Origin of the sequence: Sinisalibacter lacisalsi (genome assembly GCF_014640115.1) — a bacterium.
In the GTDB taxonomy this organism is placed as follows: domain Bacteria; phylum Pseudomonadota; class Alphaproteobacteria; order Rhodobacterales; family Rhodobacteraceae; genus Sinisalibacter; species Sinisalibacter lacisalsi.
The window spans coordinates 1,078,719-1,173,732 of record NZ_BMGI01000001.1; the positions used below are offsets into that span (position 1 = coordinate 1,078,719).

A 95,014-nucleotide genomic window follows, 5' to 3' on the forward strand; every position below is an offset into this window, starting at 1 on the left:
GCGGGCAAAATCGCCGTCGATATCGAAGATCGCACGCACATCCTGACTGGGAATGAGGGCGATACGGCTCTTTTCGAGCGTCCGTGCCGACATCAGGTAGGGCGCATCGCGGATCGTCGCCGCGAGAATGAAGGTCGACACCGGCCGCAACGTCGCCATCGAGGTTTCGTGCCCGTTCCAGCGCGCGAAAAGATCGACCTTGCCCGAAAGCACCACGTGCAGGAAATCGCTCGGATCACCCTCCGAGATCAATTCGATCTGCGGCGGAAAGTTCTGCACATAGGCGGCCCGCATCAGGGCCGAGAAGTTCTCTTCGGACATCTCCGAGAACAAGTGCAGTCCGCGCACTTCCTCGAAAAATGAATCAGGCATCGCGTCATCCGATCTTTTTGCGGGCCATCGGAGCCTTCGATGCTAATTGATTTTTGTCAGGCAGGCCATTGATCTATTTTCTTCTGGTGATTGATCAAGCCTTCCACCAGCCATGACAAGTTTTGCTAAGTCATTTATTTACAAAGATTTTTGATCCGTTTCTGATCTAGATCAAACGCGTTTTCACGGTTGCCGGTCACGTCTCTGCACAAGCCCGTTAGCGGGCAGGACAAACCGCAGAGGTATGGAGGGGCGGCTCATGCACATACTCGAAGGCGTATCTCGCACGGATCAGTACCGCGCCCTGGGGCTGAGCACATTCGCGTTCACCGTGTGTTTTGCCGTCTGGACCATCTTCTCGATCATCGGTGTGCAGATCAAACAGGATCTCGGCCTCTCCGATACCCAGTTCGGCCTGCTCGTGGCCACGCCGATCCTCACCGGGTCGATCAGCCGGATCTTTTTGGGGATCTGGACCGAGCAGGTCGGCGGCCGCGCGCTTTTCCCGATACAGATGCTCGTCACCTCGGTGGCGGTCTGGCTGCTCACCTGGGTGACGACCTACGAGATGTTCCTTGTCGCCGCGCTCGGGCTCGGGCTTGCGGGCGGGTCATTCATCATCGGCGTGGCCTATACCTCCCGCTGGTTCGAGAAGGAGCGCCAGGGCACCGCGCTGGGCATCTTCGGCATGGGCAACGTCGGCGCGGCGGTCACCAACTTCGGCGCGCCCTTCCTCGTGGTCGCGCTCGGCTGGGAGGGCACGGCGCGGGTCTATGCGGTGGTGCTGGCGATCACCGCCGTGCTTTTCTACGTCCTGTCGAAAACGGACCCGGCACACGCGGCGCGCAAACTCTCGGGTGCGGGCCCGGTCTCGACCGGTCAGCAACTGGAGCCGCTCAGGAAACTCCAGGTCTGGCGGTTCGCAACATATTACTTCTTCGTCTTCGGCGGTTTCGTCGCGCTCGCCTCGTTCCTGCCGCGGTATTACACCGGCGCCTACGGCCTCGAACTCACGACGGCCGGCGTCTTCGCCGGGCTCTATTCCATGCCCGGTTCGATCTTCCGCGCGCTTGGCGGCTGGATGTCGGACAAGTGGGGCGCGCGCTTCGTGATGTATCTCACCTTCATCGTCTCGCTCGTGGTGTTGTTCATCCTGAGCTACCCGCAAACCAGCTACACCGTGCAGGGAATCGAAACGCCGATCGAGTTCAATTTCGGGTTGACCGTGGGCATGTTCGTCGGCCTCACAGTGGTGCTCGGCTTCGTGATGAGCCTCGGCAAGGCGGCGGTCTACAAGCACATCCCGGTCTACTACCCCAACCACGTGGGTTCGGTCGGCGGCCTCGTGGGCATGATCGGCGGGCTCGGCGGTTTCGTTCTGCCGATCGTGTTCGGAATGCTGCTCGACGTCACCGGCGTCTGGACCGCACCTTTCATGCTGCTTTTCGTGGTCGTGCTGGTGATGACGATCTGGATGCATGTCGCGATCCGCCGGATGGAGCGGCGCAAGCACCCGCAGCTCGCCGGCGAACGCGACCTCTCCGACCTTCCCGACGAACCCTACGGAACCGCGCCCGCGCACCGGGCCGACTGACACGACACCCGGCGCGGTCCGCGCGGCCACGCCCCGAGAAAACGCAAAGAAGGACAGCCGCACAATGGTTTCCGAAACCACAAACAAGGGTCACCTGCTGACCGACTGGCGCCCCGAAGACGCCGAATTCTGGAAAACCTCCGGTCGGCGCGTCGCGCGGCGGAATCTCTGGATCTCGATCCCGGCCCTGCTGCTGGCCTTCTCGGTCTGGATGGTGTGGTCGGTGGTCGTCGCCAAGCTGCCTGCGATCGGTTTTGATTTCACCACTGACCAGCTGTTCTGGCTCGCCGCGCTTCCGGGCCTGTCGGGCGCGACGCTGCGCATCTTTTACAGCTTCATGGTGCCGATCTTCGGCGGGCGGCTCTGGACTACGCTGTCTACCGCCTCGTTGCTCCTGCCCGCGATCGGCATCGGCCTGGCGGTGCAGAACCCCGAGGCGCCCTATTCGCTGTTCGTGATCCTCGCGATCCTTTGCGGCTTCGGCGGCGGCAACTTCGCCTCGTCGATGGCCAACATCGCATATTTCTTCCCGCGCTCGCAAAAAGGCAACGCGCTCGCCCTCAACGCGGGGCTGGGCAACCTCGGCGTGTCGGTGATGCAGTTCCTCGTGCCGGTGGTGATCACCGTGGGCGTGTTCGGCGCGATCGGTGGCGAGCCTCAGGAGATGTCGGACGGCGGCCTGATGTGGCTTCAGAATGCCGGCTTCGTCTGGGTGCCCTTCCTCCTTGTCGCCACCGCCGCGGCATGGTTCGGGATGCACGATATCGCCGATGCCAAGGCCTCGTTGTCGGACCAGCTCCAGATCCTCAAGCGCAAGCAGAACTGGATCATGTCGGTGCTCTACACCGGCACCTTCGGCAGCTTCATCGGCTATTCGGCGGGTTTCCCGCTCCTGATGAGCACGCAGTTTCCCGAGCTCGACATGCTGCACCTTGCCTTTCTCGGACCGCTCGTGGGCGCTTTGAGCCGCGCGGGAACGGGCTGGGTCTCCGACAAGTTCGGGGGCGGTCGGGTGACCTTGTGGACCTTCGCCGCGATGATCCTGGCGGTCTGGGGTGTGCTCCAGTTCCTGCCGCTGGGCGGGGGCGAGGGCAATTTCTGGGGCTTCTTCGGTTGTTTCATGGCGCTTTTCTTCCTCACCGGCGTGGGCAATGCCTCCACCTTCCAGATGATCCCGGTGATCATGCGGCGCGAGATCGGCCGGCTCTACCCCGGCAAGGACGAAGCCGCGACGCGCAGGCAGTCGGATCGTGAATCGGCGGCGATCATCGCCTTCACCTCCGCGATCGCGGCCTACGGCGCCTTCTTCATCCCCAAGGCCTACGGCACCTCGATTGTCCTGACCGGCGGCCCGGCCGCGGCGCTGTGGGGCTTCCTGATCTTCTACGTCGTGTGCCTCGTGCTCACCTGGGCGGTCTACACCCGCCAGGGCGGCCTTCTTCACGATATCGAACACAACCGCGACGCGGCCTGATCCTGAACCGAAAGGACGGAAAACCATGAGCCATCTGCTCGACAGACTGAACTTCTTCCAGTCCAAGGAACTGGAGCAATTCTCCGACGGCCACGGGCAGGTGACCCGCGAGAGCCGGGCCTGGGAAGACACCTACAGAAACCGCTGGCGCCACGACAAGATCGTGCGCTCGACCCACGGGGTGAACTGCACCGGATCGTGCTCGTGGAAGATCTACGTCAAATCCGGCATCGTCACCTGGGAAACCCAGCAGACCGACTACCCGCGCACGCGGCCTGACCTGCCCAACCACGAGCCGCGGGGCTGCGCGCGAGGCGCCTCCTACAGCTGGTATCTCTACAGCGCCAACCGGGTGAAGAACCCGCTGGTGCGCGGCCGGCTGATGAAGGTCTGGCGCGAGCTGCGCCGGACCAAGAGCCCGATCGAGGCCTGGACCGAGATCCAGACCGATCCCGTCCTGCGCGCCTCCTACGCCGAAACCCGTGGCAAGGGCGGCTTCGTGCGCGCAAGCTGGGACGAGGCGGTCGAGATCGTGGCCGCGGCCAACCTCTACACCGCCAGGAAATGGGGGCCCGACCGGGTGTTCGGCTTCTCGCCGATCCCGGCGATGTCGATGGTCTCCTACGCCGCGGGCACGCGCTACCTCAGCCTGCTTGGCGGCACCTGCATGTCGTTCTACGACTGGTACTGCGATCTGCCGCCCGCCTCGCCGATGACATGGGGCGAGCAGACCGACGTGCCGGAATCCGCCGACTGGTACAACGCGGGCTACCTGCTGCTGTGGGGCTCGAACGTGCCGCAAACCCGCACGCCGGATGCGCATTTCTACACCGAGGCGCGCTACAAGGGCACCAAGTCGGCGGTGATCAGCCCCGATTATTCGGAAGCCGCCAAGTTCGGCGATGTCTGGCTCAATCCCAAGCAGGGCACCGACGCCGCGCTCGCCATGGCCTTCGGTCACGTTATCCTGCGCGAGTTCCACCTCGACCGGCAGGCGGAGTATTTCGAGGACTACACCCGCAAGTATTCCGACTTCCCGATGCTGGTGAAGCTCGAGGAAAAGGACGGCCGCTTCATCCCCGGCCGCTTCCTGCGCGCCGACGACCTCGATGGCCGCCTCGGCGAGGAGAACAACCCCGAATGGAAGACCGTGGCGCTCGACGAAGCCACCGGCAAGCTCGTCGCGCCCAACGGGTCGGTTGGCTATCGCTGGGGCGAGGGCGGCAAGTGGAACCTCGAGGAGAAGGCCCAGGGGGACGATGCCCGGCTTCGGCTGTCGCTGATCCTCGACAACGACCACGACGATGTGCTGGGCGTCGATTTCCCCTATTTCGGCGCCGAAGCCACCGAAGCCTTCTCGACCGGCGACGCCCGCCCCAACGTGCTGACCAAGCAGGTGCCGGTGAAGCGGATCAAGACCGCCGACGGCGAGGTGGCCGTGGCCACGGTGTTCGACCTGTTCTGCGCCAACTACGGCCTCGATCGTGGCCTTGGCGGCGAATGGGTTGCCAACGACTATGCCGAAGACGTGCCGGGCACACCCGGCTGGGCCGAGAAGATCACCGGCGTGCCCGCGGCCAGGATCACCCATGTCGCGCGTGAATTCGCCCTGAACGCCGAAAAGACGCGGGGCCGCTCGATGGTGATCCTCGGGGCCGGGCTCAACCACTGGTACCACATGGACATGACCTACCGCGGCATCATCAACATGCTGGTGATGTGCGGCGCGGTGGGCCAGTCCGGCGGCGGCTGGGCGCATTACGTCGGGCAGGAAAAGCTGCGCCCGCAAACCGGCTGGCTGCCGCTGGCCTTCGCGCTCGACTGGGGCCGCCCGCCGCGTCAGATGAACTCCACCTCGGCGTGGTATGCCCACACCGACCAGTGGCGCTACGAAACCCTCACCGCGGGCGAGATCCTGTCGCCGACCGCGCCGGAGGGCGACTGGGACGCCAGCATGATCGACTACAACATCCGTGCCGAGCGGATGGGCTGGCTGCCTTCGGCGCCGCAGCTCAAGCAAAACCCGCTCGAAGTGGCGAAGGCGGCCAAGCTCGCGGGCCAGGACGTGGCGGACTACGTCGCCGAAAAGCTCAAGGCGGGCGAGCTGGAGATGGCCTGCGAAGATCCCGACGCACCGGAGAACTGGCCGCGCAACCTCTTTGTCTGGCGCTCGAACCTGCTCGGCTCGTCGGGCAAGGGGCACGAGTATTTCCTGCGCCACCTGCTCGGCACCGACAACGGCGTGATGGGCAAGGATCTTGGCGAGGAAGGCGGTGCCAAGCCCAGGGAAGCGAAGTGGCACGACGAGGCGCCGCGCGGCAAGCTCGACCTGCTCGTCACCATCGACTTCCGGATGAGCACCACGGCGGTTTACTCCGATGTCGTTCTGCCCACCGCCAGCTGGTATGAGAAGAACGATCTCAACACCTCGGACATGCACCCGTTCATCCACCCGCTGCAGGCGGCGGTCGATCCGGCCTACGAGTCGAAGTCGGACTGGGAGATCTTCAAGGCCATCGCCAACAAGGTGCAGGAGATCGCCCCCGAGATCCTCGGCCGGGAGACCGACGTGGTCGCCTTGCCGATCCTGCACGATACCCCGGCCGAGATCGCCCAGGACCAGGTGAAGGACTGGAAGAAGGGCGAATGCGACCTGATCCCGGGCAAGACGGCACCCAATTACATCGCCGTCGAACGCGATTACACCGCCATCGGCGATCGCTTCATGGCGCTCGGCCCGCTGATGGAGAAGGTCGGCAACGGCGGCAAGGGCATCTCGTGGAACACCGAGGACGAGGTGAAGAACCTGCGCGACCTCAACGGTGTCTGGGAAGACGGCGCGGCCAAGGGCAGCGCCCGGATCGTGAGTGACATCGACGCCACCGAGGTGGTGCTGATGCTTGCGCCCGAGACCAACGGCGAGGTTGCGGTGAAATCGTGGCAGGCGCTGTCGAAGATAACCGGGCGCGAGCACGCCCACCTCGCCGAAGGGGCGCATCACACCAAGATCCGCTTTCGCGATATCGCCGCCCAGCCGCGCAAGATCATCTCCAGCCCGACGTGGTCGGGGATCGAGAGCGAGGAGGTGAGCTACAATGCCGGCTGGACCAACGTGCACGAACTGATCCCGTGGCGCACGCTCACCGGCCGCCAGCAGCTTTACCAGGATCACCTGTGGATGCGGGCTTTCGGCGAGGGCTTCATGTCCTACCGTCCGCCGGTCGATCTCAAGACGATCACCGCCGAGATCAACACCGACGCGCGCGACAACGCGCCTCACGTGGTGCTGAACTTCATCACGCCGCACCAGAAATGGGGCATCCACTCCACCTATACCGACAACCTGTTGATGCTCACCCTCAACCGGGGCGGCCCGGTGATCTGGATATCGGAGAACGACGCGAAGACCGCCGGCATCGTCGATAACGACTGGGTCGAGCTCTACAATGCCAACGGCGCGCTGACCGCGCGGGCGGTGGTGAGCCAGCGCATGAAGGACGGGACGACCTTCATGTATCACGCCCAGGAAAAGATCGTGAACACGCCCGGATCGGAAAAGACCGGCCTGCGCGGGGGCATCCACAACTCGGTGACCCGCACGGTTCTGAAACCCACCCACATGATCGGCGGCTACGCGCAGCAATCCTACGGCTTCAACTACTACGGCACCGTGGGGTCGAACCGCGACGAGTTCGTCGTCGTGAGGAAAATGAACAAGGTCGATTGGCTTGACCGCGAAGCGACCGCGAAGGAGGCCGCCCAATGAGAATTCGCGCACAGATCGGCATGGTGCTGAACCTCGACAAATGCATCGGGTGCCACACCTGCTCCGTCACCTGCAAGAACGTCTGGACCAGCCGGGAGGGCGTGGAATACGCTTGGTTCAACAACGTCGAAACCAAGCCCGGCACCGGCTACCCGACCGATTGGGAGAACCAGGATCGCTGGAACGGCGGCTGGGAGCGAACCAAATCGGGCAAGCTCCTGCCCAGGCAGGGCGGCAAGTGGCGGATCCTGGCGAACATCTTCGCCAACCCCGACCTGCCCGAGATCGACGATTATTACGAGCCGTTCGATTTCGACTACGACCACCTCAAGTCGGCCCCCGAGATGGAGGCCTTTCCCACCGCGCGCCCGCGTTCCAAGATCTCGGGCGAGCGGATGGAGAAGATCGAGAAGGGCCCGAACTGGGAGGAAATCCTCGGCGGTGAATTCTCGAAACGTGGACAGGATTACAATTTCGAAGGCATCCAGAAGGAGATCTACGGGGAATACGAGAACACCTTCATGATGTATCTCCCCCGGCTGTGCGAGCACTGCCTGAACCCCACCTGCGCGGCCTCCTGCCCCTCGGGCGCGATCTACAAGCGCGAGGAGGACGGGATCGTGCTGATCGACCAGGAGAAGTGCCGGGGCTGGCGGATGTGCGTCTCGGGCTGCCCCTACAAGAAGGTCTATTACAACTGGTCGACGGGCAAATCCGAGAAATGCACCCTGTGCTACCCGCGGATTGAATCGGGCAATCCCACCGTCTGCTCCGAAACCTGCGTCGGGCGCATCCGCTATATCGGCGTGATGCTCTACGACGCCGACAAGATCGAGGAAGCCGCGAACGCGCCGGAAACCACGGACCTCTACGATGCCCAGCTCGGCGTCTTCCTCGACCCCAACGACCCGGCGATCATCGAGACGGCGCGCGCCGACGGCATTCCCGAAGACTGGATCAAGGCCGCGCAGGAAAGCCCGATCTGGAAGATGGCGATGGAGTGGAAGGTGGCCTTCCCGCTGCACCCGGAATACCGGACCCTGCCGATGGTGTGGTATATCCCGCCGCTCAGCCCGATCCAGAACGCCGCCGAGGCGGGTGCGATCGGCACCGACGGCGACATGCCCGACGTGCGCTCCTTGCGCATTCCGCTGCGCTACCTCGCCAACATGCTCACGGCGGGCGACGAGGAGCCCGTGGCCAATGCGCTCGAACGGATGCTGGCGATGCGCACCTACATGCGCGCCAAGACGATCGAAGGCGTGCGCGACGAGGCGATCGCGGCCCGTGTCGGCCTTTCGGGCCGGATGATCGAGGATATGTACAAGATCATGGCGATCGCGGATTTCGAGGATCGTTTCGTGATCCCGACCACGCACCGCGAACAGGTGGAAGAGGCCTACGACCTGCGCGGTGGCTGCAGCTTCACCGATGGCAACAGCTGTTCCACCGGCATTTCCGACAGCTCGCTTTTCGGTGCCAACAAGAAACCCCTCAAGATGCCCTCGGAGGTGATGTGATGGACCGCACCCTCAAGGCCATTTCGCTGATCCTGAGCTATCCCACCCGGGAACTTCAGGCCGCCATGCCGGAGATCGGGGCCGTTCTCGGCGCCGAAACTCGGCTGACCGCCGCCGCCCGCCGCGCCCTGCGCCCGCTGGTGGAAGATCTCGGCCGCCGCGACATCTACGAGCTCGAGGAGCAATACGTGATGCTCTTCGACCGCTCGCGAACCCTTTCGCTCAACCTCTTCGAACACGTCCATGGCGAAAGCCGGGACCGGGGCGGGGCGATGGTCTCGCTGGTGGAAAGCTACCGGGCAGGGGGCTTCGAACCCGCAACCAGCGAACTGCCCGACCATTTGCCGGTGATCCTCGAGTTCCTGTCGACACGTCCCTTCGTGGAAGCACAGGAAACCTTGGCGAACGCGGCGCATATCATCGCGGCCCTGCAGGAACGTCTGCAGCGCCGTGACAGCGGATATGCCGCCGCGTTCGCCGCCCTGATCCAGCTTGCCGGGGTTCAGGCCGACGCAGAGGCCGTGGCCGAGTTGCTCGACCAGCCCGAAGTCGATCCCGAGGATCTCGAGGCGCTCGACGAGGTCTGGGAGGAAAGCGAAGTGCGCTTCGGGCCCGACCCCAATGCCGGCTGTCCCGCGGGCCGGGACCTGCTCGCGCGCATGGACGTGCCGGTTAACCCCGACCCCGGCCACGCGGCGGAATGACGGAGGACATCATGCATAACTTCTTCTTCGGTATCTTTCCCTACATCGCCCTTGGCGTTGCGATCATGGGAAGCATCGCGCGCTACGAGCGCGACCCGTTCACCTGGAAAACCTCGTCGTCGCAGCTTCTGCGCCGCAAGCAGCTGGTGGTCGGCTCGATCCTGTTTCACGTCGGCATGCTGGTGATCTTCCTCGGCCACGTAGTTGGCCTGCTCACCCCGATCTGGGTGTTTGACGCGATCGGCATCAGCCATGGCGCCAAGCAGATTCTCGCGGTTGTGGCCGGGGGTATCGCCGGGGTTCTGGCGTTGATCGGCGGCATCATGCTGTTCCACCGCCGCTGGACCGATCCGCGCATCCGCCGCACGTCGAGTTTCGCCGATATCGTGATCCTCGGCCTGCTGCTGGCGCAACTCGCGCTCGGGCTGGCCACGATCTACTATTCGCTCCAGCATCTCGACGGTTACGAGATGGTCAAGTTCATGGCCTGGGCGCAGGGGATCTTCACCTTCGACTCCGCGGCGGCGGCGTACATCGAGGACGCGGCGCTCGCATTCAAGGTTCACCTGGTGCTGGGGATGACGATCATCCTTCTCACGCCCTTCACCCGGCTTGTCCATGTCATCTCCGGCCTCTTCGTGCCGCTGCGCTTCCTGTTCCTGCGGCCGGGTTACCAGATCGTGCGGTCGCGCCGCAAAGAGCCGCTGCCGCACCATGATGGCCCGGTTCCCGCAGCCCGGAAGGTTGCCGAGAGCAAGGCGAGCCCCGCGGAGTGAATGAGATGAATGCGTCCCTTTTCCCCGATCTCATCGTCAACGGAGAAACCGTGCCCCACGCGGTGGTTGCCGCCGAGGTGCAGAACCATACGGCTCCGAAGGGCAAGCCCGGTATCGCCTGGCGCAAGGCGGCCAACGCGGTCGCGGTGCGCTTGCTGCTGCTGCAGGAAGCGCGCAGGCGGGGGATCGCCCCCGAGCCCGTGCAGGTTGCGCCGGGGCGGTTCGAAACCGAGGAGGAGGCCCTGATCCGGGGCCTTCTCGAAACCGCCGTCGAGGCCGAACCCCCGACCGAAGAGCAGGTCTATGCCGAGTGGGCGCGCGCCCCCGAGCGCTTCCGCGCCCCGCCGCTGTGGGAGGTTTCGCACATCCTCGTGGCCTGCGATCCGCGCGACGAGGCGGAGACCGAAGCCGCCCGGCTGCGCGTCGAAGACATCGCGAGGCAGGTGCAGAAGGATCCGGCGCGGTTTCCCCGGCTCGCGGCCGATTTCAGCGATTGCGGCTCGAAATCCTCGGGCGGGGCTTTGGGCCAGCTTGGCCCCAGCGATACGGTGCCCGAATTCGAGGCCGCGCTCCAGGGGCTGGAGGGCGGTGCGATCAAGGCCGAGCCGGTGCTCACCCGCCATGGCTGGCACATCATCCGCATGGACGCGGTCGGCGAGGGCGCGGTGCTGCCCTTCACGGCGGTGCGCGGCAAGATCGCTCTGGCCATGGAAAAGGCCGCGTGGGCGCGGGCGGCCCGGTCATTCGTGGGCCGGCTCGTCTCGGCCGCCGAGATCGCCGGCGCCGAGTTGAGCGCGGACTAGGCGGGGAGGATGCGGCGATGGGCGGGAGGCAATCCGGGGAGCGTCAAGCCGGTTGCCCTGCGCCGTCCGATTTTCCGTTGCCCGGCAATGCGCTCGACTTCTTCCACCAGGACCACCTTCGCAAACGTGAAGTCTGCGCCCGGATCTCCCGGCTCTCGGAGCTGGAAGCCCCTGATGCCGATGAGATTTGCGATATCATGAGCTTCCTGACCCACGAACTGCCGCCACATCTGGCCGACGAGGAGCAAGACCTGTTTCCGCTCCTCGCCCGCCGCTGCCGGCCGGAAGACGAGATCGAGCCGGTGATCGCCCGGCTTGCCGCAGATCATCGCCGCATCCGCGACCGGATACCCGGCATCCTCGCGGTGCTGAAGGCGGCCGATCCCGGCGGAAAGGCGTTTTCGGATGAACACCGGGCCAGGCTGCATCGCTTCTCCACCGACCTGCTGCAGCACCTCATTCTCGAATACGCGATCGTGCTGCCCTTCGCCCGGCTGAGGTTGAACCGGCGTGACATGGGCCTGCTCCAGAAGGGGATGCTCAGGCGTCGTGGCCTCGATCGTCTCCTGGAGGCTTGTGATGCAGGTTGACCTTCTCGCATGGAACCCGGCCATGGCGGAAAACCGGACGGCGGAGGTTCGGGGGTGTTTCGCCCGCCATGCGGCGCTGCCAACGCCCGCACCACGCGATCGGGCCGGGCGTTTTTTCATGTTCTGCAACAGCTGAGGAGCAACGCGATGCAGATAGCCAGCACAATGGCCGCCGGACGAGGTGATACAGATCAACTGCTGTTTTCGCTCGCCCGATCACTGATGGCGCAGGGACTGCGGGTCTGCGGCACCGTGCAGATCAATACGGATCGGCAGAAAACGGACCCTTGCGACATGGATGTGCGCGTCCTGCCTGAGGGCCCGACGATCCGCATCTCGCAAGACCTTGGCGCGGGGGCGGCTGGGTGCCGGCTGGACACAGGCGCGCTCGAGGCGGCGGTGGGGCATGTCGCGGCGGCGCTGGAGCGTGGCGCCGATGTGCTCATCGTCAACAAGTTCGGCAAGCACGAAGCCGAGGGGCGCGGCTTCCGCCCGGTGATCGCGGAGGCGCTCGCGCGCGACATCCCGGTGCTCGTCGGGGTGAACGGGCTCAACCAGGCGGCGTTCGAGGCGTTCACCGAGGGGTTTGGCGAGCAGCTGCCCGCCGACGCAACGATCCTCGAGGATTGGTTGATCGCGCGGTCGCGGGCGGCCGAAGCTGCAATGTGAAACGGTGCTGCGATCCGGCTGAACCTGGCCGCGGCAAGACAAGGCGAAGGAGGACAATCGAATGAGAACTCGTGCAGATGTTACCCAGTGGATCAAGTTGCCCGATGGGTCCGTTGAGGTCGACGAGGCCGGGTACCTGGTCGACCCATCGCAATGGTCGGCCGATTTCGCGCGTAAGGTGGCGCAGGATGAGGGGCTATCGCCGAACCCTCTGCATTGGCGGGTTCTGGCCTTCATGCGGAGTTATCTCGACCAGCACGGCATCGCGGCGGATGCGCGTTTCGCCATCCGCTTCCTCGCCGTCGAACTCGGGCTCGACAAGCACGACGCGAAACACAAGCTGTTCGAGCTCTTCCCCGAGGGTTATGTCAAGCAAGCCTGCAAGATGGCCGGGATGCGCCAGCCCCGCGCCTGGAGCACGGGATAGGCCGCGCACCAGCGGGCGTGAACCGGCGAAATCATGCGCTGCAGAGGCGAAGAACCCATGGCGCTTGATTTCGCGTGTGATCCACGACTAGACTCAACCTAAAGATAAACGCCAAGGAATTTCAACCACGTTCAAGGCACGGCCCGATGTCGGCGCAAATCAGTCTGTCAACGCTGTCCCCCGTCATCGTCATTGATGATGACGAGTTCTTCCGGGTGGCGATCAATGCCGTGCTTCGTGACCGGTTCGGGGTTGAAACGGTTGTCACTTGCGCGTCGGCGCAGGAGGCGATCGAGCAGCTTTCGAGCGAAACCCGCTTCGGCCTCGGCCTCGTCGACCTGAACATGTCCGGGATCGGCAATCGACACCTGCTGGACACGGTGAAGGCCGCACAACCCGAGATCCGCCTTGTGGTGCTGTCGGCCTCGCGGTCTCGCGAGGATATTCTCATGGCGCTCTCGGCGGGCGCACATGGCTTCATCAACAAGGGCCTTGGCATCGGTGAAACGGAGGCGGCAATCCAGAAGGTTGGCGACGGCGAGGTTTACCTCCCGCCCTTTACGCCGCAACTGGGCGCTGCCGAGGCCGTGGGGGAAGAAGGCTTCGCCGACCCCGGCGGCGCGGGTCCTCCCGCCGCGCTGGCCGCGCTGACGCCGCGCCAAATGCAAGTGCTGCGTCTTCTCGTCGAAGGGCAGCCGAACAAGGGGATCGCGCGAGCACTCGGCATCAACCCCAGCACCGTTAAGTTTCATCTGTCCTTCATCTTCCGCATCCTCGGGGTATCGAACCGGGTGGAGGCGGCGATGATCGGCGCCCAGCTTCTCAAGGAGGGCGAATGAGGCCGGCGGCGAAGCCCGACCGGAATCCTGAACGCCGGCACCCCCGGCGCCTAGCCTTCACTGCAGCCGCGAGAGCCGCTCCTCGAGATCATGGCGGCGAAAGGGTTTCGGCAGGAGCTCGACATGTTGCGGCATGTCCCTCTGGGCGAACTGCAGAGCAACGGGATCACCCGACGTGAGGAGCACGCGGATATCGGGGCGGATCGCGAAGGCCTCGCGCGCCAGTTGCGCGCCGGCCTCCCCCTTCTTCAAGCGCAGGTCGATGATCAGGATCCCGACGAGCCGGTCCTCTTCCAGCACGCGCAGGGCGGCCGCCGCATCCGCTGCGGTGACCGAGGAATACCCCAGCGAGCGCAGCGCGCGCGCGGCGAAGTCCCGCATCATCTGATCGTCATCCACGACGAGCACTTTCGCAACGTCATTCATCGGTGGCCTTCCATCCTGGAAGAAATGAAGAAACAGGGACAATTCACGAGTGGTGACGGCGGTACACTGACGGCGGCACAAGCCATGCGCAAGGGCCTGCCGCGCATGTTTCCGTTCCTGGCTCCCGCTTGGCGCGAAGTGGCGAGGTTGCCTTCCCGCTTGGATGGATTCACTCTGACGGCATAACGGGAAAACAGGCTTCCACGTCGATCCATGTTTCGGGCAGGATGGCCAGGGCGTTGGTGAAGCGGTGACGGATCGCGACCTTCGCAAAATCGTCAACGCCGTGACAGGTCGCGGCGGCTTCGGGTGTGACCGAACTGTCCGGAATCTCAATCGCCCAGGCGCCCGCCTGCGCCTGAACGAAGGTCACCGTCCCGCCCGTGTCCATGGTTTCGTCCACGAAGCAGGGGGCAAGGCGCAGACCGACGCAGCGCGCCCCGGTCGATGCCGCATCCTGCAAGGCAAGTTGGGTCCAGACGAATCGGCTGATCTCGAACGATCCGCCCAGCAAGAGCAGTAGCGGCAGCGCGATGGCGGCGAACTCGATCGCAACGGCGCCGCGCAGGTCGAGAAGAAAGGCCCGGATAGCGGTCATCGAAATCACGGCACCCTCAGCACGGTGCGGGTTTCGATCCGATCGCCGTCGATGAAGGCGTATCCCGGAAAGATCGTGATATGGCGGGTCGTCGCGGAAACCTGCACGAATTGCCCGGCGCTCTCGCCGGAGGCGCATGGCGTTGTGCACTCCATGGCCTGCCCCCATGTGACGTCGCCCCCCTGAAGGGTCGGACAATAACACATCTCCGCATCGCCCGGTCGGGATGCGGTGGTCACCGCGGAGCCGGTCCACGTCGCGCTGGCTGCGTTGTTGACGATCACCTCGGCGGTGTCGTCGGCCCCGCCCTGGAGCAGTTCGATCAGCTTCACCGCCAAGGCTTCCGCCGCCGCCTGGTCCGCCGGTGCGGGCTGCAGCAAGGCGTATTCCGCCGTCGCCGTGACCCGGGCATCCAGCGAGAGCTTCGCATAGGTGGCGCCGCCAATGTCGACGACCCCGGCGAGTATGAATATCAAGACGGGCGCCACGAGGGCGAATTCGACCGCGATGCTGCCGCTTTCGCACCGGCGCAGCTTGCGGATCATGCGGGCACCGGGCCGGCTCATCGCAATAACGCCACCTGCCCGGCGCCTCCGGATTGCGGCAGGTTGCATTCCGACGCGACGGATGTGCCGCCGGACATGTTGATCTCGGCGCCGATCATCTGCAGGCAGCCGGATGCCCCTGCATTGGCGCTGGCGCCACCGGTCAGGCTGATCGGTCCGTTGGGGAAATAGAGCGCACCCGACATCTGGCTGCCGCTGGCCCCGGCCGCGAACAAGGCGCCTGCGGTGCGCGACGGATCAAGCGGCCCGATGATTGCCAGGTCGGTGAAGGGGCCGGATTGCGGCGCGGTAAAACGCACGTTGCTGTAGCCGGCGGTGAGGCAGAATGCCTGATCGCGGCAATTCCAACCTTTTGGCTCGATGCCGGCGGCGGAGATCATGAAGGTGGTGTCTGCCGCCTCGATGCTGATCGTCTCACCGCCGCACATCGCGCTGCCGCCACCGTTGCCGCCGAGATGCATGTATCCGTTCACAACGTAGAGGCCGGCGCCGAAGCGCACGGCGCCCGAGGCGACGATCGATCCGTTGATCTCGTGCAGTTCGGCCGCAGGGATCACGAGGCAACTGCCGCCGCCACCGCCGTCGATCCAGCCCGCGGCTTCAAAGACGCCGCCATCGGCGTCGCCCATGAAGGTCCGGGACCCCCCGCCGATCGAGATCGCGTCGCCACGGGTCGAAGGACCGAAGCGGAAGCTGTTGCCGGTTTCCGTGCCGAGCGTCATGACCGAGCCGCCACTGTTCCTGACCCCGCCCGGCAGGACGAATTCGCTGGGGCCGTCGAAAGACAGCTCGCTGGTGTTGCAGATGCTGTAGTACGCGCCGCTGCAATTCCGGGTCGACCGGCCGATGCGATAGGTGCCGGCGCCGAACTCGGTGATCGACCCGCCGCCGGTGTTGACGCCCTCGGCCACGTTGTAAATGCCGCCCGCAAAGGTCATCCGCGCACCATTGTTCCGGATGCCGCCAGAGAGGTTGTATACCGTCGCCTGCGGCGCCCCCGGATTGAAGAGCAGCTTCAGGCCGCCACCGAGCGTGACGTTTCCGATGTTCACGGTGGACAGGCCGGGGCAGGAAAAGGTCCATGTGCTGTTCGAACTTGAGAGGGAGGCGGTGCAACCGACGGCCTCGGCCTGGGCGATGGTGGCGCTCTGGTTCCAGCCAAAGTCGATATCGGGGCCTGTCGCCACGACCACGTCGTCCGGCGGAGAAAGGGCTGCGGTCAGGGCCATCTGGTCGCTGGCGAGCGTGATCGCATCGGTGCCGGCCAAGGGGTCGGGCGTGGATCGGCGAACGATCCGGGCCTCACCACCATCGGGCGCCGTGATGGTCTCGCAATGCTTGGGAAGCGGGTTCGTTCCGGCGTCGTAACTGAGCGACTCGGTGATGATGCTGGTGCCGCAGGGCGCCTCCACCTCGGCGTTCGATGCCACGGCGCATTGGTCCGAGCGCAACTCGGCGCCGCCGGACATGGTTATCCCGCTGCCATCGGGATCGAGGGCCTGGATGCAGGCCGGTGCGCCTCCAAGCGCGCCCGCCACCGCCGAGGCCACCACGTCGACGGAGGTGTCGCCGCCCACGAGGCGCGGCAGCAACAGCGGCTTGGGCGCGGTGATCGTCGCGCGGACGGCGTCTCCGGATGCGGTGGTGAAGGAGTTGTCGAGTTCCACGAGGATCTCGGAGTCGCTGAAGCCGTTCAGCCGCGCAACGCCCCGGGCGGCATCGACCATCGGGCCCGTGTCGCCGGTGCGGGCATAGGCGACGGCACCGGCGTGCGAGGCGAGATCGGCGGTGCGCTGCGCTTCGGCGCGCACGACGAGGAGTTGGCCGTATTCCAGCGCCAGCCCGGCGAAGCCCAGCAGCACCGGGATCGCCAGCCCGGCGATGACCGCGACCGCACCTGTCTCGCGCCTGAAAAAAGCCGCAACGGATCTGCCCGGCCGCGCGCCCCGAGGGGGCAAGGCGGCGGCCGCCAGATCCGTTGCGAACGACGACAGCGTCGGCCAGCTTTCCTTGAAGTCCAGCTCCATGTTTTTTGGTCCCGCCCTGTTCGTGGGTCTCTTCCGAGAAACGGGAAACCTGCATCGAACGATGAAGCAGGACTGTATCGGAAGCCGCCGCCGCACAGTAGCTGGCTGGATGGCCCGGCCTTATGGCCAGTCTGGTGCCATTTCGAATCGCGCATCCTGGAAAACACGGACATTGCGCGCCCGGCTCGCAGGATCAAACCCGGAACGGTGACCTCCTCGCCAGGGCGTTTGGCGGCCTGCCGGAAGGGGGCGATCCGCCGTCGGGAGGCCTTTCAAAAGGAACCATTGGCCGGATCGCCATCAAATGACTAGGCTGAGGCACACCTATGAATACGTCCAGGGAGCCATCCCATGCGTCATCGCCGGCACCTGATCGCCGCGCCACTACTCACCCAGAACGGGCAATTGCAGGTTCGAACTCGTCTCGGTCGAGGTCGGATCTCAGCCTGGTCGCGGCATGGCGAAAAGCGGTCTTCGTGCCAGACCAAGTGTCAGCAAGAAGGTCGAAGTGAACACCATGACGCCTGAAAACCAATTGCCGCGCTTCTCGTTCCTGTTGTTCGCGCCCCTCGTTCTGGTCATCGTCGTTGCCGCGTATGTCGGCGAGCGCCAGTCGGCCACGGAACGGTCGGACCAGCTTTGGAGCCGTGCCGAGACAGCCGCGGCCACGCTCTCGCGATCGCTGGAACAGTCGGCGTCGACCGCGTCGATCCTTTCATTGGCGACTTTTGGCCGAGCGGGCTGCGCCGATGCCTTGGCGACGGCGCAAGAGGCCTATTCCTTCGTCGGTCTCGTGCGGTCGGACGGGCGGCTTGTCTGCGTCGCCCCGGCGGGCGCGGTGGAACCGGATGTGGCGGATCGTTCGTGGTTTGCCGAAGTGAGCGAGACCGGCCGGGCGGCCTATGGCGGATACCGGGTGAACCCGGCGACGGGCGATGAGGTCATGGTCGTCGCGCATCCTGCCGGACCGGCCCTGGCCGACGACGCCGCGTTCGTCGTCGTGGCGGTCCGCCTGAGCTGGTTGGCGGAAGGCCTGATGGCCGGGATGCGCGAAGGCTCGGCGGGGCTTGTGGTCACCGATCCCTCCGATACCGTGATCGCCACCAGCCTCGACGATGTGCCCCGCGGCGCGCGCCTCGACACGCCCGACGCCGGCGGTCCTGTCCGCGCCGACCTCGCGGGATCGAGCCGCGACGTGGTCGTGCGTGACCTGCCCCTCGGAACCGGGGCCTTCCATGTCGTCGCGGTGGCACCGGCGCGCGGATTGATGACCGGAAGCCCCTGGATGTTCGCCGCGCTGGCGCTGGTGGTGCTGCTGTTCGGTCTCGCCGCGTTTGCCATCATCTGGCGGCGTTTGCCGCGCGACGAGGGCGGCCCGGGCGGGACCGCAGAGGCGAGCTGGCTGCCGGCGGAGCCGCACAACCTTGGCCCGAAGCTCGACGAAATGGATACGCTCCTCAAGACGCGAACCGTGGCGCTGAATGAAGCCTGCGAACTTGCCGGGCTCGGCACCTGGACACTCCTTCCGGATATGGAATCGGTTCGCACGATGGCGAACATGCGGGCGATCCTCGGGTTTCCCGATGACGAGGAGGTCGCGAGGATCGACACGTTCCGCGAGCGGATCGTGCCGGAGGACCGGGCCGTCTTTGATGCGGCCTTCGCGCGCAGCCTCGAAGAGCGGCAGATGATTGAAGCCGAGTTCCGCGCCATCGGCGCGGGCGGCGAGGTGCGTTTCTTGCGTGCCCGAACCGGGCCGAGCGGGGCGCTGCCCGATGACACGCAGGGCGGGATCTCCGGCATCGTTCAGGACATCACCGATCTCAGGCGCAACGAGACGGCGCTGGCGCGGTCGCTGAAGCTCGTCCGGCTCGCCGGCGAGGCCGCGCGCGTCAGCGGCTGGCGCTACGAAATCGCGACACGCAAGCTGAGCGGCACGCGCGATACGGCCAGGCTTGTCGGCCCCGAGGGCAGTGACGGGCTCATGATCGAGGACGTGATCGCACGCTTCATCGACGAGGAAGAGCGTATGCGGGTGGAGCGCGGATTCTGGACCTGCGTCGGCGCGGGCAGCCGCTTCGACGAGATCGGCAGGTTCCGCCGGCTGGACGGCAAGGAAACCTGGCTGCGGGTGATCGGCGAGGCGGAACGCGACACGTCCGGCAATATCGTTGCGGTCTACGGCGCAACGCAGGATGTCGGGGAAATGATGCGCGCCCGGTTCGCGGCGGAAGAGGTCCGGGAGCTCCTGCAGACGATCCTGGATTCGCTGGACGACGGTTTCGTCATCCACGACCATGACGGCAAGATCCAGTACATGAACCGCAAGGCGCACAGCATTCTGGGTGTGGCGGAGCTGAACCTCGTCGATCAGAACATCTGGCAGGATCTCCCCCCGGAGGTCGGTCCGCATTTCGAGCGGTTGGTCGGCGCGGCGCTGGAAACCGGCGAAAGCCAGAACTTCGAGGGCGAGATCGGCGTGAACGGGCACTGGATCGCCGTGGCTGTGCACCCGACACCCGCCGGCGTCGCGATCTATCTCAACGACGTGACCGAGGATCGCGAAGCACGCGAGCGTTTGCGCCTGCTCGACGCGGCGGTTTCGCGGCTGAACGACGTGGTGCTGATCACGGAGGCCAGCGAACTGGACCCACCCGGCCCCCGGATCGTCTTTGTCAACGACGCCTTCGAGAAGGATACCGGTTTCTCCCGCGAGGAAGCCTTGGGCGCGACCCCGCGCATCCTGCAGGGGCCCGAGACGGAAAAGGAGCGTCTGCAAGCGATACGAGAGGCCCTCGAAAACCATGGGCATGTGCGCACGGAACTCACGAATTACCGCAAGGACGGAACGCGGTTCACGTCCGAGATCGACATCAATCCGCTGTTCAACGAGGCAGGCGAATGCACACATTTCGTCGCCGTCCAGAGGGATCGAACCAGTCGCCAGGAGACCGAAAAGCGCCTGCGGGCGCGCGAGGAACAGTTCCGCCTTGCGAGCCTGGCCAGCCGCGACATCATCTGGGACTGGGACATGCAGACCGGCATCATCTGGAACAGCGAAGACTCCGATGAGATCTTCGGGCCGCTCGTTGCACAATGGCACATCGAGAAGGTGCCGGAGCGGCACATCGAGCACGTGCTGGAACGGATCCATCCCGAAGATCGGCTGAAGATCACCGAAAGCCTCGATGCCGCGCTGTCGGGCGACGCGGAGTCGTGGCGCTGCGAGTATCGGATCAGGGCGAAAGACGGCACCTGGCGATACCTGACAGACAAGGCCTTCATCCTGCGCGATGACGAAGGCACCCCGCGGCGCATGGTCGGAGCGATGTCGGACGTAACCGACATCCGGGCGCTCGACGCCCAGCTGCACCAGTCGCAAAAGCTTGAAACCGTCGGCCAGCTCACTGGCGGCATTGCGCATGACTTCAACAACCTGCTCACGATCATCCTGGGCAACTGCGACATGCTGCTGGATGACGTCGACGACGAGTCCGCGCTTCGCCCGCTGATCCAGTCGATCGAGGATGCCGCCGAGCGGGGCGCCCGCTTCTCCAGCGATCTGCTGGCTTTCTCGCGGCGGCAACCGCTCGAACTGCGGCCGACCGACATCAACGACCTCATCAGGCGGTCGTCGAGCCTGTTCAGCCGGGCCGTCGATGCCAGCGTGGAGATCGAGTACGAGTTGACCGATTCGCCCACGGTGGCCCACGTCGACCCCGACAAGATGCAGGCGGCGCTGCTCAACCTTGTTCTCAACGCGATGGCCGCGATCAAGGAGGACGGGCGCATCATCGTCAGAACGCGGCGGGTGCTGGCCAAGGAAGGCGACTTGCCCAGCGATTGCGATCCCGGCGAATACATCGAAGTCGACGTTGCCGACGATGGCAGCGGAATGTCGCCGGAGGTTGTGGAGCACGCGTTCGAACCGTTCTTCACCACCAGGGAGCCGGGTGTCGGGACGGGAATGGGCCTCAGCTCCGTCTATGGCCTGGTGAAGCAGTCCGGCGGCCACGCCGGCATCGTGTCGGAACCGGGCAAGGGCACGACCGTCACGCTCAGCCTTTCGGTGGCCGACGAGGCGGAAATCATCGATATCGAAGGCACCCCGAAAGCGCACCATCGCGGCGGAGGCCAACGGATTCTCGTCGTCGAGGACGACACCGAGCTCCGGTCCTTCGTGTGCACGATCCTCAGCCGAATGGAATATCGCCTCGTCGAGGCCAAAGACGGGTCCGAAGCCCTCAAGATGTTGAAAAAAGAAGACGATTTCGACCTTCTGTTCACGGATATCGTGATGCCGGGCAGTATCAACGGCGTCGAACTCGCCCGCAAGGCTCAGAAGCTCCACCCCGGCCTCAAGGTTCTTTTCACCTCGGGCTACGCCCGGGAGACCTTGTCGAAGGAACGGCAGGCACCGAGCGACATTCCGATGCTTCACAAGCCCTTCCGCACGAACGATCTGGTCGTGAAAGTGCAGGACGTCCTGTCGAACGACGCCGAACCCGACAGCTGATGCCGCGCGCCTGCCCGGGCCGCCGTATCGTCCTGACCAGATGGCTAGGCCAGCAAGCCAGCTAGTTTCCAGCCCGCACGGGTCTCATCTTCCATCGCAGACGCTTACACGTCCAGGGCGATCAGGGCTTCGGGATTCGAAGCCTCCGGCCCTGCCGGCTCGGCCGGGTAACCATGCGAAGAAAGAAGGCAACCCATGCTGCAACTTATTCAGAACTTCAAACGCAACGAGTCAGGTGCCACCGCCATCGAGTATGGCCTGATCGCCGCTCTCGTCGCCGTGGCTCTCATCACCGCGCTCACGACGCTCGGCACCGATCTGGCCGGCATCTTCGGTGATGTTTCGACAGAACTGAACGCCGCCGGCAACTGATACGTCTGACGCGGTTCCAGGGCCGCGCCGCGATCGCCGCCAAAAACGGCGAGGCGCGGTGCGGCAACGGCCGGTGCGGAAAAGGAACATGGCGGAGAGCATCCTGATCCTTGCATCCATCTGGTTCATCGGCGGACATATTTTCGCCGCCGCCAGGGATGCGGGGCGGATGCGCTTTCTCAACGCCCTCATCCTGTTTCTCCTCGCAGGCTACGCGATCACCGTCGCGCAATGGCAGCCGAATTGGGCCGACCTTGCCGTCGGAGCCGCGATCCTCGCGGGCGGCACGATTTTTTTCGCACGCGGATGGATGGGCGGTGGCGGCGTGAAGCTGTTTGCGGTGACCGGGCCGCTGACCCTGTCGAAGATCAGATGCCGCGCCGTCGGCGCGCATCGCCTCGCGGGCGGCCGGATCGCCGCCCTGCACGATCCGATGGGGCGCGAGCCCCGCGGAATTGCCATTGCGACGGCTGCCATCGCCATCGCGTTCCTGCGGCCGGGGGCCCTCTTGGCGGGCTGAACGATCTCGTGTGCCGCTGCTCGGAGGACCGACATGCTTAGACCTCTCATTTTGCTGATTGCCCTCGGGGCCGGCGGCGCCGCCGCGTGGGTCGCGGCGCAGGAAACCACGCCGGAACCCGTCGCCGGTGAGCAGGCACCGGCGACCGTCAACATGACCGCGGTTCTCGTCGCGGCGCAGGACCTTGCGCGCGGGGTCGAAGTGACGGCGGAGGCTTTGCGGTGGCAGAACTGGCCGTCAGATAACGTCCCGGCCACGTTCATCGAGCGCACGGCGCGGCCCGATGCTCTCGGGGAACTGGCGGGGCATTTCGCCAGTCGCCCGATCTCGGCCGGCGAACCGATCGCGGACGAGACCCTCTCGCCGCAGCCGAACGGTTTTCTGGCCGCGACGCTCAGGCCCGGAAAGCGGGCGGTGGCGATTCACGTGAGCGCCCAGAGCACGGCCGGCGGGTTCATCCTGCCCAACGACCGGGTCGATGTGCTGCACACCGTGAAGGCATCGCGTGAGCCGGGGGCCGGAGAAGTTCACAGCCGCACCATCCTCAGGGGCGTCCGGGTTCTGGCGATCGACCAGACGACCGACGACACCGAGTCCGGCACGGTCCTGGGCAAGACCGCGACCCTGGAACTGACCGATCCGCAAGTCGAAGCCGTCACCGCCGCCGAAGCGACCGGCACGCTTTCACTCTCGCTCCGGCCGCTGGATGAGCCTCCGGGCGCAGCGTCGATGGCGATCATGGAGCCGACCAAGACGATCCGCGTCCGCCGCGGAACCACCATCGAGGATGCCGTGATCAACTGACGCCGAACCATCGTCGCACCGTTTTGGCAAAGGAACTGAAGATGAAACATGCCGCAATCCAGATCGACGAGGGAACCGACGACGACCGCCCGCAGGCGCCGTCGAGCGTCCGCGTGCCGCACCTGACGGCGGCCGCGTTCTGCCTGACGGCCGCGACGCGTGGCGCGATCGAGCGTGCGAGCTCGGATCGTCGGCTGACCCGGGTCAAGACGGAGGTGAGCGACGGCGGGATCGCCCGGTTGCGCCGGGCCTTCGAAACCCGTCCGACGCCGTCTCTCCTGGTCGTCGAGGTCTCGACCACCGGTGAAGCCCTGTTGAACGAACTCGATGCGCTGGCCGAGATTTGCGATCCCGAAACCAAGGTGGTGGTGATCGGCGCCGAGAACGATATCGCCCTTTACCGCAAACTGATGAAGCGGGGGATTGCGGAGTATCTCGTCGGCACGATCACGCCTCTCGCCTATGTCGCGACGGTCCAGAAGCTGTTCGGGCAGGAGTCGGCGACGAAGCTCGGAAAAGTCTATGCCTTCGTCGGCGCCAAGGGCGGGGTCGGCGCCTCGACCCTTGCACAGAACGTCGCCTGGACCCTTGCCGAGGAACAGGCCAGCCAGACGTTGCTGCTCGATCTCGATTTCAGGTTCGGATCGGCCGCGGTCAACCTCGACCTGAAACCGGTGACGGGGCTGGAGAAATACGTTGGCGAGCCCGACAAGCTCGACGCGGCCCTTCTCGACCGGCTGATCGTGCAGCGCGGCGAATACCTGAGCGTTCTGCCCGGTTTCGACGACGCGCTCGGCGATGTCGATCCCGCGCCGAATGCGGTCGAGCGGCTGATCGAGATCGCCCGGGCGTCGTTCCCGCACGTGGTGGTCGATCTGCCGCACGAGTGGTCGTCCGCCAGCCGCGATGCCCTGACATCGGCGGACGAGGTGATCGTCGTCGCCGCGCCCGATCTGCCAAACCTGCGCAACACGCGGGCGCTCATGGAGCGGCTGCGCGCGCTGCGCCCGAACGATGCGCCGCCGCGGGTCATCCTCAACGGCTGCCGGGTGCCCCGGCGCAAGGAAATCGCCGCCGACAAGTTCGCCAAGAGCATCGGCGTCGAGGCTTGCGCGACCATCGCCTTCGATCCGGCGACGTTCGGAGCCGCCGCGGCCGAAGGGCGCGCGATCCGTGAACAGGCGCCGCGCAGCAAGGCGCAAGGCTCCGTTCGTGACCTCGCGTGGAAACTGACCGGGCCAGGCAGGGTGCGGCCGCGCGGCCGGCTGCGCACGCTGCTCGGACTTGGCTGAAAGAGAAACCGCATCACCCCCACCCGCAACCTGAGAGAACCCTGATGTCAAAACCCTTTGGAAAACGAACGGCGCTGAACAATGCGCAGGAGGTTCCGCCGTCCGTCTCCGAGAGGAAGCGGGCAGCAGGGGAGCCCGAGCGTCGTTCGAACAGCCCGGCCCCCCGGCTGACGCGGCCGCAGGAAGCGCCGGTGCCGCAACGGCCCGTCGTGGCGACGGTGACGTCGCCGGAAACCGCCGCCGAATACGCCGACCTGAAGAAGGAGATCTTCGGCGCGCTGATCGAGTCGATCAACATCACCGAACTCGGCCGGCTGGATCTGCAGGCCGCCCGGCGCGAGGTGGGCGGCGTTGTGAGCGAGATCCTGGCCGCCAAGCGCGCGGTGCTGTCGACCAGCGAGCAAGCCGAGCTGACGGAGGAAATCTGCAACGACGTCCTCGGTTACGGCCCCCTGGAGCCACTCCTGGCGCGCGACGACATCGCCGATATCATGGTGAACGGCACCGACCGCATCTACATTGAGGTGGGCGGCAAGGTGCTGCAGACGAACATCCGCTTTCGCGACAACGAACAGCTCCTCAACATCTGCCAACGCATCGTCAGCCGCGTCGGTCGCCGTCTGGACGAGTCCAGCCCGATCTGCGACGCGCGTCTGCCGGATGGCAGCCGTGTCAACGCGATCGTGCCGCCGCTGGCGATCGACGGCCCGAGCCTGACGATCCGGCGGTTCAAGAAGGACAAGCTGCGCCTCGACCAACTCGTCGAGTTCGGGTCGATCACGCCCGAAGGCGCCGAGATCCTCAAGATCATCGGCAAGGTTCGCTGCAACGTGCTGATCTCGGGCGGCACCGGGTCCGGCAAGACGACACTTCTGAACTGCCTCACGAAATACGTGGGCGAGGACGAGCGGATCGTCACCTGCGAGGATTCGGCGGAGCTTCAGCTTCAGCAGCCGCACGTGGTCCGGCTCGAAACCCGGCCGGCGAACGTCGAGGGCACCGGCGAGGTGACGATGCGCGACCTGGTGAAGAACTGCCTGCGCATGCGCCCCGAGCGGATCATCGTCGGCGAGGTGCGCGGCCCCGAGGCCTTCGATCTGCTTCAGGCGATGAACACCGGCCACGACGGTTCGATGGGCACGCTGCACGCCAACAACCCGCGCGAGGCGCTTTCGCGCCTGGGCGCGATGATCACGATGGGCGGCTTCGACCTGCCGTCGCAGACGATCCTGCAGATGGCGGTCTCGTCCATCGACGTCATCATCCAGGCCGCGCGCCTGCGCGATGGCTCGCGGCGGATCACCCACATTACCGAAGTGCTGGGCATGGAGGGCGAGGTCCCGATCCTGCAGGACATCTTTGTCTACAAGATGCTCGGCGAAGACGAGGACGGGCAGATTGTTGGTCGCCATCAATCCACCGGCATCGGGCGACCGGCGTTCTGGGACCGGGCCCGGAATTTCGGAGAAGACGAACGACTGGCGCGCGCGCTCGAAGCGTCCGCGGTCTCGAACTGAAGCAGCACATGGCAGAGGATATGGCCCAATTCGATCTCTCACTCCTGATCCTGCCGCTCGTCGCGCTGGCGGTGGCCGGGCTGATGCTGACGCTCTTTCTGCCCTTGATCGAGGCGCGCGAGCGGCGTCAGCGCCGGATCTCGCTGGCGCTGGGCGCAGGCCGCAGCGAAAGCGGGCCCGCCGCCGTCGGCGGGAAGGCGGCGACCCGCCGCAAGGCGATCGAGAAGACGTTGAAAGAGATCGAGGAACGGCACAAGGCGCGCAGGAACCAGCGGCGCCGGCCGGGTCTCGAGCGGCGTTTGCGCGAGGCGGGCCTCGGCTGGAAACCCTTTGGCTACTGGCTGATCTGCGCGGTCACAGGTGCCGCCGCCTTCGCCATCTCGCTGGGCACCGGGCCGCTGATCGCCGTCGGCATCGGTCTGGCCGCCGGGCTGGGATTGCCGCACCTCTACGTCGAGTTCCTGCTGCGGCGGCGGCTGGCCGCATTCGCCGCGGGCTTTCCCGACGTGATCGACGTGATTGTCCGGGGCGTTCGCGCGGGGCGTCCGCTGGCGGATTGCCTGGCCATCGTCGCGGCCGACACCGAGGAACCGATCCGCAGCGAATTCCGGCTGGTCGTCGAGGACCAGTCCGTGGGTGTTCCCGTCCAGGAGGCGGTCGACCGGCTGGCCCATCGGGTGCCGCTTCAGGAAGTCGGGTTTCTGGCCATCGTGGTCTCGATCCAGAACCGCGCCGGCGGCAGCCTCACCGAGGCGCTCAGCAACCTGTCGACGGTTCTGCGCGGGCGCCGTCAGCTGCACGCGAAGGTCAAGTCGATGAGCGCGGAGGCCAAGACCTCGGCAGGGATCATCGGCTCGCTTCCGGTGATCGTGGCGGGCCTCGTTCACCTGACGAGCCCCGAGTATCTCGCGGTTCTCTACCAAACCAATCTCGGCCTCACCGTGCTTGCCGCCTGCGCCACCTGGATGGCGATCGGAGTCTTCGTGATGCGCCAGATGATCAACTTCGACATGTGAGGGAGACAGGACATGCCTTTTGAACTGACGACCCCGCAGGTCCAGCAGGCGATGATCATGCTCACGGCGCTCGCGACCGTCGCCGCCGTCCTGGTCGCCGCGTGGCCCTGGATCGCCCGCGACCGGATGGCGGAGCGGATCAGGCTGGTCGAGAAGGGGCCCCGGCAAGCGCCCCGCGACGCGCGGGCGCGCAGCGGCGCGCATGGCGCCGCGCGCTCGCTCCTCTTCGCCAAGGAGCCGAACCGGATCTTCGCCGGGATCGTGGAAAGGCTGAGCCTGGCACGTTTGACCGACGAAGGCGGGGCATCGAAGCTTCTGCGGATGGCGGGCCTGCGCGGACAGGCCCCGCTGGTGGCCTTTCTCGCCTCGCGGCTGATCGCGGCGGTGGCGATGCCGGGTATCGCCTTCGCCTATATCACGCTCGTGGTGCAGCCGGACCTGCCGCTGCCGATCATCGCCGCCATGGCGTCGGTGGGCGCTGCCATCGGGTTCTGGCTGCCCAAACTCTATGTCCACAACCTGATCGCCAAGCGGCAGAGCAGCCTGCGCCGCAGCTGGCCCGACGCGCTCGACCTTCTGCTGATCTGCGTCGAGTCGGGGATGAGCAGCGAGAGCGCCTTTCGCAAGGTGGCCGAGGAGATCGGCGCGCAGTCGCGCGAACTGGCCGAGGAAATGTCGCTGACCACCGCCGAGCTCGCCTATCTTTCCGACCGCCGCCAGGCCTACGAAAACCTCGGCACGAGAACCGGGCTGGACAGCGTCAAGGCCACGGTCATCGGCCTGATCCAGTCCGAGAAATACGGCACCTCGCTGGGTCAGACTCTCCGGGTTCTGGCCAAGGAGAGCCGCGACTTCCGCATGGCCGCGGCCGAGAAGAAGGCGGCGTCGCTCCCGCCCAAGCTGACGGTTCCGATGATCCTGTTCTTCCTGCCGGTTCTGTTCGCGGTGATCGCGACTCCGGCGGTCATTCAAGCGGTCGGGGGGCCATGACAATGACGGTTCCAACCAACGCGACCGGCTTCAATGCCGCAACCGGCCCGTCCGGTTATCCATCGGGCCGCGCGCCAGTCGGCGAAGCCCGCGTATGCCGTTCACCCCGGCGGGTTCTCTGCAACGCGCGCCGCCTGCCGCGTCCAGCGTTCGAGAGCGGCGGCGATGCCGTGGCCTTGCCGCACCGCTTCGTCGAGATCGGCGGACGCTTCCGCGAGCGCGGGAAAACCGAAGAGTCCGGCCCGACCGGCGGTCTGGTGAGCCAACTCGCGCAGCGTTGCGTGATCGGGCCGATCCGTTCCGATCCGGGCGAGCTGCCCGGCCAGATCGCTGCGAAACGTGCAAAGGCGGTTCCGCGCCCCCTCGGTGCCGAACACCGCGCAGGCCTCCTTCCAGGCATCCCGGTCCTGCACGTTTTCAACTGCTTGCCGGCTCCGGTCGCGTTCCAACATGCGCATTCCCGTTCGGTTCCTTTCAACAAGTTATTCAAAAAATGCGGGGAATTACAATGAAATACCCGAAATTTCTCGTGCCGGTGAAAGCCACGCTCGAAAACGGAAGCCAGCACTTCGGCGGCGTCCATGTCCGGCAGAACCAGCGAATTCTCGATGTGCTTTGCGACGAACGGTCTTTCATCCCGTTCAAGCTGCGCGAACGGACCGTTCTGCTGAACAAGTCCAAGCTGGTGCAGCTGGACCTGCTGGACCTGACCGAGATCGGGGAAATGAAGGACGTGCTGCCCGAATTCGATCTGAACTACCTGAACGCGAACGACTGGTGAAACTGACTGGGCGTCGTCCGCTTACCCCCTCATGAAAGGGAGCGTTGACAGACCATGACAACCAAACCTGACAAACTCGCGGACGAAGTTGGCCGGATGAAGGCTCTCATGCGCCTCGATGCGCAAACCTACAGTTCCGAAACCAGCTTCGATCTTATCACCAGGCTGCTCCAGCTCATCCTCGGGATGGAGATGGTCACCATCAGCCTGATCACTTCAGACAAGCAGATCCTGAGGGCGCAACAAGGGCTCGACATGGAGGAGAGTTCAAGGGAGGCGGCGTTCTGCAATATCGCGATCCGCAGTTACGAGCCGCTCGTGATCGAAGACACGCACCAGGACGCGCGCGTGCGCGACAATCCTTTCGTGACGGGGCCGCCCTTCTTGCGCAGTTACATCGGCGCGCCGCTGACAACGGCGGACGGATACAACCTGGGCACGATCTGTGCATTCGAAACCAAGCCCCGTCAGTTCACCGAGCGCGAGACCAGGATGATTGGCAAATGCGCCAAGCTCGTCATGGACCAGTTGGAACTGCGCAGCCAGGCCAACCGGGATCCCCTCACCAAGGTCGCCAACCGGCGCAGCTTCGAGCGCGGACTGAACCGGGAACTGGCGCGGCTGCGCCGCCGCCCGGGCACCGCCGTCGTGGCCTTCCTCGACATCGACTACTTCAAGCGGGTGAACGACACCTACGGCCACCCGGTTGGCGACCGTGTCCTGCGCGAATTCGCCGCCCTCGTCTCGGAGCAATGCCGCGAGAACGACCGAGTCGCCCGCCTTGGCGGTGAGGAATTCGCCGTTTTGTTGCCGGACACCGATCTTCCGGCCGCCCGGATCTGGGCAGAACGCATGCGCTGGAAAGTATCCAAAACCCGGTTTGCCGGACGCGACGCCGTGAAGGTGACGGTGAGCGTGGGGCTGGCCGCGCTCGACGAAACGCAAACCTCGTCAGAAGCCATAACGCTCGCGGCCGACCAGGCCCTTCTGGAAGCGAAGCGGCTGGGGCGTAACCGCGTGGTCGCACCATGATGATGAGCCGCGCTTTTACATCGTCCGGACGTGTGTTGCCGCACCCGACTTCAAACTCGAGTTACATTCAAAAGGGAGCCGCGATGAACGCGATGCAGCCGAAACCGGTAGAGACCGCCGATCTTACGAGAGCCTTCGAGAACGGCGACCTGCTGCTGCACTACCAGCCCCAGGTGAATGCCGAGCGACGCTGGCCCGAGATCCTCGGATACGAAGCGCTTTCGCGCTGGCCGCTCCCGGACGGGAGTTTCGTCCCGCCGGACCACTTCATTCCGGTGGCCGAGGCTTGCGGGCTGGTGACGGAGCTCGACATCTGGGTGATCGACTCGGTCTGCGAGGAGCTGGCCCGGACGAAGGCGGCCGGCGTGTCGCGCAGCATCGGCATATCGGCCAATGTCAGCACGGCGCAGTTCGGCCAGCGGTTCTTCGCGCAATCCGTGGCCGACATCCTGACCCGAACGCAAGTCGACCCGGCGCTCCTGACGCTGGAGATCACCGAAAGGGCCGCCCTCGACCAGAACGAGGAGACGCGTGAGAACGTCTACGCGTTTCGCGAGATGGGTGTCTCACTGTCGCTCGACGATTTCGGCACCGGCTACTCGTCGCTTCTCCACCTCAAGACGCTGCCGATCCAGGAGATCAAGCTCGACCGCAGCCTCGTCAGCGATCTCCCACAGCGGCAACGCGACGCGATGATCGTGAGCGCCACGATCGGCCTGGCATCGGCGCTGGGCCTGCGGGTGGTGGCGGAAGGTGTGGAGCTGGCGTCCCAGGCCAATTGGCTGCGGGCGAACGGCTGCCATTCGATCCAGGGGTTCCTTTACGGACACCCGGCTGCCCGACAGAGCGACGCGATCGCCGCCTGACCCGCGCCGGCGGGACGGCCACGCGCGCCGTTTGAAGTGCCTTGACGTCAGACAATCGCCCGCCCGCGACCTGCCGCAGGAATGCGCGGGGTCGCGGGGCGAGGTGTTGATCCATGAAAAACCGCCCGTTCGACAGGGCGAAACCAAACTGGAGTAGATGAATGGACCACTTTTTCAAATCGGACGGGAGCGAACGCGCGGTGACTGCCGAGCCGACGTTCGGCCCGCCCTGGCATGTGTTTCACACCGGCCCGCCCGATCTCCTTGAACTCGGGCCGCTGCCCGAGGCTGTCGCGGCGCCGAGCCGATACTCAGGCTGTTTCCCGCGTGCGGGGAACGGCGGCTTCCGCGGTGGAGCAAGCTGATGGCCCCCACCCGACCGATAGCAGACAACACCATCCGCGATGATTTCACCACCGACTTCATCCAGGGCGGGCGTGACAACGATCACCTCATTCACCACCGCGATCCCAGTGTCGGCGGGCATGATGGCACGGGCCTGGCCTCCTTCTATGGCGACGACATCCTCGAAGGGTCGGTGCCCGATGGTGGCCAGATCCACATGTACGCGGGCAAGGGTGACGACTGGCTGATCCTCGATGTCACCAAGGTTTCCGAAGCCATCGGGATGCAGGGCCATCACGCCTATGCCGGGCATGGCCAGGATACGTTCCAGTTCACCAATATCGGGGAGAACCTTTCCCCGATCGTTGGCCGTCTCGATGATTTCGATCCGACTTCGGACCATATCCTCATCGAGGACACCGAGATCGACCTGACCGATCTGCCGCAGAGCGTCACCTTGCCGGGCGGCGGGTCGGTCGAGGTTCGGGTGATCGAGATCGAACATCCGGAATTCCTCGTCGAGGAACTCGGCAGCCAGTATTTCCTCGCCATCGGCGAAGATATTTTCTACGCCCTCGACGGCGCGCGCGATCTTCAGAACGGAACCTCCGGCCTGACCGGGGAGGAGCGCCACTTCCTCCGCCCTCCCGCCCTGGAAACGCTCCGGTCGGCGGAGACGGTGCAGTATGAAAACCCCAAGAATTTCGTTCCGCGCGAGTTCTACGAAGACCGCGAAGATGACCTGAACCTGAACTGGTATCCGGATGGTGACGAGGTCTTTGCCGAGACCGGCGACAAGACCGCGGCGCATATGTTCGGCGGCAAGGGCAATCCGGACGCCCCCAGCGCGTCGGGCGCCCAGGTGATGCACGGCAGCGACGGCGATGACGTGATCGACGGCAATACCGGCAACGACACGATTTCCGGCGGTCCCGGCGATGACCTGATCGCCGGCGGCATCGACAATGACGTCGTTCATGGCGGCGCAGATGACGACATGGTCTGGGGCGGCGATGGAGACGATGAACTCCACGGCGATAGCGGGGATGATTACCTGCACGGCGGCCGGGGCGATGACGTTCTGTCTGGCGGCGAGGGGGACGACACGCTGGCCGGCGGCGGCGGCAACGACACGCTCGAAGGCGGCGGCGGGGAAGACGCGATCAACCGCTTCCACTTCTACGAGGAAGGCGGCCACGATGTCATCCTCGACTTCAAGGTCGGCCTCGACCTGATCACGCTCCAGGACGACATCGACCCGGTGACCGTCGAGCTTTTTGAGAACGAAGATGGCAACACGGTCCTGAATTACGGCGAAACCGGCTCGGTCGAGTTGAGCGGCGTGCCGCTTGCGAGCTTCCAGGAGGCCGCGGAGACCAGGGCGGAAGAAGACGATCCGATCATCACGATCACACCCGATCCGGAAGAGGAAATGCTCCAGGCGTACCGGGTCGAGAGCGGGTTCTATGGCGACGAGGCCCCGCCGGACCTCGAGGTCGAGGGGCTGCAGTACGGCGCCACCGCGTTCCGGGATTCCGGGCCGGGCGGCTACACCTATGTCGAGGAGCACGAGATCGACGAAGGGTCTGATGAGGATAATCCACCCGATACCGACGATGAGCAGGAAGGCAGCTACCTGGATGACCTCCCGAAGATCTCCTCGAGCGAAGAAGACCAGGAAAAGCCCGCCGAGGAAGCTCAGGAGATCGAGGTTGGAACCTGCTTTGTCGCGACCGCGGCCTACGGCGACCCCTGGCATCCGGACGTGGTGTTCCTGCGCGCCTTTCGGGATCAATGGCTGGTGCACCGCGCCTGGGGACGGGCCTTCATCGCGTTCTACTGGCGGGTTGGCCCGATAATCGCGGGGCCGGTGCGGCGCAGGCCCGGCCTCGCTCGCCCTTCGAAGGCGCTGATCTCGGGGATCGTCGGCCTCTTGCGCAAGGTCTGGGCCGGAGCAGGCACCGAGGCCTGAGAGATCCCGGTTTTTCCACCGCCCATCCGCTTTGGCCAACGCCCAATGGCAGCGGTCAAGGAGCCTGAAACCAACGTGGCCCGCCTTGGGGGGCGGGCCACGGGTAATCGGCGATGCGGTCGGACAGGCGTTATTCGCAGGTCCAGTAATAGCGCGAGAAATCGAACTCGACGCTCTGCATCGGCACCCAGTCGAAGCCTTCGAGGCAGACGTGCATGGCGTGACGCTGGCTCTGGGCGAGCAGGGGAATGGTGCGCTGGTCTTCGTTCAGCCGGGTGTAGATCTCGCGGTAGAGCGCGTTCTGGGCGTCCAGGTCGGTTTCCTGTCGCGACTGGGTGATCAACTCGTCGATCTCGTCGTCGAGCACCCAATCCATCGAGGCCCAGGTGCCGGCGGCATCGGAGTGATACTGCACGTAGAACACCGAGTCGGGCGACGGGTAGGTCGGGCCGTAGAAGATCTGGTTGAAATGCGGCGTGGTTTCGACCGAGGAGGCAATCTCGGTGATGCGGTTCCACGGATCGGGCTGGAGCGTGAGCTCGATGCCGATCTGCGACAGGTTCGCCGCCATCAGCAGCGCGATTTCTTCCTCGAACGCGGTATTGGCCACGTAGCCGTGCACCAGCTGGATCGGTTCGCCGGTGAAATAGGGCGATTTTTCCAGTTCGGCGCGCGCCGCCTCGAGATCGAACACCGGGGCGCTCACCCCTTCGGGCACCGCGTCGGCGAAGATGTTGGCCAGCGGGCCTTCCATCACGCCGCCGGGGAAGATCACGTTGCGGATCGTGTCGTAATCGGTGGCGAGGGCGATCGCGCGGCGCACGTGGACATCGTCGGTGGGCGCGAGCTGGTTGTTGACCTTGAAGTAGAAGCCGGTTGCCGTGGCGGCCTCGATCAGCCGGTAATCGTCCTGCGCGGCAATGCCTTCGTAGGTTTCGTTCGACTGGTATTGCGACGACATGCCAAGTTCACCGCGCCGGGCGAGCGACCGGACGGTGGATTCGTCCCGGGTGACAATGAAGCGGACTTCGTCGATCGGGCGCTGGTTGGGCCAGCCGGCGTGGTAGGCTTCGTTGCGCGCAAGCGTCATCTCGCTGCCGCGCACCCAATCCTTGAGCACGTAAGGCCCGGCGCCCGCCGGGGTTTCCGCGAGGAACAGCTCGCCCCAGGGATCGTCGTCGCTGACCTGCACGGCCTCTTCGTTCACCACGAAGAGCAGGGGCGTGACGGTGAGGAAGGGCGAGAACACCTTGGACAGGGTGAACTCGACCGTCCGATCATCCACGGCGCGCACGTTGTCGGCTTCGAGAATATCGGCAAAGAGATAGGCCGGTCCGTCGTTGAGGGTAAGCAGGCGCTGCACCGAGTAGACCACGTCGGAGGCTTCCACCGGGGAGCCGTCGGTGAAGGTCGCGCCGTCGGCGAGGGTGAAGGTATAGGTCAGGTTGTCGTCGGCGATTTCCCAGCTCGCGGCGAGCTGCGGCTGAACGCTGCCGTCGGGCATCACCGCGGTGAGCGCGTCATAGAGGTTCACCGCCGCCATGTACTCGGTGTAGTCGGTAACCTTCGAGGGGTCGATCGTGCCGACGATCTGCACGATGTTGACGCTGATGCTCACGGCGTCGTCTTGTGCTGCGGCCGGCAGCGGCGCGGTGAGCGCAAGCGCAAGCGCGGTGGATGTCAGATATCTCTTCATGGTTGGTTCTCCTTGTTGGTCGGGTTATGCGGCACGGTGTTTCCCTGCCAGTTTTTCAAGCGGTTCGAAGGCGTGCGGGTAGCCGAAGTAACCCGGCCCTGCGAGCGCCTGGCCGCCGGGGGTGCGCCATTGCGGATCGGCGGGCAGGCCGATGAGACGCAACCCGAGGCCGTAGCGCAGCGACTCGGTCGTGACCGGCAGGCCGCCATCGGCGTCGAGGGCGCAGATCAGGTCGGGCGTCAGCGCAAGCGGCCGGCCCTCGTCGTCTTCGAGGCAGAGAAACTCGTTCTGGAACGAGAGTTTGAACTCCCGGCCCTGATCGGCGTCGAGCCCGCGCAGGCGGGCCACGCCGCGCGCGAAGCCCCCGGTCGTGCGCCGTTCGATATCGATCACCCGGGCGGTGCAAAGGTCATAGCCGTTGCAGCGCTCGATCAGCGCGTCGCCGGGGTGGCGATTGGCGCGGCGTTCGGTCAGGATCGTGTGGCCGACCTCGCGCACGAGAGAAAGGGTGCCGTGCAGCAGCCCCTTCTTCATCTCCGCTCCGCTCATAGGATAGAGCGCCACCAGCGCCGCGCCGCCCATCTCGACGGTTACGGCGCGCGCGAGGCGCTCGGTCCAGAGGTTCGAGATCGCGTTGAGCACGCCGGAATTGCCCTTGTCGTCGGCGATCACCATCGGCGTGGCGGCGATGTCGTGCAGGGTGAGGCTCACCATCTGCAGCTCGGGGAAAGCCCGGCCCATGCCATCGCCGTCGATCAGCTTCAGGCCGGTATGCGCAGCCACCGCGAAGGGGATGGTGGAGTTCAGCCCACCCGCCTCGATGCAGATCAGGTAGTCCGCCTTGCGGCCGAGATAGTCTTCGAGCGCGCTCAGCGCGTCGAGCGCCTCGTCGCCGCTGGGCAGCTTCTCGACCATCACCGTCGGCGCGCCCATCATGCAGACCGGCACGCAAAGCGCGTCGTCCGGCACCTCTTCACCGGGCACGACCTCGACCGACACGTTCTCGCGTTCCATGATCGAGCGGGCCATGAGTTTTCCGATATAGGGGTCACCGCCGCCGCCGGTGCCCAGGAAGGCGCCTCCGAGCGCGATTTCCTCCATATCGTCGGGACCAATGAAAAAGCTCATTGAGCGGCCTCCTTTGTGGGAATGGGTTGAAAGACGATCTCGGGGTGGCCGAAGGCCGCCGGCCCGATCACGTCGAGCGCGTCATTGGTTCGCAACAGCGGGTGGCTGGGCAGCGCCAGCACCGCGACGCGCTGACCATAGCGCAGCACCTCGGTGGTAAGCGGCAGGCCCGAGTCGAGATCGAGCACCACCACGAGATCGGGTACGCAGACCTCGACCTCGCCATCCCGGCTGAAGATCAGGAACTCGTTCTGGATCACGATCTCGGCCTTCGAGCGGGACCAGCCTTCCACCCCCTCGATCTGGGCCACGCCGACGTTGAAGCCGCCTTTGAAATGGCGCTTGAGGTCAACGATCTTGCCCGAGAACAGATGGTTGCCGCCCTCACGCTCGCAGATCGCCGCGATCGGGTCGGCGTGGGCCCGGCGCGCCTCGATCACGGCGTGGCCGAGCTCGATCGCCTGGGTGTAGGTGTGGGGAATCGCGTAGCGCTTCATGAACGCGCCCGACATCGGCGCCGAGGCCATCACCGAGGCGCCGCCTTGCGCCACGACGCAGGCCCGCGCCATGATCTCGTGCCATTTCTCGCTGATCGCGTGGTCGAAGATCACCACGTTCCCGTGCGGGTCACACATCACCGAGGGCGTGGTTTGGTGGCCGTAGATCGCGTAGCTGGTCATCTGCATTTCGGGAAAGGCGCGCCCCATGCCATCGCCATCGACCACGGCGAGCCCGGCGAGCGCCCCGGTGACGAGCGGCTCCATCGAGTTCTGCCCGCCGATCTCCTCGCAGCCCACCGCGTCGGCGGTGAAGCCGAGGCGCTGTTCCAGGGCGCGCAGGCTGCGCAATCCCTCGCGCCCCTCCTTGATCCGCTCGAACGACACCAGCGGCGCTCCGATGCCGCCGATCGGCACCACCTGGGCGTCGTCGGCCAGCTGGTCGAGCGGCTGGATGCGCAGATCGTAGCCCGCGCGCAGCACTTCGCGGGCGCGCAGCTTGCCGATGTAGGGATTGCCGCCGCCACCGGTGCCGAGGATGCCCGAGCCGATCTCGAGCGCTTCGAGGTCGGTCTCGTCGAGGCTCCAGGTGCCGTCCGCGCGTTCACGCATCGAGGCCACCCATATCGCCAACCACCTTGACGTGAATGCGGGTGGCGTTGCCCGGGAGGTAGGCAAGCGGCACGTCCTCGCGCTCGATCACTTCAAGCGTTTCGGCCACTGCGCCAGCCCGGATCGCGATCTCGCGCGCCTCCTCGTCGGCATCGCCCAGGCATTCCTCGCGGGTGCGCTTGTCGAGGGCGAAGATCCGGTCGACCTCGCCCGAGATCTGGGCGATCGCCGCGCCGACGGCGTTGGCGACGGCGAAGTTTTCCGGCCGCAGCACTTCGAGGCCGCCGATCTGGTCGGGGGCAAGGATCGAGCCACCGCCAACCGCGATCACCGGCAGGGGTTCGGGGCTGATGCGGCTGCGTTCCACCGCGGTTTCAAGCATCTCGGCGATGCGGGCACGGACCGCAGCGATATAGTCGGGGTCGAGGTCGGCCACGGCGGATTTGTCGCCGATGTCGGCCGCGCCCGAGGCCACGGCGATGTCGGTGCAGGTGAGCACCTCGCCACCGAACACCCGGGCCTCCGAGGTGAGCCTGTAGCCCACCGATTGCGGCCCGACCTTGAGGCTCTCGCCCTCGCCCGAGACGATGGTTCCACCGCCAAGGCCGATGGAGAAGACGTCCGGCATCCGGAAGTTGGTGCGCACGCCGCCGACGTCGACCACCGTGGAGGCCTGCCGCGGAAAGCCCTTCTGCAGCGCGCCCACGTCCGTGGTGGTGCCGCCGATGTCGATGACGATGGCGTCTTTCACCCCGGTGAGGAAGGCCGCGCCGCGCATCGAGTTGGTCGGGCCGGAGGCGAAGGTGAGCACCGGGAACCGGCGCACGGTGTCTGCCGCCATCAGGGTGCCGTCGTTCTGGGTGACGAAGAACGGGCAGTGCAGCCCGGCGCCCTTGAGCGCGTCGCCGAAGGCGGTGACGGTCTTGTCGGCGAGCGAGAGCAGGCTTGCGTTCATGATCGCCGCGCTTTCGCGCTCAAGCAGGCCGATCCGGCCGATCTCGCTGGACAGCACCACCGAAAGCCCCGGCACCGCCTCGGTGAGGATCTTGCGGGCCTCTTCCTCCATGTCGCGGTTGATCGGCGAGAACACCGACGACACGGCGGCGGCGCGAATGCCCTTGGCCACGATCTCGTCGGCGATGCGGCGCAGGCCATCGGTATCGAGCGGGGCAATCTCGCGGCCATCGAACTCGTAGCCGCCGTGCAGCAGGTAGCGGTGTCCGCCAACTTCCTCGACAAGATCGGCGGGCCAGTCGACCATCGGCGGCAGGCAGGCCGTCGCGGGCAGGCCGAGGCGGATCGCGGCGACCTGGTCGAGCGCGCGGCGTTCGATCACCGCGTTGGTGAAATGGGTCGTGCCGATCATCGCCACGTCGATGGCATCGCGCGCGATGCCGGCCGCTTCGATGACCGCTTCCAGCGCGGCGGCGATACCCGACATGACGTCCTCGGTCGTGGTGCGCTTCACGCCCGCGAGCACCTTGCGCCCATCCAGGATCACGGCATCCGTATTGGTGCCCCCGACATCGATACCAAGTCTCAAGACCATTTCTTTTTTCTCCTTCAAGCTCATGCCGCCGAGGACACGAGGAACCTTTTCTTCTCGGCTTCGGTCACCACCGGCTTGGCGGCGTCCTCCGCGTCGGTGATGACGGGGACCGCGGCGATCAACGCGCGGGTATAGGGGTGCCTGGGATCGGCGAAGACCTCGGCGGGGGTGCCCTGTTCCACCACCTCGCCGCGCAGCATCACCGCGATATGGGAACAGAAGTTGCGCATCAGCGAGAGATCGTGGCTGATGAACAGGTAGGTCAGGCCCAGGTCGCTGCGCAGCTCCTCGAGCAGGGTGATCACCCGCTTCTGCACCGAAACATCGAGCGCCGAGGTCGGCTCATCGAGGACGATGAGCTTGGGGTCGGCGGCGAGCGCGCGCGCGATGGCGATGCGCTGCTTCTGCCCGCCGGATAGCTCGTGCGGGTAGCGCGAGGCGAAATGCCGGGGCAGGTCGACCCGTTCGAGAAGTTCGTCGGTGCGGCGCGCCCGCGCGGCCTTGTCGAGCCCGGCGAAGTGGAGCGGCACGTCGAGCGTCTGGGCGACGGTGCGTTTGGGGTTCAGCGAGGTGCCGGGGTTCTGGTAGACGATCTGCGCCATGCGCCGGTCGATCCGGCCCTCGGCATGGTCGGTCAGGCGCACGCCGTCGATGACGATCTCGCCTTCCGTGGCGCCGAGCATCCCCATCACCATGCGCGCGAGCGTGGTCTTGCCCGAACCGCTCTCGCCGGCAATGCCGAAGATCTCTCCGCGCGGAACCTCGAGGCTCACGTTGCGCACGGCGTCGACGGTTTCGTCGCGCCGCAGCAGGTGGCGCCGGGTGAAGCGCTTGGAGACGTTTTCGAGCTTCACCAGTGGCGGCTCGCCGGACAGGGGCTGGTCCTTTACCGCCGCGCCGTAGAGCGGTGGAATGGCGCCGATCAACTCGCGGCAGTAATCGGTTTGCGGGGCTTCGAAGATCTGCTTGAGCGGGCCGTGTTCGACGATCACGCCCTTGCGCATGACGTAGACGTAATCGGCCGTCATACGCACCACGCCGAGGTTATGCGTGATCATCAGCAGCGAGAGCCCTTCCTCCGTCACCAGATCGTTGATCAGCCGCAGAATCTCGTCCTGGGTGGTCACGTCGAGGGCGGTTCCGGGCTCGTCGGCGATCAGCATCGCGGGACGGTTCATCAACGCCAGCGCGATCAGCACGCGCTGGCGCATCCCGCCGGAGAGCTGGGCCGGCCAGGCGGCGATGACCCGGTCGGGATCGGCGAGCTGCACCTTGCGCAGCACCTGGCGGATATGGGCGGTGCGCTCGGCCCGTCCACGCCGCCGGCCGGCGCGCCGGTCGGCCCAGTAGAGCACGCTGTCGAGGTGGTGGCCGATGGTGAAGACCGGGTTGAACGAGGACAGCGGGTCCTGCATCACCACCGACATCTCGATGCCCTTGAGCTTTTCGCGCTCGCGGTCGGGCCGGGTGAGCAAGTCGGTGCCGCGCCAGAACACCTGCCCGCTTTCGACGCTTGCGTTGCCCGGCAGGGTGTTGAGCACGGTCTTCGAGGTGACCGATTTGCCGGAGCCGGTTTCACCGATGAGCGCCACGCGCTGGCCTTCGCCAACCTTCAGCGAGACGTCGCGCAGCACGTGGGTGCGCTGGCCGTAGGAGGTGAACGACACGTTGAGGTCGCGGATATCGAGCAGTGCCATCGCCTAGACCTCCACGTCGAACATGTCGCGCAGCCCGTCTCCGAGCAGGTTGAAGCCCAGGGTGGCGTAGAAGATGCCGAGCGCCGGGAAGAACACGCCCCACCACATCTCGGGCAGGAACTGGCGGCCGTCGGCCACCATCGAGCCGAGGTCGGGCGTGGGCGGGCGCACCCCGAGGCCGAGGAAGGAGAGCGTGGCGCCGAATAGGATGACGAAGGCGGCATCGAGCGTGGTTTTCACCGAGATCACGGCGATGCAATTGGGCAGGATTTCCCGGGTGAGAACATGCCAGTGCGAGGCCCCCGCCAGCCGCGCCGCCTCGACGAAATCCTCCGCCGCCACCGACTTGGCCACCCGGTAGACGAGGCGGGCGTGCCAGGTCCACCACAGCAGCGCGATCGCGATCATGGCGTTGACCAGCGTGGGGGTCAGGATACTGCCCACCGCGAGCGCGATCACCAGCGGCGGGATCGCGAGCATCACGTTGGTGAAGCCGGTGATCAGCAATTCGGTGCGGCCGCCGAAATAGCCTGCCGCAAGCCCGAGCGCGGCGCCCACCGGCACGGCGATTCCGAGCACGCCGATGACGAGCAGGAGCGAGACGCGGAAGCCGAAGATCACCCGGCTGAAAATGTCGCGTCCGACCTTGTCGGTGCCGGCGAAATTCTCGGCGGAAGGGGCGGCGTGGCGGTTGGCGAAATCGATCGTGTTTCCCGCGGCCTCGGGGTAGGGGGCGATCAGCGGGGCGAAAATCGCCGCGAGGATCACCGAGATCACCATGAAGCCGCCGATCAGCGCGGCAGGGTTGGAGCGAAAGCGCATCCAGGCCATCCGGCGGGCCGACAGGATGACGGGGGTCTCTTCCTCCACGGCGCGCATCGTGTCGTCGGGGCTCGGCATTCAGCGGCCCTCCTTCAGGCGCAGGCGCGGGTCGATCACCCCGATCAGGATGTCGATCGCGAGGTTGGCCAGAACGAAGAAGATGCCCGAGACCATCACCACCGCCATCACCGCGTTGAGATCGTTCTGCATGATCGATTCCAGCCCGTGCGAGGCGAAGCCGCCCCATGCGAAAACCATTTCCACCACGAAGGCGTTGCCGATCAGGGAGGCGAATTCGAGCCCCATGATGGTGAGCGGCGCGATCGAGGAGAGCTTGAGCAGGTAGCGGAACGTCACAACCCGGTCGGGCACGCCGAAGCTGCGCAGCGTCTGCACATGGTCGCGCCGGAGGTTCTCGATCATCGCCGAGCGGGTCAGCCGCATGATCTGGCCGATGCCCGAAAGCGCCAGCGCGAAAGCGGGGAAGGCGAGGTGCTGCAGGGCGCTGCGCACCACGTCGAGCCGCCCGGCCAGGAGCCCGTCGATCAGCAGAAGGCCGGTCGGACCGCCGGGGAGCTCAATGCCGCGGTCGATCCGCCCGAGAAGCGGCCAGTCGCTGAGGTAGAAGGCGGCGAAGAGTTGCAGAAGGATCGCCACGAGAAAGGCGGGCATGGTGACGCCGACCATCGAGATCAGGCGCAGGAGCGTATCGACCCAGCCGTTTCGGTAGCGCGCCGCAAGCACACCGAGCGGCACGCCGAGAACCATCATCAGCAGCAGGGTGACGAGCACCAGTTCGAGCGTGGCCGGCAGAAGCCGCAGGATCTGTTCGGTCACCGGCCGGCCCGAAATCAGCGATACGCCGAAATCACCGCGCACGGCGCCGGACAGGAAGCGGAAATATTGCGTCGGCAGGGGATCGTTGAGCCCCATCTGTTCGCGCATCGCCTCGACCTGCTCGGCGCTGGCCGACGGTCCCATCGCCATGCGGGCTGGATCGCCGGGCACGACGCGGGCGAGCGCGAAGATCATCAGCGACAGCACGAGCAGGATCACGGCGAAGCCGAGGATCCGTCTGAGCAGAAATTCAATGAAGCCCGATGCCACGAAGAAGACCTTTCCCATTCGACAGCGGCGAGGCTAACAGCGCGCCAAGCGAACGAGCCAGCGGTTTTGGGGATAGTTTTCGTGGCAATGAGGATAGGTTTTTTGCGCTATCCCTCGACCAACCCGGTTTGGCGCGCCACGGCAACCGCGGCCCTGCGGTCCGACACCTCGAGCTTGGTGAACAGGTTCTTGAGGTGGAATTTCACCGTGGGCAGGCTCACCCCGAGATGATGGGCGATCTCCTTGTTCGAACAGCCCTCGACCACGAGGTGGAGCGCCCGCGTTTCCTGCCGCGAAAGCCCGCGCGCCCGCGCCGCGCCGGCGCGGTAGGCCGTCCGCAGGTTGCGCGGCACCGGCGCGCGGCGCATCGGGCCGCCGGCCATGCGCGGATCGTCGAGCAGGTCGATCACGAGCGGGCGCTCCTCGATGACCGGGGCGTAGCATTGCCGCGCGCTGCAGGTTTCGAGCGCCTCGGCAAGCATCCGGCGGGCCGCGTCGACGCGGCCCTGGCGCCGCTCCGCCCAGGCCTGCCAGATCAGCACGCTGCGCGCCTGGCGCCAGGTGAGGTTCGGATTCTGCGCCATGCTGGCGAGGCGCTGGGCCAGCACCCGGTCGCGCGGACGCTCGAAGGTGTGTTGCCTCAGCCAGATCAACGCCTGCACGATATCCTCGGTGTCGCGCAGGTGGGTGAGGTTTTCACCCGCGCTGTCCATCCAGACGCGGCCGATCCGGCTTGCCAGCGCCTCGAGCTTGCTCCGCGCCTCGGCGTGGCGGTGAACGGTTTGCAGCAGGATGATCTCGCGTTGCTCCACCAGCAGGCGGAACCGGCGCGTTCGCCACATCTGCACCCGCCAGCCTTCGAGATAAGCCATCGCCGCGTCGATCCCGCGCAACTGGAGCAGCGCCTCGGAGCCGAAGGCGAGCGCCTGCGCGGCGATGGTGGGCCACAGTTCGCCAAAGGCGAAGTGCTCCAGGGCGTGCGCGGCGAAATCGGCCATCGGCTCAGGGTCGCCGCGCTCGTAGGTGACGTGGGCACGCAGGAGGCGGAGGAACTGGTCATCCTGCGGCGTGTCGAACGGGGTGGCGGCGAGATCGAGGGCGGCGCGGTCGAGATGCGGCTGGGCTTTCGGCGCGGCCCCCGAGACGAGCTGCATGAGGGCGAGGTGAACGTGGATGTAGAAGGCGAGGTAGGGCGCGTTGCCCTTGCGGTAATGCATCAGCGCCCGTGCCGCCGTGGCCTCGACCTCGCCGCCGAGGCCACGGCGGATCTGGTCGTCGAGGGCGATGTTGTAGATCGCACCGCGCAACAGGTGCGCGTCGGGAGGCAATTCGGCCAGCAGCGCCCCGTATTCCTGCATCATCTCCTCGCCCATGCGCCGATCGTCGTAGATCCCCATCAGCAGCCGGGTGACCCGAAGCTCCGCGTCTCCGGCGGTGTCGCGGTTGGCCAGTGCCAGGTCGAGCACCCGCCGCGCATAGCCCACCTGTCCGGTCTTCATCGTCGTCATCACCCGGAGCGCGACCACGCCCGGGTCGACCTCGTCGGGCCCGAACGCCGCGAGCACGTCATGCGCCGCCTGGGCGCCGTGCAGGTGGCCGAACATCACCCCGCCACTCGATTTCAGAAGGTCGAGCGCCGCCTTGCGCCGCCCCGCCCGCAGCAGCGAGCGGATCGCGTGATCGGGCTGGCCGGAGCGAAACAGAACTTCCGCCGTGCCGGGTGAAAGGGGTTCGGCCGCCAGCATGTCGCCGAGCATCTTCACCGCCACGCAGCTGCGGTTCAGCGACCAGACCCGCCGGGCGTCGACCTTCAGGAGCGGCGCCAGCCAGTGCAGCGCGTCACGCTGCCGATCGTCCAGCCGGTCTTCGGCAACGCCGTGACGGCTGAGGGCGAGGGCCTGCATCAGTTCGATGTGATCGGGTTCGAGCCGGGGCAGCACGACGTCGGCGAGAAAGGCCCGGATCGTGGCGTCATCGTCGGGAGACCGCGCCCGGTGCATGGCGATGGCAGGCCAGCCGGAGGCAACTCCATCGGCCTCGGGGAGGAAAAGGTCGGCATTGCCGATCACCTCGAGGCGGCCATAGAGCGCGTGGCGGGCATGATCGACGATGCTGGCCGGCCTGGCGGCGACGACCCAGAGCGCCTCCGTCGTTTCGGGCAGAACGATGGTTCGCCCCGGGTCCAGATCGACAAGCACCGGGCCGGGGCCCTGCGTCGGTTCGGGTGGCGCGCCGCGATGGACCGGGGCGCCGGTCATCTCCGCTATTCGCCGCAAGAGCCGGGACTTGCCCGCACCGGGCAGGGCATAAACAAGCCAAATGCCGGGCCCGCGCGCGACAAGCCGTGCGGCGAGGCTGTGCTGGAGGGCATCGAGACCGGCCGCCGGATCAGGGAGAATGGTGTTCATCGCGCCGAAACTGCCACGTTCCCGCGCCAAGGAGAAGCCGCTAGACGGCAGCGCGGACAAGATCGCCGAGCTGCATGGCGGGTGTTGCCGATGCCGTCCGCAACGCGATGACCGGATTGAAACCGAAGGTGCTGTTGTGCGTGGCGCCGCCGCCGATGAATTCGGACGGCATCGAACCGGTCACCGGCAAGCCTATGAGAAGGGGTCGCGGAGGAGCGCGAGCGCATTGCCCGCGACATCCATGGCAATATCGGTTTGCAATTGATGGGCGCGCTCCACAGCCGGGGGATCGCCCGCAAGGACATGATGATCCGCGAAACGCTGACCGACCTGCGCGACATCATCAACAACGCCTCGCACCCCGAACTTTGGCTGGACGAAATGCTGGCCGACCTGCGCTCGCAGATTTCCGAACACCTGTGCGCCGCCGGTGTGACGATGGCATGGAAGGTGGAAAACGCCGGGCCCGCCGTCTTGCCGCTCAGCGCCGCGCATAGCGTGCGCTCGGTTGTTCGCGAGGCCGTCCAGAATGCCCTGAAACACGGCCAGCACCGCGTTCCTTTCGCCTATGCGCTACCTTCTTCGGTGGATTGCGAGAAAACCCGCCGCGCGATCCATGTGCCGACGGCACCGGCCAGCAGATGCGCGATGAACAGCGCGCCGATCCATTGCGCCCGCCCTTCGGGAGGCACCACCGTCACCGCCGCGATCGAGACCAGCAGCCAGAGCACCAGGGCGGCCGCAAGGGCGGTGTGCCACGAGTTCTCACCCCTCCGGCTGTCGCGACGGGCAACCGCGAGACCAACGGCCAGGGCCGAGACGATCCCGAAGGCATAGGCGATGACCAACGCGATGATGGTGCCCACCACCATGCCGCCGATGATCAGGCGCCCGATGCCTGCGTATTCGCCCCTCGTCACCTGCTCGCCGAGCAGGGCTATGCACTGGCCCAGCTGGTCGTCGCCACCCTGTACTTGCGCGGCGAGGGCGTGCCGCAGGATGATGTTCAGGCTTGCGAGTGGGTGTGCCGCGCCGCCGCTTTGGGTTTGCCGCAGGCGCAAGAGATGGCCAATAGCGAGAACCTCGGTTGTTGAAGCCTGACATTATGCCGGATCGCGCGCCGCGCACCAAATGCCGCGTTATCTTCCGCCAGTTTCGGCGCGACAGGCTTCGTGGACTTCGCGCATCATCCGGATAGATCGAGCACACTGGCTGCCGGGATCGGGAACCTTGGCCTCAATTTCGCGTTTCACGATGCGGCAAGCCAGCTTTCCGTGCTGAGCCAATGCGCAAACGCTCTTGCCCTCAAGCCATGACAGCCGCGCGACGGCGAAGGGCGGAGCGAAGCGCCCCGACCCCGCCATCCCGGTTCGACGGCCTGGTCGGTGGAGAAATGGTGCCGGCCATTGCAGCCGTGTCCGCTGTCGACGGTCTTGCGGCTGCGATGCATCTCGCGACGACCTGGCTCTTGGAATCCGGACCTGGCACCGCCCACAGCGTGTTATTCGCGAATCGCCTAACCCAGATCAGCCTGCCTGACCCGGTTCAATGCCATTCTCGCGCTCGTTGGGAGAAACCGCTTGGCAGATGCCTTTCGGGTTGCTCCCGTGAAAGGATATGGAAGATGGGCAGACATGGAAAAACACTCGCAGTTGTCGTGACCGCTGCAACACTCGCGCTCGTTGGCTGTACGAACACCGACGGCACCGCCAACCAGACCGCAACCGGTGCCGTGATCGGTGGGGTGACCGGGGCGGTGGCCGGGCAGGCCATCGGTGGAAGCGCCCAGGCGACCGTGATCGGTGGCGCCATCGGCGCAGCCGTCGGAGGCGCGATCGGTGCGAATTTGGCGACCCAGGAAAGCGAACTGCGCCAATCGCTGGCCGGGACAGGTGCCATTGTCACCAATACCGGGTCGCAACTCTACGTGGTCCTGCCCGAGACGGTGACGTTCCGCACCGCGTCGGCAGTCGTCGACCCGGGATTCCGCCCGGCATTGAGGGCGGTCTCGGCGAGCCTCCAGCGCCACCCCAATTCCACGGTTCGCGTCATCGGCCATACCGATAACATCGGGTCGGCCACCTACAACAACCAGCTGAGCGAGGATCGCGCAATGGCGGTTGCCCGCGAGCTTGTGGCCGCGGGAACGCGCTCGACACGCATCACGGTGACCGGGCGTGGCTATTACGAGCCGATCGCATCCAACGCATCCGCCGCGGGACGTGCCGAGAACCGCAGGGTCGAGATCGTGATCACCCCGACCAACTGAGCGCGGGACTGAAGCACCGAAGTGGGACGGGCCGGGGAAACCCGCGCCCGTCCCGGTCATTTCACGATGCCGCGAAAGCCGCGCGAAGATGCCAAGGCACCAACCTGGATCAGTCCCGGCCCCGGTGTATGACGATAAGGTTTTCACGACGGCGCCAAATTCCGCCGTCAATTGTTTGTTCCCAGTAATGGCGAAGCTTCCCCGCCCGGTAAACGGAAGTCTTTCCGAACCGGCGGGGCGGCTTCGTCAATTCAACCGGCCCGCCGGCACGCCAGGCGGAGGCCCCGGCGCAGGTTCCTGCGCGATGGAAATTCAGCGCAGAATTGGGCCGTCCTGATCGAGGTAGGTCGTGTCGAAATCCGCGATGTCGCGAAGGCGGGGGAAATCGTCGAAAACGACGCGTCCTTTCTGGAACGTCACCAAGCCATCTTCACGCAGTTTGCGCAGCACGCGGTTCACATGCACGGCGCTCAACCCGAGCGTATCGGCGAGGTGATACTGCGTCAGCGGACAGTCGAACCCTGTCTGGTCGCCCAGCCCCACGAGTTGCAGCCGCGCGCCAAGCTCGAGCAGGAAATGCGCCATGCGCTGTTCCGCCGTACGGCGGCCGAGGTTGACCAGGTGCTCCACCACCATCGCCTCGTCCCGCGAGGCCGCCCAGAGAACGGCGGTCGCAAGCCGCGGCGCGTGGGAGAAGGCATCGAGGATGTCATGTGCGAGCACTTCGGATGCTTCGATGCGCGTTATGGCCTCGATGGTGTGATCGGATGTGCGGAACAGAACGCTCCGCAGCCCGAGGAAATCGCCCGGGATCTGGATATCGACGATCTGCCGTTCGCCATCGGGAAGCATCTTGTAGGAACAGGCCCAGCCCGTGGACAGGATGAAGGCCGAGGCCTTCGTCTGGCCTTCGTGGATCAATTCGTGCCCGGCCTGAAAGGTTCTGCTCCGCCGGTCAAAGCGCGACAGCGTCGCAAGGTCGGACTCCGACAAGGCGACGAAAGCGGAGAGCTTTCGGGTCAGTGGGCTTTGCAGGTTCAACATTCGGGTTTCCATGCGGGGTAGGCGGCAATCCATTCATTGACTGCAGATGGCCGAAAAGTGGCGCCTCGGGCTGCTCTGCATCAGTCGATGATAACAGAAAATGGGTATAGTCGTGAAATCTTCTGGCCAAACGAGGCTGTTCCCTTGCCCTTAGCTTGAAAGCGAAGCGCTCATGTCCATTCCCAACGATGTTTCCGGAACCGCCGCGCTGGCGATCTGCGAGTCGCTGCTGCTTGCGCTGAACGATCACAACATCCTGCCGGAGAAAGAAATCGTCGGGATTCTCGAAGACGCCGCCGCGGCGCACGAACTTGCGCCCTCGGGCGATCGCGATGCGTTGCACAGGGCAGTGGCCACGCTGATCAACGGTATCCTGGCTGGCGGCAACTCCGTGCGCCGGCGCTGAGCGCAGCGGTCACAGACGGCCCGTGACGACCAGCGCGATCAGGATCAGCACGATGAGACCGAGCGTGCCGCTGGGGCCGTAGCCCAAAGACCGGCTGTGGCCCCAGATCGGAAGAACGCCAAGCATCGTCACGACAAGCACTGCGATGAGAATGGTGCCAAGCATGGCGGCCTTTCGTTCACTCGAATTGAAAAACGGCCCCGCCGCGAGAGGGACACCGCGGCGGGGCCGTCCGGCAATGGGCTCATCCCTTGTGAGGAAGAGCCTTTCCCTTGCCGAACGCCTTCTGAAATGCCGCGTCGGTCTGGTTCGTTTTGCCTTCGGACTCGCGGGATTTGTATTCGCTCAATTTCTTGGAACTTTTCGGGGTTCCGGCCCCCGCCTTCTTCTTCTTGTTCTTTTCCATTGCTGCGCCCTTCCTTTCGTTTCGCCGTTCCCGGCATCAGCTCTTGCGAAGAGCATCCTTTGCCTTGCCGAATGCGGTCTGGAGCGCCCCTTCGGCCTTCTCGATCTTGCCTTCGGCTTCGAGCGACGAGTCGTCCGATGCCTTGCCGATGCTTTCCTTGATGGCACCCTTGGCTTTCTTGACGGTTCCCTTGATGCGGTCCTTGTCCATGGTCCGGTATCCTGTCTGGGGCTGTGTCGCAGCCGGTTGGAGGCTGCAGAATCGGCCTGACTCCGGCCGACCATGGAAAACATCTTCGCCGGTCGCGGCCCCGACGGCGCTAACCTGCATCAGCGATTCCGTCAGCGGCATCAGATAGACCGGGGTCTGCCGGGTGCATTGGCCCGATCGGCCATGTCCTCGGTATCGCGCGGTGCAGGCTGAGCGGCGCTACGCTCCACCGCCGTTCCGGCAGGCCGCATGATCCGCTCGTTGACGGTTTCAGAAAGGTTGGCGCGTCTCATGTCTGTTGAGAGACCCAAATCCGCATCATCGACACCGCCGCACCGGGCCACGCCGCCCGGCTGGTTCTCGATGCTCGATCGCGGCGCGCTCCAGACGCTGCTGCTGGGCATCGTTGCCGGTGCGGTCATGCTCGCGGCGCTGAACGCATCCAGCCTGATCGCGATACCCGCGGTGCTGGCCCTGCTCTGCGCCATTGCCCTCGCGCCCACCGTGCGATGGCTGGAGCGCACCGGAGCCCCCGCATCGCTCTGCGCCGGCCTGGTTGTCGGCGGTCTGCTCGTCGGTGTGGCGTTCACCGCGTATTCGCTTGCGCCCTCTGCCGAGGCCCTGAGCGACCGCGCGCCGCAGATCCTGCGCGATGTGGAAGGGCGGGCCCGCCAGATCCTCTCCGAGCTTTCACCGTCGCCAGTAGACGGCTCCGCAACCACGCCTTCGACAGAGCCAGAGAACGCTTTGCCGACAGCAGAAACCGCCCAGCAAGCGCCGGGCAAGGTCGATGACGCCGACGACACCGCGGATGACGATGCCGTCGACAAGCTGGTGGAGGGCGGCCAGAATATGCTCACCGACCTGGCGATCAGTGCGCCAGGCGTTGCCCTGGGGGCGGTTTTCTGGGCCATGCTGACCTTCTACATGCTGCGCGACAGGGTGATGCTGGCCCGCTGGGGCATGTCGATGGTCCCGGGATCTTCAGCGCGGCGGGCGGTCGGTCGGGCCATGCGCGACGTGCGCACGGACGTTGCGCGCTACCTGCTGGCGATCACCGCCGTGAATCTGGGGCTCGGGGTCTGCGTTGCCATTGCGTTCCAGCTGCTTGGCGTGGCGAACGCCCCGCTCTGGGGTGTCGCGGCGTCGCTCCTGAACTTCATGCCCTTCATCGGCATGGCGATCCTGGCGCTGGTTACGCTTGGTGTAGGGATCGCCTCATTCGATGACCCGATCGTCGCCTTTGCGCCTTTCGCCGTTGTCGTTGCGCTGAACACGATCGAAGGCCACATCGTCACACCGACGGTCGTCGGCGCGCGCATCCGCATCGCCCCGATCGCCGTCTTCGTGACGATCGCCTTCGGGGCGTGGCTCTGGGGGGCTGCCGGCGCGCTCGTCGCGACGCCGGCCCTGATCGTGGTGGTGGCCTTCGTTCGGCGGCTCAACGCCGCCGTGCACCCGTCACTCCCGCCGCGCCAGCAGGAAGGCCGCGAGGAACGCGGCCAACGGGGCAAGCGGGGCCAGTGGCCGGGCTGAACGGGTGAGCGCGGACACCAAGGCGATGTCGGCGGCGGCGCGGTTTCGCGCCGCGGCGATCTTCGCTGCCTTGCGGGCTGCAAGAGTCCGCCCGACAAGGAACACCGCCACGGCAAGCACCGCGAAGAACGCGGCAAGCACAAGCGCCGCGGTCTGAAAGCCGAACGCGGCGGTGAGCGCGGCGAACGCCGCCGCGACAAGAAAGGCCACGGCCACCACCGCGAGCGCCAATGTGGCGACCGCTGTCGCGACCCGCCCCGCCGCATCGCCAAGATGCGCGGCGAGGAGATCGCGAAGCGGAGCGAAAAGCGGCAGTGCCATCAATATCAGCCTTTCCGCGCCATCAGGCCGAGCAGAAGCCCGACACCTGCGGCAATTCCGACAGCGGTCAGCGGATGCGCGATCACCGCGTTGGTGGCCGTTGCCTGTGCGTCGCGACGGGTCTGGCTGATCTGCTGCCCGGCCACGTCGATTCCTTCGGACATGTCGTTCCTGACCGTCTTGGCGAGCTTCACAAGATCTGCCCGCAGATCCTCGATCTGCTGGCTGAGATCGTCGGCAGCGTCTTTCGTGGTCGATTTCACGGTGGCGTTCATCTTGTTTCTCCAGAGAATGGTCCGTCACCCCGGATCGTGCCGGGGCTCACATCGACCCTCGCCAATCTCGATCGACTGGCGCTGGCCGTCACGTATAAGGTTGCCGCTCGGCGGATGGCCGTGGGCGCCATGCTCAACGCAGGCCGAAGAAGCCCAGAATTAACAGCACGATCACGACGAGTCCGACGATGTAGATGATCCGGTTCATAGTTTCCCCCTTTTCTGGATGGTCGGCATATGGCCGTCCACCGGTTCAAGACTAGCGATTTTCAGGCTAATCGCCACAACATGGATCAGCATCCGGGCGTTCCGCGACAGGCGTGAAAGACGCGCGCTGCCGCGAAAAGCCCGGAGCCGGTCCGGTTGGGTTTACCGCACCAGCGGCGTGATCCGGCGCACGGAAACACGACGGTTGAGACGTTCGGCCTCCAAGGTCGGGATCCTCAGGAAGCTTTCGCCATAGCCTTGCACGATCATGTTCTCCGTCGGCACCCGGAAATACTCGCTCAGCGCGAGCGCAACGGACTCGGCCCGCCGATCCGACAGCAGGAGGTTGTAGCCCGCGTCGCCGACCGCGTCGGTGTGGCCCTCGATGAGGAACAACTCGGTCGGATCGTCGCGGATGAGTTCACGCATCAGCTGGCCCATCTGCTGAAGCTGCTCGGCCTGCGAAGGCTGGACGGCGGCGGAGTTCGTGGCAAAGGTGATTGCCTCGAGGTTGATCTCGGGCGCCAGCTCGCGCACTTCGACAATATCCCGCACCTGGCGCAGGCTGAAACTGCGCCCGAAGTCGCGCTGATCGGCTGCCAACAGCGCCAGTCGCAGGCTTTCGCGATCGTTCGCCGCGCGGTAATCGTAGTCGTCGTAATTCGGCTCGGGCAGGTTGCGCACGACCACGGGTTCGAAGCTCCGGGTGTCGTCGATCAACAGGTATTCGGTCCCGTCCGGTTCGATGCGGATACGGCGCAGTGCACGACCGGTAGAATCGCGAATGGTGATGATCCGCGTGCCATCGTCACGGGTGACGGTGGTGCGGGTCGAGCCATCAGTGAAGCGTTCGGTGCGCACTTCCGAGCCCGGCTGGCGCAGAAGCGCGTCGTCGTCCTTGAGCACCCGGTAGGTTCCGTCATCTTCGAGCACGACGACCCGATCACCGGTGTTGGCTTCCACCCTTTGGCCATTGGCCAGGATCGCGCCGACGGCTACCGCGCCGAGCACGAACAGGCCGGCCTTCTGGAGATCGGTCATTCCGCTGTCGCGTTGTTCCATCACCGTCGCGTCGGCGTCGGCTTCAGTTGATGCCTCGGCGTCGGCGTCCGCAGTCGTTTCACTGAACTCCTCGCTGCTGGAGCGGTAGGTGCGTTCGGTGACGGTCTCGGTGGTCACTTCGGTTTCCGCTTCGGCCTCGGCACCAGTCTCGGCCCCGATCGCGGCGATGTCCTCACCGGTCAGCTCGTCTACGCAGCGGATGGTTCCGTCGGGATCGACCACTTCGGCGAGGCAATCTTCGGCGTCGGATGCGGGGCGAGGCGGCGCCGGTGTTTCGGCGGCGGTCTTGTCCTCTTGCTCGGCCTCCTCGGTGGTGTCGGCTTCTGCTTCAACTTCTGCTTCAGGGGCGGCTTTCGCGGCCTCTTCGGCTTCGGCGGCGGCCTGCGCGGCGGCATCGGCCTCGAACTCGGCTTGCGCCTCGGCATCGGCCTGAGCCTCCGCTTCGGCTTGTGCCTCCGCCTCGGCTTCCGCTTCCGCCTCGGCTTCCGCCTCCGCTTCGGCTTGCGCGGCGGCTTCCGCTTCAGCCTCGGCTTGCGCCTCCGCTTCGGCTTCAGCCTCGGCTTGCGCCTCCGCCTCAGCTTGTGCGTTGGCATCGGCGTCGCCTGCTGCTTCTGCTTCGGCGTCTTCCACCGCTTGCGCTTCCGCTTCCGACGCGGCCTGGGCCGCGGCCGCGGCTTCGGCCTTGAGCCGTGCGACGGTGTCGGCCGCCGTCGCCGCCTTCACTTCGGCTTCGGCCGCGACCCGCGCCAATTCCGCGGCCTCGGCTTCGGCCTCGGCTTTTGCCGCGTCATCGGCCTCGGTCGCAGCTTGCGCAGCGGCATCGGCGTCGCTCGCGGCTTGTGCGGCGGCTTCAGACGCCGCCCGCGCTTCCGCCTCGGCGGCGGCCAGGAGTTCCTCGATGTGGCGTTCGCAGGCGAGCGCGTCGAGGATCATGGCCTCGGCGCAGATTTCCTCGAATGAGCGGGGGTCGGATGTATCAAGCCGGATTCCCTCTCCTGTGATCGTGCCCTCCCCGGCGATGGTGGATTGCGTTATCGCGGGAAGCGGCTGCAAGAGCGAGAGCGCGGCAAAGATTGCAGTTGTTGTCTTCAGAGATTTCGAACTCATTTCGTCACCTTTTCTAGGTTAACGCGGTTCGCCCGGCATCCCCCAGTCTCGATCACACAGGGGAGGGGCAACCGCTGAACCAAAACCGGCGCTTCGATGAGTCCTGATATTAACAGAATTTGCGCGACGGGTCTTGGATTCTCCATGATCAAAATAGGCGGAGATGATATTCTCGAGACTGATCCAGGTTTGCCTCCCGCATTTTTGCCGGGAGCGGGAAAGGGGCCGGGTGCCATTCGGGGCGCACTGATCCAGGTAAGTGCGTCGGGCCGGGGACCGATTATGGTCAAACTCGCCTTTCGCGAACGGTGTCTGGTCAGGGCCTTGGATGGCTCCGGCCAGTGCAGGACCGACAGGCCACAACCGAATGGAAAATGAAACATGACCCAGACAAATACCCTCGGCTTCGTCGCCTTGGCGGTCGGCGTCGCGCTGCTCTTTTTCGGCTGGCAGTCATCGAATGCGCCGGTCGATCAGATGTCGGAGGCGCTGACCGGTCGCTTTACCGGTACCACGATGTGGTATATAATCGGGGGATTGATCGGCGTCGTCACAGGTGCCGCGCTGCTGTTGCGGGGCTACTCCCGCAGGTGATCTCCTGTCGACCACGCTTCTTGCACGTTTGGACACGGTCCGGGCGCTTTCACGATATATGGGCCGGCTTCGGTCCGACTGAACTCTTCATCCAGGGAACACTTACATGTCACTCATCAATCTGATCATCACACTGGTCGTCGTTGGCGTCGGTCTCTGGGCGATCAACACCTATATCCCGATGGATCGAAAGATTAAGTCGATCCTGAACGTGGTCGTCGTGATCCTCGTCGTCCTCTGGCTGTTGCGTGGCTTCGGGGTGCTGAACTCGCTCAACATCGGGATGTGACGCGATCGGGCACTCGGTGTTGTCGTGCAGCGGGAATGGTGTTTGTTGCCGCTGAAGCGGCGTCATTGTCGCGCCACGGGCGAATGCGCATCGAGGCAGCGGAAGGGAATTTGACATGCGCGTAAGCATCGGGTGCCGCTTTCAATTCAACTTCCCCCAGCCCACGCCGTTGATCGCGATGCTCAACGTGCACTACTCGCGCTTCGGCGATCTGGAGCGGGCCGACTACCTCGTGACCTCGCCCAGCGTGGCGCTCGAAAGCTACCGCGACGGTTTCGGAAACTGGTGCACGCGGATGGTGGCGCCTGCTGGCGACTTCACGATCTCGTCTGATGGCGTGTTCCGGGATGGGGGCGAACCGGATCCCGTTTCGCCCGGTGCGGCTCAGCACGAGGTGCAGGACCTGCCGTTCGAGACACTCGTCTTTCTCCTCGGCAGCCGCTACTGCGACACGGATCTGCTTTCGGACGAGGCGTGGCGACTGTTCGAGAAAACCGAGCCGGGATGGGCGCGGGTGCAGGCGATTTGCGATTTCGTCCACGACAGCGTGACCTTTGACTACATGAAGGCGAGCGCCACGCGCACCGCGTCCCAAACCCTCGCCGAGCGGCATGGCGTCTGCCGCGACTTCGCACATCTGGCGATCACGTTCTGCCGCTGCGTGAACATCCCGGCCCGCTACTGCACCGGCTATCTCAGCGATATCGGCGAACCGGAACCCCATCCGCCCGGCGATTTCGCGGCCTGGATCGAGGTGTTCCTCGACAACCGATGGTGGGTCTTCGATCCGCGCAACAACACGCGGCGAACCGCCAGGATCCTCGTTGCGCGTGGACGGGACGCGGCGGATGTTCCGCTGACGCAAACCTTCGGCCCAGCCACCTTGACGGATTTCCGGGTCTGGACCGTCGAGGCGGAAGAAGACCCTTAGGGCGCAGCGCCCGAGGGTCGTATTCGATCGCCCGGACCCCCATATCAATAAGGTACAGGCCGGGTCATCCGTCCTTTTGCGGCGATCGGTTGAGGCATCTCGCCTTCCGATCATGTGACGCGGGCCCGTACGGCTCCGGTGTGTGAAGCCATCACGCCCGGCGCCGACTTTCATTCACGGCGAAGACTGCATCCGTTGCGCTCCGCGTATCGGGCGGCTCGCTCTTGCCCCGGGGGGATCACGAATTGACATCCACAATCAAGACAAGGGCCATCTTTGCCCAGTCTTTCGAACTCGCAGGCTTCGACGAGACGCTCCCCGCCGGGGAGTACGAGATCGAGACCGACCTTCTGGAGCTCCCCGACCGGATCGAGCCGGGCGACTGGACCTCGTCGGTTCGCGTGCGCCTTCACCCAAGGGCTTCGCACCCCGGCCTGGCCCGGACACTGACCGTTCCCCTCGCCGATCTGGAACAGGCGGTTGCCAGAGACAAGCTGACTGGAAAGACGCTCACGGATTTCTTCCTCGAGGAGATGCTGGCCGATCCGATGATCCGCCTCTTCATGCGCGCCGATGGCGTCGACGAGGCCGAGATCCGCGAGCTCTACGTGGGCCGGACCGGCAAGCAGACCGGCGTTGACGACAGGACGACCGGGCAAGGGGAAACGACGTCCGGCGGTCGAGCCCCTGCGCGAACACCCGCCCCGCCGGTTTCGCGCCCGGAGATCGGCGAATGAGCGATGCGGGAAAGCGAGCCCCCGAAGGCCCGGCCCGCCCGACCAAACCCAAGGAGTGAAAATGATGACAGATAGCGCGGAGACGTTTCAGACGGTCGTAAAGGCGCAAGGCGATGTTGCGGCAGAACGCAGTTGCCTGCGTTGCAGGACGGTGTTTCGCAGCGAAGGGTTCGGCGAGCGCATATGCCCGCGGTGCAAGAGCACGACGTCGTGGCGCTCGGCGATTCCCGAGGGAAACGGGCAATCCCGCCGGCGCTCTTCCGGCCGATCGTCCTGACCGACCGGGGACAAATCGCGAGTGACCTGGTGCCGGCACGCACGAACCGGTGCGTTGCCCCGATCCGCTTGATCGTGAGAGAAAAACGCCGGGTCTTCGCTCATACGAGAGGTTGGCGCCAGAAGCCCGGTGCGCCCGTGGCAGGCCCATAACCGCGAAGAACTGCGCGGCATCCGGCCACGGTTCATGCCGACGTAGAGTGCTTGGTGGCGGCGCGCCGTTCTCCGCCAGTGGCGCGATGCGGACGCCCGGTTCGGTCTTGCTGCGCTTTTGGCCGGTTCATCGTGCGTGGTGAAGTTGGGGCAGGGGGCACGTCAACGGCCAATCATCCTGCCTCAAGGTCGGCGACCGGCGTTACCCATTCGGATCAGGCGCTCGCCTCCGCCGGAAGTTTGGCCGGCTCGAAGCCGAGCACCTTGCCGCCGAGTGCGCGGAAGGCACGCTGACGGCAGGAGAAGATGATAAGCTGCATGTCGCCGGCCTGCCGGTGCAGGGTGTCGAACATGCGTTCGATCCGGTCGTCGTCGGTGAAAACCAGAGCATCGTCCAGGATCACCGGCGCGGGGCGGCCGGATTTGGCCAGCAGCCGCGCGAAGGCGAGGCGCACCAGCAGGGCAATTTGCTCGCGGGTGCCGCCGGAGAGGACATCAAGGCTTTCCTCCTGGCCATTGCGGGTGAGCGCGGTTGGCAGGATCGTCTCGTCGTCGAAGGCGAGTTCCGCGTCTGGCCAGAGCACGTGCAGGAGGGGGCGCAGTTCCCGGCTGACGGGTTCGAAGTAATGTTCGCGCGCCGAGATGCGGGCGGCATCGAGTTCGGCCTGCAGCAGCGAAAGCACGTCGCGCTCGAAGCTGTAGCGCTCGAGCCGGCCGCGGGCCTCCGCCAGTCGGTCGCGGACCTCGCCGAGGTCTTCATCCACCCCCTCGGCAGCGCGCAGACGGATCAGCGTATCCAGTTCGGCGAGGCGCCGGTCGAGTTTCTGAAGGCGGTCTTCGGTTGCGGTCAGCGCCGATTGCGCGCGCTTGAACGCCGCCTCGGCGACCTCGAGATCGGGGGCAGCTTCCGCGAGGCGCTTGGCTTCCGCATGGGCTTCGGCAAGGGCCGCGTCGGCCCTCGTCACCGCGTCGGTGCGCTCGGTTTGCTCGGCAGCGAGATCGACCCCGTCGAGCGCGGCCTCGGCTTCCGCGCGCCGGGTGTCGGCGGCTTTTCGATCGGCCGTGGCCGTTGCGAAGGCAACCTTCGCCTCGTTCACGACCCGAGAAGCCCCTTCGAGCTTCTCGGTGGCAGTTTCCACTGCGCCGCGTGCCTGCTCCACGGCGCGCTCCGCGGTCGCGCGGTCCGGCAATTCGGCCGACGGATCCGGAACATCCTCGCCGGCATCGCCAAGCGCTGCACGCGCCGCTTCAAGCGCGGCGATACCGTCAGGCGCGACCCCGGCCAGCGTTGCCTGCGCTTCGCGCAGGGTGGTCTCGGCTTCAAGCCGTGTGGCGGCGAGGCGCCTTGCCTCCTCCGGTGTTTCGGCGCCGGTTGCGGCCAGCGCGCGTTCGAACCCCTCGAGCGCCCGTTCGTAGTCGCGTTCCTGGCCGTCGACGGTGCCGGGCTCGATGCAGAGCCGACCGATGCCGTCGAAGACGAGATCGCCGCCGGCAGGCAGCGGGTGCGGCCTCTCGTTTTCAAGCACCGCGCCGTCTTCAAGGCGGACACGCGGCGCCCCCGGTTGGTCATAGTGCATGGTGACGCGGAGCGCCGCCTGCTCGCGCAGCGCCTCCTGAACGCGCAGCGACTGCAGCGCCTGGTCCAGCTTTCCGATGGCCTTGGCGTCCGGTCCCGTGCGCGCCTCCTTGCCAGCGCGCGCGATGGTTCGGGAAAGTTCCCGCGCCGCGGCAAGCTTCTTGTCGAGGTCGTCGCGCTGTTTGCGCTCGCGCTCCGCGGTCTCGGCGGCGATCACCGCCGAATGCTGCCGTTCCGCGCCCGCAAGATCTGCGCGGGCGGCTTTCAGGATGTCTTCGGCCTCCGCAAGCGTGGTTTCCCGAGCTGCCAGGTGCGCTGCGGCCTGGTCTTCGGCGTCCTTCCCGGTCTGCGCCTGACTCACGGCCTGGTCGCGGGCGCGCACCATTTTGGCGAAGGCGCTGCGCCGCTCCGTCGCGACGGCAAGTGCCTTCTCGGCTGCGTCAACCTTCTCGCCCGCCTGCGCAACCTTCTCGGCATGGCGCCGTGCATTCTCAAGCGCCGCGCGTGCCGCATCAAGCGCGGCCTCGGCCGCCGCGGCCTGTTCCGGGTCCCGCAGATCCTGCGCTTCGCGGCGGAGTTCGCGCCGCTCTTCGATCGCGCTCGACAGCTCGCGCGAGAGGGCCTCGAGTTGGGACTCGCGGGTTTCCAGGTCCGCCGCCTCGTCTTCGGCGGCCTTGAGAGGGCCACCGGCCCTTGGCCTGCCGGTGGCGGTGAGCAGTTCGTTCAACTCGGCCGTGCAACGCGCAAGCGCGCGATCCATCCGCCGCCCCCCGGTCATCGCCTCAACCTCCCCCGCCACCGAGGAAAGCAGGTCGCGCCGGATACTGCGGGCGTCGTCGGCCGCGCGGCCGGTATCGCCGTCGAGCGCGGTCACCCCCTGGCGCACCCAAAGAAGCCCCGCCGGCCCGCCGGCCGCGTCCGATCTGATTTGGGTCTCGATCCATTCCTCGGCGGCGTCGTCCTTGGCGACGAGGCGGCTGTCCTGGTGAACCTCGGCCATGGCCCCGGAGAGCCAGCGCTTGGTGATCCGGTAGCGACCAGCCGGCAATTCGATCTCTACCGATACGGTCGGGCGGCCGCCGGCATGGGGCTGGAGCGATTTGACCTCCTTGGCCCGCGAGCGGTGCGGCAGGAAAAACAATGCCTGCAGCGCATCGAAAAGCGTGGACTTTCCGCTTTCGTTCGGCGCGGTCAACACGTTCACGCCGCTGTCGAGCCCATCAACGCGGATGGGTGACGTAAAGCGGCGAACATCGGAGAGGGTGATCGAAAGGATCTTCATTCCGCGCCCTCCTCCTGAAGGTAGCTGTAGAGCCGGTTCAGCGCCGCCTCGGCGGTCTTGCGGACCTTTGCCGATTGCGTCTCGTCTGCGGCATGTGCGGCCAGCCGTTCGGCGGCGACACGCAGGGCACCTGCCCGGTCGATGGCGTCGAGATCCGCGAGGTCGAACTCGGTGGCGAGTTGATCCGTGACCAGCTCGAAATGCCCGAACTCGGGCTCCGCCAGTCGAACCGCCGCGGTGAGCGCGGCCTGTTCGGCGAGACTCGCCCGGCCGGTCGCGACGATCTTCATCAGGTGATTCCGCCGCGCGCTGCGTGGCACGGGCAAGAGGGCTTCAAGCGCGCCCGCCGGGCCTTCGCCGGGCAGCAGGGCGAGTTCGGTGGCCCGCCAGGCGAACTGCCCGATCTCGACCGGCGCGACCTCCGGAGGCTGCCCCGGAGCCAGGGAGACCGAGAGGCAGGCGCCGCGGCCCGAGTGGCGGAAATCGGTGAATTCCGGCGTGCCGGAATACCATGTCCGCTCGCCGATCCGCATCTGTCCATGCCAATCGCCAAGCCCGAGGTAGTCGAGCCCCGCCCGCACCGCGCGGTCGGGTGCGATCACCATGTCGCCTCCCTCACCCTCTTCGGAAAATTGCGTGACCGGGCCGTGCGCAAGGCCGATCCGCAGCGCCCCCTGGGGCGTGGAGGCGTTGTCCATCGCCTCGGTCAGGTCGATGCCGGGTCTTCGGCGGGGCAGGGGAGCGGGAAGAAGCCAGACGCCCGAGGCGACCTCGACGGGTTCATTAGACGACAGAACATGGACGTTGGGCGGGGCACCGGCAAAGATCCTATCCCAGAGCGCTTCGGCGGCAAGGCTGTCGTGGTTGCCCGGGATCAACCACCAGTCGATACCGCTGTCGTCGGCCATGGCCGCGAGGGCCTGGCTCAGCACACCGGGGCTCGGTGTTTCGGTGTCAAAGACGTCGCCCGCGACGAGCACATGCTTCGCGCCGGCCCCGCGCGCCGCCTCGGCGAGATTGCCAAGGGCCGCGTGGCGCGCCTCGGCAAGCCGTCCGGTGATCTCGGCAGGATAGCGCGCAAAACGCTTGCCCAGGTGAAGATCCGAAGAATGGATGAACCGAAAAGTCGTCACTTGTCATCTCCGCGTATGGCGAACTGTGGTGGCCCGCGACCAACACCCGCAAATCCCCGGGCGCCACGACATTGTCCGCATCGCGCCATTTGGAAGGTTGCCGAGCGATTTCGTGCCACCCCGACGCCTTGAACCGCACCTCCGGGCTTCCACCAACGTGCCGTCGAGCACCTCCTCGCCCGAAGGCGCGAGCCGGGACAGGGGCGCCTCGCGAACACGCCAGCGCCCGTCATGGGTGAGAGCACTCGCCGAGCGTTGCGCGGCGCGGCGGCTTGCGCCGAACACCCCGGCGTTCTGTTCGAGGCTCACACCCATGTGGCGCGCGGCCGCGACTTCGGCAAGCCTCAAGAGGTCGAACGGCTCGGAAAATGCCATGCGTCAGGCCTCGACCACTGGATAATGGGGCCGGCCCCAGTCCGCGTGGGGATTGTCCATCATCAGGTCGATCATGATCGGGACGATGGTGCCGAGGATCGCGCTTGCGTCGCGCAATTGATCGCGGTTCACGCGTGAGTCCCAGGTCGCGCCGCCGTGCAGGATCTGGTTGCGCAAGACGTAGAGCCGGTCGAACAGCATCGACAGGATCCGGGCGGTATCCTTGCCGGCGAGGGCCATGGAAAACGCCCGTTTCGCCCGTGCGAAACGATCCTGCCAATCGCCGTACTCCGCCTCACCATTGTGATGCTTCCAGAACGGGCCATACACATAGGGGTTTTCCAGGAACACACGGATCGGCCCGGGAAAGGTTGCCCAAACCGCGTCGTAGAGCCGCCCTTCCAAGTCCAGGGCGTGCAGCTTCGCGAAGAAATCCTGAAACGCTGCCCGCGCTTCCCCCACGGATTGCTCATCCGCATAGGCCGCATTGAAGGCGATCCACCAGAAGACGAAGGCGGCATCCGGGTCTTCCGGCTCTTGCTCTGCGCGCCGCACCCAGCTGATCGCGCGGTGGATCTTCAGACCGAACTCCGGGGTGAACCCGTCACGAATACTGCGTTGCCGTTGCTTGAGGGCCTCGAACGCCATGCCTTCTTTCCCTGGTTGGAGCAATCAGACGGTAGCCACCGAACATCCCAAACGCAACTTCCGCATGTGCGCAAAGATCTCCTCTCATGGTTACGTGGAGCCAACCCCTGCGCCGAGAGGCAAACCGCACCGCACCGCCGCAGCGCGACTTGAGCGACTGCCGAAGCAGACCGCGGAAGAGGGGTTTTCGGGCTGGAAGCGGCCATGCCTTGCCGCGGCATCTCGCGCCGGACTCCGTTGGGCGCGCGATCGCGTTGGTGGGCCGGAGCGGCCGTCGAGAAGCTTCCTGGCAAACAGGTGCGTTTCTCGCCAGAGGCGCAGTCAGTGGTTCGAAGCGTGCCAGTCAATCCCGGCGGTCGGCCTCAACGATCAAGGGGTGGGTCTGGTCATCTGAGGTCAGACCGTCTAACACTGTAGTCGCGCTGGTCCTTGCGCTTCATGCGAAAGTTCACGGCTTGGCCCATCGTGCACCGAAAGAAGGTAGCCATCGAGTGACTCGATGACCGACCGCTCGCAGATACCGGGATTTCACAGGATCTGGCGTGGTCGCTGATGCCCGCCGACGCAGATCGCCTTTGCGGCGTGGCGCTGACAGACAACTGCCAGATGAAGGATTTCCCGATCATGAGACGATTTCTGCTTTCCGCGACCGTGTTCGCAGCCGTTCTACTGGGTCAGACCGCGATGCTGTCTGCGCAGGAGCCTGCCATGTCGACCTGGACCGATCCGCAGGGTCGCTTCTCGCTCGTCCTTCCCGAGGGGTGGCTTCTGGACGAGTCAGACCCGCTCGTGGCCCTGACCAGCCCCGAGGGGGATTTCGCCCTCTGGTTCGGTATCTCTCAAGAGACAGACGCAGCGGAGGCTGTCTCGCAAGCCTGGGGCGCGGTCGGTGAGGCCGCACCCGCGCCGCAGGCCGTGAGCGCGGCGCCGGCCCGCCCGGGGTTCGATGCGGCAACCGCCTTCAGCTACCCGCCCGACGGCGAAACCGTCCGCAAAGCCATCGTCGAGACGCGCGACGGCCGCCTGCATGTCACCCTGATCCGCGGCGCGCTGGCCGCGCTCGACCGGCGCGGCGCACAGATCAACATCGCCGCCACCGGCTTTCGCCCAGCCGATGACGACTCGACCGATCTGGCCGGGATCACGCCCGATCCGCTCGACGCCGCCGACTTCGCCGCGCTGGAGGCTTATGTTGCGGACAACCTTGCCGGTTTCGACGTACCCGGCGCGGTCGTGGCCGTGGTGCAGGGCGGCGACGTGACGATGGTGCAGGGCTTCGGGGTCCGGGCAAAGGGCGGGATCGAACCCGTCACGCCCGACACGCGCCTGATGATCGGCTCGGTCGGCAAGACGATGACAACGCTCATGATGGCGCGGCTGGTCGAGGACGGGCGCCTCGACTGGGATCAGCCGGTGCGCGAGCTTCTGCCCGAATTCGCGGTGGCGGACCCGGCCCTGTCCGAGACGATCACGGTGCGCAACCTGGTTTGTGGCTGCTCGGGCGTTCCCCGGCGCGACATGGAATTCCTGTTCAACGCGGCCGACCTCGATGCCGAGGCGGTGATCGGCTCGCTCTCCGGGTTCGAGTTCTTCACCGGCTTCGGCGAGGCGTTCCAGTATTCCAACCAGCTCGTCGCCACCGGCGGCTGGGCGGCGGCAGCCGCGGCGGGCGCCGATTGGGGCGTGCTTGACGCAGGCTATGCCGAGGTGTTGGAGGAACGCCTGTGGGCCCCTCTCGACATGACGCGTTCAACCCTCGATTTTGCGCAGGTTCTGGCGGATGGCAACTTTGCCGCGCCGCACGCCCCGCATGGCACGGGTGAGCGGCGCATGCTCCCGGTTGAGGCCGAACAGATGCTGTTGCCCGTCGCTCCCGCCGGCGCCCACTGGTCCACCGGCGCGGATATGGCGCGCTATCTTCAGGCGTTGCTCGCGGCGGGAACCGGAACAGACGGCATCGTGTCGCCCGCGTCCTTCGCCACCCTGACCACGCCGCAAGTTCCGGTCAGCGCGACCATGTCCTACGGGCTCGGCTGGTTCGTCGAGGATTGGCGCGGCCAGCGGCTGATACACCACGGCGGGAATACCATCGGCTTCACCAGCGACCTCGCCTACCTGCCAGAGGCGGATGCGGGCATCGTGATCCTCACCAATGCCGGCCGCGCGAACGACTTCGCCAAGGCCGTGCGCCACCGCTTCCTGGAACGCCTGTTCGATTTGCCCGAGGCGCACCATGCCGGCGCCCTGCTCGCGCGCACCGAGGCCGAGCGCCGGGGGGAGGAACTGGCGGCAGCCACCCCGGTCGACGCCGCGACCGTGCAGTCCGCCACCGGCCGCTACCACTCGGACGTGCTGGGCGAGGTGGAGCTTCGCAGCGAGGGCGACCGCCTGATCTTCGATATCGGTGAGATGGCGAGCGAGGTGCGGGTTGACCCGGTTGGACCCGCCCGGTGGATCATCTGGTCGGGACCATTTTTCACCTCGCCGCTCGTCTTTGACCCGGAGGCCCGGACGCTGACCTTCGGCGAGGGCGCCGCCCGCTATGTGTTCGAGGCGCAACGATGATCGCCGCGCAGCGTCTTGGCGCGCAACTGAACTGGTTGCAGGAAAAGGCCTTGATTTGAAGTCAGCCTGTTCTCCAACTGAGGGGGCAGGTGATGCAGATGACCTGCCACTGAACTTGCATCCAGCTGCGATCGGAGCCTGATCGGTGTTTGCGCCGCTTGGCGCAGGTCGAGCAATTCGATGCGGCCTCCAAGGGGAGAAGGTCCACCGGCACGAGCGCCTTTGCGTCGGTTAGCCGTCAGGTCACGGCCTGGCCATCGCGGCGCCTGGCGATCGGTGCGGCGCGACCGAACTTCCGCACATGCTGCGAGCAGGTGGCAAGGGTGCGCGAACACTCAAGACGACTGCACCCAGCCCGGACGAAAGCGAATGAACTCGACGATCATCACGATCGCCAGCACGGCGGCTCCACCTGCTGCCAACCACGTGACGCTCGGCACCGCCGCACCGTTCTTCACCGCGATCGCGATCAGCGCCCAGATCACCGACAGGAAATAGATCGGCTCGTCCCGCCGCATCCAGTGAATGCCCAGCGAGGTCGCGAAGGCGAGGACGATGCAGATCTGTGCCCAGGTCACCTCGCCGAACGCGATTTCGAACCCGGCACCGGTAAGGCCGAGCGAGGCGAAGCTCGCCGCGGTCAGCCAGCCCGCATAGAAGGCGATCGGGGCCTTCCCGAGCCACCGGTCCGCCAAGGGTGCACGGACAAGGGCGATGGCCGCCGAGACCAGCATGGCGAAGATCAGGATCGTCGCCCAAATCGGCGACACCATCGCCACGGGAAGCCAGATCGACCCGATCACCAGCGAGATCAGGAGTGGCCCGCGGTGCCTGTCCCAATCCCGGTTGTCGTGGCGTCGCAACAGCCCGAACCCGGTCGCCGCCAGGAGCCACAGGTAGATCGGACCCCAGATCGCGAATGCGTAGCCCGCCGGCTGAACCGGGGGATCGACCTGCGGATTGGGGTAGAGCTGCGGATCGAAACCACCGAAGCCCGGCACCAGGAACGGTCCGAGCACAAACGCAACGGCAGCGGCGAAGAGAAGCAGGGCCTTGGCGCGCATCGTGATGTCCTTTCACCCGACATTCTGGAAGGGGCGGGCCTATTGGCGCCAAGGTCGGCCGATCCGGCGCTCGGGTCAAGCCCGGTCATGGCACAGCCGCGCGGGTAACGCCCCGCTCACGCCGTTGCCGATCGTCAGCATGTGAACTCCGATGGCGCCAATACGGACGTAAAGCTTCAACGAAATGCGCCGTATCCGAGCGCGGTGCTTTCCGCCCGCCTGATGGCAATACGCCTCTCTCAGCCAGCGTGACACCCTGGCTGCGCTGGGTGTCTTCGACGGCACAAGTGAGCCAGGTTTGGCGATTAGATTGCATCCGCCTTCTCATGTCCGCCGGCTCGACGATCTCGCCCATGCTCACCGCGCCGTCTCCTTCCAAATGAGTTGTCTGGTCGACATGCGGCATCAGAGGGGCTCGCGACAGGCGCGTCTCTTCCCGACTTGTATCTGTTCGTTGCAGGGCAGGCCTTTGATACAAAGGATTACATGCGCGATGCTTACCGTGTTGCGGCACATTGGCTAAACACGAGGGATGACCACCATGCCGCATATTCTCGTCGTCGATGACCACCGGCAAATCCGGGTCTCGGTCACGCGTTTTCTGGAGCGCAGCGGCATGCGGGCGACGGCGGCCAAGGACGCCCAGGAGATGGATGCCAAACTTGCGAATGGGCAATATGATCTGATGGTGCTCGACGTCATGATGCCGGGCGAGGATGGGCTTTCGGTCTGCCGGCGGATCTCGGCCGAGAAGCGGCTGCCCATCATCATGCTGACGGCGCTCGGGCAGGAGACGGATCGGATCGTGGGGCTCGAGATCGGGGCGGACGATTACCTGCCCAAACCTTTCAACCCGCGCGAGCTTCTGGCGCGGATCAAGGCCGTGCTCAGGCGGACATCCAGCGAACAGAGCGAGGCCGGGGAACTTTCGGGGCGAAACCTTCGTTTCGCTGGCCTCACGCTGGACACCGATACCCATGTGGTCAGCGACGCAGATGGCAATCGCGTGCAGCTGACCAGCGCGGATTTCCGGCTTCTGACCGTCATGCTCGCCCGCCCGCGGACAGTTTTGAGCCGCGAGCAGCTGCTCGATCTCACGGCGGGACGCTCGGCAGGACCGCTCGACCGCACGATCGACAACCAGATCAGCCGGCTGCGTCGCAAGATCGAAGCCGACCCCTTGCGGCCTTCGCTCATCAGCACCGTTCGAAACCGTGGCTACAGTCTGAACGCTGACGTGGAGGTCATCGCGTGACCCGGCGGTGGTTGGGAAGCCTGCGGACGCAGCTCGTTGTTCTCATCCTGGGGGCCTTGGTGATCGCGCAGGCCGTGAGCCTGTGGCTCTTTGTCGATGAGCGCAGTCTGGCCGTTCGCGCCGCATTGGGGTTCGAGGCAGCCGGGCGTGCCGCCAATGTCGTGCGCCTGCTGGAGGAAGCGCCACCCGATCTTGCGGGTTCGATCGTGCGCGCCGCAAACTCGCCTCTGGTGCGCTTTGACCTTGCACCCGACCCGAGCGTGACGGTGCCCGACCATCACCACGCGGACTACATCGAGACGCGCGTTCGGGCGTTGTTGGACGAGGGCATGAGCCGCGACGTTCGGGTCAACCTCAGGGAAACGGCTGTCCCGCTCCACCCCATTCCGAACCTGACGTCGCAAATGGCCGAGCTTCACCAGGAGATGATGCGCGGCCAGATGCAGGCGGTGGAAATGACCCTCTCCATCGCGCTGGCCGGCGGCCAGTGGCTGAACGTGGCCACGCGCTTCGAACGCCCGCCCCTGCAATGGCCCCTTTCTTCTTTCCTGACGTTCGGGCTGACGGCCGCCCTGATCCTGATCGCGGTGTTCTGGTTCGTCATCACCCGCCTGACCGGCCCGCTGCGGCATCTTTCCGGAGCCGCCGAGAGGCTGGGGCGCGGTGACGCGGTGGACGCGCTGCCTTTCGCGGGACCGAACGAGGTGCGCGATCTCACCCGGGCGTTCAACAGGATGCAGGAGCGGTTGACGCGCTTTGTCGCGGACCGCACCCGGATTCTTGCCGCGGTCAGCCATGACCTTCGCTCGCCCCTCACGGCAATGCGGTTCGATGCCGAGCTGGTGGAAGACCATGAGACCCGGGAAAGCCTGATCGCGTCCATCGACGAGATGCAGATGATGACCGAGGCGACTCTGACCTTTGCCGAGGGGCTTGCGGGGCATGAGCCCTCCGAGACCGTAGAGCTTGCCGACTGGCTTGAGGCGCTGGCGCACGACATGGTCACCCCTTTCGACTTGGCCGGGGGCCCGCCGCTGCAGGTGCGGATACGTCCCCTCTCGTTGCGCCGGGCGATACGCAACATCGCGGAAAACGCGATCCGCTACGGCGGCGGTGCAAAGGTCGGCTGGCGGCGTGTGGGCGATGATCTGGTGATCGAGGTGAGCGACAACGGCCCCGGTATCCCGGATGAGAAGCTCGAAGAAGTCTTCGCGCCGTTCTACCGGCTCGAAGCGTCCCGGTCGCTCGAAACCGGGGGGCACGGGCTGGGTCTTGCCATCGCGCGGGCGATCGTGCGCGCGCACGGTGGTGATATCCAGCTCGAGAACCGGCCCGAAGGCGGACTGACGGCGGCGATCTCCATCCCGCTTGCGGACGACCTCACGGTCAAAGACGAAACACAGCAGAAGGATGAACAGAATGAGACGAACAGCTCTCACGACACTTCTGGTCCTCGCGGCGCCGACACTGGCCGCAGCGGACCCCAGGGAAAATTCGCAAGGAGGATATGATCACATGATGTGGGGTGGCGGTTTCGGTATGTTCGGCGGGTTGATGATGATCCTGTTCTGGGGCCTCGTCATCGCGCTGATCGCCTTCGGGGTGAAATGGCTTTCCGACAATCGCGGAGCGAGCAACAGCCGGCGCGACGCCCTCGATATCCTGCGCGAGCGCTTCGCCTCGGGCGAGATCGACGAGGACGAGTTCGAGCGCCGGCGCAAGGCGCTCGAAAAGTGACGCTTGCGCCCTCGGCCCCTCCCGTTTGAGGGGCCATGGGCCCTGCGCGTTCCAAGCCATGGCACCAGCTGGTCGCCACGCACTCGGTGGCGGGCATTGCAGCGGATCGGTCATGGCGTTTCCTTCCGGAGCGGCAGCACGGCAGACCGCGTTGAACGGTATGCCGCTGCGTGGAAACGCTCCGGACAGGGCGTGGCCCAGCCGCGCCGCCGCAGGCTCCAGGATACATTTGGATACAAAAAACACGGGCTTATCAGATTGATAGGTCTGCACTATCCGATACAACACTCCCCGTAGGATCGCCCGTGCGGAGAAGGCATCAAGGCTGGATGGTCGATAAGCAAGCCGCGCGATCGACGGTGTGCCTGCGCGCGACCATCAGATTGGAAAGCAGCGAACATGGACAAACTCGGTTGGCTTGTCGGTAGCGTTTTTCTCGCGGGACTGGGGGTCGTTATCTGGCAGGCGACACAACCGGCCGCGCAAGGCGCCGGTCGCTCGATGGCGCCGCCGGACGCGACCCGGGTCGCGGATGGAACCCCCATCGTGGAAGTGAACCTGCCCGACAGCCTTTCGGCGGATGCACAGATCGGCGAACGCGCGTTCAACTCCGTGTGCGCCGCTTGTCACGGCACGAAAGCCGCCGGTCAAAACGGCGTCGCGCCACCGCTCGTGCATCGGATCTATGAACCGAGCCACCATTCAGACGAAGCCTTCCAGCGCGCGGTTCAATACGGTGTTGGGGCGCATCACTGGAACTTCGGCAACATGCCTCCGATCGAAGGTCTGACCCGCGCCGATGTGCAATACATTGCCCGCTATGTCCGCGAATTGCAGCGCGAGAACGGGATCGATTGATGTGGGGGGCATCGTTCATGGGGGTGCTCGGCGACGTCTGCGCGGTTCTGGTGATAGGACTGGCGGGGCTCACCATGCTCGCTCCCGGCTTTGCTGCCCCGCTGGACGCCCGTTCGGAGACCATCGCGGCGGCTGAGGGCAGCCGCGCGTCTGTTCAGGATGCAGAACATGACGGTGGGTTCGACTGGTCCTGCCATCCCGGCCTCGATTGTTCTCCGGCCGCCATTCTCCTGTGGGGACCGGTCTCCAGGACCCATGTTCTCGTCGGAAAACGTGGGAGTCTTGAGATCATCGCAGCGGGTGGGAGAGATGCGGTCGTCGAACTCCCGCCTCCGCGCACCGGCGCAGTACCGCGATCAGTTATCCTGCGACACACCCAGACACGAGAGATTATGTAATGATCAAGATACTCCCGACCGGCACCGCCCTTGCGACGGCACTCACCTCGGCCATCGCCATGGCCAGCCCCGGGCACGAGAGCAGCATCGGCGAACCGGGCGACACGGCGCAGGTGGACCGCACCATCACGGTGGAAATGGATGAGATGGAATTCAGCCCGGAGACCATCGAGGTTCAACCCGGCGAGACGATCGGCTTCGAAGTGGTGAATGTCGGCCGCATGGTGCACGAGTTCAACATCGGCACGAGCGAGACCTGGAACGGTCACCGCGACGAGATGCGAACGATGATGCGCGAAGGCATGATGACGGCCCAACGCCTCGACCACAGCCGGATGTTGGAAGCGGGAATGATGCACGACGACGCCAACGCCGCGCTGCTGGAACCCGGTGAGACAGGGCAGGTCATCTGGACTTTCCCGGAAGGCGGCGAGATCGGTTTTGCCTGCAATGTGCCCGGCCACCGCGAAGCGGGAATGGAAGGCGATTTCCGCATGGGCCACGGCTCCTGAGGTCATCACGGGACAATCGGACGGGCGGCATGGCTGCCCGCCCAATATCACAGGACGAACGAGACATGCAGACACGACGGGCCTTCATCACGCGGGCGACAGCGGCGCTGGGCCTTGCAGCCACCGCGCGCCACCCATCCGCGGCGTCCCACGCGCTGCCGAGCCTCACCGCCCAAGAGGCCTCGGTGCAACTGGCCCCCGAAAGCTACCCCGAGACATCCATTTGGGGCTATGAGGGCCGCACGCCCGGCCCGGTGATCCGCGTGCCGCAGGGGGAACGGTTACAGCGGCGTCTGGTCAACGATCTGCCAGAGCCGACCTCGGTCCACTGGCATGGCATACGGATCGACAACGCGATGGACGGTGTCGCGGGGCTCACTCAGGATGCCGTCGCGCCGGGGCAGAGCTTCGACTACGATTTCGTGGTGCCCGATGCGGGAACCTACTGGTATCACGCACATAACCGTTCCTGGGTGCAGGTCGCTCGCGGCCTGCACGGGCCGCTGATCGTCGAGGAGGCCGAAGCGCCCGAGGTCGATCGCGAGGAAATCCTCGTGCTCGACGACTGGCTGCTCGATCGCGATACGGGGCTGATCGACGACAGTTTCAACCATCCGATGATGATGAGCCACGCCGGCCGGATCGGCAATCTGATCACCGCGAACGGGCGCTTCGACCTCTCGGTCCCGGTGCGGCGCCACGCGCGTCTGCGCCTGCGGCTCATCAACGCGTCCAACGCGCGGATCTTTCCGCTTCAACTCGACGGCTTGCGGGGATGGATCGTGGCGCTCGACGGCATGCCGCTCGCCGCGCCCGAGATGCTGGACGACATTCTCATCCTCGGCCCCGCCCAGCGCGCCGACCTGATCGTCGACGTGATGGCCGGGGAAGGCGAGACCGCGCATCTCCCGCGGATCGGCAACGATGACCGACCGGCCCCCTTGGTCGCCTTCCCGGTTTCGGGCAGTGCCGCGCAGAGGCCCCGCGCGGCGCCGGGCGCCTTGCCCCCCAATCCCGGCGACGGCATCCCGTCGCTGGCCGATGCCCGGCCGTTGCGGCTGGTGATGGCGGGCGGGGCCATGGGCCGGATGGAGAGCGCCGTTCTGGGTGGAGAGCGTCTCGGCTTTCGCGAGCTCGCGGCCCAGGGGCGCTTCTGGGCCTTCAACGAGATGGCCGAGATGACGCAAGAGCCGCTGGCCGATCTCTCCCTTGGAGAACCTGTGCGCCTTGAGATCGTCAATGAAACCGTCTTTCCCCATGCCATGCATCTGCATGGGATGCATTTCCGCGAGGTTCGCGACGGCAGGCCGGCGGGTCCCATGCGCGACACGCTGATGATCGACCCGCGCGAAACCCGCGAGATCGCTTTCGTCGCAGACAACCCCGGCGATTGGCTGTTCCACTGCCACATGCTCAGCCACGCTGAAAGCGGCATGATGACATGGATTAGGGTGACATGAAGGGCTGGATGGTCATGGCCGCCCCGGCGGCGCTGGTGTTCGTGGGCGCAGCGGGCTGGATGGCCTTTCGCGGCGCACCAGACGCACCCGATGATCCAGCGGTGCCGGTCATGCCGGCCACGGTCGATGTCGCGCAAGGCGAAACGCTTTACGCCGATAGCTGCGCGTCCTGCCACGGCGCCAACCTGGAAGGTCAGCCGGAATGGCGATCACCGGGCCCGGACGGGCGGTTGCCCGCGCCGCCCCATGACGAAACGGGGCACACCTGGCACCACCCCGACAGGGTCCTGTTTCAATACACCAAGCTCGGCGGGCGGGCCGCATTGGCGCTGCAAGGGGTGGACTTCGACAGCGGCATGCCCGCCTTCGGCGAGACACTGACGGATCAGGAGATCTGGAACATCCTCGGCTACATCCAGTCGACCTGGCCAGAGCGCGCCCGCAGGGTGCAGGCCGAACGCACAGCAGCCGATCTGGCAAACGGAGGAAACTGAAATGAAAAAGACTGTTCCAATGGTCGTGACGGCGCTTGCGCTGCTGCTCCCAGTGCAGGCGTCGGCGCAGGATCTGTCAGAAGATCGCGTGCGCGAGCTGGTTCTGGAAACCATCCGCGACAATCCGGAGATCGTGATGGAGGCAGTTGCGATCCTGCAATCCCGCGAAGCCGAGGCCCAGGCTGCATCGCAGGCCGAGGTGCTCGCCCGCGAACGCGCCGCTCTGGAGCGGGATCGCAACGCGCCGGTTCTGGGCAACCCCGAGGGCGACGTTACCGTGGTGGAGTTCTTCGACTACAACTGCCCCTACTGCCGCAGCGTTAAACCCGAGATCGAGGCGTTGCTCGAGTCCGACCCGAACGTCCGGCTTGTTTATCGCGAGTGGCCGATCCTCGGCGAAGGCTCTGTCTTTGCCGCCCGTGCGGCCCTGGCGGCCCGCAAGCAGGGCCTCTACGAGGAATTCCATTGGGCGATGATGGACATGAACGGCCGCGCCAACGAGGCCTCGGTGGTGCGGATCGCCGAAGGGGTTGGCCTTGATATCGCGCAGCTACGCCGCGACATGGAGGCGCCGGAAGTGGAAGAGCACATCCAGAGCTCGCTGCGTCTTGCGCAGGAACTGGGCTTCAATGGCACGCCGTCGTTCGTCATCGGAGACGCTCTTGTGCCGGGTGTGATGGACCTCGAACAGTTGCAGACGCTCGTCCTTCAGGCGCGCAAGGAGGAGAATTGAAACGGCACGACAAAAAAGGGCTGAGCCGGCGCCACTTCGTCATGACCGCCGCCGCGCTGTTCTCGCCGCCTGTCTCCGGGCCGCTTCTGGCCGACACCTTTCCGGGCGAGGGGCAGAAAATGGCCTGGGACGCGCAGGTGACGCCGCCCTCATTCAACCTGGAAACGACCAATCCCTGGGGCCTGCATCAGCGTTTTCTGCCGCAACGCGTCGAGGCGCGTTCGGGGCTTGTCCCGGGCGACATCCATGTGGATGCGATCGCGCGCTATCTCTATCACGTCGAAGAGGGCGGAACGGCCATGCGCTACGGCGTGGCCATCGCGCGCGGCAAACTCTATGAGCCGGGCACCTACACGATCCGCCGCAAGGTCCGCTGGCCGCATTGGACCCCGACACGGGCGATGATCGAACGCGATCCGGAGCTGTACGAAGATTTCGCGGACGGCATGGAGCCCGGCCCGACGAACCCGCTGGGCTCGCGCGCGCTCTATCTCTTTGTCGGAAGCCGTGACACCTACCTGCGGATCCACGGCTCCCCACATCCGCGATCAATCGGCGGGCGGGCAAGCTCCGGTTGCGTGCGGATGGTGATGGCGCATATCAACGCGCTCTACCCAAAAGTCGAAATCGGTGTGACAGCCCATCTGCACCCGCCAGACGGCTACGTCACGCCCCGAAGTTGACAGATCGGTCGATACAAGCGCCAGCATCCGGCCCGGACACACGAAAGAGGACATGACTTGCAACGGACATTCGTCATCGGGATAGTAACCACCGCCTTTCTCGGCGGTTGCAGCGCAGTCGACGGGGCAGGGGGCACTCAGCCCGGCCCTGTTCCCGAGCAGGTGATCGCCCTTGCGGCACCTTATCAGGACATCTCCACCGCACGCTTCCTCCCGGAAGACGGATGCTACTGGTACCTTCATGCCGGTCCGGTCGAGACGACGCTGCTGCCGCTCAGAACCGCCGATGGGCGGCCGATCTGCACGGCGTCGGAATAAAAGAAAGGGGTATCGGCAATTCGCCCCGCGGCACCCGGCCCGCACTCATGCGCCAGGGTCTGCCTTTCGGCGACGCGCCAATTCGCGGTAGAGCGCCTCTCGCGTGACGCCCAGCTCGGCGGCCACCTCCTGCCGTCGGCCCTTTTCGGGTAGACGGTTTCCCTCTCCCAGCCAGGCGTCGAGGCGGTCCGCGACCCGCGGCAGCGACCGGACCTCGGCCCTGAGCCGCGCCGCCTGAACACTGCGCGCCAGCAGCGCGGACCAGCTTTCCGCCAGCGCCGGCTCGTCGACGAGCGCGGACAGGAAGCGCTGCTTCGGCAAACCTGCGACCACGCTTTGCTCGGCGGCGACAGCATCGCAGTGATACCGCGACGAATAGGCCGAGGCTTCGGCGATCACAGCGCCCGGCCCGGCGTTTTGCAGAACCATCAACGCGCCATGCGCCGTGTGACGCTGCAGATGCACCCTGCCGGAGCGCACCCAGTAGATGCCCGAGACCTCTTCGCCTGCCATGAACAACGTCTCGCCGGGGGCGAGCTCGGTATCGCGTGCATCCTGAAAAAGCATCGAAATCGACATCCGCATGATCGCGATCATATGGTCGGCGGCGATGGCCTGCAACAAGAGGACGATAGTCAAACGGAGGCCTCATGATCCGATCAGCGTTTCTCTTCACCCTTCTCGCGTCGCCCGGTCTCGCGCTGGCGCAGGACGCGGCCGCTCAGCATGGCGGGATGCAGCACGTGCCCGCAATGTCCCACGAGGACCATCGGGTAAGCGCGGACGCTGCTGGCGGCGAGGTCACGGAGGGCGGACAGTCTGCCTTCGCAGCCGTTCAGGAGATCGTGTCGCAGCTATTGGCGGATCCCGAGACGAACTGGAGTCGCGTCGACATAGAGGCGCTGCGTCAGCATCTGATCGACATGGACAACGTGACGCTCCGCGCCCGCGTCCACGTCCAGCAGGTCGAAGGCGGTGCCCGCTTCGAGGCGATTTCGGAGGACGCGGCAGTCACCAGCTCGATCCGCGCCATGGTCCCGGCCCACTTAGCGACGATGGATGGTGTCGAGGGCTGGACATTGCAGGCGGCGGAGATCCCGGGTGGCGCGGCGTTGATCGTGACCGGCGCCGATCCGGCTCGCATCAGGGCCCTCGGATTCATCGGCGTGATGACGGTTGGCATGCATCACCAAGCCCATCACCTCGCGCTGGCGACGCGGCAGAACCCCCACGCTCACTGAATTCGGCCGGGACATTCTGAATGATTGGCCCTCGGATTTCGATAGCGGTTCGAATTTCCAGGTAGGTCGACGGTCCCTGAGAACCCCCCGCTCGAGGTCTTGGATACCCTCCCTGGCGTACGAGAAGGGTCATGAAATGTCCTTCGCCATCCATCGACACGAGGGTTTCCAAACCAACCTGATCTTGCGAGAGGATCACCTTCTCCCATTGACCTGCCAACTCCGTCTGCACATATCCGCTCTCCGTAGGCCGTGATCCACTTGAACCGCCCCAGTATTTCCGGAGAACGGTCACATTTCTGCCTGTTCGGCTCTATACGCCAATGTTCATGGATCAGATCTGGTCATTCCTGTCGGATTTTCGGTCGGTGGTCGCCGGTCCGACAAGTCGCCTGTGGCCAGTCTACCTCCTGGTCACACTGGCGATCTGCATGATCGTCTACCGCCAGCAGGCCGAGCAGAAGTCGTTCATGCGATGGCTCTTTCCCAAGTCGATCTACCTGCACCCTTCGCATATCGTCGACCTGAAGATATTCATTCTCAACAGGAGCTTCGCCGCGTTCGGCATCTTTAATCTCGTCTTTTTCAGCCCTGTCGTTGCCCTGGCCATTGTCCATCTGGTCGGCTCGGGGCACACGTCGCCTCCCCTACCGTCCGTGGTGATTGCACTCCTGCTTCTCGTCGTGAGCGACTTCTCGACCTACTGGGTGCACCGCATCCATCACGAGAGCCGCATCATCTGGCCCTTTCATGCGCTGCATCATTCGGCCGAGATCATGACGCCGATCACGGTCTATCGAAAGCACCCCGTCTACGACCTGATATCGTCGTTGGTTCGCGGCGTGCTCATCGGCGTGCTGCAGGGGATCATGCTGAGCGCATTCGGTCAGGCGCCCGCGGCCACCACCATCGCCGGCGTGAACGCCTTCTACGTCCTGTTCAACATTGCCGGCGCGAACCTGCGCCATAGCCATGTATGGCTCAGTTTCGGGCCGGTGATCGAGCACATTGTCATCTCCCCGGCGCAACATCAGATCCACCATTCGCTCGACCCTCGCCACCACAACAAGAATTACGGCGAGGTGCTCGCCATCTGGGATTGGATGTTCGGCACACTCTACGTCCCGCGCTCCCGGGAAACCGTCGCATTCGGCCTGGGCGATCGCAACGGCAACCCCCTCGCGCAGCGCCATGACAGCCTGAGGGCGGCCATGGTCGTGCCCGTGCGCGACAGCCTGCGGCAGGTCGGCAAGTTGCTGGGCCGGCGCAGCCGTGCCGGCGGGAACGGCACGGGCACGGACGATGCGTCAAGGTCCTTCGTCACGCCCGGAACGCCGTCGACCGGCACGGAGTAACCTCATGTCGCGGGGCTTTTCCATCTACCTCGATGCCGTACGCTTCGCGGCGGGGATGCTGGTGCTGATGTCGCACTTCGCCTATCCACGCTTCAGCGGCGGCCGCTGGTTGTGGATGCGGGAACTGAACCTCGGCAGCGACGCGGTCGTCATGTTCTTCGTGCTCTCGGGGCTCGTGATCGCCCATGTGGTTCATGCCAAGCCCGGAGGGGCCGGAACCTATGCCTTCGACCGCGCCACGCGGTTCGTCTCGGTGGCGCTTCCCGCGCTGGTGCTAGGGTTCGCCCTCGACCGAATGGGCACGCGGATCGCCCCGGAGGTCTATCCGTCCTGGGCATATTCCCATTTGCCGCTCTGGGAGATCCTGCTGCGCGGCCTGACGTTTTCAAACGAATGGAGCGGACAGGCGACACGGCTGGGGAGCAACGGTCCGTACTGGTCCCTGAGCTACGAGGCTGCCTACTACGCGCTCTTCGGCATCGCCATCTACGCGCGCGGGGCCCGGCGCATCGTGCTTCTCGCGCTGGGCGGCTGGATAATCGGACCCAACATCCTGCTGCTGCTCCCGGCATGGCTGATGGGCGTCTTGGTGCAGAGGTGCGTCGCCCGGGGGCGCGTCACGCAAGGGCGGGCCGCGCTTGCCCTCGCGGTCCTGCCCGTGGCCGCCTACATCCTCGCACTTCGCTTTGGAGTGCCCGACCTCCTTCGCGCGCCGATCGCGGAGTATGGCGCCAGTCTTCGGTTCTCGGATGAATTCATCTGGAACAACCTACTTGCCGGTCTGATGGGTGTGCACCTTCTGGGGATGGCCGGGCTCCTGCGCGGGCGCGGGACCTTCCGGAACGCCACACGGATCCGCTGGCTCGCGGGCGGGAGCTTTTCGCTCTATCTGGTGCATTACCCGGTCTTGCAGGTGCTCGCGGCCATGGGTCTGGACAGCGCAGACCTCGGCGAGGACCTGATCCTAATCGCCGCGACACTTGCGATCTGCTACGGCTTTGCGGAGCTGACCGAAAGGCGGCTCACCGTCTTCAGAGTTGCCCTGATGCGGATGCGTCGGTGGCCGAACGTCAGGGCCGGCCGGCGCGCGCCCGAAGCCGTCGGCAGGAGCGCAGCGTGCGAGAAGACGGGCTGAACGCGCGGCATTCAAAGACTATGCACGTGCGGCACAAGCCGCACGCTTGGTGATCGCGCGCCCACTTGCTTCAAGCCTTCCCAAGCTCGTCCGCGGTCCCGCCGCGCCGTCTCCGAAAATGCTGCGCGATTCATGAACGTCCGTTCTGATGAAGCTGCGGTGCAGAACAGAACACGTCAGCGAGGGGTTGATATGGGCCGTTCGTTATCATGTCGAAAGACGCGAGTGGCACGAAGGGCAAAAGGCGGCTGGAGACAACCATCGCCGCCACCGCGGCCTGTGATCCGAGCAGCCCCGCATCGGCGCGGTTCCTGATCATCGATATGCAGGCAGTGAAACTATCGCCATTCGGCTAGATTTGCCGGGCGTGGGTCTCCCGGCTCTCCCGGTTGTCCGAAACCTTCGCTGCGCCGATGCGCGCGAGTCCGAAATCGTCGAGGATGGCATAGACCGCCGGCAGCACCAGGATCACCACGAGGATCGCCGCGATCAGGCCGAAAACCAGGCTCGCTACCAGCGGCACGAGAATCTGGGCTTGAAGGCTGGTTTCGGTGAGTATCGGGATCAGCCCCGCGACAGTTGTAGTGGTTGTGAGGAACATCGCGCGGAACCGCATCCGCACCGCCCGGCCTGCGGCCCCGGTTACGCCATCCGGCCCCTCGCCATGCTCGTCCTTGATGAAGCCGACGAGCAGGATCGAGTTGTTCACGACCACACCGGCGAGTGCGACATAGCCCAGGAGGCTCGGCATCGAGAAATCGAGTCCCATCGCCAGGTGGCCGAAAATGGTTCCCGTGAGCGCCAGCGGGATGACCAACATGACCACGAGGGGCTCGATGTAGCTGCGAAACTGGAAGCTGAGCAGGAGGAAAACCCCGAACAGCCCGATGGCGAATCCCTTCATCATCGACAGCTGCGTTTTCGCCGCCTCCGCGCGCTGGCCCTCCACGTCCAGCGTGACCCCGGGGTGGCGTTGCAGCAGATCCGGCGCGAAGCGGTCGAGCGTGTCGCTGACGATGGCATTGGCATTGGCGAGGCGCGTATCGATCGTGCCCTGCACCGTGATGGTGCGCACGCCATCCTCGCGGTTGATCCGGGCAAACCCCCGCCCAAATTCGACGTCGGCTACCACCGAGAGCGGCACGGCCGCGCCATCTGGTAGCACAAGCACGAAATCGTCGAAGAAGCCAAGCTGCGCCGCGGCGTCGTCCGTCACCTGTGCGGTAACCTCAACAGACCGGCCCGCGACCTGCATCTCGCTGACCGTGGTTCCGAGATAGGCCCCACGCAACTGGTCGGCCACCATGGCAGCGGTGATGCCCATTGGCCCCGCCGCATCGGTCAGAGTGATCCGCCGTTCGGGTTTGCCGGGGCGCAGGTCGTCCATCACCGAGGTAACGCCTTGATAGCTCGCAAGCCAGGCGGTGAGCTCCCGGGCGGCAGATTTGAGCATCTCGAGGTCATCGCCCTTCAACCGCATGTCGAGTGCGATCCCCGCCGGCCCGATTGTGCTCTCGGCATATCTGAGCGCGATTACGTCTGGCAGGCTACCCACCTCCGCGCGCCAGGCTGCCATCACCGGATCGGGCCGCAGCGTGCGCTCCGACGAGGGCAGGAGATCGACCGACACGGTGGCAAGGTGCGGCCCCGCCTCGAAGGAGTCCCGGTTGACGCCGTAGCGCACCGTTATCCCCTGGACAAGTTCAGCGCCCCCCGGCTGAGGCGTGGAGGCGTTCACACGCCCGATGCCCGCAATCAACTCTTCCACAACGGCCTCGGTGCGCGCCAGTGGCATGCCTTGGGGCAGCAGCAGCCGCGCCTCGACGACGTCGCCGTCTATCTCGGGGAAGGCCGTGAATTTCAGCGCACCCCCCGCCAGTTGCGCCACCGCGACCAGGAGGATCGCAACCGCCGCCCCCGCAACGGCGTAACGCGCGCGGATGGCGCCATCTGCGAGCCGGCCCGTTGCATCAGTGAGGAATCCGAGAAGGGAATCGGCTACCCGGGCGAGCCGCCCCTCTCGGCGGGCATCAATGCTGTGCAGGAGGTGGTGCGGCAGGATCAGGAAAGCTTCGATCAGCGACACGGCCAGCACGAAGAGCATCACCGCTGGGACGACGCGCAGCACGGCGCCGAGATCGCCCTTGAGGAAGGCGAGCGAGCCAAAGATCATCGCCGTGGTCGCGAAAGAGGCGAGCACGTTGGGAAAGACCTGACTTGCGCCGCGGATCGCCGCGTCGAGCCGGTCTGCGCCCTTCTCCCTGTGCCGGGCGATGTTTTCCGAGATGACGATGGCATCGTCCATGAGCAGGCCGATCACGATGAGCAGGCCGATCGTCGTCATCAGGTTCAGCGAGTAGCCGAAGGCCGCCATGATCGCGAGACCACCCATGAAGGAAACCGGCAGTCCTGCGGTGACCCAGAAGGCGAAGCGCAGCCCGAAGAAGAGCCACAGCACGGCGAAGACGAGGGCCAGGCCCTGCAAGCCGTTCACGACCACCAGCATCAACCTTTCCCGGATGACCGTTGCGCCATCGGACGTGATTTCCAGAGACACGCCGGGTGGCGCAGCGGCACGCTCCCCTTCCAGAAAGGCTGTGAGCGCGTCGATGGTATTCAGCGAGTCCTCGGAGCGGGTCTTGGTGATGTCGAGGAGCGCGGCGGGGCGGCCATTGTAGAAGATCGCATCATCCGCATTCGCGTAGCTCTCGCTCACGGTCGCGATGTCGCCGACCCGGACCTGGCCGCCACCCTGCGAGGCGCGCACGACCACCTCGGCAAGTTCGGACGGGGTGCGTCGTTCCTCAGCTACGCGGATAAGAAGCGAGCGTGCGGCACTGTCGAGATTGCCCACCGGCATGTCGAGGCTTTCGGCCGCAACCGCCTTCGCCACGTCGGCCACCGAAACACCGTAGTGGCGAAGCGCCACGGGGTTCAGCTCGATCCGAAGTTCGAGCGTGGGAAAGCCCCGGATCTCGACCCGTGGGAGCCCAGCTTGCAGCATCCGCGTGCGCAGCGCCTCGGCATAGGCTTCGAGGTTGGGCCGGTTGTCGAGGCCCGTTACCGCCACAGAGGCGACGAAATCCGTCAACCCCAGCGCGCGGATCTCGGGGCGTTCTGCCCGTTCGGGGAAGTCGCCGATCGCGTCGATCTCGGCCGTCACATCCGCGACGAAACCCTGAAAATCCGCCCCCTCGCGCATACGGGCGATGGCGCGGCCAAGGCCCTCGCGCGACTCGCAGGACTTGGTTTCGAGATCGTTGACGCCGTCGAGCGCGGTTTCGATCAGCTTGCAGATGCCGGTTTCCACGTCTTCCGGCCGCGCGCCCGGATAGGGCACCGAGATTTCCACCTCATTCGCCCCGGCGCGGGGAAAGGTCTCGCGCAGGAGCGTCGGCGAGGCGATGAGTCCCGCTCCAATGAAGACGATCATCAACAGGTTGGCGATCGTCGGGTGTGCGGCGAAGAAGCGGATCATCGCGCGCGCGCCAGAAAGGCCGCGAGGGCATCATCTTCGACAGGTGCGAGAAGCATGCCCGGCAACGCGAACGGGATATCGCTCACCACCACGCGGGCATCCGCGTCGAGCCCCTCTCCGATCACCGCAAGCTCGTCCTGCACCAGGAGCGGGGTAACCGTCGCCGCGGCAAGCCGGTCGTCGGCTCCGACCAGCCAGAGGCTCGTGCCCGACAGGGCCGCGCGCGGCACCACAAGGCCTTCGACAGGCTTCCCGGCGATCTCGACCTCGACGAACATTCCCTTGGTCAGTGGCGGGCGCCGGGCGGGGGCGGCGCCGGAATAGGCGTCCTCGACCTCGACAATCACCCCGAGCGAACCTGTCCGGGGGTCGATCGTTTCGCTCACCCGGGCAACGCGGGCGGGCCAGGTGAGGGTTTCATCCCCCAGAACCAGCCGCACCTCCGCCATGAGCGAAAGGCCTTCGAGCAGCTTCGTCATCGCCGCCGGGTCGGCGGCGTAGGCTGCGGCGTCGGGGGCGGTATGGCGCAGGAGCGCGCGCAGGCGGGCGACGGGAACCTGAGCTTCCACCTCGGCCACGGCGGTCCCGTCCAGCGTTGCGGCCACTTCGCCCGACCGCAGGAAGCGCCCTTCTTCCACCGCGACCGAGGCCACCCGGGCCTCGAACGGCAAGGTAAGCGTGGTGCGCCCGAGGTTCAGCCGGGCCGCTTGTGCGGAGGCGCGCGATACGGCGATCTGTTCCTGCTGCACTCTGCGTTGCGTGGGGATGAGCGAAAGGCCCGCCTCGATCCCCTGTACCTTCTGCCGCTGGACCAGCTCGGCGGACCGGGCATTGTCGAGCCCCGATTGTGGCAGGTTGCCCCCCTCGAACAGGCTGCGGGCGCGGGCGAGATCGGCTGCCTTGAGCGCAAGCGCCTCTCGCTCGATCTCGAGGGCGGCGCGTTGGTTGTCTTCCGAGACCGCGAGTTCGTCCAGCCTCGCCTCGGCGGCACGCAGGTTGGCCTCGGCCTGGGCAAGGGCGAGGTCGTAATCCTCCTCGGCTATGCGCAGCAGCGGCGTGCCCGCAGGCAGGGCCGCCCCGCGTTGCAGGCCGGGGTTGGTCCAGGCCACCGTGCCGGAAACCTGGGCGATAGCCTCGAATGTTTCAGCCGGCGTCACCAGTCCGTAGCCGCGCAGCGTGGGAGCCACCGCCCCGGCGCGCGCAGGGATCACGCGCACCGCGACCGCCCGCTCGGCAGCCACAATCTGATCCGGCGGCGCCTTGGTCTGAACCGTGTAGGCGAGATAACCCATCCCCGCACCGATCAGCGGCAGGGTGAGCAGGATCAGTTTCAGGCTGTTACGCATCATGCCTCGCTTTCCCGCGCGAAGGCGGAGATTTGCAGAGAGAGGAGCCGTTCGCCCTCATCAAGAAGCTTCGTGGGGTCGCGGTTCAGCAAGAGACGCAAAACGAGGCTCTGCAGGACGCCCATCAGCAGGGTTGCCAGATCGTTCGGCGAAATATTCCCGCGCAGCGCATCTTCAGACTGGGCCTCTGCGCAGAGCTGGACGAGGGCCGCCTGGAAAGCCAGAATGTGCTCTCGCATTGCCGCGCGCATTGCGGCTTTTTCGTCGTCGGAATCGCGCGCGACCATGATCTCAGGCAATGCCGGGGTTCGGCTTACCAAGGCGAGGTGGCCGAGGACGAGGGCGCGCAGCCGGTCGATGGCAGGGGCTTCGAGGGTTGTAGCGGCGTCAATGTTGGCGGCAATCTCACCGCCCAGCCGGTCGGTGATTGCGCGCCACAGATCGGCCTTGGATCGGAAGTGCCGGTAGATCGCAGGTTGGGTCAGACCAAGACACTGGGCGATGGCCACCGTGGTCACGGCATTCGGCCCGCCATCGAAGGCGAGCGCAAGCGCGGTATCGAGAATCTGAGTGCGGCGATTGCTCATACACGCGCCCTTCGTGCGAACAGGGCGACAAGGAGCCAGAACGCCACCCGAAAGCCCAGTGCTACGGCAGTCCGAGGCTCGACCTGCGTTCCGCGCATAGCCTCGACGGCGAAGCCGAGGGCGGCGATCAGGGTGGCGGCGGCGATGGCGAGCGCCAGGCGCCACGCCCAGGGGCTACGGTTGAAGAGAAGAACTGCTGCCGCGATGTAGCCGAAACCGAGAATCAGGTTGGCCCATAGCACGAAGGGGATCGTTGCCCCGGCAAGGTCTCTTCCGGGGCCGAAAAGCACGGCCCCCGCTGCGAATATCGTCAACAGCCCAAAGCCGGCGGCCACGAGGGCCATCACACCTGTGATCGGAGAGCGCGGGTTTTGAAAATTGGCCATGACGCTGCTTCATAGTCTGATGAGTCGGCAGCGTTATATCGATATAACACAACCTTGGCGAGGCCTTTGTGAGTCTGGCGGCAGAGCGGCTTTCTCTGATTGAGACCGGTATTGTTTCAGCCGTTAGGTTTGATTGGCTGGCGCCTTCGGTGGCGCGCCTATGAACCTGTCTCGTGCTGCTCCGTGGTACGATCAAGCGCGTGACTTCAAATTGTCTGCCCCTTCATCGGATGACTCGGCGCGTTCTGGGCATAGCAAGTCCTGACCATTCGCCCCAACCCTTCTCATCATCGCCCCACTTTCGGGAAGGGTAGCCGTGGTCCCGGCGGAGCCTCAGCCTTAAATTGTTTGTCGTGACAGCAACGCCGAGGAACGGGGAGACGCTCCGTTTCGAGCCAGCAAACAGAATGATGTTTGAAATGGTGCCCGGGGGCGGAATCATACTATCTACTTAAACTATTGTTTTTAATATATTTTTGCTCAGCCGACAATAATCGGCCCACCTTTTGGGCCACCCCGCAACGCGAGAAACAGCGAGTCGCTATGTTCTGGCTTGGATCACCGGTCACTTCGGACTAGCCTCGTCGCGCCTAGGCTTTTGTCAACCCTAGGGCATCGCGATGCTCTTCAGTCATGGAGAGATCGTGATGAGGATACTTTCAAAGCGCCAACTCAAGGAGTTGGTCCTCTACTCGCCGCAACACGTCGCGCGGCTGGAAAAGGCAGGCCAATTCCCCAAGCGGGTACAGCTGGGCCCGAACAGAGTGGGATGGGTTGAGGACGAGGTGCTGGACTGGCTCCAGCAACGGTTGGATGGTCGCGAAGAGCCCAAACGACACTCCTGAAAGGGAGCTAGGGTGGCCAGGCGTGCACAGCCTGGTCACCCGACCCCTGCCCACCACATGGCTGTTGCCAAAAGCTGTTCGCTCGGTCACTTTGCGCTGAGCCGCACAAAAAAGTACAATGAAATCATGACAGAAGCACAGAAGCAGAAGCTGGAAGCGCAGCTTTGGAAGATCGCGAACGAGCTCAGGGGCAAGATGGATGCGGATGAGTTCCGCGATTACATCCTTGGGTTCATTTTCTACAAGTACCTGTCGGAAAAGCAGCACCTCTTCGCCAACAAGCTGTTGGAAACCGAAGACGTGAAGGACTACGCCTTGGTCACCGACGACGAGGACCTGGAGGCGATCAAGGAAGAAACCCTTGAAAAGCTCGGCTACTTCCTGCGGCCCGATGAGCTGTTCAGTGCGATCACCAAGAAGGGCAACATCAAGATCGACGAGGACGACGACGAGGCCACCGGCAACTTCATCCTTGAAGACCTTCAGACCATCCTCAACGCCATCGAGCAAAGCACGATGGGCACCGACAGCGAGGACGACTTCAACAGCCTTTTCGAAGACATCGACCTTGCCAGCACCAAGCTCGGCCGCAGCCCCGGCGCGCGCAACAAGCTGATCGCCAAGGTGCTCGCCCATCTTGAGGGGATCGACTTCCAGCTAGGACAGGCCAACGCCGACGTGCTGGGCGATGCCTATGAGTACCTCATCGGGCAATTTGCCTCTGGCGCGGGCAAGAAGGCCGGCGAATTCTACACGCCGCAGCAGGTCAGCCGGGTGCTCGCCAAGATCGTCACCCTCGGCAAGAGCAAGATCAAGAACGCCTATGATCCGGCGTGCGGCTCGGGCTCACTGCTTCTGCGTATCGCCAAGGAGGCGGACGTTGGCTTCTTCGCGGGCCAGGAGCTCAACCGCACCACCTACAACCTCGCGCGGATGAACATGATCCTGCACGACGTGCATTTCAGCCGGTTCGACATCCGCCAGGAAGACACGCTTGAAGAGCCGCAGCACCTCGATGATCGGTTCGAGGCGGTGGTGGCCAATCCGCCCTTCTCCGCGAAGTGGAAAGGGGCCAACAACCCGCTGAATGAAACCGACGACCGGTTCAGCCAGTACGGGCGGATCGCGCCGAGCTCCAAGGCGGACTTTGCTTTCGTCCAGCACATGATCCACCATCTTTCCGAGAACGGCACGGCGGCGGTGGTGCTGCCGCATGGGGTGCTCTTTCGCGGGGCCGCCGAAGGCGAGATCCGCAAGTACATCATCAAGGAACAGAACTACCTCGACGCGGTGATCGGCCTGCCGCCCAACCTGTTCTATGGCACCTCGATCCCGGCCTGCATCCTCGTGCTCAAGAAATGCCGGGTACATGACGACAATATCCTGTTCATCGATGCGAGCCGGGAGTTCGACAAGATCGGCAACCAGAACGCGCTTTCGGATGAGCACGTTGAGAAGATCGTGGCCACCTACGAGCGGCGTGAAGAGGTGGAGAAATACGCCCATGTCGCACCGCTCTCGGAGATCGCGGAAAACGATTACAACCTGAACATTCCCCGCTATGTCGATACCTTCGAAGAGGAGGAGCCGGTCGATATAGACGCCGTGGCGGCCAAGCTCGCAGTACTTGACGAGGAAATGGCCAAGACCGACGCGGTGATCGCCGGGTTCTGTGCTGAGTTGGGTATTCCTGCCCCTTTTAAGGTATGAGCGCGATGACTGGAAAAAGCGTTCCGGCATTGCGGTTTCCGGAGATTGAGGGTTCGGAATGGACCTCTTTGCCGCTTTCAGAGCTTGTGTTGTTCCACAATTCCGGCGTTTACAAAAAAAAGGAAGAGTACGGTTCTGGAAATAACATCATTGGGGTTTCGAATTTCTACTCGGTTGACTCCGTTGACGGACAGGAATTCGCTCGCGTCCCACTTTGTGGTGTTGAAAAAAAGAAATACACACTTGAGGAAGGAGACATTCTTTACACTGAATCCTCGCTAGTCCGGGAGGGCATCGCCAAAGCCCTCTTCGTTACAGAGAGTGGACAAGGGACAGCCTTTGCGTGGCACACAAGGCGAATCAAATTGAAACGAGAACGTGTTTCTCCTGCCTTTCTATATTTCCAACTTTCGTCGCCAAGGGCGAGAAAATTCATTATGTCGGTAGCAACACAAACTGCACTGACTGGCATCACAACTGCGGATTACTTCCGAACGCCAATTCTCATTCCAACACTCCCCGAACAACAGAAAATCGCCGCGTTTCTTGGGGCGGTGGATGAGAAGATCAACGGGTTGGAGCAGAAGAAGGCGCTGCTCACGGACTACAAGCGCGGGGTGATGCAGAAGCTCTTTTCGCAGGAGCTTCGGTTCAAGGACGATCAGGGCCGCGACTTCCCGGATTGGGAGGAGAGGCGGCTCGGGGAGGTCTTCACCTGGGTGCGGACGAACAGTCTTTCACGGGAAAAGCTGGGCGATGAACCCAGTGAGGTGCAAAACATTCACTACGGCGATATCCACACCAAATTCCACGCGAACTTCCGGCAAGAGCGTGAGCATGTCCCCTACATCTTGGGCGCAAAGGTCACCGACTTTGCCGAAACGGATTTCTGCCGGTTAGGAGATGTCGTGATAGCAGACGCCTCGGAAGACTATGCCGATATCGGCAAGGCCATCGAGATTGTGGAACTCGGAGAGGTGCCGCTGGTTGCAGGTCTGCACACCTATATTGCGCGGCCAAAAGAAGACTCTGTGGTCCTCGGTTTTGCCGGGTACCTTTTGCGCAGCGCCACCATGCGCGCCCAAATCATGCGGATTGCACAAGGTATTTCGGTGTTGGGCGTATCGAAGGGCAATCTTGAAAAGCTCACGCTTGAGTTGCCCCATCGAAACGAGCAGAGGAAAATCGCCAATTTCCTCTCCTCAATCGACACCCAAATTGCCCTCGTCAACAACGAGATCGTCGAAGCAAAAAACTTCAAAAAAGGCCTTCTCCAACAAATGTTTGTATAATGAATCCACATGACAACCCAAACCGAACAACAGCTTGAAAACGCCCTGATTGCCCAGCTTGAAACTCTGGGCTGGTCATCCGTTGCCATCCCCGACGAGGCGGCGCTGCTCGCCAACCTCAAGACCCAGCTAGAGATCCACAACAAGACCACGCTTTCGGACAGCGAGTTCAAGCAGATCGTCAACAAGCTCGCGCGCGGCAACATCTTCGAAAAAGCCAAGACCCTGCGCGACAAGGTCGATTTTGCCCGAGACGACGGCACGACCGGCTACATCGAACTGATCAACCAGATCCAGTGGTGCAAGAACCAGTACCAGGTGACCCACCAGGTCACCATGACCGGCAAGTACACCAACCGCTATGATGTGACGCTGCTCGTCAACGGCCTGCCGCTCGCCCAGATCGAGCTCAAGCGGCGCGGGCTGGAGATGAAGGAGGCCTTCAACCAGACCAACCGTTACCACCGCCACAGCTTCGCGGCGGGCATGGGGCTGTTCAACTACGTCCAGCTTTTCGTGATCTCGAACGGGGTGAACACGCGATACTACGCCAACAACCCGGTGAAAGATCGCGACTACAAGCAGACCTTCACCTGGGCGAAGATCGACAATTCGCGGATCAGCCAGCTCGCCGAGTTTGCTGAGTTTTTCCTGGAGCCCTGCCAGCTTTCCAAGATGATCACCAAATACGTGGTGCTCAACGAAAGCAGCCAACAGCTCATGGTGCTGCGCCCCTACCAGTTCTACGCCGTCGAGGCGATCGTGAACCAGGTGCAGAATACCCAGAAGAACGGCTACATCTGGCACACCACCGGGTCGGGTAAAACGCTGACCTCGTTCAAGACGGCGCAGATCCTCACCCAGTCGCCCCATGTGCACAAGGTTGTCTTCGTGGTCGACCGCAAAGACCTCGATTTCCAGACCATCCGAGAGTTCAACGCCTTCCAGGAAGGCAGCGTGGACGCGACCAACAACACGGGCCAACTGGTCAAGCAGTTTGGCGATGCGACCCCGCTGATCGTGACCACGCTACAGAAGCTCAATACCGCGATCTCGAAGGAACGGCACAAGGCGGTGATGGAGGGGCTGCGCGACAAGCGTATGGTCTTCATCTTCGACGAATGCCACCGCAGCCAGTTCGGCGAGACCCACAAGCGGATCACCGAGTATTTCGACAACGTGCAGATGTTCGGCTTCACCGGCACGCCGATCTTCGCCGACAATGCCGCCAAGAACGCTTTGGGCAAGAGGACGACGAAAGACCTCTTCGGCCAGCAGCTCCATTCCTACGTGATCACCGACGCGATCCGCGACGAGAACGTGCTGAAATTCTCGGTCGAGTACATCCGCACGGTGAAGCGCAAGGATCTGGTCGACGATATCGAGGTCGAGGCGATCAACACGGCGGAGGTTATGGAAGCACCCGAGCGGCTTGAAAAGATCGTCGACTACGTCATCGCCAACCACGGGCGGAAAACCCACGCCCGCGAGTTCACCGCGATCATGGCGGTGGCGAACGTGAAGAGCCTCATCGCCTACTACGAGCTGTTTCGGGCGAAGAAGGAGGCCGGTGAACACAATCTGCGGGTTGGCACCATTTTTTCATACCAGGCCAACGAGGAGGATGCGGACGCAGACGGCATGGGCGCCGGCGACGACATGCCGGATGAGTCCAAGCCGGTGAACAAGCACAGCCGCGAGAAGCTCGACGAATTCATTGCCGACTACAACGCGATGTTCGGCAGCAATTACTCGACCAAGGACAGCAGGCTTTTCTACGGCTACTACAAGGACATCGGCAAACGCGTGAAGAAGCGCGAGATCGACATCCTGCTCGTCGTGAACATGTTCCTGACCGGCTTCGACAGCAAGCCGCTGAACACGATCTACGTCGACAAAAACCTGCGCTACCACGGGCTCCTGCAAGCCTTTTCGCGGACGAACCGGATCTACGGAACCAAGAAATCGCAAGGCAACGTGGTGTGCTTCCGCAACCTCAAGCCCGCGACGGATGAGGCCATTCGCCTCTTTGCCGACAAGAACGCGCAAGAAGACATCATTCTTGAGCCCTATGATGACTATCTGGAGAAGTTCAAGGAAGCGGTTGCGAAGCTCTTGGCGATCGTGCCCGACGTTGACGCCGTGGACGGTCTGGAGACCGAGGCGGACGAGGCGCGGTTCATCCAGGCTTTCCGGGAGGTCATCCGGATCAAGAACGTGCTGTCGTGCTTCACCGAATTCAGTTTCGAAGACCTGCCGATGGACGAACAGACCTTTGCTGACTTCCGCAGCAAGTACCTCGACCTGTACGATAAGGTGCGCAGCGATCACGAGAAGGAAAAGGTCTCGATCCTCGATGACATCGACTTCGAGGTCGAGCTCATCAGTCGCGACAAGATCAACGTCAGCTACATCGTGAACCTGCTCCAGGACATGCAGGGCAAATCACCCGCCGAGCAAGCGAAGGTTCGAAAAGCCATCGGCGACATTCTCGATACAGAAGCACAGCTTCGCAGCAAGAAAGAGCTTATCGAGCGTTTCATCGCCGAAAACTTCCCGAACATCCCCGCTGGTGGCGACGTGGGCGCCGAGTTCGAAACATACTGGGATGAGCAGAAACGAGACGCGATCCGTAAGCTTTCGGAGGACGAGGGGCTGGACGCCGAGGGTCTTCAGAAGGTCATCGGCAACTACCTGTTCACCGAAAAGCCACCCATGCGAGACGAGGTCATCGGCATCATGGAAACACGCCCGAAACTGCGCGAACGTGGCAGCATCGCAGAACGTGTGATCAGCAAGATCAAGGAATTCGTCGAAACGTTCATCGACGGGGTCGATTAAGGAAATGCCGACCGGCAAGATGTGGGCCGACGTTCTCCTTAAAGCATTGCCGAGAGCCACTCCTGATTTTTTTGGAACTCACCGGCTCCAAGTGCGTGGAGCCTCAACGTCACCTTGTGGGAGGAACTGGCGGCTTTGATTTCGTAGCGTTCGCCACAAGCAGCTGCATCCGAACGATTGAAAGGATCGCCGCAAGAACAAGAAGCACGCCATAGTAGGTCAAAAAAATTCCCACAGCCGAGAGAGAGAACGACAGCCAGTCGACGGCGGAAAACAAAAATTCTGGCGAACATTCAAGGGACTTCATCCATCGCGCAAGAACATCGACGCCTGTGCTCAGGTCAATAAACTCTGACCCGATGGAAAAAATCAATGCGGAAACTTGAATAAAGACTGCATGCCCTATTGATGCTGCAATTGCGGCTATAGGAGAGCGTCCCTTGTCATCCAGCGCCATCAACTTTTCCAGCATCTCCTGGTTCAATATAGCGAAAATGATCGCGAACGCCGCAATAGTGAATCCCGTAAGCGAGGGCATCACGCTCAAGGCTTTGTCAGACCACTCGAATCTCGGAATAGAACGGTAGGACAGCAGCGTCAGGATGACGGCAATCCAGAAATAGCTGGATTTGGCTATGGCAGCTATGCCGCCATAATGGATATATAGCCTTCTCAGGTTTTCAAACACTGCTTTCTATACCCTATGTCGTTGCGCGTCGTTGCTTGATCGCATCGACCATTTTGCTCGCCAACTTCCGGAACATAGACCGTGTGTCGACCTCTTCCTTGTTGTAGGTATCTACGACTTTTTCGGGCTTTTCCTTCGTCGTGTGAGAGACTTGAACACCGTTCTCAATGCTCTTCACCGAAACTTCGCCGTTCTCCGCGCCAACAATCGCAAGCTTCTGGGTGCGCTCATTGGGTTTGAGGCCGTCGTTATCCTTTGATCGGGTGACCTCCTCATATTCTTCGCCATTCTGTTCCCGAAGTCGTTCCTCTATTTGTGCAGCCAAATCTCCAGAAATGTCGTCCGGATTTGGTCGCCTGATCACAATTCTAAGCTCTTTCAGGTTAGGAAGGTTGATAATCCGTTCCACCTCTCCATAGCTTTTTACGATATCAGCTTCGACGCGACCGAAATCTTGAACCACTGCGGAGTCAGACAAAGCTTCTTTAAAATACTTTTCGACAGATCTCGCACTGAGACCTTTGGACTCTGAATACGATTCAAATGAAAGTATATGGGTTTCTTCGTCGAGTTCGAAATAGAAAGCAGAGAGGTTGGGGCGAAGGGTCTCAGGAATTGAGACTTCGTCGACTTTTTCCGGGCCTGCTGGGCCAAAGTCTTCTAGGTCAAACCAATCGCCGTCAATATCGATCTCTGAGTACTTCGAAAAGACGCCAAGACCAGATTCGCGTTGATACTGAGTGATCGCAACAAAACTATCGCCATATACCTTCACAGCAACACGCTTTTCAAACAACTTTTCAATCATGTCGGCGTAGTTTCTCGGCCGGTCTGCGGGGATTCGAAGATTAATTGCCGAAACTTCGATTTTCGATGGGCGTGGCATCTCAGGACCTCCGGTGACACACGGCTATGGCCCTGCACATATGCACAAATTGTCTGGGAACGCTACGGTTTCCGAACCGCAAGTGGGTGTGATCACACATGTGATCTTGGCTAGATCTGTACGTTTTCCTCCCTTCTAATCATCCATTCGCGATGGTGACCGGACCACCGATTGACCTTAGCCAAGGGTTGTAGAAGAAGATAGGTCCCATCCTGTGGATGGCTCCAGTCTCTTCCGATTCCCAAAGTGACGCGGTCAGGAACGCGCTTGCGGCCGTGTCAGGTAGCCCCTGCAACATTTCCAAGAATCGCGCTTGACGCGACCGCGTGTTGAACACCCAAAGAACGAGCAAGTTCGCATTGAGCCCGTAGTGCGACTTGTAGAGCTGATCTTCGAAAACCTTCCGATACTGATCGATCGAACGCGCCCAGCTTTTGCGGTTTGCCGGTGAGGTCTTTGGTTCTGTGCCTCGATCCACCTCCAGCGCAAAGGCCCGGAATGCGCCGCCATAGTCGAGCGCGAAGAGCTGGTCCGGGATCAGCTTGGAGCGACCGATTGGAATGGCAAGTTCCGCGCACTTGATCGCCAAGATCTCGTGCGCCGGGATGTAGCGCACACCAGCACGTGCCGCAGCGATATCGATCCCGCCAGTGACCTGCGAGACCGTATAGCCGTGCCACCAGTGCCCGGTCGGACGAACGGTCGGCTCGTCCTCGCCCAGGTCGACAAGGTGGTCCTTCGCTTTGCGGGTCAGGTCGTAGATGTAGGGGTTGAACTCGGCCCGCTCGGTCGCGCGCTGCTGGCGTGGGAGCATCAGATATCCACCGGCCCTCAGCTTCTGCATCTGCCGGAGCGCCGTGTCCTTGCAGCGGTGGGTGTCGTGGGTGAGCTCGCAGAGTGATAGTGAGCTTTGAGGGCCATGACGTGCGATGTGCTTGAACCAGCGCACCTCGCGATTCGTCACCCGCACACCGCGCTGAGGCGCAATGTGATGGAATGTTGCCCGACCTAGTGTGTTCGTCGTCTGCATGGGTCAAAGCCTAGCAGGTTTCAGAGCTTGGGCGAAGTGTCCGTGGGGTCATCCCCTTGTTTTGTTTCTGTATTTTCAGGTGCGTCACCCGATGTGGCGCTATGTTCTTCTGCCGCATCCTCGGCGGAGTTTTCGCCTGTCTCTTCGTCGGTCTCAGCGTCAGGATCGGGCTCAGAATGATCCTTATCCTTGAACACGGGCTCGGCATAGGCCGCTCGGCTCGCATCGCGGATCGCGTCGAGCTCGTCCTTGGACCGCTTCTCAGCCTTCTCAAGCACGAAGAACGGGAAGCTGATCGGCACGGCCCGCTCGGTGAGCCCGCGCACATAGGTGGCAAAGGTGCCCTTGGGTTGCCGCTGGATCACGTTCGGGTCACAGGACATCTGGAGAGCCAAGGCGCGCGCATCGCGGGCAGAGACGCCGCCAGCCAGCTTGATCGAGGTATTGGCCTCGAAGGCCTCCTGGAGACCTTGAGTGAGCTGTCCGAGATACTGATGGGCCATCACCATGCCGACCTTGTATTTGCGCGCCTGGCTCAGGATGATGCCGATGTTCTGGTCGAAGTAGTCCTGCGCCTCGTCAATATAGACCATGACCGGCAACCGGTCGTAGCCGGGCAGCGTGGCCCGCTCCTGGGCGGCCTGCGCAATGAGGGCGATGAAGAAGCGACCGAAGATTTCCGTGCCCTGTTCCTTGAGCAGGCTTTTTGACGTGTTGATCAGGATGAGCTTGCCCGCGTTCATCTCGCTGAACATGTCGAACTTCGAGACCGGGTGGGAGAACATCCGTTCGAAGGTCTGGTTCTCAAGCACGCCGTAAAGCCGCCGCAGCACCTGGGTTTTGGTGTTGGCGAACTCTTTCGAGTCGAACTCGGTCTCGAAGAAGCGCCGCGGCGTGCCTTCGAGATTCTCGATGTGGGCGCGGTACTTCTCAGTCCCGCCCGGCTCCAGCAGCTCCCGGAGCGTGTGGATTGTGGCTTCGGGGATGTGGAACATCAGCCGGGTCACGTAGCGGAAAACCACGCTTTGTTTCGCCGTCATGCCCGCCGACAAGAGCGAGCCCAGCACGAAGTCGTAGAGTTCGATGATCGAATTGGTGAGCCGTTCGCGTTCCAGTGGGTCGTAGCCCTCAAGCCGATCCTGACCGACCGAGAACAGGTTCAGGCTGACCGGGTAGCCGATGTCCTCGGGATCGATCAGCACGATCTTCTCGGGCGGCAAGGTCTTGGCCTTCAGGATCGTGTTGAGAAGGTCCCCCTGGCTGTCGATCACCACCACCGACTTGTCACCGTGGGCGACTTCTTCGAGATCCTTGGCGATGAAGTATTGCAGGGTCTGGGTTTTGCCGTGACCGGAGCCCGCCACCATATGCATGTGCTCGAAGCGGCGCTCCTCGGGGACGGTGAACGGCGTCCTGAGGGTGAAGAGCTCCTTAAGATGGGTGCCCAGCAGATAGGTGTCGATGACATCGTCGCCCTTGTAGTCGACCGGGAAGACCGGATATGTGCGATGCGTGGCCCGCAGGTTCGCATCCAGCCGTTGCCGGAGCGCCTTGAAGTGCATGTAGTCGTTGTCTTGGAAGAACGGGGCGATGACGTTCTGCACCGCCTGTCCCAGTGGGTGGGTGAACTGCGTGACCTCGACGAGCACATCGCCCTCGATCGGCGGGACGGCATTTGCGATCGGTGCCAGCGCCTGGGAGATGATCTCCAACGCGGACATCACCATCACCCGGTCCGAACGTGCCTGACCGAGCCGGGCGAGCATGTCGCGATAGCGCGCACCCTCGACCGTGTTGCAGAGCGCCGGCAGCGGCGGGATCTCCGGCGATAGCCCCTCTTGCGCAAAGACCGACCGGCCGACATCCAGAAGCTGAATGCGCAGAGAGGCGGGAAGGTCCGTGGGCCAGTGCTGCCCTAGCGCCGCGTCGATCTCCTCGTCGGTGAGTTCGACGGTGCCAGCGAGTGCGTGGTTGTACAGGATCTCGGTTTCTTCGCGGGCGAGACGTTCGAGCCGCGTCGGGCTTTCGCTCCAGAGCCGGTAGCCGACATAGGCCGGGATCGCGATCAATGCGATCCACGAAACCAGGATCGCGATCAAGAGGATCATGCCGATGATCACGAATGTCAGGAACAGACCGCCGACATCGCTGACCGGATCGCGCGACATCAGAATTCGACCACCGTGCGCGAGTTCGTCTCGGCGTTGTCGTCAAGCCAAAGCTTCATCTGACCAAGAACGTCAAGCAGCGCTTCTTCGTAGATCTTTGCTTTCGAAGGCGTGGCACACAGGAAGGCGTCGACCCGCTCATTCATCAAATGCTCGACCCGCAACTCGAACTTCTCATCCCGGTCATCCACCTTGGCCGTGGCAGGTCTGCGGTCCAGGAGCTTTGTCCTCAACAACCCTCTCTGTCGGATGATCTGTTTCTCTTCGTGAGTAAAGGCAACCGAGAGATGGACCTCGTAATAGGTCGTCTTCAGAAGGAAGCCTTTCGTAAGCCTCCGGGGAGGGCCGTCTTTCTGACTTGAGGCTCACGGCGTAGGTCCGGCGCTATGTCCGACCATAGATACAGACCTGAAGTAGAGATC

The 95,014-nt window shown here is 64.5% G+C and carries 86 protein-coding genes (1 of these 86 running past the window's edge); 48 read left to right on the forward strand and 38 right to left on the reverse strand.

What is annotated here, in order from left to right; translation table 11 throughout:
- Positions 1 to 372: the 5' portion of a helix-turn-helix domain-containing protein gene (locus tag IEW01_RS05380; RefSeq protein ID WP_188526546.1), read on the reverse strand. The gene continues 327 nt to the left of window position 1, outside the view; 372 of the gene's 699 nt are visible here — the first part of the coding sequence; it begins with the start codon at positions 370 to 372; the stop codon falls past the left edge of the window.
- Positions 373 to 631: 259 nt separating this feature from the next.
- Between IEW01_RS05380 and IEW01_RS05385 the strand changes: the two genes are divergently transcribed.
- From IEW01_RS05385 to IEW01_RS05435, 11 genes are all read left to right on the forward strand, one after another.
- On the forward strand, positions 632 to 1,966 hold the full coding sequence (locus IEW01_RS05385; RefSeq protein ID WP_188526547.1) for an MFS transporter: 1,335 nt from the start codon (positions 632 to 634) through the stop codon (positions 1,964 to 1,966).
- A 64-nt stretch (positions 1,967 to 2,030) separates the two neighbouring features.
- Positions 2,031 to 3,440 (forward strand): NarK family nitrate/nitrite MFS transporter, encoded by a 1,410-nt coding sequence (locus IEW01_RS05390; RefSeq protein ID WP_188526548.1) that lies wholly within the window; start codon positions 2,031 to 2,033, stop codon positions 3,438 to 3,440.
- A 25-nt stretch (positions 3,441 to 3,465) separates the two neighbouring features.
- A complete protein-coding gene (locus IEW01_RS05395; protein ID WP_188526549.1) occupies positions 3,466 to 7,206 on the forward strand; it encodes a nitrate reductase subunit alpha in 3,741 nt (1,246 codons plus the stop codon).
- Positions 7,203 to 8,726 carry a nitrate reductase subunit beta gene (narH, locus tag IEW01_RS05400; protein WP_188526550.1) on the forward strand — a complete coding sequence of 508 codons (1,524 nt, stop codon included), beginning with the start codon at positions 7,203 to 7,205 and terminating at the stop codon, positions 8,724 to 8,726. The genes IEW01_RS05395 and narH overlap by 4 nt, the downstream gene beginning before the upstream one ends.
- Positions 8,726 to 9,430 carry a nitrate reductase molybdenum cofactor assembly chaperone gene (gene narJ, locus IEW01_RS05405; protein WP_188526551.1) on the forward strand — a complete coding sequence of 235 codons (705 nt, stop codon included), beginning with the start codon at positions 8,726 to 8,728 and terminating at the stop codon, positions 9,428 to 9,430. The genes narH and narJ overlap by 1 nt, the downstream gene beginning before the upstream one ends.
- 11 nt (positions 9,431 to 9,441) lie before the next feature.
- Positions 9,442 to 10,206, forward strand: a complete 765-nt coding sequence (gene narI, locus IEW01_RS05410) for a respiratory nitrate reductase subunit gamma (RefSeq protein ID WP_188526552.1) — start codon at positions 9,442 to 9,444, stop codon at positions 10,204 to 10,206.
- Positions 10,207 to 10,211: 5 nt separating this feature from the next.
- Positions 10,212 to 11,009, forward strand: coding sequence for a peptidylprolyl isomerase (locus IEW01_RS05415; protein ID WP_188526553.1), 798 nt, complete (start codon positions 10,212 to 10,214; stop codon positions 11,007 to 11,009).
- A gap of 17 nt (positions 11,010 to 11,026) precedes the next feature.
- On the forward strand, positions 11,027 to 11,599 hold the full coding sequence (locus tag IEW01_RS05420; RefSeq protein ID WP_188526554.1) for a hemerythrin domain-containing protein: 573 nt from the start codon (positions 11,027 to 11,029) through the stop codon (positions 11,597 to 11,599).
- Between the two features lie 147 nt (positions 11,600 to 11,746).
- A complete protein-coding gene (locus tag IEW01_RS05425; RefSeq protein ID WP_188526555.1) occupies positions 11,747 to 12,268 on the forward strand; it encodes a DUF2478 domain-containing protein in 522 nt (173 codons plus the stop codon).
- 61 nt (positions 12,269 to 12,329) lie between these two features.
- A complete protein-coding gene (locus IEW01_RS05430; protein ID WP_188526556.1) occupies positions 12,330 to 12,695 on the forward strand; it encodes a TusE/DsrC/DsvC family sulfur relay protein in 366 nt (121 codons plus the stop codon).
- Positions 12,696 to 12,841: 146 nt separating this feature from the next.
- Positions 12,842 to 13,534: a LuxR C-terminal-related transcriptional regulator gene (locus tag IEW01_RS05435; protein ID WP_188526557.1), complete on the forward strand. Its 693-nt coding sequence runs from the start codon at positions 12,842 to 12,844 to the stop codon at positions 13,532 to 13,534.
- 57 nt (positions 13,535 to 13,591) lie between these two features.
- Here IEW01_RS05435 and IEW01_RS05440 read toward each other — a convergent pair whose 3' ends face one another.
- The 4 genes from IEW01_RS05440 to IEW01_RS05455 form a co-directional block, all read right to left on the reverse strand.
- Entirely contained in the window at positions 13,592 to 13,960 is a 369-nt protein-coding gene (locus IEW01_RS05440; RefSeq protein ID WP_188526558.1) for a response regulator, read from the reverse strand.
- Positions 13,961 to 14,129: 169 nt separating this feature from the next.
- Positions 14,130 to 14,558: a TadE/TadG family type IV pilus assembly protein gene (locus tag IEW01_RS05445; protein WP_188526559.1), complete on the reverse strand. Its 429-nt coding sequence runs from the start codon at positions 14,556 to 14,558 to the stop codon at positions 14,130 to 14,132.
- 5 nt (positions 14,559 to 14,563) lie between these two features.
- A complete protein-coding gene (locus IEW01_RS05450; protein WP_188526560.1) occupies positions 14,564 to 15,103 on the reverse strand; it encodes a TadE/TadG family type IV pilus assembly protein in 540 nt (179 codons plus the stop codon).
- A 17-nt stretch (positions 15,104 to 15,120) separates the two neighbouring features.
- Positions 15,121 to 17,151, reverse strand: coding sequence for a TadE/TadG family type IV pilus assembly protein (locus IEW01_RS05455; protein WP_188526561.1), 2,031 nt, complete (start codon positions 17,149 to 17,151; stop codon positions 15,121 to 15,123).
- A gap of 517 nt (positions 17,152 to 17,668) precedes the next feature.
- Between IEW01_RS05455 and IEW01_RS05460 the strand changes: the two genes are divergently transcribed.
- The 8 genes from IEW01_RS05460 (at position 17,669) to IEW01_RS05495 (ending at position 28,178) form a co-directional block, all read left to right on the forward strand.
- Positions 17,669 to 21,667, forward strand: coding sequence for a PAS domain S-box protein (locus IEW01_RS05460; protein WP_188526562.1), 3,999 nt, complete (start codon positions 17,669 to 17,671; stop codon positions 21,665 to 21,667).
- Positions 21,668 to 21,862: 195 nt separating this feature from the next.
- Positions 21,863 to 22,039 (forward strand): Flp family type IVb pilin, encoded by a 177-nt coding sequence (locus tag IEW01_RS05465; RefSeq protein ID WP_188526563.1) that lies wholly within the window; start codon positions 21,863 to 21,865, stop codon positions 22,037 to 22,039.
- Positions 22,040 to 22,127: 88 nt separating this feature from the next.
- Positions 22,128 to 22,559 carry a prepilin peptidase gene (locus tag IEW01_RS05470; RefSeq protein WP_188526564.1) on the forward strand — a complete coding sequence of 144 codons (432 nt, stop codon included), beginning with the start codon at positions 22,128 to 22,130 and terminating at the stop codon, positions 22,557 to 22,559.
- A gap of 33 nt (positions 22,560 to 22,592) precedes the next feature.
- On the forward strand, positions 22,593 to 23,363 hold the full coding sequence (cpaB, locus tag IEW01_RS05475; RefSeq protein ID WP_188526565.1) for a Flp pilus assembly protein CpaB: 771 nt from the start codon (positions 22,593 to 22,595) through the stop codon (positions 23,361 to 23,363).
- Positions 23,364 to 23,404: 41 nt separating this feature from the next.
- Positions 23,405 to 24,655 carry a CpaE/TadZ family protein gene (locus IEW01_RS05480; RefSeq protein WP_188526566.1) on the forward strand — a complete coding sequence of 417 codons (1,251 nt, stop codon included), beginning with the start codon at positions 23,405 to 23,407 and terminating at the stop codon, positions 24,653 to 24,655.
- A gap of 191 nt (positions 24,656 to 24,846) precedes the next feature.
- Positions 24,847 to 26,172 carry a TadA family conjugal transfer-associated ATPase gene (locus IEW01_RS05485; protein ID WP_229738083.1) on the forward strand — a complete coding sequence of 442 codons (1,326 nt, stop codon included), beginning with the start codon at positions 24,847 to 24,849 and terminating at the stop codon, positions 26,170 to 26,172.
- Positions 26,173 to 26,192: 20 nt separating this feature from the next.
- Positions 26,193 to 27,188 (forward strand): type II secretion system F family protein, encoded by a 996-nt coding sequence (locus IEW01_RS05490; protein WP_188526687.1) that lies wholly within the window; start codon positions 26,193 to 26,195, stop codon positions 27,186 to 27,188.
- A gap of 12 nt (positions 27,189 to 27,200) precedes the next feature.
- Complete coding sequence (locus tag IEW01_RS05495) at positions 27,201 to 28,178, forward strand: type II secretion system F family protein (RefSeq protein WP_188526568.1); 978 nt, start codon at positions 27,201 to 27,203, stop codon at positions 28,176 to 28,178.
- 101 nt (positions 28,179 to 28,279) lie between these two features.
- Here the strand turns inward: IEW01_RS05495 and IEW01_RS05500 are convergent, their stop codons facing one another.
- Positions 28,280 to 28,630: an Hpt domain-containing protein gene (locus tag IEW01_RS05500; protein ID WP_188526569.1), complete on the reverse strand. Its 351-nt coding sequence runs from the start codon at positions 28,628 to 28,630 to the stop codon at positions 28,280 to 28,282.
- A gap of 56 nt (positions 28,631 to 28,686) precedes the next feature.
- On the opposite strand from IEW01_RS05500, the gene IEW01_RS05505 reads away from it, so the two are divergent.
- The 4 genes from IEW01_RS05505 (at position 28,687) to IEW01_RS17675 (ending at position 33,174) form a co-directional block, all read left to right on the forward strand.
- Positions 28,687 to 28,959: a hypothetical protein gene (locus tag IEW01_RS05505; RefSeq protein ID WP_188526570.1), complete on the forward strand. Its 273-nt coding sequence runs from the start codon at positions 28,687 to 28,689 to the stop codon at positions 28,957 to 28,959.
- A gap of 54 nt (positions 28,960 to 29,013) precedes the next feature.
- Positions 29,014 to 29,991 carry a sensor domain-containing diguanylate cyclase gene (locus tag IEW01_RS05510; protein ID WP_188526571.1) on the forward strand — a complete coding sequence of 326 codons (978 nt, stop codon included), beginning with the start codon at positions 29,014 to 29,016 and terminating at the stop codon, positions 29,989 to 29,991.
- Between the two features lie 92 nt (positions 29,992 to 30,083).
- A complete protein-coding gene (locus IEW01_RS05515; RefSeq protein WP_188526572.1) occupies positions 30,084 to 30,857 on the forward strand; it encodes an EAL domain-containing protein in 774 nt (257 codons plus the stop codon).
- A 364-nt stretch (positions 30,858 to 31,221) separates the two neighbouring features.
- On the forward strand, positions 31,222 to 33,174 hold the full coding sequence (locus IEW01_RS17675; RefSeq protein ID WP_229738084.1) for a calcium-binding protein: 1,953 nt from the start codon (positions 31,222 to 31,224) through the stop codon (positions 33,172 to 33,174).
- A gap of 130 nt (positions 33,175 to 33,304) precedes the next feature.
- Here the strand turns inward: IEW01_RS17675 and IEW01_RS05525 are convergent, their stop codons facing one another.
- The 11 genes from IEW01_RS05525 to IEW01_RS05575 all read right to left on the reverse strand — a co-directional run bounded on the left by IEW01_RS05525 (position 33,305) and on the right by IEW01_RS05575 (position 45,751).
- Positions 33,305 to 34,870 carry an ABC transporter substrate-binding protein gene (locus tag IEW01_RS05525; RefSeq protein ID WP_188526573.1) on the reverse strand — a complete coding sequence of 522 codons (1,566 nt, stop codon included), beginning with the start codon at positions 34,868 to 34,870 and terminating at the stop codon, positions 33,305 to 33,307.
- A 24-nt stretch (positions 34,871 to 34,894) separates the two neighbouring features.
- Positions 34,895 to 35,998, reverse strand: a complete 1,104-nt coding sequence (locus tag IEW01_RS05530; RefSeq protein ID WP_188526574.1) for an S-methyl thiohydantoin desulfurase family protein — start codon at positions 35,996 to 35,998, stop codon at positions 34,895 to 34,897.
- Positions 35,995 to 37,107 (reverse strand): S-methyl thiohydantoin desulfurase family protein, encoded by a 1,113-nt coding sequence (locus IEW01_RS05535; protein WP_188526575.1) that lies wholly within the window; start codon positions 37,105 to 37,107, stop codon positions 35,995 to 35,997. The genes IEW01_RS05530 and IEW01_RS05535 overlap by 4 nt, the downstream gene beginning before the upstream one ends.
- A complete protein-coding gene (locus IEW01_RS05540; RefSeq protein WP_188526576.1) occupies positions 37,100 to 38,656 on the reverse strand; it encodes a hydantoinase/oxoprolinase N-terminal domain-containing protein in 1,557 nt (518 codons plus the stop codon). Before IEW01_RS05540 ends, IEW01_RS05535 begins: the two co-directional genes overlap by 8 nt.
- Before the next feature lie 20 nt (positions 38,657 to 38,676).
- The gene (locus IEW01_RS05545) at positions 38,677 to 40,353 is read right to left on the reverse strand and encodes a dipeptide ABC transporter ATP-binding protein (protein WP_188526577.1); all 1,677 of its coding nucleotides are present in this window, start codon (positions 40,351 to 40,353) and stop codon (positions 38,677 to 38,679) included.
- A 3-nt stretch (positions 40,354 to 40,356) separates the two neighbouring features.
- Complete coding sequence (locus IEW01_RS05550) at positions 40,357 to 41,253, reverse strand: ABC transporter permease (RefSeq protein ID WP_229738085.1); 897 nt, start codon at positions 41,251 to 41,253, stop codon at positions 40,357 to 40,359.
- A complete protein-coding gene (locus IEW01_RS05555; RefSeq protein ID WP_188526578.1) occupies positions 41,254 to 42,300 on the reverse strand; it encodes an ABC transporter permease in 1,047 nt (348 codons plus the stop codon).
- 89 nt (positions 42,301 to 42,389) lie between these two features.
- The gene (locus tag IEW01_RS05560) at positions 42,390 to 44,690 is read right to left on the reverse strand and encodes a helix-turn-helix domain-containing protein (protein ID WP_188526579.1); all 2,301 of its coding nucleotides are present in this window, start codon (positions 44,688 to 44,690) and stop codon (positions 42,390 to 42,392) included.
- Between the two features lie 40 nt (positions 44,691 to 44,730).
- Positions 44,731 to 44,874: a hypothetical protein gene (locus IEW01_RS05565; protein ID WP_188526580.1), complete on the reverse strand. Its 144-nt coding sequence runs from the start codon at positions 44,872 to 44,874 to the stop codon at positions 44,731 to 44,733.
- 8 nt (positions 44,875 to 44,882) lie between these two features.
- On the reverse strand, positions 44,883 to 45,242 hold the full coding sequence (locus tag IEW01_RS05570; protein ID WP_188526581.1) for a hypothetical protein: 360 nt from the start codon (positions 45,240 to 45,242) through the stop codon (positions 44,883 to 44,885).
- 14 nt (positions 45,243 to 45,256) lie between these two features.
- The gene (locus tag IEW01_RS05575; protein ID WP_188526582.1) at positions 45,257 to 45,751 is read right to left on the reverse strand and encodes a hypothetical protein; all 495 of its coding nucleotides are present in this window, start codon (positions 45,749 to 45,751) and stop codon (positions 45,257 to 45,259) included.
- Positions 45,752 to 46,347: 596 nt separating this feature from the next.
- Here IEW01_RS05575 and IEW01_RS05580 point away from each other — a divergent pair.
- Entirely contained in the window at positions 46,348 to 46,959 is a 612-nt protein-coding gene (locus tag IEW01_RS05580; RefSeq protein WP_229738086.1) for a YiaD family glycine zipper/OmpA-like lipoprotein, read from the forward strand.
- 312 nt (positions 46,960 to 47,271) lie between these two features.
- Here IEW01_RS05580 and IEW01_RS05585 read toward each other — a convergent pair whose 3' ends face one another.
- The gene (locus tag IEW01_RS05585) at positions 47,272 to 48,003 is read right to left on the reverse strand and encodes a Crp/Fnr family transcriptional regulator (protein WP_188526584.1); all 732 of its coding nucleotides are present in this window, start codon (positions 48,001 to 48,003) and stop codon (positions 47,272 to 47,274) included.
- 172 nt (positions 48,004 to 48,175) lie between these two features.
- Here IEW01_RS05585 and IEW01_RS05590 point away from each other — a divergent pair, with 172 nt between their 5' ends.
- Positions 48,176 to 48,409 (forward strand): hypothetical protein, encoded by a 234-nt coding sequence (locus IEW01_RS05590; protein WP_188526585.1) that lies wholly within the window; start codon positions 48,176 to 48,178, stop codon positions 48,407 to 48,409.
- A gap of 9 nt (positions 48,410 to 48,418) precedes the next feature.
- On the opposite strand, the gene IEW01_RS05595 is transcribed toward IEW01_RS05590, so the two are convergent.
- From IEW01_RS05595 to IEW01_RS05605, 3 genes are all read right to left on the reverse strand, one after another.
- Positions 48,419 to 48,574: a DUF3309 domain-containing protein gene (locus tag IEW01_RS05595; RefSeq protein ID WP_188526586.1), complete on the reverse strand. Its 156-nt coding sequence runs from the start codon at positions 48,572 to 48,574 to the stop codon at positions 48,419 to 48,421.
- 79 nt (positions 48,575 to 48,653) lie between these two features.
- The gene (locus IEW01_RS05600) at positions 48,654 to 48,815 is read right to left on the reverse strand and encodes a hypothetical protein (protein WP_188526587.1); all 162 of its coding nucleotides are present in this window, start codon (positions 48,813 to 48,815) and stop codon (positions 48,654 to 48,656) included.
- 36 nt (positions 48,816 to 48,851) lie between these two features.
- The gene (locus IEW01_RS05605) at positions 48,852 to 49,025 is read right to left on the reverse strand and encodes a CsbD family protein (protein WP_188526588.1); all 174 of its coding nucleotides are present in this window, start codon (positions 49,023 to 49,025) and stop codon (positions 48,852 to 48,854) included.
- Positions 49,026 to 49,274: 249 nt separating this feature from the next.
- Here IEW01_RS05605 and IEW01_RS05610 point away from each other — a divergent pair, with 249 nt between their 5' ends.
- Positions 49,275 to 50,561, forward strand: a complete 1,287-nt coding sequence (locus IEW01_RS05610; protein WP_188526589.1) for an AI-2E family transporter — start codon at positions 49,275 to 49,277, stop codon at positions 50,559 to 50,561.
- Here the strand turns inward: IEW01_RS05610 and IEW01_RS05615 are convergent.
- From IEW01_RS05615 to IEW01_RS05625, 3 genes are all read right to left on the reverse strand, one after another.
- On the reverse strand, positions 50,487 to 50,882 hold the full coding sequence (locus IEW01_RS05615) for a hypothetical protein (protein WP_188526590.1): 396 nt from the start codon (positions 50,880 to 50,882) through the stop codon (positions 50,487 to 50,489). The genes IEW01_RS05610 and IEW01_RS05615 overlap by 75 nt on opposite strands.
- A gap of 5 nt (positions 50,883 to 50,887) precedes the next feature.
- The gene (locus IEW01_RS05620; RefSeq protein ID WP_188526591.1) at positions 50,888 to 51,157 is read right to left on the reverse strand and encodes an ElaB/YgaM/YqjD family protein; all 270 of its coding nucleotides are present in this window, start codon (positions 51,155 to 51,157) and stop codon (positions 50,888 to 50,890) included.
- 369 nt (positions 51,158 to 51,526) lie between these two features.
- Positions 51,527 to 53,533, reverse strand: coding sequence for an OmpA family protein (locus IEW01_RS05625; protein WP_188526592.1), 2,007 nt, complete (start codon positions 53,531 to 53,533; stop codon positions 51,527 to 51,529).
- 381 nt (positions 53,534 to 53,914) lie between these two features.
- On the opposite strand from IEW01_RS05625, the gene IEW01_RS05630 reads away from it, so the two are divergent.
- The 4 genes from IEW01_RS05630 (at position 53,915) to IEW01_RS05645 (ending at position 56,084) form a co-directional block, all read left to right on the forward strand.
- Entirely contained in the window at positions 53,915 to 54,127 is a 213-nt protein-coding gene (locus IEW01_RS05630; RefSeq protein ID WP_188526593.1) for a DUF3185 family protein, read from the forward strand.
- A 106-nt stretch (positions 54,128 to 54,233) separates the two neighbouring features.
- Positions 54,234 to 54,416, forward strand: a complete 183-nt coding sequence (locus tag IEW01_RS05635; protein ID WP_188526594.1) for a Thivi_2564 family membrane protein — start codon at positions 54,234 to 54,236, stop codon at positions 54,414 to 54,416.
- 115 nt (positions 54,417 to 54,531) lie between these two features.
- Entirely contained in the window at positions 54,532 to 55,347 is an 816-nt protein-coding gene (locus tag IEW01_RS05640) for a transglutaminase-like domain-containing protein (RefSeq protein ID WP_188526595.1), read from the forward strand.
- 245 nt (positions 55,348 to 55,592) lie between these two features.
- Positions 55,593 to 56,084: a hypothetical protein gene (locus IEW01_RS05645; protein WP_188526596.1), complete on the forward strand. Its 492-nt coding sequence runs from the start codon at positions 55,593 to 55,595 to the stop codon at positions 56,082 to 56,084.
- A gap of 644 nt (positions 56,085 to 56,728) precedes the next feature.
- Here IEW01_RS05645 and IEW01_RS05650 read toward each other — a convergent pair.
- The 3 genes from IEW01_RS05650 to IEW01_RS05660 all read right to left on the reverse strand — a co-directional run bounded on the left by IEW01_RS05650 (position 56,729) and on the right by IEW01_RS05660 (position 61,527).
- A complete protein-coding gene (locus IEW01_RS05650) occupies positions 56,729 to 59,371 on the reverse strand; it encodes an AAA family ATPase (RefSeq protein WP_188526597.1) in 2,643 nt (880 codons plus the stop codon).
- On the reverse strand, positions 59,368 to 60,504 hold the full coding sequence (locus IEW01_RS05655; protein ID WP_188526598.1) for a metallophosphoesterase family protein: 1,137 nt from the start codon (positions 60,502 to 60,504) through the stop codon (positions 59,368 to 59,370). Before IEW01_RS05655 ends, IEW01_RS05650 begins: the two co-directional genes overlap by 4 nt.
- 378 nt (positions 60,505 to 60,882) lie before the next feature.
- Positions 60,883 to 61,527, reverse strand: coding sequence for a HEPN domain-containing protein (locus tag IEW01_RS05660; protein ID WP_188526599.1), 645 nt, complete (start codon positions 61,525 to 61,527; stop codon positions 60,883 to 60,885).
- Between the two features lie 708 nt (positions 61,528 to 62,235).
- Between IEW01_RS05660 and IEW01_RS05665 the strand changes: the two genes are divergently transcribed.
- A complete protein-coding gene (locus IEW01_RS05665) occupies positions 62,236 to 64,092 on the forward strand; it encodes a serine hydrolase domain-containing protein (RefSeq protein ID WP_188526600.1) in 1,857 nt (618 codons plus the stop codon).
- Positions 64,093 to 64,427: 335 nt separating this feature from the next.
- Here IEW01_RS05665 and IEW01_RS05670 read toward each other — a convergent pair whose 3' ends face one another.
- Positions 64,428 to 65,156, reverse strand: a complete 729-nt coding sequence (locus IEW01_RS05670) for a TspO-related membrane protein (protein WP_188526601.1) — start codon at positions 65,154 to 65,156, stop codon at positions 64,428 to 64,430.
- A gap of 532 nt (positions 65,157 to 65,688) precedes the next feature.
- Between IEW01_RS05670 and IEW01_RS05675 the strand changes: the two genes are divergently transcribed.
- From IEW01_RS05675 to IEW01_RS05720, 10 genes are all read left to right on the forward strand, one after another.
- The gene (locus IEW01_RS05675) at positions 65,689 to 66,411 is read left to right on the forward strand and encodes a response regulator (RefSeq protein ID WP_188526602.1); all 723 of its coding nucleotides are present in this window, start codon (positions 65,689 to 65,691) and stop codon (positions 66,409 to 66,411) included.
- The gene (locus IEW01_RS05680; protein ID WP_188526603.1) at positions 66,408 to 67,922 is read left to right on the forward strand and encodes an ATP-binding protein; all 1,515 of its coding nucleotides are present in this window, start codon (positions 66,408 to 66,410) and stop codon (positions 67,920 to 67,922) included. The genes IEW01_RS05675 and IEW01_RS05680 overlap by 4 nt, the downstream gene beginning before the upstream one ends.
- Before the next feature lie 4 nt (positions 67,923 to 67,926).
- Positions 67,927 to 68,148: an SHOCT domain-containing protein gene (locus IEW01_RS05685; protein ID WP_229738087.1), complete on the forward strand. Its 222-nt coding sequence runs from the start codon at positions 67,927 to 67,929 to the stop codon at positions 68,146 to 68,148.
- 399 nt (positions 68,149 to 68,547) lie between these two features.
- On the forward strand, positions 68,548 to 69,006 hold the full coding sequence (locus IEW01_RS05690; RefSeq protein ID WP_188526604.1) for a c-type cytochrome: 459 nt from the start codon (positions 68,548 to 68,550) through the stop codon (positions 69,004 to 69,006).
- A 397-nt stretch (positions 69,007 to 69,403) separates the two neighbouring features.
- A complete protein-coding gene (locus IEW01_RS05695) occupies positions 69,404 to 69,916 on the forward strand; it encodes a cupredoxin domain-containing protein (RefSeq protein WP_188526605.1) in 513 nt (170 codons plus the stop codon).
- Between the two features lie 65 nt (positions 69,917 to 69,981).
- Positions 69,982 to 71,376 (forward strand): multicopper oxidase family protein, encoded by a 1,395-nt coding sequence (locus tag IEW01_RS05700; RefSeq protein ID WP_188526606.1) that lies wholly within the window; start codon positions 69,982 to 69,984, stop codon positions 71,374 to 71,376.
- A gap of 110 nt (positions 71,377 to 71,486) precedes the next feature.
- Positions 71,487 to 71,870, forward strand: a complete 384-nt coding sequence (locus IEW01_RS05705; protein ID WP_229738107.1) for a c-type cytochrome — start codon at positions 71,487 to 71,489, stop codon at positions 71,868 to 71,870.
- Position 71,871: 1 nt separating this feature from the next.
- Entirely contained in the window at positions 71,872 to 72,603 is a 732-nt protein-coding gene (locus IEW01_RS05710) for a DsbA family protein (protein WP_188526607.1), read from the forward strand.
- 41 nt (positions 72,604 to 72,644) lie between these two features.
- Positions 72,645 to 73,286 carry a L,D-transpeptidase gene (locus IEW01_RS05715; protein ID WP_188526692.1) on the forward strand — a complete coding sequence of 214 codons (642 nt, stop codon included), beginning with the start codon at positions 72,645 to 72,647 and terminating at the stop codon, positions 73,284 to 73,286.
- 57 nt (positions 73,287 to 73,343) lie between these two features.
- Positions 73,344 to 73,604 (forward strand): hypothetical protein, encoded by a 261-nt coding sequence (locus IEW01_RS05720; RefSeq protein ID WP_188526608.1) that lies wholly within the window; start codon positions 73,344 to 73,346, stop codon positions 73,602 to 73,604.
- Between the two features lie 45 nt (positions 73,605 to 73,649).
- On the opposite strand, the gene IEW01_RS05725 is transcribed toward IEW01_RS05720, so the two are convergent.
- The gene (locus IEW01_RS05725) at positions 73,650 to 74,243 is read right to left on the reverse strand and encodes a Crp/Fnr family transcriptional regulator (protein ID WP_188526609.1); all 594 of its coding nucleotides are present in this window, start codon (positions 74,241 to 74,243) and stop codon (positions 73,650 to 73,652) included.
- Positions 74,244 to 74,254: 11 nt separating this feature from the next.
- On the opposite strand from IEW01_RS05725, the gene IEW01_RS05730 reads away from it, so the two are divergent.
- The 3 genes from IEW01_RS05730 to IEW01_RS05740 all read left to right on the forward strand — a co-directional run bounded on the left by IEW01_RS05730 (position 74,255) and on the right by IEW01_RS05740 (position 77,335).
- Positions 74,255 to 74,845 carry a hypothetical protein gene (locus IEW01_RS05730; RefSeq protein ID WP_188526610.1) on the forward strand — a complete coding sequence of 197 codons (591 nt, stop codon included), beginning with the start codon at positions 74,255 to 74,257 and terminating at the stop codon, positions 74,843 to 74,845.
- Between the two features lie 329 nt (positions 74,846 to 75,174).
- Complete coding sequence (locus IEW01_RS05735) at positions 75,175 to 76,200, forward strand: sterol desaturase family protein (RefSeq protein ID WP_188526611.1); 1,026 nt, start codon at positions 75,175 to 75,177, stop codon at positions 76,198 to 76,200.
- Between the two features lie 4 nt (positions 76,201 to 76,204).
- The gene (locus IEW01_RS05740) at positions 76,205 to 77,335 is read left to right on the forward strand and encodes an acyltransferase family protein (RefSeq protein WP_188526612.1); all 1,131 of its coding nucleotides are present in this window, start codon (positions 76,205 to 76,207) and stop codon (positions 77,333 to 77,335) included.
- Positions 77,336 to 77,687: 352 nt separating this feature from the next.
- On the opposite strand, the gene IEW01_RS05745 is transcribed toward IEW01_RS05740, so the two are convergent.
- From IEW01_RS05745 to IEW01_RS05760, 4 genes are read right to left on the reverse strand one after another with little or no spacing between them, the layout of a single operon-like run.
- Positions 77,688 to 80,813, reverse strand: coding sequence for an efflux RND transporter permease subunit (locus tag IEW01_RS05745; protein ID WP_188526613.1), 3,126 nt, complete (start codon positions 80,811 to 80,813; stop codon positions 77,688 to 77,690).
- Positions 80,810 to 82,162, reverse strand: coding sequence for an efflux RND transporter periplasmic adaptor subunit (locus IEW01_RS05750; RefSeq protein ID WP_188526614.1), 1,353 nt, complete (start codon positions 82,160 to 82,162; stop codon positions 80,810 to 80,812). Before IEW01_RS05750 ends, IEW01_RS05745 begins: the two co-directional genes overlap by 4 nt.
- Positions 82,159 to 82,746: a TetR/AcrR family transcriptional regulator gene (locus tag IEW01_RS05755; RefSeq protein ID WP_188526615.1), complete on the reverse strand. Its 588-nt coding sequence runs from the start codon at positions 82,744 to 82,746 to the stop codon at positions 82,159 to 82,161. The genes IEW01_RS05750 and IEW01_RS05755 overlap by 4 nt, the downstream gene beginning before the upstream one ends.
- Positions 82,743 to 83,090: a hypothetical protein gene (locus IEW01_RS05760; RefSeq protein WP_188526616.1), complete on the reverse strand. Its 348-nt coding sequence runs from the start codon at positions 83,088 to 83,090 to the stop codon at positions 82,743 to 82,745. The genes IEW01_RS05755 and IEW01_RS05760 overlap by 4 nt, the downstream gene beginning before the upstream one ends.
- Positions 83,091 to 83,779: 689 nt before the next feature.
- On the opposite strand from IEW01_RS05760, the gene IEW01_RS05765 reads away from it, so the two are divergent.
- The 4 genes from IEW01_RS05765 (at position 83,780) to IEW01_RS05780 (ending at position 89,820) form a co-directional block, all read left to right on the forward strand.
- On the forward strand, positions 83,780 to 83,977 hold the full coding sequence (locus tag IEW01_RS05765) for a helix-turn-helix transcriptional regulator (protein WP_188526617.1): 198 nt from the start codon (positions 83,780 to 83,782) through the stop codon (positions 83,975 to 83,977).
- A gap of 126 nt (positions 83,978 to 84,103) precedes the next feature.
- Positions 84,104 to 85,687, forward strand: a complete 1,584-nt coding sequence (locus IEW01_RS05770; RefSeq protein WP_188526618.1) for a type I restriction-modification system subunit M — start codon at positions 84,104 to 84,106, stop codon at positions 85,685 to 85,687.
- The gene (locus IEW01_RS05775) at positions 85,684 to 86,979 is read left to right on the forward strand and encodes a restriction endonuclease subunit S (protein WP_188526619.1); all 1,296 of its coding nucleotides are present in this window, start codon (positions 85,684 to 85,686) and stop codon (positions 86,977 to 86,979) included. The genes IEW01_RS05770 and IEW01_RS05775 overlap by 4 nt, the downstream gene beginning before the upstream one ends.
- Before the next feature lie 9 nt (positions 86,980 to 86,988).
- Positions 86,989 to 89,820 carry a type I restriction endonuclease subunit R gene (locus IEW01_RS05780; RefSeq protein ID WP_188526620.1) on the forward strand — a complete coding sequence of 944 codons (2,832 nt, stop codon included), beginning with the start codon at positions 86,989 to 86,991 and terminating at the stop codon, positions 89,818 to 89,820.
- Positions 89,821 to 89,929: 109 nt separating this feature from the next.
- Here IEW01_RS05780 and IEW01_RS05785 read toward each other — a convergent pair whose 3' ends face one another.
- The 5 genes from IEW01_RS05785 to IEW01_RS05805 all read right to left on the reverse strand — a co-directional run bounded on the left by IEW01_RS05785 (position 89,930) and on the right by IEW01_RS05805 (position 94,825).
- Positions 89,930 to 90,508 (reverse strand): hypothetical protein, encoded by a 579-nt coding sequence (locus IEW01_RS05785; RefSeq protein WP_188526621.1) that lies wholly within the window; start codon positions 90,506 to 90,508, stop codon positions 89,930 to 89,932.
- A 13-nt stretch (positions 90,509 to 90,521) separates the two neighbouring features.
- A complete protein-coding gene (locus IEW01_RS05790) occupies positions 90,522 to 91,394 on the reverse strand; it encodes a DUF4747 family protein (protein WP_188526622.1) in 873 nt (290 codons plus the stop codon).
- Positions 91,395 to 91,533: 139 nt separating this feature from the next.
- Positions 91,534 to 92,424 carry a replication-relaxation family protein gene (locus IEW01_RS05795; RefSeq protein WP_188526623.1) on the reverse strand — a complete coding sequence of 297 codons (891 nt, stop codon included), beginning with the start codon at positions 92,422 to 92,424 and terminating at the stop codon, positions 91,534 to 91,536.
- A 20-nt stretch (positions 92,425 to 92,444) separates the two neighbouring features.
- Complete coding sequence (locus IEW01_RS05800) at positions 92,445 to 94,592, reverse strand: type IV secretory system conjugative DNA transfer family protein (RefSeq protein WP_188526624.1); 2,148 nt, start codon at positions 94,590 to 94,592, stop codon at positions 92,445 to 92,447.
- Complete coding sequence (locus IEW01_RS05805; RefSeq protein ID WP_229738089.1) at positions 94,592 to 94,825, reverse strand: hypothetical protein; 234 nt, start codon at positions 94,823 to 94,825, stop codon at positions 94,592 to 94,594. Before IEW01_RS05805 ends, IEW01_RS05800 begins: the two co-directional genes overlap by 1 nt.
- Positions 94,826 to 95,014: the final 189 nt, after the last annotated feature.

Bases quoted from the DNA above. Each gene is read 5' to 3' on its own strand.
- IEW01_RS05385 (WP_188526547.1), top strand. From the start codon at position 632: ATGCACATACTCGAAGGCGTATCTCGCACGGATCAGTACCGCGCCCTG.
- IEW01_RS05390 (WP_188526548.1), top strand. From the start codon at position 2,031: ATGGTTTCCGAAACCACAAACAAGGGTCACCTGCTGACCGACTGGCGC.
- IEW01_RS05395 (WP_188526549.1), top strand. From the start codon at position 3,466: ATGAGCCATCTGCTCGACAGACTGAACTTCTTCCAGTCCAAGGAACTG.
- narH (WP_188526550.1), top strand. From the start codon at position 7,203: ATGAGAATTCGCGCACAGATCGGCATGGTGCTGAACCTCGACAAATGC.
- narJ (WP_188526551.1), top strand. From the start codon at position 8,726: ATGGACCGCACCCTCAAGGCCATTTCGCTGATCCTGAGCTATCCCACC.
- narI (WP_188526552.1), top strand. From the start codon at position 9,442: ATGCATAACTTCTTCTTCGGTATCTTTCCCTACATCGCCCTTGGCGTT.
- IEW01_RS05415 (WP_188526553.1), top strand. From the start codon at position 10,212: ATGAATGCGTCCCTTTTCCCCGATCTCATCGTCAACGGAGAAACCGTG.
- IEW01_RS05420 (WP_188526554.1), top strand. From the start codon at position 11,027: ATGGGCGGGAGGCAATCCGGGGAGCGTCAAGCCGGTTGCCCTGCGCCG.
- IEW01_RS05425 (WP_188526555.1), top strand. From the start codon at position 11,747: ATGCAGATAGCCAGCACAATGGCCGCCGGACGAGGTGATACAGATCAA.
- IEW01_RS05430 (WP_188526556.1), top strand. From the start codon at position 12,330: ATGAGAACTCGTGCAGATGTTACCCAGTGGATCAAGTTGCCCGATGGG.
- IEW01_RS05435 (WP_188526557.1), top strand. From the start codon at position 12,842: ATGTCGGCGCAAATCAGTCTGTCAACGCTGTCCCCCGTCATCGTCATT.
- IEW01_RS05440 (WP_188526558.1), bottom strand. From the start codon at position 13,960: ATGAATGACGTTGCGAAAGTGCTCGTCGTGGATGACGATCAGATGATG.
- IEW01_RS05445 (WP_188526559.1), bottom strand. From the start codon at position 14,558: ATGACCGCTATCCGGGCCTTTCTTCTCGACCTGCGCGGCGCCGTTGCG.
- IEW01_RS05450 (WP_188526560.1), bottom strand. From the start codon at position 15,103: ATGATCCGCAAGCTGCGCCGGTGCGAAAGCGGCAGCATCGCGGTCGAA.
- IEW01_RS05455 (WP_188526561.1), bottom strand. From the start codon at position 17,151: ATGGAGCTGGACTTCAAGGAAAGCTGGCCGACGCTGTCGTCGTTCGCA.
- IEW01_RS05460 (WP_188526562.1), top strand. From the start codon at position 17,669: ATGACGCCTGAAAACCAATTGCCGCGCTTCTCGTTCCTGTTGTTCGCG.
- IEW01_RS05465 (WP_188526563.1), top strand. From the start codon at position 21,863: ATGCTGCAACTTATTCAGAACTTCAAACGCAACGAGTCAGGTGCCACC.
- IEW01_RS05470 (WP_188526564.1), top strand. From the start codon at position 22,128: ATGGCGGAGAGCATCCTGATCCTTGCATCCATCTGGTTCATCGGCGGA.
- cpaB (WP_188526565.1), top strand. From the start codon at position 22,593: ATGCTTAGACCTCTCATTTTGCTGATTGCCCTCGGGGCCGGCGGCGCC.
- IEW01_RS05480 (WP_188526566.1), top strand. From the start codon at position 23,405: ATGAAACATGCCGCAATCCAGATCGACGAGGGAACCGACGACGACCGC.
- IEW01_RS05490 (WP_188526687.1), top strand. From the start codon at position 26,193: ATGGCCCAATTCGATCTCTCACTCCTGATCCTGCCGCTCGTCGCGCTG.
- IEW01_RS05495 (WP_188526568.1), top strand. From the start codon at position 27,201: ATGCCTTTTGAACTGACGACCCCGCAGGTCCAGCAGGCGATGATCATG.
- IEW01_RS05500 (WP_188526569.1), bottom strand. From the start codon at position 28,630: ATGTTGGAACGCGACCGGAGCCGGCAAGCAGTTGAAAACGTGCAGGAC.
- IEW01_RS05505 (WP_188526570.1), top strand. From the start codon at position 28,687: ATGAAATACCCGAAATTTCTCGTGCCGGTGAAAGCCACGCTCGAAAAC.
- IEW01_RS05510 (WP_188526571.1), top strand. From the start codon at position 29,014: ATGACAACCAAACCTGACAAACTCGCGGACGAAGTTGGCCGGATGAAG.
- IEW01_RS05515 (WP_188526572.1), top strand. From the start codon at position 30,084: ATGCAGCCGAAACCGGTAGAGACCGCCGATCTTACGAGAGCCTTCGAG.
- IEW01_RS17675 (WP_229738084.1), top strand. From the start codon at position 31,222: ATGGCCCCCACCCGACCGATAGCAGACAACACCATCCGCGATGATTTC.
- IEW01_RS05525 (WP_188526573.1), bottom strand. From the start codon at position 34,870: ATGAAGAGATATCTGACATCCACCGCGCTTGCGCTTGCGCTCACCGCG.
- IEW01_RS05530 (WP_188526574.1), bottom strand. From the start codon at position 35,998: ATGAGCTTTTTCATTGGTCCCGACGATATGGAGGAAATCGCGCTCGGA.
- IEW01_RS05535 (WP_188526575.1), bottom strand. From the start codon at position 37,107: ATGCGTGAACGCGCGGACGGCACCTGGAGCCTCGACGAGACCGACCTC.
- IEW01_RS05540 (WP_188526576.1), bottom strand. From the start codon at position 38,656: ATGGTCTTGAGACTTGGTATCGATGTCGGGGGCACCAATACGGATGCC.
- IEW01_RS05545 (WP_188526577.1), bottom strand. From the start codon at position 40,353: ATGGCACTGCTCGATATCCGCGACCTCAACGTGTCGTTCACCTCCTAC.
- IEW01_RS05550 (WP_229738085.1), bottom strand. From the start codon at position 41,253: ATGCCGAGCCCCGACGACACGATGCGCGCCGTGGAGGAAGAGACCCCC.
- IEW01_RS05555 (WP_188526578.1), bottom strand. From the start codon at position 42,300: ATGGGAAAGGTCTTCTTCGTGGCATCGGGCTTCATTGAATTTCTGCTC.
- IEW01_RS05560 (WP_188526579.1), bottom strand. From the start codon at position 44,690: ATGAACACCATTCTCCCTGATCCGGCGGCCGGTCTCGATGCCCTCCAG.
- IEW01_RS05585 (WP_188526584.1), bottom strand. From the start codon at position 48,003: ATGTTGAACCTGCAAAGCCCACTGACCCGAAAGCTCTCCGCTTTCGTC.
- IEW01_RS05590 (WP_188526585.1), top strand. From the start codon at position 48,176: ATGTCCATTCCCAACGATGTTTCCGGAACCGCCGCGCTGGCGATCTGC.
- IEW01_RS05595 (WP_188526586.1), bottom strand. From the start codon at position 48,574: ATGCTTGGCACCATTCTCATCGCAGTGCTTGTCGTGACGATGCTTGGC.
- IEW01_RS05600 (WP_188526587.1), bottom strand. From the start codon at position 48,815: ATGGAAAAGAACAAGAAGAAGAAGGCGGGGGCCGGAACCCCGAAAAGT.
- IEW01_RS05605 (WP_188526588.1), bottom strand. From the start codon at position 49,025: ATGGACAAGGACCGCATCAAGGGAACCGTCAAGAAAGCCAAGGGTGCC.
- IEW01_RS05610 (WP_188526589.1), top strand. From the start codon at position 49,275: ATGATCCGCTCGTTGACGGTTTCAGAAAGGTTGGCGCGTCTCATGTCT.
- IEW01_RS05615 (WP_188526590.1), bottom strand. From the start codon at position 50,882: ATGGCACTGCCGCTTTTCGCTCCGCTTCGCGATCTCCTCGCCGCGCAT.
- IEW01_RS05620 (WP_188526591.1), bottom strand. From the start codon at position 51,157: ATGAACGCCACCGTGAAATCGACCACGAAAGACGCTGCCGACGATCTC.
- IEW01_RS05625 (WP_188526592.1), bottom strand. From the start codon at position 53,533: ATGAGTTCGAAATCTCTGAAGACAACAACTGCAATCTTTGCCGCGCTC.
- IEW01_RS05630 (WP_188526593.1), top strand. From the start codon at position 53,915: ATGACCCAGACAAATACCCTCGGCTTCGTCGCCTTGGCGGTCGGCGTC.
- IEW01_RS05635 (WP_188526594.1), top strand. From the start codon at position 54,234: ATGTCACTCATCAATCTGATCATCACACTGGTCGTCGTTGGCGTCGGT.
- IEW01_RS05640 (WP_188526595.1), top strand. From the start codon at position 54,532: ATGCGCGTAAGCATCGGGTGCCGCTTTCAATTCAACTTCCCCCAGCCC.
- IEW01_RS05650 (WP_188526597.1), bottom strand. From the start codon at position 59,371: ATGAAGATCCTTTCGATCACCCTCTCCGATGTTCGCCGCTTTACGTCA.
- IEW01_RS05660 (WP_188526599.1), bottom strand. From the start codon at position 61,527: ATGGCGTTCGAGGCCCTCAAGCAACGGCAACGCAGTATTCGTGACGGG.
- IEW01_RS05665 (WP_188526600.1), top strand. From the start codon at position 62,236: ATGTCGACCTGGACCGATCCGCAGGGTCGCTTCTCGCTCGTCCTTCCC.
- IEW01_RS05670 (WP_188526601.1), bottom strand. From the start codon at position 65,156: ATGCGCGCCAAGGCCCTGCTTCTCTTCGCCGCTGCCGTTGCGTTTGTG.
- IEW01_RS05675 (WP_188526602.1), top strand. From the start codon at position 65,689: ATGACCACCATGCCGCATATTCTCGTCGTCGATGACCACCGGCAAATC.
- IEW01_RS05685 (WP_229738087.1), top strand. From the start codon at position 67,927: ATGATGTGGGGTGGCGGTTTCGGTATGTTCGGCGGGTTGATGATGATC.
- IEW01_RS05690 (WP_188526604.1), top strand. From the start codon at position 68,548: ATGGACAAACTCGGTTGGCTTGTCGGTAGCGTTTTTCTCGCGGGACTG.
- IEW01_RS05695 (WP_188526605.1), top strand. From the start codon at position 69,404: ATGATCAAGATACTCCCGACCGGCACCGCCCTTGCGACGGCACTCACC.
- IEW01_RS05700 (WP_188526606.1), top strand. From the start codon at position 69,982: ATGCAGACACGACGGGCCTTCATCACGCGGGCGACAGCGGCGCTGGGC.
- IEW01_RS05705 (WP_229738107.1), top strand. From the start codon at position 71,487: ATGCCGGCCACGGTCGATGTCGCGCAAGGCGAAACGCTTTACGCCGAT.
- IEW01_RS05710 (WP_188526607.1), top strand. From the start codon at position 71,872: ATGAAAAAGACTGTTCCAATGGTCGTGACGGCGCTTGCGCTGCTGCTC.
- IEW01_RS05715 (WP_188526692.1), top strand. From the start codon at position 72,645: ATGACCGCCGCCGCGCTGTTCTCGCCGCCTGTCTCCGGGCCGCTTCTG.
- IEW01_RS05730 (WP_188526610.1), top strand. From the start codon at position 74,255: ATGATCCGATCAGCGTTTCTCTTCACCCTTCTCGCGTCGCCCGGTCTC.
- IEW01_RS05735 (WP_188526611.1), top strand. From the start codon at position 75,175: ATGGATCAGATCTGGTCATTCCTGTCGGATTTTCGGTCGGTGGTCGCC.
- IEW01_RS05740 (WP_188526612.1), top strand. From the start codon at position 76,205: ATGTCGCGGGGCTTTTCCATCTACCTCGATGCCGTACGCTTCGCGGCG.
- IEW01_RS05745 (WP_188526613.1), bottom strand. From the start codon at position 80,813: ATGATCCGCTTCTTCGCCGCACACCCGACGATCGCCAACCTGTTGATG.
- IEW01_RS05750 (WP_188526614.1), bottom strand. From the start codon at position 82,162: ATGATGCGTAACAGCCTGAAACTGATCCTGCTCACCCTGCCGCTGATC.
- IEW01_RS05755 (WP_188526615.1), bottom strand. From the start codon at position 82,746: ATGAGCAATCGCCGCACTCAGATTCTCGATACCGCGCTTGCGCTCGCC.
- IEW01_RS05760 (WP_188526616.1), bottom strand. From the start codon at position 83,090: ATGGCCCTCGTGGCCGCCGGCTTTGGGCTGTTGACGATATTCGCAGCG.
- IEW01_RS05765 (WP_188526617.1), top strand. From the start codon at position 83,780: ATGAGGATACTTTCAAAGCGCCAACTCAAGGAGTTGGTCCTCTACTCG.
- IEW01_RS05770 (WP_188526618.1), top strand. From the start codon at position 84,104: ATGACAGAAGCACAGAAGCAGAAGCTGGAAGCGCAGCTTTGGAAGATC.
- IEW01_RS05775 (WP_188526619.1), top strand. From the start codon at position 85,684: ATGAGCGCGATGACTGGAAAAAGCGTTCCGGCATTGCGGTTTCCGGAG.
- IEW01_RS05780 (WP_188526620.1), top strand. From the start codon at position 86,989: ATGACAACCCAAACCGAACAACAGCTTGAAAACGCCCTGATTGCCCAG.
- IEW01_RS05790 (WP_188526622.1), bottom strand. From the start codon at position 91,394: ATGCCACGCCCATCGAAAATCGAAGTTTCGGCAATTAATCTTCGAATC.
- IEW01_RS05795 (WP_188526623.1), bottom strand. From the start codon at position 92,424: ATGCAGACGACGAACACACTAGGTCGGGCAACATTCCATCACATTGCG.
- IEW01_RS05800 (WP_188526624.1), bottom strand. From the start codon at position 94,592: ATGTCGCGCGATCCGGTCAGCGATGTCGGCGGTCTGTTCCTGACATTC.